Source organism: Arthrobacter senegalensis, from assembly GCF_059091765.1.
Genome location: NZ_JBNHGZ010000002.1, coordinates 562,118 through 676,997, shown reverse-complemented (window position 1 = coordinate 676,997; position 114,880 = coordinate 562,118). Strand labels below are relative to the sequence as shown.

Below are 114,880 nucleotides of genomic sequence, written 5' to 3'. Positions count from 1 at the left end.
AGTCGAGCTCCGGCGCGGCGTCGCCGTTGAGCAGGCCGGCAGCCGCGACCTTGGCTTGGTCGATGGCGCTGGTCCACAACGGCACGCGCCGCACGCTGCGGCCGGTCGGGAAGAACGCCACATCACCGGCGGCAACGACGTCCGGCCGGACCCGGCCCCGCGAATCGACGCGCAGCGCCCCGTCGAGGAGGAGACCCGAACCGGCCAGCCACTCGATGTTCGGTTCGTCGCCGATGGCCGTGACGACGAGGTCCGCCTCAAGCCGGGTGCCGTCGGCAAGGGCAACCCGCGCCCCCGAGCCGGAGTCAATGAGTCGCGCCCTGCTGCCGCCGACGAACCGCAGCCCGCGCCGGGCGGCGGCGGCAGTGAAGATCCCGGACAGGTGGTCCCCGAGTTGCCGCGAGAGGGGCTGCACGTCGGAGACCAGCGTGACGTCGCAGCCGACGTGCAGGCAGCCGGACGCGATCTCCATGCCCAAGGGTCCGCCGCCGACCACGATCACCGAGGGGCGGCCCGAGACCCGCTGCTTGAGCGCCACCGCGTCCTCGAGCGTGCGCAGGGTGAGCTCCCGGGGAGCGCCCTCTGACAGCGGGCTCGGGTTAAGCCGCTTGGCCCGTGAACCGGAGGCGATGACCAGGCCGTCGTAGGGCAGCTCATCGCCGCCGTCGGTCCGGACGATCTTCGCCTCCGGGTCGATGCCTGTGGCGCTGACCCCGAGGAGGTCGGTCGCTTCGTGCGTTGGCTCGGGCAGCTCGTGGGCTTGCAGCCCGCCGTCGCCGTGCAGCAGCGCCTTTGAGAGGGCCGGGCGGCTGTACGGGTGGCGCGGCTCGGCCCCGACGACGGTCAACTCGCCGTCGAACCCGTTCGAACGCAGCGAGTCGCACGCGGTGAGCCCGGCGATGCCGTTGCCGACGACGACGATCCGCCGCAGGGTCATTTCTCCGCCAACCGCAGCGCGGCCACCGGGCACACCCGTACCGCGGCTTTCGCAGCGGCCAGCTCCGCCTCGTCGACCACGGGGACGTCGATCACCAATTCGCCGTCGTCGTCGAGGTGCATGAGTTGGGGCGCGGCTTCCTCGCAGAGTCCGTGTCCTTCGCAGCGGGGGCGGTCAAGTTCGATCCTCACACTGCCACCGCCTTCACGACGTCGAGGCGTTCGTGGCTGCGCGTGATGTTGCTGGGCACGCGGACCTCGTCGCCAATCTCCAACACCTTCGCCCGGCGGGCCAGGGCTTCGATGATCGCGTGGGCCTCAAGCTTCGCCAGGCCCTGGCCGGCGCACCCGTGTGGCCCGTAGCCGAAGCTGAGATGGTCCACCGGGTTGCGCGTGACGTCGAAGACGTCGGGATTCTCATAGTGCCGCGGGTCGCGGTTGCCGGCGCCGAACAGGATGCCCAGCTGGGCTCCTGCGGGAACGGTTGCACCATCGATCTCGACGTCGCGGGTCGCCGTCCGGCCCCAGATGTGGATCGGGGGCCAGTAGCGCAGCACCTCGGCGAACGCTGCGGGCACGAGCTCCGGGTTCTGGCGGACGAGCTCGAGCTGCTCCGGGTGGCGGCCGAAGAGTGCGACGATGTTCCCGATGGAGGCGATCGTGGTGTCGACGCCGGCGCCCAGGTACTGGTGGATGATGTGCCCGGCGGCTCCTTCCGGAATGTCGCCACGGGCCTCGGCGTCGAAGATGCCGCGGCCGATCGACCCCGGTACAAGGTCCTCGGCAGTGACGGAGGAGCACCAGCCGTAGAGCTCGCCGGCGATCGGGAAGTTCTCCTGGGTGCGGTGGTTCATCGGCCCGAGGACCTGCATCGCGGCCTGCCCCCAGCGCAGCATGTTGTCCTTGACGTGGCCGCTGAAGCCGATGAGGTCGGCGACGATTTCGAGCGGGAAGGCACGTGCCAGCGAGTCGATGGCTTCGAAGCTGCCGCTGGCGACGAGCTCGGCGACGAGCTTGTCCGCTTTTTCGTCAATGGTGACCTTCAGTCCGCGCAGGGCGCGCGGCGTGAGGTTCTCCGACAGGGTCGCGCGCAGCTGCGTGTGCGTGGGCGGGTCGGAGGCGAGCGAGGTGCCCTGCAGCGCCTCGTTCACCATCGGGTTAAAGCCAAGGCTGGTGGAGGAGAACGTCTCCGGATCGGCGAGGGCGTCGCGGATGATGTCGTAGCGGGTCAGGACGTAGAGGTCATTCTTCGGCAGGCGGACGACGCCGGCCTGATCGCGCAGGGCGGCGTAGGTGGGGTACGGGTCGACGAGGACGTCATCGGCCCAGATGTCGATGCCTGCTTCGATCGGTGTGGTCACGGTGTGCTCCTTTGATCGTCCTGGGTGGGGGTCGGAAGCCGGACGATGGGGACGCCCATTGCCTCGGAGAGCCGCGCCTCGGCAGTGAGGCGTGGAACACAGTCTGCCCGTTATCTTTACAGCATGTCAAGTGAAATTATGTTGTGCATCACGGAGAGGAGGGTAGACTGCAGTCTCCGGGTCGTACTGGATAGGACGATATGAAGCTGAGCCGGCGCTTGAGATCAGGCCTCGTGATCCCACCGGGCAAGGTTCCCGCCGCCTACGAGCATCTAGAGGAGTTCCAGGCCCTGACCGAGGAGCACGGCGACCGCGCGACCGGCACCTCCGGGTACGAGGCCGCGGCCCAGTACGTCGAACGCCAACTCGCGAGTGCCGGCTATCGCAGCACGCGCCAGTACTTCACCTTCAAACATCGCGGCGAGCAGATCGAGACCTTCAATGTCCTCACCGAGACCGCATCCGGCAGCGACGAGAACGTGATCATGCTCGGGGCCCACCTCGACGGGGTGCCCGGCTGTCCGGCGATCAATGACAACGGCTCCGGGGTGGCGGCCGTGGTGGAGGCCGCCAAAGCACTCGGACGGCAGGAGGGCCTCAGCAACAAGGTGCGTTTCGCCTGGTGGGGTGCCGAGGAGTACAAGAAGGAATACGGGTCCCGGCACTACGTCAAGCACCTGGCCAAGCGCGACAGCGAGGCACTCGACAGGATCGCGGCCTACTTGAACTTCGACATGATCGCCTCGCCCAACCCCATCATTGGCGTCTACGACGCACGGGACGCCAAGCCTCATCACGACGTGCCCGAAGGTTCGACGGAGATCATGGACGTCTTCACTGACTACTTCGACGCCCGGGACCAGCCCTGGGTCGCCACCGATTGGGACATGGACTCGGACCAGTTGTCTTTCGTCAAGAAGGGTGTTGCCGTGGGCGGGCTGTACAGCGGAGACGACGAGAAGAAAACCACCAAGCAGGCCCGCCTTTTCGGCGGCACCGCCAAGCGGCCCTGCGATCCGAACTATCACCGGCCAGGCGACGACCTCAGCAACGTCGATCTGGATGTGCTCAGCCTGATGACCGAGGCGATCACGCATGCCGCCACCCGCCTGGCCAATGACCACGGCGCCCTCAAGCCAGCGGGCACGGGTAGAACCCCTCCCCAAGGTCGTAAATGACAAGTGGGCTGAAACCCTACGGCTGCTAGCCGTGCTCGACCGCCATGTTGGCGAAGCGTGAGTAGTGGCCCTGGAAGCCGACCACGATGGTCTTGGTCGGGCCGTTACGGTGCTTGGCCACGATGACGTCGGCTTCGCCGGCGCGCGGGGATTCCTTGTCGTAGATGTCCTCGCGGTGGAGCAGGATGACCATGTCGGCGTCCTGCTCGATCGAACCGGATTCGCGCAGGTCGGAAACCATCGGCTTCTTGTCCGTACGCTGCTCCGAGCCACGGTTCAGCTGCGAAAGCGCGATGACGGGGACTTCGAGTTCCTTGGCCAGCAGTTTCAGGGCACGGGAGAACTCCGAGACTTCCTGCTGGCGGGATTCGACGCGCTTGCCGGAGGACATCAGCTGGAGGTAGTCGAGCACCACCAGCTTCAGGTCGTGCCGCTGCTTGAGCCGCCGGCACTTGGCCCGGATTTCCATCAGGGACATGTTGGGGCTGTCGTCGATGAACAGGGGCGCGTCGTTCATCCGGCCCATGGTGGTGGCGATCTTGCCCCACTGCTCGTCCTTGATGGTGCCCTTGCGCAGGTCCTGAAGCCCGATGGTGGCTTCCGCGGAGAGGAGGCGCATGGCGATTTCGTTCCGGCCCATTTCCAGGGAGAAGAAGACCGTCGTCATGTTGTTCTTGATCGCGGCAGATCTCGCAAAATCCAGTGCGAAGGTGGATTTGCCAACGGCCGGCCTGGCCGCGATGACGATCATCTGCCCGCCGTGCAGGCCCTGGGTGAGCTCATCGAGTTCGTAGAAGCCGGTGGGCACGCCGGTCATGCCTTCGCCGCGGTGTCCGGCGGATTCGATCTCGTCGACGGTGCCTTCGATGATGTCCTTGAGCGGGACGTAGTCTTCGGCGGTGCGGCGCTCGGCGACGGCGTAGATCTCGGCCTGGGCCTGGTTGACGATGGCGTCGACTTCGCCGTCCTGCGAGTAGCCCAGTTGAACGATCTTGGTGCCGGCGTCGACCAGGCGGCGGAGCACGGCGCGTTCCCGGACGATCTCCGCGTAGAAGCCTGCGTTGGCGGCCGTGGGCACGGACTGGATCAGGGTATGCAGATAGGCGGGTCCGCCGATGCGGGAAATCTCGCCGCGCTTGGTCAACAGGTCGGAAACGGTGACGGCGTCGGCCGGTTCGCCGCGGCCGTAGAGGTCGATGATGGCCTCGTAGATGCTTTCGTGGGCGGGGCGGTAGAAGTCCACGCCGCGGAGCACTTCAACGCAGTCGGCGATGGCGTCCTTGGAGAGCATCATGCCACCCAGGACCGATTGCTCGGCGACGAGGTCTTGCGGCGGCGTGCGGCCGAATTCGGAGTCCCGACCTGTTGCCGAATCCGCGTGCGCTAACGACACCGCTGCCTGCTTTCTTTGCTCATCGAACCGGATACCGCATCCCCCTCAGGTTCAGAATTACCAGCCGGATCGGACGATTTCGTCGGACCGCCAAGGGCGCGCGTACTGCAATTCAGCGAGCGGGGTGCGAGTGGGATACTCCGCAACGGTAACCCCCTTCCCCCTTCCCACCAAGCGAGTTATCCACTCCCCCTGTGGATAAAATGTGGATCAGTGGGCGTGTCTTGTGCACAGGCTGTGCGCAGAGCTGTGGAAACATTAGTTGACTCGTGAGTAACCCCGTTCTGACCTGCGGAAACGCTATCCACGGGCTGTGGACAAAAAGAAATTTGTTGTTGATTTTTCCGCGATTTTTGCTGTTGACAGATTCGGAATAGACGCGTAAGGCAAAACTTATCCACGGGTTATCCACAGCCTGGAATTACAGGGCTGTGATGCCCTCTTTCGAAGGCTGTTGGCGCGCGGGCCATGGTCCGGGACGTACGATTCAAGTATGGAATTTGTGGTGCCGTTGCTCATCGCCGTACTGGTGGTCGTGATCGGCCTGGTAATTATGCGGTTGCTTGCGCGTAACAAGGCGCGCGGGCCCCGCCCGGGGAGCGGATCGTCGGCAAGGCCGGCAGCTGCCACGACCCGGGAGGCCGCCGCGGCGGCCAGCGGGCGCTTGAACCAGCAGCAACACACAGCCGTCTACGCGCTGATCGCGCAGGGGCAGGCTTTTGCTGCGATCCGGGAATACCGCACCGCCACCGGTGCCGGGCTCCGGGAGGCTACCTCCGCCGTCGCGCAGATGTCCGCGCACCCGCAGCCCTACACGGCACCCCGCCAGGGTGCCGCCCCTACCCTCCGCCCGGAGGACGAGGGGTCCGGGGAGCCGTCCCCGGCAGGCCCGGAGGACAAGGAAGCCTGGGAGGCTCCCCCGGCTCACCCGGGGGACGAGGCGCCGCATCAGGCAGCCGCTGCGGACCTGCCGGAGGACGAGGAGCCACGGGCGGCGGCCCCCGCATACCCCGCGGACCCCGCGGACAAGGTGGTGCCGCCGGCGGCGCCGGCTCCCGCACCGCTTCCCGAGCCGGCCGGATACCGGTACCGGGCCATCGTGTCCAAAGGCGACACCATCAGGGAGGTGGCCAGCACCCGCCTGAACGACGCAGTGTTCCAGCGCATCCGCACCGCGGCCCTGGGGGGAGATCGCGACGGCGCCGTCCGGTTGCTGCTGGAGCACTCGGAAGCGACCGAGGTGGAAGCGCGCGAATTCGTGGATTTGATCGAGCCGGACGAGGAGCCCTAACTACAGGTCCGCACGCGCGGCCGGCGCCGCAACGATCCCGGGCCCCTGGCGGTGCTGGCAGCGGGCAGGGCTTTCTGGAACACTTCAGCCATGGCCGAGAACAAGACTGCACCCACGGACGTACCCGTCGACGTGTTCCTTGCATCGGTAGAACACCCGGTGCGGCGCCAGGACGGCGAGACCGTGTTGCGCCTCATGCGGGAAGTGACCGGCGAGGAACCGGTCATGTGGGGCCCCTCGATCATCGGCTTCGGCAGCTACCACTACAAATATGCCAGCGGCCGCGAGGGTGACGCCGCCGCCGTGGGCTTCTCGCCGCGGAAGGCCAATCTGGCCCTCTACGGCCTGACGTACGCGCCCGGCTCCGCGCCGCTGCTGGAGCGCCTGGGCAAGCACAAAACCGGCGCCGCGTGCCTGTACATCAACAAGCTCGCGGACATCGACCTCGACGTGCTGAGGAAACTGGTCCAGCTCGGCTACCGGCACATGACCACCACCGACCACGAGTCCCTGCAGGGCCAGCGTTAGGGCGGCCGGTTCAGAGCTCCATTGTCCCGCTGATCACTGTCTCGACCGACCCGCCGACCCAGACCTCCCCGCCGTCGGAGTCGATGTAGACCCGGGCGTCCCGGCCGAGCGCCGTTCCCTGCCGAACGGTGTACGCAGCGGGTGCCGCTCCCTCGTCGATCAGCCACTGCGCCAGCGCGGCATTCAGGCTGCCGGTCGCCGGATCCTCCGCCGGCAGGTCTTCGAAGCCCATGAGCCCGCGGACTTCGAAGTCGACGGCGGAGCCGCCGGGATGGGCGCCGATCAGTCCGACGCCGAACGGTGACAGGGCGGCATAGTCGGGCACGACGTCGAGGACGGCCTGGGCGTCCCGCAACTGCAGGGCCTGCCACTCGGGGCCGTTGTCCGCCCACTGGTGGCGAATCACCTCGTCGTGTCCAATCCCCAGCGCGGCACAGATCTTCGCGACGTTCTCCTCGGGGAGAGGCCCGGTCCGCCGCCGGGGCGGCGCAGCGAAAGCCAACCGCCCGCCGTCGTGCTTGACCTTGACCAAGCCGGCGCCGCATTCCTGCACAATCTCTCCGACCGCCTTCGGCTGCCCGCCGGCGGCGAGCCAGACGTAGGCCGTGCCCAGCGTCGGGTGGCCCGCGAAGGGCAGCTCGCCGCTGGGCGTGAAGATCCGGACCAGATAGTCGGCTGCAGCGTTTTCGGGCGGCAGGAGGAAGGTGGTCTCGGAAAGGTTGGTCCAGTTGGCAAAGCGCTGCATCTGCTCTTCGCTGAGGCCGCCGGCACCCGAGACGACCGCCAGCGGATTGCCCGTGCAGGGGCCGGTGGCGAAGACGTCTACCTGGCTGAACTGATGTGTGCTCACGTCCTCCAGCGTACCGGGCGTTAAACGCTGCAGGCCGGGTCCTGGACGGACCCGGCCTGCAGCGACAGCGAGGCTGTTAGCCTGCAACGACCTTCAGGTCGATGACGGCGGAGACCTCTTCGTGCAGACGCACGGTGGCCTGGTAGTCGCCCACCGACTTGATGTGCTCGGTCAGTTCGACCTTGCGCTTGTCGATGGCGCCGAGGCCGGCGGCCTCGACAGCGGAAGCAACGTCGGCCTGCTTGACGGTGCCGAACAGGCGTCCCGACTCGCCGGCCTTGACGGTCAGCGTGACCGGCTTGGCGGACAGCTGGGCAGCCAGCTGCTGCGCGTCTTCCAGGGATGCGATCTCGCGAGCGGCACGTGCAGCCTTGATGGACTCCACCTGCTTCTCGCCGCCCTTGGTCCAGGTCAGGGCGAAGCCGCGGGGCAGAAGGTAGTTACGGGCGTAACCGTTCTTTACCTCGACGACATCGCCAGCAGTGCCGAGACCGGTCACTTCGTGGGTCAGAATGAGCTTTGCCATGTCAGTACTCTCTCCTCTTCGCTTCGCTTAGCCGCGGCCAGCGCCGGAGTAGGGCAGCAGGGCAACTTCGCGGGCATTCTTGATTGCCAGTGCGATCTTGCGCTGCTCCTGCACGGTGACGCCAGTCACGCGGCGGGCGCGGATCTTTCCGCGGTCAGAGATGAACTTGCGCAGCAAAGCTACGTCCTTGTAGTCGATGACGGTGACGTCAGCGGCCTTCAAGGGATTGGACTTTGGTTTGGGCTTACGAATTTCAGCCTTAGCCATCGTGGAGCTCCTTTATCTTGTGGAGCCCGTGGATCTTTTCCACGGGATGGGGTTTGTTTTAGAAGGGCGGTTCGTTGGAGTCCGGACCGTTGCCCCAGCCGCCGGAGGTACCGCCGGCCGGTGCTCCCCAGGGGTCGTCCTGGGGTGCGGGCTGCTGGCCGGACTGCTGTCCGCCCCAACCGCCCTGGTTCTGGCCGCCGCCGAAGCCACCGCCGCCAAAGCCGCCGCCTTGGCCGCCGCCGAAGCCGCCCTGGCCACCGCCGGAGCGCTGGGTACGGGTGACCTTGGCAGAGGCGTAGCGCAGCGAGGGGCCGATTTCGTCGACCTCAAGCTCCATGACGGTACGCTTTTCGCCCTCTTTGGTTTCGTACGAACGGGACTTCAGCCGGCCCTGAACGATCACGCGCATGCCCTTGGTCAGGGTTTCGGCGACGTTCTCGGCAGCTTCGCGCCACACCGACGCGCGGAGGAACAGGGTTTCCCCGTCCTTCCATTCGTTGGACTGGCGATCGAAGGTCCGCGGCGTGGATGCAACGGTGAAGTTCGCTACCGCGGACCCGGACGGGGTAAACCGCAGCTCGGGATCGTTGGTGAGATTACCGACGAGCGTGATAACGGTTTCGCCTGCCATGTTGCCTCCTGATGTCCTGGTCCCGGTTGCCGGCGGCGCGCGGGAATGTCTTCGTCAATGCCGCTCCCGGAAAGGGGGCGGCGATCACAGCTGATTACTCAGCGGAGATCTTCTGCTCCTCCGGGCGGATGATCTTGGTGCGCAGGATGGTCTCGTTCAGACCAAGCTGGCGGTCAAGCTCAGCAGCAGTGGCGGGAGTGGCGGTGAAATTGACCACTGCGTAGATGCCTTCGGACTTCTTCTTGATGTCGTAGGCGAGCCGGCGGCGTCCCCAGATGTCCACCTTGTCGATGGTTCCACCATCGTTGCGGACAACGTTGAGGAACTTGTCGAGCGAGGACTCTACGGTACGCTCTTCGACCTCGGGGTCGATGATTACCATCAGTTCATAAGCACGCATTGTGAACCCACCTCCTTCGGGCTAAGCGGTCACGGTCTTTCCGTAACAGGAGGTTCTGTTGCGTTGCCTGCCTGCCACCGCGCGGCGACTTCCGTGTGTTTTGGCTATTGTCACAGGAAATACCGGCCGGCGCCGACAGCACAGACTTACCAATGGTACCGGACGGCGGTCCGGGCTCGTGAATCCGCTGGCCGGACCTGTCCTCCACAGGGCGGGAGGCCGGGAGCGCCGTCCTCCACAGGGCGGGAGGCCGGAAGCGCTGTCCTCCACAGGTCGGGAGCCAGCACCTTGCGGCACCTTGCGGCACAAGCTCCCGAGCGCCCCGCCCCGGGGATCGGCGGTGTCAGTAGTCCAGCCCCAGGCTGGGCACCACCAGCCCGGTCTCGTACGCGTACACCACGGCCTGCACCCGGTCGCGCAGGTGCAGCTTGGCGAGGATCCGCCGGACGTGCGTCTTGACGGTCGCCTCCGAGAGGAAGAACCGGTGGGCGATCTCCGCGTTGGAAAGACCCTCGGCGATGGTCCGCAGCACTTCCAGTTCGCGCGGGGTCAGGTCATCCAGCAACGGGTCGCGCTGCGGCGGCGCGGCCGGGCTGCCGCCCGGGGCCAGGCCGCGCACATAGGTCTCCAGCAGGCGCGCCGTCACCCGCGGCGCCACCACGGCGTCGCCGCTGGCGACCAGGCGCACCGCCTGGACCAGTTCCGCGGGTGCCACATCCTTGAGCAGGAAGGCGCTGGCCCCGGCCTGCAGCCCGGCAAAGGCATACTCGTCCAGATCGAAGGTGGTCAGGATGATCACCCGCGCGCACAAGCCGGCAGCCACGATCTGCCGGGTGGCCTCGATACCGTCCATGACCGGCATCCGCACGTCCATCAGCACCACGTCGGGCGCAAGGTCATGCGCCAGCCGCAGGGCCTCGGCGCCGTCGGACGCCTCCCCCACCACCGCGACGTCGTCTTCGCCCTCCAGGATGAGCTTGAACCCCATCCGCAGCAGCGGCTGGTCGTCCACCAGCAGCACTTTTACCGGCCCGGCCTCGCTGCCGTCCGCGCTCTCAGACACTCGTGTTTTCCTCTCCGGGCCAATACAGGGTTGCCTCCACCATCCAACCACCGCCGGAGCGCGGACCGGCGGCAACGCGGCCGCCGTAGATGGCGGTCCGCTCCCGCATGCCGTGCAGGCCCTGCCCGGCGCCGAGTGAATCGGCCGGCCCGTCCGGCCGGCCGTCGTCGGCCACCGTGATGTGCACGGCGTCGCCGTCGCGGATCAGGGCAACGTCCACCCTGGACGCGTCCTTGGCGTAGCGCAGCACGTTGGTCAACGACTCCTGCACGATGCGGAACACGGTGAGCCGGAAATTCTGGTCCTCGGGCAACGCCGGTCCTGCCATGACCGTGCGGAGCGGCAAGCCAGCGGCCCGGAAGCCGTCCAGCAGCCCGGTCAGCTGATCCCCGGACGGCACCGGCGCCAGCGGGGCCGCGTCGGTTCCGTTTTCGCTGCGCAACACCCCCAGCACCCTGCGCATGTCGGCCAGCGCCGACCGGCCGGTCGCCGACAGCCGGTCCAAAACCTGGCCGGCGCGTTCCGGGTCCTTGCGCGCGACGACGGCGGCGCCATCCGAGAGCGCGATCATCACCGAGAGCGAGTGTGCCACGACGTCGTGCATCTCCCGGGCGATCCGGGTGCGTTCGGTCGCCGACGCCAGCCGGGCGTTGTCAGTGGCCCAACGCTGGAGTTCGGCGTCGTGGAGCCGGTCCCGGCGCACCGTGACCCCGATGCCCGCGGCGATGACGTTGGCCAGGACCAGCACCAGGCCGGTGACCAGTCCGACGTAGCTCGGAACCTGTCCGAGGGCAATCTGCTTGACGATCTCCGGCGGCATCCGGACGCCCATCCCCACCAGCATGGGCACGGCGGCGAGGACCGCTGCGATGATGGCCTGGACGGCCGGCCGGGCGGTGGCGACCGTGTAGACGGCGAACCACATGGCAAAGGAGCCGCTGCCGGTACTGGTCAGCACCACGATCAGAAAGTCCACCAGGGCGATGGCGGCCAGCACCAGCAGCGGCGACCGGCGCCGCCAGACCAGCGCGGCGCCGCCGGCCAGCAGCAAAAGCAACGGCGGCCATTCGCCGGCGACCGCCGTGATCAGGGCATTAGGCAGGCCGAACAGCACGTGGATGCCGGCCAGCACCCAGTCCATCACCACGGGGTGGGTGTGGAAGTAGCGCCGGATCGGTCCCCGGCGCCTGGACGATATTTCGGTGAAGGAGACGGCGGCCGTTCGTTCCGCCGCCTCCTTCACCGAGGCTTTTTGATTCACGCGTTAGGCCCGGCTGCGCCTAGACGTCCCGTGTCTTGGTGGTCACGGCCGCCCCGGCCAGCAGTACTGCCGCCCAGGCCGCCATGACCAGCCCGCCCTGCCACTGGGTCAGGTCGCCCTCGGCCGTTTCGAGCATGAGCATTTGGCGTCCCGCGTTGGAGGGCAGGTAGGGCATCACGCCGTCCTGGACCCAGTCGAAGGGGATGATCTGGGCGACGATGGGCAGCACCAGCAGCAGCACGACCAGCGTGACGATGCCGCCGGCGCTGTTGCGCAGCAAGGATCCGAGCGCCAGCGCCATCAACGCCACCACCGCCAGGTAGAGGCCGGACAGCAGCATGGACTGGACGAGGTTTTCCACGTCGAGCCCGAATTCTTTGCCGTAATTGGCCAGGATCGGCTGCAGCAGGAAATAGGTGGCAAAGCTGGACGCAATTCCGACGACGGCTGCGACGACGGCGACGACCAGCGCCTTGGCGAACAGCGGCGACAGCCGGGACGGCACGGCCGTCATGGTGGAGCGGATCATGCCGGTGGAGTATTCGGAGGCGATCAGCAGCACGCCCAGTGAACCGATGATCAGCTGGCCGAAGTCGATCCCGCCGCTGGTCATGAGGTACAGGATGGACTCATCCATGCCGGCGGCCGCCGGATCCTGGCCGGCTGCCTCCATCTGCTCCATCCCGGTGGCCACGCCCCAGCCGCCGAGCAGTCCGATGCCGACCATCACCGCGACGGTGGTGGCCAGCAGGACCCAGGTGGAACGCAGCGTGGTGAACTTGATCCACTCGCTCTTCAAGGTCCGGGGGAAGCTCACGCCGGGGCCGGTGACACGGCCCGCCTGCGGGGTCAGGGTTGCAGCGCTCATGGTCACTTTCCTTCCTGGCCGACGCCGGCGGCGACGGCAGCATGCCGTCCCGAGCCTGCACTGCCGGCGTTGTCGTGTACATCGGCCACCGGGCCGGAATGGTATTCAACTTCGTCCTTGGTCAGGTCCATGTAGGCCTCCTCCAGGGACGCCTGCAGCGGGGTCAACTCATAGACGAGCACCTGCTGGGCGAGGGCCGTCTCGGCGATGTCCCGCGCCGGGACGCCGCTGACCTCCAGCAGTTCCGGTTCGCGGGCTTCGACGGTGACCCCCTCCCCGGCCAGCGCGCGGGTGAGGACGTCGGGCCGGTCGGTGCGTACGCGCACCCGCTGCGCCCGGTTGTTGAGGATGTCCTGGATGGGCGCATCGGCGATGATCCGGCCGCGCCCGATGACGATCAGGTGGTCTGCGGTGACCGACATTTCGCTCATCAGGTGCGAGGAGAGGAACACGGTCCGACCCTCTGCCGCAAGTGCCTTGACCAGGTTGCGCACCCAGAGGACGCCTTCCGGGTCCAGCCCGTTCACCGGTTCGTCCAGGATGACGGTCTGCGGATCGCCGAGCAGGGCGGCCGCGATGCCCAGCCGCTGCCCCATGCCCAGCGAGAATCCGCCGACACGTTTCTTGGCCACCGCGCCGAGTCCGGTCAGCTCGATCACGTCGCGCACCCGCTTGGTGGGGATGCTGTGGGTCGCGGCCATGGCCCGGAGGTGGTTGTACGCGGTCCGGGAGGTGTGCACCGCCTTGGCGTCGAGCAGGGCGCCGACTTCCCGGAGCGGGGCCCGGTGCTTGGCGTAGTGCTTGCCGTTGACCAGGACGTCACCGGCGGTGGGACGGTCCAGGCCCATGATCATGCGCATGGTGGTGGACTTGCCGGCGCCGTTCGGACCCAGGAAACCGGTCACCCGGCCCGGCTGCACGGTGAAGGAGACGCCCTGCACTGCCGGTTTGTTTCCGTAGACCTTGACCAGGCCCTGTGCCTCGATCATCTGAACCGTCCTTCGTGGATTGGAGTAGCGCCCGGATTCCCGGGGCCAATGAATACGTTACGGAGTGCCGGCCGGCCGCACACCGCACTGCGGGATGATCTTCGCGTCCGGCCGGGTCGTCCTTACGGATGACGCTACGTGCCGCGGGCAGGCGGGCGTTACCGGGGGAAGCCCTGAGCGGCCCCTGACCGTTCCCGGAACGCTGCTGTGTACCGGAAAAGGTGCCAGCACTAAGCCCAGAGGTCGCTGGGCCGCTCGAACTGGCGGGCCATCGCGGACCGTACGCTGCGCAGGTGGCTGCGCATTGCGTCGGCCGCACCCGCGGCGTCGCCGGCGGCCACGGCCGTGAAGATGGCCTCGTGTTCCACGAGTTCCTGCTCGGCCGCCAGGTGGGCGTGCAGGCCGGGCAGCACGCGGTAGGCGCGGGAGGTCTCGTCGAGGCAACGGGCCAGGAACTCGTCAAGCCGGCGGTTCCGGCCGCCACGCGCCAAGGCCCGGTGGAACGAGTAGGCGTGCTCCATGCTCACGAGCGGTTCAGCAGCGGCCTTCTCGCGCTGATTGTCCAAAAGGTCCCGCAGCGTGGCCAGCAGGGCGTGGTCCGCATAGTCGGCGGCACTCGCGCAGGCATGCGGCTCCAGGAGCATGCGGAGGTCGAGGACCTCGGCGACGTCATGCGAGCTCATGGTCATCACCAGGTAGCCCTTTTTGGGGAGCACTGTCAGGAGTCCCTCCGTGGTGAGCAGGCGCAGCGCCTCCCGCACAGGGGTTTTCGAGACGCCGAACTCCTCGGCGAGCCGTGGCTCGACCACGAGGGATCCCGGGGCCAGGTTCCCCGCAAGGATCTGCCGGCGCAAGGCGCCGGCGACCCGATCGGTCATCGACTCGGCCACGGAACCCCCTCACGAAACATTCTTGTGAAGCATATCACTGCGTGCTAGAAATATCTTTCAGATATACCATTGCTTCGCGTCCGCCCTTAGGAGGAACCATGACTAGCAACACCGCCGTTGCCAGCAGTCCCGCAAGGCTTACCCCGGGCGCTCGTCGCGCGCTCTTCGCCGCGACCCTCGGCACGCTCATCGAGTGGTATGACTACGCACTGTACGGCGCAGCGGCCGGCCTCGTCATCGGGCCGCTCTTCTTCGCGGAGACCGGGTCCGGGGCGTCGCTGGCGGCGTTTGCGACCTTTGCCGTGGGCTTCGTGGCCCGGCCTTTGGGCGGGGTGTTGATCGGGCATCTGGGCGACCGGCACGGCCGCCGACCGGCGATGCTCCTGACGATCCTGCTCATGGGTGCCGCGACCGTGGGCATCGGCCTGCTGCCGACCGCGGCCGCCATCGGGGCTGCTGCACCCCTCCTTCTCGTCGTGTTCCGGCTCCTGCAGGGCCTCGGCGCGGGCGCCGAGCTCGCGGGGGCCATGACGCTCGTCGCCGAGTTCGCCCCCGCCAAACGGCGCGGCTACTTCACTGCCATCGTGCTGGCGACGCCACCCGCCGGCATCGCCCTCGCGACCGTCGCCTTCCTCTGGGCCTCTTCCGCAGGCGACGCCGCGCTGCTCGATTGGGCCTGGCGCATCCCGTTCCTCGCCTCCGCCGTCCTGTTCTTCGTGGCGCTGTTCATCCGCTCCAAACTCGAGGAGACGCCGGAATACCGTCAGGCGAGCGAGCACGCCGACGAGGACCGCAAGCGCAGGCGGCCCGTGGTCGAACTCCTGCGCAAGGACCCGATGGCCGTGGTGATCGGGTTCTTCTCCATCACTGGCCACAATGCGCTGAACTACATCATGGCGGTGTTTGCGATCGGTTTCATGGCCTCCCCCGCCGTCGGGATGAGCCGTCCCGAGGCGCTGCTGGCCGTCACGATCGGATCGCTGGCGGGCGTGGTCGCGACACCCGCGGGCGGATGGGTTTCCGACCGCTTCGGAGCTGGCCGGATTCTCGCGATCGGTTCCGCGGCCGGCGCGCTGTTCGCGTTCCCGCTGTTCGCCGCCCTGGCGAGCGGGTCGGTCGCTGTTGCGACAGCCACGATCGGAGTGGGGTACGGCGTCGTCGTCGCGATGACCAGCGGCGCCCAGGGCGCATTCCTCACCAACCTTTTCCCGCCCGAGCGACGCTTCTCCGGCGTCGGGCTCGCGCGCGAACTCAATGGCGCGATCGTGGCGGGCCTGAGCCCCCTCATCGCAGGCGCGCTCATCGCCGCTGCGCAGGGCAGTACGTGGTCGGCGGCACTGTTCCTTGCGGCCTGCTGCGCGTCCTCGGTGATCGCTGTGCTGCTGGCCCGCGGCCGCGGCACCACCGCACCGTGATTTCCACAACCTTGGAGGTAGCACCATGAAGCGCAGATTCCCCCGTGTGAGCGAACTTCGCCCGCTGCTGAAGTTCGACCTGCCGACCCTGGATCGCCGGACTGCGCGGCTCGCGCACGCCGCGGATGTGTGGGATCTTCGCGCGATCGCACAGCGCCGCACGCCCACGGCCGCGTTCGACTACGTGGACGGCGCGGCCCAGCGGGAGCTCACGGCGAGACGCACGCGCGAGGCGTTCGACGCCGTCGAGCTTCTCCCCCGCATCCTGCACGGCACCGCGAACGTGGACCTCTCGACCTCGATCGCGGGCAGGACTTCATCGCTGCCGTTCGGGATTGCGCCGACCGGCTTTACCCGGCTCATGCACGCCGAAGGCGAGGACGGGGGCGCGGCTGCTGCCGCTGGGGCGGGCATCCCGTTCTCGCTGTCCACCATGGGCACGCGCTCGATCGAGGAGGTTGCCGCCACCGCCCCCGAATGCCGGCGCTGGTTCCAGTTGTACCTGTGGAAGGACCGGCAGAAATCGCTGGACCTCCTGCGCCGCGCGGAGGCCTCGGGCTTCGACACGCTGCTCGTCACCGTGGACACACCGGTCGCCGGGCAGCGTCTCCGGGACGCCCGCAACGGCATGACAATGCCGCCCAGACTCACGCTCAAGACCGTGCTCGATGCCTCTTACCGGCCCGAGTGGTGGTTCAACTTCCTCACCACCGACCCGCTCACGTTCGCGTCGCTGTCCGGGACCAGCCAGGACCTGCCCACGCTGATCAACTCGATGTTCGATCCGTCGCTCTCGATCGAGGACCTTGAATGGATCCGGTCGGAGTGGGGCGGGAAGCTGTTCGTCAAGGGCGTGCTGACGGCCGAGGACACGCGCCGGGCGCTCGACGCCGGAGCAGACGGACTCATCGTCTCAAACCACGGGGGGCGGCAACTCGACCGCGCGCCGGTCTCGCTCCGCGCGCTGCCCGAAGTGCGGGCCGAAGCCGGGGAAGGGGTGGAGATCATCCTCGATTCCGGCATCATGTCCGGGGCGGACATCGTCGCTGCGCTGTGCGCGGGCGCCGACTTCACCCTCATCGGGCGCGCCTACTTGTACGGGCTCATGGCCGGCGGGCGCGAGGGCGTCGAGCGGGTGATCACCCTGCTCGCGAAAGAGATTGAGGTGACAATGCAGCTCATCGGCGCAGCGACGATCGCGGACCTGAAACCACACCTGCTGCGCACCTAACCGGGCCTCACCACGGAGTGCTCAGACCGCCACAGCGGCAGGGGGCGACTGGTACCGGCGGCTTTCCAGGCGCAACTCCAAGTCGTCCATGACCAGGGCGGCCAAGTCCTCCAACGTCTGAGTATCTTCGTCGCTGAAGTCGCGCGCTTCGAAGTCCAGTACGCAGAGGGTGCCCAGGTTGAATCCGTCCCGGGTTCTCAGCGGGACGCCGGCATAAAACTTCAACCCGAAGTCGCTGGCCACCAGCGGGTTGGCAAACGCCCGGGGATCCGCGGGCGCATTATTGATGACCCAGGGTCCGTGCTGCAGGATGGCCGAGGCGCAGAGTCCGGGTTCCCGGTCGATCTGCTCGACGTCCAGGCCGTGGTGTGACTTGAACCAGATGCGATCGTGGTCCACCACGCTGACAATGGCAATCGGGGCGGCGAGAAGGCGGGAGGCCAGTGCGGTGATGCGGTCGTACGCTCCGTCCGGCGGGGTGTTCAGGATCTCGTAGCGTCGAACCGCTTCCATACGTTGAGCTTCGTCTACGGGGATTATGGATGCGTCCACCCTGTGCCGGCCCCGGAGTGCGAGCCCCAAATCAGCCAATGCCAGTGCCACCTCCCGCCCCGTGGGCCGTTCCCCTGGTTCACGTGCCATCATGGCGGTCAGCAACCCTGCCCACTCCGGCCCGAATCCGGCGGGGACGTCCGGATCACGCAGCAAACGGGCAACAGCCGACTCCAGCGGCGGGCCGGGAAAGGCAGCCTGGCCGGTAAGGCATTCGAGCAGAACCAGGCCCAGCGAATAAATGTCGCTGGGCGGGCCTATCGGTTCGCCCCTCGCTTGCTCCGGGCTGAGGTAGGCAGCCGTCCCGTAGACCCCCGGAACATGGGCATCATCGGAAACCACCATGGCGACTCCGAAATCGGCGAGCTTGGCGCGCAGGCGCGACCCGTCGTCGTCGTAATTAAAGAGCATGATGTTGCCCGGTTTTACGTCGCGGTGGACGACCGAGGTGCTGTGGATGTAGGCCAGTCCCTCGGCCAATTCGCGGCCGATTTGGGCAACGTGGCGGGGCGGGAGGGCACCTTCGGCCAGCCGCACCCTCAGGTCGGCGCCTTCAATCAGTTCCATCACCAGATAAATTTGCGGATGTCCGGCTTCGATCTTGTCGATGCCTGCGTCCAGCAGGGTCACCAGATTCGGGTGGTTTAGCCGGGCCAAAAGCTTGATCTCGGCGTTGTCGCGGTGGAATTCTTCCTCGTTCATAGTGGGCCGCTGAATAACCTTGACGGCTACCTCCCGCCCCAAAACCTCATCTCGAGCCCGGTAAACCTTGGCGTTCGCTCCGGTACCTGCCAAATCCTTCAGCAGGTAGCGCCCGTCGAGCAGCATTCCGGATCGATCTAGATGAGGCGCCAACGTCTCCTGCTTCCCGGCTGCCTGTTTAACAGCACCCTTAGTATCCTACGGTGCAGCGGCGCCCCGCCGCGGCAGCGCTTGGGCTTTCTGCCCGTGTTCGGCCGCGTACGGAGCTTTGCCCGCGCCACCGGGCAGCAGAAGGAGTCCGTTGAGCGAGTCCGCTTTGCTGCCTGATGCGAGCTCATCCGCGACGCGGCGTCACGGTCACGAGTCGCGAGAGGTCGGTGCCTGGGGCGGCCAGCCGGTCCACGGTTTCAAAGACGAACTGTTGCATGGCAGCTGCCGCGGCCGAGGGCGGGACGTCGGTACGCCGGGCCAAGTTCACGGTTCGGGTCAGGTGGGGGCTCACCAGGCGGGTGCTGTCCAGCGTGGGGCGGTCGATGACCACCATGGCCGGAACCACGGCCACTCCCAGCCCGCGTTCCACGAATCGGAGCACTGCGTCCATTTCGGCGCCCTCGACGGCGATCGTCGGGGTAAGTCCCGCAGCGGAGAAGGCCGCGTCGGTGGCCACGCGCAGGTCGTAGCTGCGGTTGAACGCGACTTGGGGGATCTCCGCCAGCTCCGCCAGGGTGAGCTCGGCCCGGGTCGCACTTTCGCCCGGTTGCTCCTTCCCGTGTCCTGACATCGGGGAGCCCGCGGCTGAGATCACCACCAGTTCCTCGGAAAGCAAGGGGATCAGCTCGGTGCCGGCTACGGATGGTTCGGCCCCGCGGGTGACCATCAGGGCAAGATCCAGGGCGTTCTCGTTCAGAGCGTCCACCAGGGAGCGCGAGCCGCCCTCCGTGATGTGCAGGTCCACTCCTGGATGCGCGGCCCGGAAGGCCGCCAGCACGTCGGCAACCAGTGAGACGCACAGGGTAGGCGGGGCGCCGAGCCGGACGTGGCCGCGCCGAAGCCCGGCCAGTTCGTCCATCTGCTCGCGGGCGAACCGCGCGTCGCCCAGCATCCGCCGGGCGATGGGCAACAGCACCTCGCCTGCGTCGGTCAGCGTCACCCCGGCCGGTCCGCGGCGGAACAGTTTGGTGCCCACGTCGGCCTCCAGCGCGGCGATCTGTCGGCTCAGGGACGGTTGGGCGAGGAAGAGCTCCTCGGCGGCACGGGTGAAGTGGCCGTTCCGGGCCACCGCCTCGAAGGAGGACAATTGCTCGAGTTTCATCATAGCCTTTTTGCATCAGGTTCAGTCGGACAATGCATTGGACTCATCATACCCGCGTTCCTAGCATGGAGATATGACCCCAAAGCACGCCGCTGAGCGGCTGATGTCCACCTCTGTCCTCGTCATTGGTACCGGTGGTGCCGGGCTGCGCGCCTCCATCGAACTGGCACAGCGCGGGGTCCAGGTGCTGGCGGTGGGCAAGCGGCGCAAGCACGACGCCCACACCACGCTGGCGGCCGGCGGCATCAACGCCGCGCTGGCCACCATGGATCCCGAGGACAGCTGGCAGCAGCACGCCGCCGACACCTTGCGCGAGTCCTATTTCCTGGCCGATCCGGCCATCGTGGAGACCGTGACGCGCAATGCCGCCGACGGCATCGAGGACCTGGAAAGGTGGGGGATGCCCTTCGCGCGGGAGGAAGACGGGCGGATTTCCCAGCGCTTCTTCGGCGCGCATAAGTACCGCCGTACTGCCTACGCCGGCGACTACACCGGCCTGGAGATCCAGCGCACCCTGATGCGCCGCGCGGCTGAACTGAACGTGCACATCATCGACAGCATCTACATCACCCGCCTGCTGGTGGCCGACAGCACTGTCTTCGGTGCTTACGGGTTCGACGTCGTGGACGGCACGCCCGTGCAGATCCACGCCGACGCGGTGATCCTGGCCGCCGGCGGGCACACCCGCATCTGGCGCCACACCTCCTCCCGGCGGGACGAGAACACCGGCGACTCCTTCCGCCTGGCGGCCCTGGCCGGAGCCCGGATCCGGGACGCCGAGCTGGTCCAGTTCCACCCCTCCGGACTGCTGGAGCCCGACGACGCTGCCGGCACACTCGTCTCCGAGGCAGCACGCGGCGAAGGCGGCATCCTCACCAACGCGCTCGGCGAGCGCTACATGGAGCGCTACGATCCCGAACGCATGGAGCTGTCCACCCGCGACCGGGTGGCCCTGGCCGGGTATACCGAGATCGCCTCGGGCCGGGGGACGGAGAAGGGCGGGGTCTATCTGGACGTGTCCCATCTGCCGCGGGAGGTCATCCTGCAGAAGCTGCCCCGGGTCTACCGCACCTTGATCGACCTGCAGATGGTGGACATCACGACCACCAAGATGGAGATCGCCCCGACCGCTCACTACTCCATGGGCGGGGTCTGGGTGGCCCCGGAGGACCACGGCACCGGCGTGGACGGGCTGTACGCGATCGGCGAGGCGTCCTCGGGCCTGCATGGGGCGAACCGCCTGGGCGGGAACTCGCTGATCGAGCTGCTCGTCTACGGGCGCATCACCGGCGAGCACGCCGCAGAGTACGCGGCCTCCCGCACCAATGTTCGCCGGGACCCCTCCGCCGTCGAGTCGGCCCGCGCCGAGATGCAGGCCCTGCTCAGCGAGCGCGGGACGGAGTCAGCCCGGCGGCTGCAGCGCGAAGTGCGCAACCTGATGACCGAGCACGCCGGCGTCGTGCGCACCGGGCAGGGGCTGCAGGACGGCCTGCAACGGCTTGCCGCCCTCGAAGAACGCGCGCGGCACGTCACCGCGCACCCGGACATCGCCGGGTTCGACGACCTGGCGCACGCCTACGACCTGCTGGGCTCGCTCCTCGCGGCCCGGGCCACGCTCGAATGCGCCCTTGAGCGGCGTGAGACGCGGGGCTGCCACAACCGGGCGGACTTTCCCGAGATGGATCCGTCGCTGCAGGGCAACTTCGTCTGGTCGCCGACCGAGGGAGTCAGCTTCGAGGCCCTGCCCCCTGCCCCGGACTCCTTCCGGTCCCTGGCCGAGGCCGGCGTCGACGACTCGGTAGCGGGCAAGCTCGTCGAGTAGCGCTGACCTGCCAGCAAGCCGGCGGTCTCTGTCCTCACTGAAGTTGCTTCGATTTGGGCATCGCGCCCTCCCCCGCCCGCTGAAACTCGCTCGTCAGGTGTAGAGGTGCATGGCGTCGGCAGCGGCTCCGACGTCCGCAAAGCTGCGTGACTCGTAGAGTCTGCGACCGGGTGGGTCTGCGGTGAGGCTGACGTAGGCACCGCGTGGCGCGCGCGTGCGGATGTCTTCGAGCAGGCTATCGAGCACGGCGCCGCCGACGCCGCGCTGTTGATGTTCCGGCAGGGTAGCCATGTCGGCGATGACGAAGTACCAGCCGCCGTCTCCTACGACGCGGCCCATTCCCACGGGCTCCCCGGCCGGACCGATGACATGCCTGAACGACCATGAACCCGCAATCGCGGCTTCTCCCTGCTCGCGGGTCCTCCGTGACAGCCCGCTGCCGGTCCGCAACCTGAGGTAGTCATGGACGGAGGGAGCGGCCGGAACAAGTTGGTACGGAAAGCGAAGCGACACCATCCCACTCTAGGTGATCTGGAGTCCCGCCCGGTGAGGAAGACTGGCAGGCCCGGCCTGTGCAGGGGCGCGAAGACTACACCTGGGCCTTGGGGATCATGATCCACAGAGCGATGTAGACCAGTTCCCCGATACCGACCAGTCCGAAGATCACGAACCCGAGACGCACCAGCACTTTCGGCAGGCCGAAACGGGCGGCCAGGGCGGCGCAGACACCGGCAATCAGCTTGCCATTCCGGGGACGAACCAATGCAGCAGCCATGGCCTCAGTCTAGTAACCCGAACCGGTTTCCGAACAGCATCCCGCGACGGAAACGGGTTCTCAGGCCCCGATCTGCTTCCCGGCCGCTAGACCGGCACGGTCACTTCTTGCGGGCCGTGAACAACAGATACTCCCATTCCATCCGGCCGCCGCCGAGATCGTGCCGGCTGGCCAGTTCTTCGAGTTCCTCATCGAGGGCTTGGACCCGGTCGGGTTGGTCCGCGATGTAGCGGTAGGTGTTGATCGTGGGACCGTATGTGGCCTTGAAGAAGTCGCGGAACTCCCCGGCGGTGGCGAACCTTTCGACCGTCAGTTTTTCGCGCCGGGCGACGACGTCGGTGGCCCGATCCCCGAGCAGGTCCTGCACGTGCTGCTGTTTGCCCCACAGCGGCGGTGGTTGCGCCCCCGGAGGCGGCGGGGGTGCGTAAGGCCTCATGGTCGCAAACATCTGGCCGATGAAGCCTTCCGGAGTCCAGTTGGCGAGGGCGATCGTGCCGCCGGGCCGCAGCACGCGGACGAGTTCGTCGGCACTCGCCTGATGGTTGGGAGCGAACATGATCCCCACACAGGAGATCGCGGCATCGAAAGTACCATCGCCGAACGGAAGGTTCTCGGCGTCGGCCTCCTGCCAGTCCACGGAAACCCCTGCCTCCTCGGCCAACCGGCGCCCTTTCTCAAACAGCTCGGGAGTAAGGTCGGCCGCGGTAACCTGTGCCCCTGCCTGTGCGGCGGGGATAGCCGCGTTGCCGGAACCGGCGGCAATGTCCAAGACACGGTCGCCCTTCCCGATGCCGCTGGCCTCGACGAGTGCGGTGCCCAGCGCCGGGATCACCTCAGTGGCGACGGCGGGATAGTCGCCGAGGGCCCACATGGCCCGGTGCTTTGCCTTGATCCCCGAATCGTCGGGTTGATTGCTCATGACCGTTGCCTCCTGCGATTGAGGCCCCTGGTTCGGGGGTTCTTCAAGGATGGGGCCGGGTTCGAATAATTTCCAGTAGAACGCGGGCGAGCAGGGCGTCCCCGCCAAGCGGCAACGCGGTCGGGCCGGGTACCCGTGGTCGCTCCCGACCACGAGGCAGCCCGGCGCGCTCCCGGTTCTTGGGGAGCTTTGCATCAGATGTAGGGAGTGCTCCTTGGCGCCCGCATGAAATTTTCAGCCAATGCTTGCATAGCAACCCTTCTGTGTTGGTATATTGGCATGACGGTATACCAAGTGGCTGGCATCACACTCTGCTGCTGCCTGCCGAACGTTTGAGCCGGCTCACCATGCCCAACCGGCAGGCCTGCAACATGCCCTCATGGGTGACTCTGTGTACGCCGCTCTCATCAATGACGATAGGAAAAGCAATGCCTACTTATCCGAGGCACTGGAAGCACGCACTTTCCACCATCGCCTGGCCCGAAACAATCGGCTTGGGCTTTACCGGACTTGATGGCATCCAGGACGGAGCGCAGCTCCAAACAGCCGATCGGGTTGGAATTCATAGCCCTGCGGGTAAGCAATGAGCTCGGCGGCCGGCACCCCGGGCGGGCACACGGAACCTCAGGAGCTCGAGTTCGAGGAGCAGGCTGAGCGCGGAGGGATTACCACCGCCCGTCTTGGTGCTCTCGTCCCGCTGGCCCTAGGGGTGTTCGGTGTCATCGTGTCCGTCACGCTCGGCATCGGATCCTTCAGCGCACCGGGGGCAGGGCTGTGGCCGCTGGTTATCTCCTTGGCCATGGTCGCCGCCTCAGCCGCAGCTTTGCTGAAAGCCCGGCAGGATGACGACGTCGAGGCCTTCGACCGCGGCATCGTCACCGTGGGGTTCAGCGTCGCCAGCCTGGTGATCTATGCCCTGCTGCTGCCGGTTATTGGCTTCGAGATCCCGACCGTGCTGCTGCTGTTCTTCTGGATCAAGGTTTTGGGCAGGGAACGCTGGCGCACCGCGGTCACGGTGGCAGTCGTAGCCACAGCGGTGGTCTACGGGTTGTTCATCCTTATGCTCTCCGTCCCCATCCCGCATCTCTTCTAGGAAGCGACACCACAGAATGGATATTTTCAACGACGCCCTCTCCGGGTTCGACGTGGTGCTGCAGCCGGGCAACCTGCTGTTCTGCCTGATCGGCGTCACCCTCGGGATGCTGATCGGCGTGCTGCCCGGGCTCGGCCCCGCGGCAACCATCGCGATTCTGCTGCCCATCACCTACTCCATGGAGCCAGCCAGTGCCATCATCCTGTTGGCCGGCATCTTCTACGGAGCCCAGTATGGCGGCACAATCACTTCCGTTCTGCTGCGCCTGCCGGGTGAAGCCTCCAGCGTGGTTACCGCCCTGGACGGCTACCAGATGGCCCGCCAGGGACGCGCAGGGGCCGCCTTGGGCATCGCCGCCTTCGGGTCCTTCATCGGCGGCACCATCTCCATCGTGGCGCTGACCTTTCTCGCGCCTCTGGTGGCCTCCTTCGCCCTGGACTTCGGTCCGGCCGAGTACACCCTGCTGGCACTGTTAGGCATCCTGCTGGTGTCCTCACTGGGCAACGGATCGGCCCGGAAGGCGGCCGTCTCCGCGACGGTCGGATTGCTGCTGGCCACGGTGGGGCGGGACCCCGTCACGGCCGTGGGCCGCTTCACCTTCGGCTCTCATAACCTCGCCGACGGCATCGACTTTGTCATCGTAGCCATGGGCCTCTTCGGCGTCGGCGAGATCCTGTACAACATGGCCGGGCCTCCTTCGGCGACCGCCGGCACCCCTAACTTCAAGCGTGCGTTGCCCTCCCGCAGGGACTTGCGGCAGTCCGCGGGCGCTATCTCGCGTGGCTCGATCTCCGGCTTCATCCTGGGGATCCTGCCCGGCGGCGGTGCCACCGTAGCCTCGCTGGTTTCCTACGCCACGGAAAAAAAGCTTGCCCGAAATCCCGAGCGCTTCGGCAAGGGCGCGATCGAGGGCGTCGCGGGCCCCGAGACCGCCAACAACGCCGCTGCCACGAGCTCCTTCATCCCGCTGCTGACTTTGGGTATCCCCGCAAACGGCACCATGGCCATCATGTTCGGTGCCCTGCTGCTGCAGGGTATTCCGCCCGGCCCGCAGCTAATCAACGAGCATCCGGACGTCTTTTGGGGCGTAGTGAACTCGATGTACATCGGCAACGTCTTCCTGCTGCTGCTCTCCGTTCCGCTGATCGGCATCTTCGTGAAGCTGCTCAAGGTCAAGGCCACCATCCTGAACCCGATCACTGTGTTGATCACGATGATCGGGGTCTACACGGTACGCAACAGCGTCTTCGACATGTTCCTGGTCCTTGTCTTTGGCGTGATCGGCTTCCTCATGAAGAAGACCGGCTATCCGCCCGGGCCCCTGGTGCTCGCCTTCGTGTTGGGCGGGCTGCTGGAAACTTCCTTCCGGCAGTCGATGCGGCTCGCGGATGGCAGCATGGCGATCTTCGTCGGCAGCCCGATCTCCATCTCCCTGGCCGTCGGCGTCGTACTGGCGATCTTCGCGGCACCGGCGATGACGTGGGTGCTGCGGCGTCAGCAGGCGAAGACAAACAGTGCCCTGCACACCCGCGAAAAGGCCCGCCAAGACTAGGCGCAACGGCAACTGACGGCAATCCAGACGAATAGGGAACGGAATCAACAAACATGAGCATCCTCCTCGGCTACATCCCCAACGACCGCGGACACGCGGCCTTTGAGAAGTCGCTCGCCCTCGCCGCCGAACTCGGCCGCGAACTCGTGATCATGAACGCCACCGACCGTCACTCCCGCGTGGACCCCAAGCTGGCCGATGAGTCCGAACTACAGGCCCTCGTGGAGAAGGCGGCGGCGGTCGGCGTGCGGGCGCGGGCCGAGAGGCTCACCGAAACGGACGCCGCCGACGCCTTGATCGAAGCCTCCGGGACAGAGAACGTTGAGCTCCTGGTCATCGGCATCCGGCGCCGTTCCCAAGTGGGCAAGGTTCTGATGGGCAGCGATGCCCAGCGCATCCTCCTGGAAGCAGCCTGCCCTGTTCTTGCTGTCAAGGCTCGGTAGCACCGCACCCGTCCCAAAAAACACCTGCGAAGGCTTCGGGCGCCTATCTGCCCTTGCTGAAATCGACAACGTACAACGACTGCTCGCCTCCCGGGCGACTTGAAACGAAGGATCCTCATCATGGCAACCCACACCCCCCAAGAACTGGCCGACCGCCTCAAGAACGGCCTGCTCTCCTTCCCCGTCACAGCCTTCGACGCCGACCTGCTCTTTGACGAGACCCGGTACCGAGAACATCTCGCCTGGCAGGCGTCGGCGGGAGCGGCCGGGCTGTTCGCCGCCGGCGGCACCGGCGAGGGATTTTCCCTGAGCCCGGAGGAGATCAACGCAGTGGTCCGAGCAGCCGTAGCGGAGGTCGGGAATATAGTCCCCGTATTGGCCCCCGCCACCGGCCCCACCAACCAGGCCGTACGCAACGCGCAGGACGCCGAGGCCGCGGGAGCCGAGGGCCTGCTGGTGCTTCCGCCCTATCTCACCGAAGCCGACCAGCGGGGCCTGGAAGCCCACGTCGACGCGGTCTGTTCGGCCACGTCCCTCGGGGTGATCATTTACAACCGCGCAAACGCAATCTACTCCGCCGAGACTGTGATGAGACTGGCCGAAAAGCATTCCAACTTCATCGGGTTCAAGGACGGACTCGGCAACATCGAGCATCTCACGAAGGTGGTCGCGGCCAACGGTGACCGGTTGTTCTACCTGGGCGGGCTGCCGACGGCGGAGACCTTTGCCCTGCCGCTGCTGCAGCTGGGCATGAGCACCTACTCCTCCGCCATGTACAACTTCGTGCCGGAGTTCGCCCTGGATTTCTACCGCGACGTCCGCAACCAGGACCGCGGTGCCGTGACCGAGAAGCTCAACCGCTTCGTGCTCCCCTACCTGGACATCCGCGACCGGGTCAAGGGCTACGGTGTTTCCATCGTCAAGGGCGGCTTGAAGGCCGTCGGCCGCGACGCGGGTGGCGTTCGTCCGCCGCTGCAGGACCTGACCGATCAAGACCTCGCGGATCTCAAGGCCCTGATTGACGCCCACGTCTTGCAGTCCGCGTGAGGGCCCCTATCAGGAGAAAGGAGTTTACCCTCATGGACACCCAGACCATTTCATTGACAGGCCATTCGATCATCGCCGGTGAAGCCGTGACCGGTACCGGCGGCACTGTCAACGGCTTCGACCCTGCCACCAACGAAGTCCTCGAACCGGCCTACAGCCTGATCGACGCTGCCCAGCTGGCGACCGCCACTGCCGCGGCCGAGGAAGCTTTCGCCTCCTTCAGCACGCTGGAGCCGGAAACGCATGCCGCCTTCCTGGAGAAGATCGCCGAGAACATCGAAGCCGTCGGTGAAGAGCTGGTCGAACGCGCGATGGCCGAAACCGGCCTCCCCGCCGCGCGGCTGAACGGGGAACGCGGCCGCACCACCGGCCAGCTGCGCCTGTTCGCCGCGGTAATCCGCCAGGGCGACCACCGCGGGGTGCGCATCGATCCGGCCCAGCCGGACCGCCGGCCGATGCCGCGGGCGGACATCCGCCAGCGCAAGGTTCCGCTGGGCCCGGTCGCCGTTTTCGGTGCCAGCAACTTCCCGCTGGCCTTCTCCACCGCCGGAGGAGACACCGCCTCCGCCCTGGCCGCGGGCTGCCCGGTGGTGTTCAAGGCCCACAACGCCCACCCGGGCACCAGCGAAATCGTCGGGCACGCCATCGCCGACGCCGTGGCCGAGGCCGGCCTGCACCCGGGCGTGTTCTCCCTGGTCTACGGCCCCGGCGCCAGCATCGGCCAGGCCCTGGTCGCCGATCCGGCCATCAAGGCCGTCGGGTTCACCGGGTCCCGCTCCGGCGGCACCGCCCTGGTGGCCACCGCCGCGGCACGGCCGGAACCCATCCCCGTCTACGCCGAAATGAGCTCGATCAACCCGGTGTTCTTCTTCGACGGCGCGCTCAAGGGCGACCTGGACGCCCTGGCCGCGGCCTACGTCGGCTCGGTCACCGGTTCCAGCGGGCAGCTGTGCACCGCTCCCGGGCTTGCCTTCGTGCCCGCCGGCGAGGCCGGGGACGCGTTCGCGGCCGCGGTGGGCCGCGCCCTGGCCCCGGCCGCCGGCCAGACCATGCTGACCCGCGGCATCGCCGACTCCTGGACCGCCGGCGTCGACTCCCTCGGCAAGCAGGACGGGGTGGACCTGGTGGCCCGCGGCCAGGAAGGCGCCACGCAGAACGCCCCCGCCCCGGCGGTCTTCGGCACCGACGTCCGCACCTTCCTGACCAATGAGGTGCTGCACGAGGAAATCTTCGGCGCCGCCTCGCTGCTGGTCCGCTACACCTCCACCGAGGACCTGCTGGCTGCGGCCAAGCGGCTCGAAGGGCAGCTGACCGCCACCCTGCACATGACCGACGAGGACCACGCCACCGTGGCCCCGCTGCTGCCGGTGCTCGAGCGCAAGGCAGGCCGCATCCTGGCCAACGGCTGGCCGACCGGCGTCGAGGTCGGGCACGCCATGGTCCACGGCGGCCCCTTCCCGGCCACCTCCGATACCCGCACCACCTCGGTCGGCACCCTGGCGATCGAGCGGTTCCTGCGCCCGGTGGCCTACCAGAACATTCCCGATGCCCTGCTGCCGGCACCGGTGCAGCAGGAGAACCCCTGGAAGCTGAACCGCCGGATCGACGGCGCATTGGAACTGGCCGGAGAGTAACGCATGAGCAACCAACCCACCATTGCCGACGTCGAGGTGGTCCCGGTCGCCGGGCACGACTCGATGCTGCTGAACCTCTCCGGCGCGCACGGGCCGTTCTTCACCCGCAACGTGGTCATCGTGACCGACTCCGACGGCCGCACCGGCCTGGGCGAAGTCCCCGGCGGGGAGAAAATCCGCACCACCATCGAAGACGCCGGCGCCCTGGTCACCGGCCGCCCGGTGGCCCGCTTCCGCAGCCTGCTGCGGGAAATCGCCGCGGCCTTCGCCGACCGCGACGCCGGCGGCCGCGGGCTGCAGACCTTCGACCTGCGCACCACCGTGCACGCCGTGACCGCGATCGAATCCGCTTTGCTGGATTTGCACGGCCAGTTCCTGGGCGTTCCCGTGGCCGAACTCCTGGGCGACGGCCAACAGCGTGACGCGGTGCCGATGCTCGGCTACCTCTTCTACGTGGGCAACCCGGACGCCACCGACCTGCCGTACCTGCGCGAACCCCACGGCGCGGACGACTGGGAACGGGTGCGCCGCGAAGAAGCCATGACCCCGGAGGCCGTGGTCCGCCTGGCCGAAGCCGCGCAGGCCCGCTACGGCTTCCAGGACTTCAAGCTCAAGGGCGGCGTCCAAGCCGGGGACCTGGAAGTCGACGCGGTCACCGCGCTCAAACAGCGGTTCCCCGACGCCCGGATCACGCTGGACCCGAACGGCGGCTGGCTGCTGCAGGACGCCATCCGGCTGGGCAAGCGCATGCAGGCCGTGGTGGCGTACGCCGAGGACCCCTGCGGCGCCGAAGGCAAGTTCTCCGGCCGCGAAGTCATGGCCGAGTTCCGCCGCGCCACCGGACTGCAGACCGCCACGAACATGATCGCCACCGACTGGCGCGAAATGGCCCACGCAGTGCGCACCAACGCCGTCGACATTCCGCTGGCCGATCCGCACTTCTGGACCATGGCCGGCTCCGTCCGCGTGGCACAACTGTGCCACGAGTTCGGTCTGACCTGGGGCTCGCACTCAAACAACCACTTCGACATCTCGCTGGCCATGTTCACCCAGGCCGGCGCCGCCGCCCCGGGCGAAATCACCGCGCTGGACACGCACTGGATCTGGCAGGACGGCCAAGGCCTGACCAAGGAACCGCTGCTGATCCGCGACGGCGAGATCAAGGTTCCGCAGGCCCCCGGCCTCGGGATCGAACTGGACCGCGAACGCCTGGCCGAGGCCAACGCCCTCTACTTGGAACACGGCCTCGGCGCCCGCGACGATGCCGCCGCCATGCAGTACCTGGTGCCCGGCTGGGAGTTCGATCCCAAGCGCCCCTGCCTGGTCCGCTAGTACCCGCCGCCCGCCCCGCACCCCGCGGGGCAGGCGGTCTTTTCTGATCCTCGCCCGCAGGTGGCTGGGCACGGTCGGAGCCCGGGCCTCGCTGCAGCTGTCTTGGTTAAGGGCTTCGTTCTCCGACCCTCGATACTGCGGAACGGCTCAGCGGTTGACAAAGCCCCCGAGTAAGACGGATCTGCCGAAAGATTTTTCCGCGAAACCATCTCTCCCCACCCAAATGTTGGTATATTGGTGTGACGGTATACCAAGCAAGCGCCTCGGGCAGCGCGAACCGACTGCCCCGAAATTGACATTCAAGCCACACCTGATCAATGACGATAGGAAACGCAATGACTAATCCCCTGAAGTCCCTGAAGCGGACCGCCCTGCCCCTGACCTTGGGCCTCGTCTCCCTCGTAGCCATTTCTGGATGCGGTGGGGTCCAAGCCTCCGGTGCTGGCGACTTTCCCACCAAAGAGGTCACCCTCGTGGCACCCTTCAGCGCCGGCGGAAGCACCGATCTCACCGCCAGGGCGTTGGCCGAGTCCATGAAGGAGCCCCTCGGGAAGAGCGTGGTGGTCGAGAACCTGCCGGGGGCCAACGGCGGCGTGGGCACCGAGAACGCACTCAATCGGGCTCCTGACGGGTACTCCTCATTGCTTGCATCCCAATCGCTCTACTCCATCACGCCCCTGTTCTTGGAGGACGCCGCGACTACCGGCCTGGATGACATGGAGATCGTGGCCCCGGTGAGCGAAGAGGGTTATGCCTTGGTCGTCAACGCTGACTCGCCGTACAAGGACCTGCCGACCCTGCTGGCCAAGGATTCCATCCGCTATGCCACCTCTGGCGTCGGCAGCGGTGCCCAATTCTCCTCTGCCGGATTGTTCGCCCTTGCGGGCGCCAACGCCGTGGACGTCCCCTTCGACGGCGGCGCCCCTGCCGTGACCTCCGTCCTCGGCAAGCACACCGACGCGGTGACGGCCCAGATCGCGGAGGTGATGCCGCGCATCAAGGACGGCAGCCTCCGCCCGCTGGCAGTGTTCTCCATGGAACGCGAGAAGATGCTGCCGGAGGTGCCCACCGCCAAGGAGCTGGGCTATGACTTCTCCGTGGTGCAGCGCCGCTGGATCGCGGTACCCAAGGACACCCCGGAAGAGGTCGTCGAGACGCTGCGGACCGCCGTTGAGGCAGCCAAGGACTCGGAGTCCTTCCAGGAGTTCACGGCCACGTCCTTCATTGCCGAGTGGGACGTCGAGCCCACAGAGATTCGAAAGATCGTGGACCAGGACACGCGCAAGTACGAACAGCTGACCCAAGAGTTCGGTATCGGTAAGTCTAAGTAAGGGCCGCTGGTGCCGCCGAGAAGGACGAGGGAAGAAGGACTGACATGCACGCTTATCCGGCCGAACGGCTGAGGGAACAGATAAGGGTTCTCTTGCGCCGGTGGGGAATGCCCGAGGAGAACGTCGACACGACTGCCGAAGCGATGGTTGATGCCGACCTGTCCGGCATCGACTCCCACGGAATCTCGATGCTGATGAATTACGACTCGCTGATGCAGCAGCGCAAGATGAACATGCAGGCGCAGACACGGATCGTCACCGAGACCCCGGCCGTGGCAGTGCTCGATGCCGACGCCGGACTCGGCCACCCCGTGGCCGTCCAGGCAGTGGACATGGCCATCACCAAGGCACGCACCCTCGGCATTGGCGCGGTAGGGGTACGCAACTCCCACCACTTCGGCGCCACCGGGTACTACGTGCGCCGGGCCGCGGAACAAGGGCTGATCGGCCTGGCCACAACAACCGCCCGGGTCCTCTCCGTCATCCCGACCGGCGGCGCCACGCCGGCGCTGAGCACGAATCCAATCGCTTTCGCCGCACCGACGCGGGACGGGAATCCGTTCGTGCTGGACATGTCGACCAGCACCGTGGCCATGAACAAGGTCAAGGCCTACGCCCTCAAACAGGAAGACATCCCGCCCGGGTGGGTGATCGACGAGGCCGGGCGTCCGGTCACCGACTCGGCTGCCGCCTTCGACTACTTGCGTTCCCGCGCCGAGGGCGGACTCGTGCCGCTGGGCGGATCCACCACCCGCAGCGGCGGGCACAAGGGGTACGGGCTGTCGCTGATGGTGCAGATCCTCAGCGCCGCCCTGTCGGCGGCAGCCCTGCCCGGCGGCGGCTCCGAGCACGGAGACAACATTGGACACTTCTTCCTGGTGATCGACCCGGAGACCTTCAATCCCGGCGGCGGCACCGCCGGCTATACCTCCGACCTCATCGACATGATGCATGCCACGCAACCCCTGAACCCCGATATGCCGGTACTCGTGCCCGGAGAGCCCGAAGCCGCCGCCCGGAAAACCCGGCAGCGCGAGGGCGTCCCCTTGCCGCAGCTGCTCCTGGCTGCCATTCGTGAAGTGTGCGATCGCAACAACGTGCCGTTCCTCCTCCAGCCCGAGGAGGCGGCGGCATGAGCGACTACACCTACTGCGTGATCGGCGGGGGCATTGTCGGCTTGGCAACGGCCCACCAGCTGCTGTCCCGCAATCCCGACGCCTCGTTGCTGCTCCTGGAGGCCGAGGAGATTTTGGCCAAGCACCAGACGGGCCACAACAGCGGCGTCATCCACTCCGGCATCTACTACGAACCCGGCAGCCTCAAGGCCCGTTTCAGCAAGGCCGGGGCGCAGCAGACAAAAGAATTTTGCCGCGAGCACGGGATCCCCTTCGACGAGTGCGGCAAGCTCCTGGTCGCCACCAACGAACTTGAAGCGTCGCGTCTGGAAGCCTTGGAAACACGCGCCGCCGTTCATGGTTTGGAGGCCCACCGCCTGAACCGGCAGGAGCTGCAGGAACGCGAACCCAATGTCGCCGGGACCGGGGCGCTCCTCATTCCAAGCACCGGCATCGTCGACTACACGCAGGTCGCAGGCAAACTCGCCGAGCTCATTACTGCCGCCGGTGGGGTCGTGCGCACGGGCACCCGGGTGCTCGGCATCGCAGAGACCCGGGAGAACGTCCAGATCCAAACGGCCGCCGGGAGCACCACGTGCGACCAGCTCGTGGTTTGCGCCGGGCTGCAGGCCGACCGAATGGCCGAGATGGCCGGCCTGCGGCCCGACGTCCAGATCGTCCCTTTCCGGGGCGAGTACTTCCGGCTCCCTGACTCGAAGTCCAACTACGTACAGCACCTCATTTACCCGGTACCGGATCCCGAGCTGCCCTTCCTGGGTGTGCATCTCAGCCCCACTATCGGAGGGGAAATCACGGTCGGCCCCAGCGCCGTACTCGGCCTGGCACGGGAGGGCTACCCCAAGTTCTCCTTCAACCTCCGCGACACGGCCCGCATGTTGGCGTTCCCCGGCCTCTGGCACGTCGCCCGCGCCAACGTCGCCACCGGGGCCCGAGAAGTATTGAACTCCTTGTTCAAGGCCAGCTATCTGAGGGAGTGCCGCAAGTACGCCCCCGCCCTGACCAAAGCGGACCTGCTCCCCTATGAAGCAGGCATCCGGGCTCAGGCGGTGCGCCGGGACGGGACCCTTCTGCATGACTTCCTGCTCTCCGAAACACCCCGCATGGTGCACGTGCTGAACGCGCCTTCACCGGCAGCCACGGCTGCGCTGCCGATTGGGGAGCATCTCGCTGCCCGGGTGGCCGAACACACCGCTCAACAAACTATGTAGGCCACGGAGCCATGCCGCCGTGCTACGCCAAACCTAATTTATTCGACGACCACCATAATGCCCGATGACTTATCCGGCTCCCGCCCCTGCCGGACGAGAAAGATAGGAAAAACCCATGACGACCGACACTGCATCCGCCACAGGGACCGGCCTTAGCGAGGAGGCCCGCGCGGCGCTGACCGTGGTCAGCACCGCGACACTGACCACGCAGTTGATGGATCGCGGCCTCAGGAACACCTTCCTGGAAGGGTTGGGTGCGCTGAACCCGAATCGCCACCGAATGGTTGGCGAAGCGTTCACCATGCGTTGCATCCCCGCACGCGAGGATCTCGACGTCCTGTCGGTTTTCCAGGACTATGACCATCCCCAGCGCAAGGCCGTCGAGTCGGTGAGCCCGGGAAGCGTCCTGGTCATCGACGCGCGCGGCCAGAAACGCGCCGCTTCGCTGGGCCACATCCTCGCCACACGCCTGCTCCGCCGCGGCGCGGCCGGTATCGTTACCGACGGCAGTGTGCGTGACGCAGCGGGGTTCGAGGCACTCGACCTGCCCACCTTCGCTGCCGGCAGCTCCCCCACCACCAACCTTGCCCAGCACCACGTTGTGGATATGCAGCTGCCCGTCAGTTGTGCCGAGGTGGCGGTCTACCCCGGAGACATTATGGTCGGAGACCGGGACGGGGTGATCTGTATTCCCCGCCACCTGGTTGAAGAGGTCGCCCGCGACGCTGTGGAGCAGGAGCATCTGGAAGAATTCATCCTTGAGCAGATCGAGAGCGGACGACCGCTGCGGGGTACCTACCCCCCGGACGCTCAAATGCGTGAGGCGTACCGGCAGTCCCGTGGGCGACGCTGACACGCGGCCGCCCTGCAACGCGAAAGGAACCTCACCATAATGACATCCCCCGGATCAGCAACCGCGAACCAGCTACCTCCCTTGGGCCTGTCAACCAACCGTTCCGACCTGGTCGTCGAATCGATCAAGACCGCTATCCTCTCCGGCCAACTCGCACCGGAGGAGGTACTGGTCGAGCGGCGCATAGCCGACCAGCTGGGCATCTCCAAGACCCCGGTACGTGAGGCACTGATCGTACTCATGCGCTCCGGTCTTGTCACAGTCGCCCCGAGGCGCGGCGTGTGTGTACGCCGGCTCAGCATCCGGGAGGTGCGCCACATCTATGAAGAGCGCGTGCTGCTGGAGCCCTGGGCCATCGCCCACGCCCGCGGACCGCACCCCGACTTTTCCTCCGCAGCCCAAGCTTTGGACGACGTCGAGCGGCACCGCGTCAACGGGGACACCGCCGCCAGCGCCCTCGCCAACCGCAGGTTCCACCGGGCCATGTACGCCCAGTGTGACAACGGATTCATCGTTGAATCCCTCGACCGGCTCCAAGACCTCACGGCGCTGGCCGCCGCAAGCGTGCTGTGGGAGAAGTGGCCCACCAGCGACAAAGAGTTCTCGGAGCACCGCGCCATCCACGATGCCGCCCACGCCGGCCACCTGGACAAGGCCGCAAACCTCATGCGCAGCCACATCCAGGCGTCAATCTCACGTCTCCTCGACGAAGAAGCCGCAGAGGACCCGCCGTCCCCAGCGACCGGACAACAGCGGTGAGGGAAACAGCGCTGGGTCCGGTAGTGGTCACCACTCCGAGCTTCGGGTTGTACTCGGACGCCCCTTGGCAAGCCATCGCGGCCGAGGGCCTCGACGTACGCCGCTCCCGAGTCAAAGGTCCGCTGTCCGCTGCTCAACTAAGGGATGAGGTCTCCGAGGCCGCCGCGCTCATCGTTGGCGTAGACCGCGTCGATGCCTCGGTTATTGCCTCGGCTCCACACCTCAAAGTGATCGGTAAACACGGGGTCGGCGTGGACAACATCGACCTGCAGGCTGCGGCGGAGGCCGGCGTCACAGTTGTGCGGACCCCCGGTGCAAACTCGCGCGCCGTCGCCGACCTGACGTTGGCTCTTCTACTGGCCGGGGCCCGAAAGGTGACCGAGGCGGACCGTACGCTCCGGGCGGGCGCTTGGAACCAACTCTTCGGGCGGGAACTGTTCGGCCGGTCCCTCGGACTGATCGGGTTCGGTCAGATCGGGCGCGAAGTAGCCCGGCGCGCGAACGGCTTCGGCCTCGAGGTTCTAGCCTTCGACCCGTTCCTTCCCGACAGCGTTTTCTCTGACGCAGGAGTCCGTCGCTGCGCTCTCGCTGAAGTCTTCCGGGACAGTGACTTCGTCAGCCTGCATGCGCCGATGCCTCCCGACGGTACACCTGTCCTGACCCGGGATGTCCTGGAAAGCATGAAGCCGGGAGTGGGAGTGATAAACACTTCTCGGGGTGGCCTGATCGACAGTTCGGCGGCCGCCGATCTGCTCCTAAGCGGCCACTTGAGCTTCCTGGCCTCCGACGCCTTCGAAGAAGAGCCGATACCGCAGGACCACCCTCTGTTGAAGGCGCCGAACACCGTACTCACCCCGCACATCGGCGCCTGCAGCGACGGGGCAAACGCCGCCATGGGCGCCGCCGTCGTCCGCGACGTCGCCCGGGTGCTGCGCGGGGAACAGCCCGACCACCCGATACTGCCGACCATTCCACGACGATAAGGACCCGAAATGCCCGCACGTCACGAGAACGGAAAAACGTCCCAAGCACGGATCCTCCAGGTGGGACCCCTCCTCCCGGCCTTGGAGGAGACTCTGTACGCCCGGTACCCCGTGGTCCGGCTGCCGGAGACGGGGACCGGCACGTTCGTTCACGAACACCGTCACAGCATCACCGCAGCGGTCACGTCCGCCACCGTCGGGGTCGACGCGGACCTGATGGCCGCGCTGCCCGGGCTGAAAGCCATCGTGAACTTCGGCGTGGGCTACGACACGACAGATGTCGCAGCGGCCAGGGCGCGGGGCATCGCGGTAAGCAACACCCCCGACGTCCTCACGGACTGCGTAGCGGACATTGCTGTCGGCCTGTTGATCGATGTCTTCCGCGGCATTTCCGCAGCCGACCGATTCGTCCGCCGCGGGGAGTGGACGAACGCGAGGTATCCCCTCACGACCAAGGTCAGCAGCAAGCGGATCGGAATCCTCGGCCTTGGACGTATTGGACAGGCAATCGCCAAACGGCTCGAAGGCTTCGACATCCGGGTCTCGTACCACAGCCGGTCACCCGTGCAGGGTGTCCCCTACACGTATGTCGACTCGGTGCTGGAACTGGCCCGGAGCAGCGATGCGATCATCGTGGCGGCATCCGGGGGGCCGGACACGGCCGGACTGGTGTCCCGGCAGGTGCTCGCGGCACTGGGCCCGAACGGATACCTGATCAACGTCGCCCGGGGTTCCCTCGTGGACCAGAAAGCCCTGGTTGAAGCGCTCACTTCCAGCACTATCGCCGGCGCGGGACTCGACGTCTTCGCCACGGAACCCTCCGTCCCGGAAGAGCTGCTCTCCCTCGACAACGTCGTGTTACTTCCGCATATGGCCAGCGGAACCCGCGAAACCCGCCAGGCAATGGCAGACCTGGTCCTGGCCAACCTCGACACGTTCATGAGCAGTGGAGAACTGGTGACCCCCGTGTAGGGGTGCCCCCATATAAGCTCAAAACGTTCCGCAGGAACACAAAGGTTGGGTGACGGACGCACTCCGCCCTTACTCAAGCCACTGGGGGCAGCGCTGAACTTTTTGATCAAACGTGGGTGCCTGGGCGTTGCGCAGCCTCCCACCGCGCCTTACGATCGTTCGCGCTGCTCGCGGGCGGCCGGGGCGGTCAGCAGCGAGGCGACCATCACCGCGGCCACGGCGAGCAGGGCGTTGCGGAGGCCCACCTGTTCGCCCAGGAAGCCGAGGAACGGCGGTCCGGCCAGGAACGCGACATAGCCCAGGGTCGAGACCACCGACACCCGTCCCGCGGCCCGGGCCGGATCGTCCGCGGCCGCGGACATGCCCATGGGAAAGCCCAGCGCCGCGCCGGCGCCCCAGAGCACGGCCCCGGCGAAGGCCAGCGGAAGGTTCGGCGCCAGCACGAAGAGCAGCAGGCCGGCCAGGGCCGTGCCGAGGCTGACCCGCAGCACGGCCACGCGTCCCCAGCGGTCGATGAACCGCCCGCCGGCCAGGCGCAGCAGCGTCATGGCGGCCACGAAGACCCCGAACATGACCGCACCCGTCGCCTCGGTGGCACCGAGCCCGACGACGGTGGCCTGGGCGATCCAGTCGTTGGCGGCGCCCTCGGTCAGGGCGGCCCCGAGGACGACGACGCCGATCAGCACCGTGCGCCGTTCCCGCCAGGCGGCGAAGCGGCCGGGGCGGGCCGCGCCGTCGTCGTCATGCTGGGGCCGGTGGGGCAGGAAGGCCCGCGGCACCACCCACGTGGCGGCCGCGACCACGACCGCGAGCACCGCCAGATGCGCGGCCAGCGAAACCCCGAGCACGGAGAGCCAGGCGCCGACCATGGCTCCGGCGAACGCGCCAAGGCTGAAGGCGGCGTGGAACTTCGGCATGATCGTGCGCAGCAGTTTCCGCTCCACGTCGGCGCCTTCGATGTTCTGCGCCACGTCCCACCAGGCCACGCCCACGCCGTAGCAGAACAGCGCCGCGGCGGCGGCGGGAAAGGAGCCGGACGCCAGCGCGGCGGCGAGTCCGGCCGCGCTGACGGCCGCGATCAGCCCGCCGGCCCGGACGCTGTTGGCCGTGCCGATCCTGGCGGCAAGCGGGCCGGCCAGGGGCAGCGAGATGACCGAGCCGAGGCCGAGGGCCAGCAGCAGCGCGCCGATGCTGCCGGCGCTGATGTCCAGCGTCGCCGCGGCCGCCGGGATGCGGGCCGCCCAGCTGGCGAAGACCAGCCCGTTGAGCCCGAAGATGGCGAAGGTCGCGTAGGTGGCGGCCCGAAGCGGGCGGGTCTGATCGCCGGCCGGGCGCTGTCTTGCCTCGCCGCGCGGTGCACCGGGCCGGCGCTTCGCGGCCTCGCCCTCCTCGACGTTCTCCCCGACGCCGGGCGGCTCAGCGCTCCCGGACAACGCGTTCCTCGTCCCAGACCGGGGTTTCGCTCTCGTAGACCCGGCCGTCGGAGCCGAACACCAGGAACCGGTCGAAGCTGCGCGCGAACCAGCGGTCGTGGGTGACGGCCAGCACCGTGCCTTCGAACGCGTCGATGGCCCGCTCCAACGCCTCCGCGGAGTGCAGGTCCAGGTTGTCGGTCGGCTCGTCGAGCAGCAGCAAGGTGGCGCCCGAAAGTTCCAGCAACAGGATCTGCAGCCGGGCCTGCTGCCCGCCGGAGAGCGAGTCGTACAGCTGTTCCGCCTGCCGGGCCAGGCCGTAGCGGTCCAGGACGGCGGCCGCGGCCTCGCGTCCCAGGCCGGAGCGGTGGTCGTCGCCGCGGTGCAGGATGTCCACCAGGGAACGGCCCAGCAGGTCGGGGCGGATGTGGGTCTGGGCAAAGAAGCCGGGACGGATCCTGGCCCCTAGCTTGACGGTGCCGGCGTGCGGCACGTGGGCGATCCGGACCTCGGAGACCGGCAGGTGCTCTTTCTCCGGGTCGGTGCCGCCGCCGGCGAGCAGGCGCAGGAAGTGGGACTTGCCGGAACCGTTGGAGCCCAGCACCCCCACCCGGTCGCCGAACCAGATCTCGGTGCTGAACGGCTTCATCAGGCCGGTCAGCTCCAGCTTGGTGGCCACCACCGCCCGTTTGGCCGTCCGCCCGCCCTTGAGCCGCATCTGCACGTTCTGTTCGATCGGCACGGCCTCCGGCGGCCCGGCCTCCAGGAACTTCTCCAGCCGGGTCTGGGCGGCGTGGTACCGATTGGCCATGTCGGAGCGGAACGCGGCCTTGTTCTTGTACATGTTCACCAGCTCCTTGAGCTTGGCGTGCTCCTCGTCCCACCGCTTGCGCAGTTCTTCGAAGCGGGCGTTGCGGTCGTCCCGGGCCTGCAGGTAGCTCTCGAAGCCGCCGCCGTGGACCCAGGCGGTGGCGCCAAGGGCGCCGGGTTCGAGCGTGACGATCCTGGTGGCGGCATTGGCCAACAGTTCACGGTCGTGGCTGACGAACAGCACCGACTTCCGCGATTCCCGCAGCTTCTCCTCCAGCCAGCGCTTGCCGGGCACGTCCAGATAGTTGTCCGGTTCGTCCAGCAGCAGCAACTCGTCCGGGCCGGCGAAGAGCGCTTCCAGCACCAGGCGCTTTTGTTCACCGCCGGACAGGGTCGATGCGGTGCGGTGCTGCGCGCGGTCGAAGGGCACGCCCAGGGCGGCCGAGGTGACCTCGTCCCAGACGGTCTCCTGCTCGTAGCCGCCGGCGTCGCCCCAGTCCGCAAGCGCCTGCGCGTACCGCATCTGGGTGGGCTCGTCGTCGCGCTCCATCATGGCCAGTTCGGCTTCATCCACTGCTCGTGCCGCGGCGGCGAGGGCCGGCGGGGCGGCGCCGACCAGAAGGTCGCGTACCGTGGTCCCGTCCCGGACCTGGCCGACGAACTGCCGCATGATGCCCATGGCGCCGGAGCGTGCCACGGCGCCTTCGTCCGGAGCGATGTCGCCGGCGATGATCCGCAGCAGGGTGGTTTTGCCGGTGCCGTTGGGTCCGATCAGCGCGGTTTTGGCACCGTCGCCGACCTTGAAGCCGACGCCGTTGAGCAGCTGGCGGCCGTCGGAAAGGAAATATGCGATGTTGGAGACGTCGAGATGGGCCACGGATCCAGTCTGTCATGGTCGCAGACATACGAAATGGCCCAAAGTCAGGCCTCCCCATTAGCCAACTCACTTCGAGCCATTTCGTGTGCGGCATCGGATCCACCGCCCTAAGGCATGTCCCCCCAACTCGGATCCGGGGTGCCGCCGCCTCCGGTGTGGTCTCCCGTTCCGGTTGCTGACACCTTCAATCATGGTCCCGGCGGCTTCCGTTTGCCAGATCAATCCACCCTAGTTAGGAAAACCTAGGGTGTGCCGCTGCGCCAACCCTGGCGCGGGTCAGTCCTGCCGGTCCAACACGGCCGCCAATTCCTTGCGGGACGCAATCCCGAGCTTGGCGAACGACCGGGACAGGTGCCACTCCACCGCCTTGATGGTGATGAACAGTTCGGCCGCGATCTTGCGGTTCGTGAGTCCCCTGGCCGCCAGGGAGCAGACCCGGTACTCGGCCGGCGTCAGCCGGTCGGCCTTGTTCTCGGCGATCAGCGGCAGGTGAAGATCCTGCTGCGCGAGCAGGCGGGTCATGCGCCGGGCCACCGCGGCGGCCCCGATCCGGTTCCCCAGGACCAGCGCCTTGCGGGCCGCCGCCAGCGCTTCCGTCCTGAACACCGACAGCGCGTCGCCCCGCGCGGGCTGCAGGCAGATCTCGGCCAGGTCGGCCAGGGCCAGCGCCAACTGGTAGCGGCCCTCGTGGGCTTCGAGCAGCGAGATGGCTTCGCGCAGCACGACGACGGCGCTCGGCCCGGGCTGCGCCAGCGCGGCGGCCCGCAGCACGGTGCCGGTCAGGCGCGGAGCACCGAAGGAACGGACCTCTTGGAGCAGGTCGGCGGCAACCGCGGAGGCGTATTCGGTCTGCCCGGCACGGGCGGCCGATTCGATGGCACTGCGCGTCCACAGGTTCAATGTCGGGCCCAGGCCGGCGTCGAGGTCCATGGCGGTGGCGAAGTATTCCAGCGCCAGCTGGTGGTCGCCGTGTCCGGCGGCCACCACTCCGTGCAGCTGGAGCGCCATCGCCTGGACCAGCGGCACGCGTTCTTCCGCCAGCGGGACCCGTTTGAGCAGGGCGTCGGCGGCGGCCAGGTCGTTCCGGGCAAGATAGACCTCGGCCAGCGTCACGCAGGCTACCTCCAGGTACGTCCGCCAGCCGGTGTCTGCCGCCTGCATGCTCGTTTCCAGGTCCATCTGGGCCAGCCGCAGCCGCCCCCGGTTCAAGTGGATGGCGCCGCGGCAGTAGGTCAAGGTGGCGTTCGCCATCGGCGAGGAGTTGGCCCGCGCCTCCGCGATGGCCGCGTCCAGCAGCTCCAGGGCCGCGGCGTCCTGTTCCGAGCCGTTGAGCGCACCGGTCGCGTAGTTGATGATGTTGGATTCCGCGCCGACCTCCGCCAGCAGTTTTCCGCCGGCGCACGCCCGCAGGGCCAGTTCCCCGCTGCGTTTGGCATCGGTTCCGGTCACGGTCAGGCGCAGCGCCTCCTGCACCAGCAACAGCCGGTCGCTCGGGCCGTCCCGGGCCGGGTCCTGCACCAGGATGCTCGCCAGCTCCTGACGGTACTCCTCCGAGAACTGCAGCTGCTGGAACCCCGCCCCTGTTGCCAGCGCAACCACCCGCCGCCTGAGCTCGGTGTGCGGGTCGCCGTCGTTGTCCAGTTCGCTCAGGGCCTGGCTGTAGTAACGCGAACTTTCCTCTATCCGGTTGATCGAATACCGTGCCTCGGCGAACTCCAGCAGCAGCTCCACGCGCGCCCGGGTGCCGTGGGTCATGGCCAGCGCCCGCCGTCCCAGCACCTCCGCCTGCGTGAGGTGGCCGGCGGCCTGATGGGCCAGCGACGCTTCAATCGCGATCCGGCGCTGCAGATCCGGCGCCAGCCCGTTCTCCGCCATGGCCCGTTCGATGAGCCGGACGGCGAGTTCCGCTGCGCCGATCCGGCGGGCTCCCCCGGCGGCATCAAGCAGGACTTCGGCCGAGGCAGGGTCGGCGCCCGGTTTGGTGGCCAGAAGGTGGCCCGCCACCACGGCGCTTTCGCTGCCCTGTGCGGTCAGGGCGGCAGCCGCCCGGCCGTGCAGTTCGGCCTGCCGTTCGGGCTCCAGCGCGGCGAGCACCGCTTCGGCCACCAGGGCATGCTGGATCCGCGGGCGCGGAAGCAGGGCGCTGAAGAACCGCGCGGCGGCAAGGCGTTTCAACACCCGGGTCAGGTCGGCCGGCGGCAGCCCCGTCATACGCGCCAAGAGCTGGTGGCTTGCGTCCTCCCCGAGGACGACGACGGCGTCCAGCACCGCCCGCTCGGCCGCCGAGAGCCGGTCGAGGCGGTCTTGGAGCACCGCGGCTTCCGCCTGGGCCTTACCGGTTCCGGCGGCATCGAGACCTGCCCCCGCGCCGCCCTCCAGGAGCTCGTGGACGTAGAACGGCGTTCCCCCGGCCGCCGCATGGATGCGTGCCGCCACGACGTGGTCCGCGGCGGGCCTCCGGCTGGCCGTCCACTCGGTCACGGCCTGGCGGTCCAGCGGTTGCAGCGGCCAGTGCACGCGGCCGTCGGCGCGGGAGGCACTGCCCCGGGCACCGCCGTCGTCGGCCCCCAGCAGCAAGGAGTCCGCCAGGATCCCGTCGCCGCGCTCGGCGCCCCGGCCGGTTCGCACCCCGCGCAGCAGCAGCAAAGGGACGTCGATCAGCAGGCCCGCCATGTCCGACAGCGACTGGAGCGAGAGTTCGTCGAGCCACTGGGCGTCGTCCACCACGGCGGCCACAGGTCCCTCCTGGGCCAGCGAACGCAGGACCCAGGAGGCGGAATAGGTCAGGGCGTCCTTGTGCAGCGGACCGCCCGCGTAGGTCAGGAAGGAATGCAGCACCCGGCCCTGCCCGTCGAAGGGCGGGCCGTGGTCCGGCACCTGCTGGGCCAGCGGCGCGAACCACTGCCAGAACATGGATCCGGGCAGCGAACGGCGGGCGGCGCCGGCCGCCCGCAGCAGTTTCCAGCCGCGCGCGGAGGCCTCGGCGCACACCGTCTCCAGCAGGGATGTCTTGCCGATTCCGGACGGGCCGCTGACGGTCAGTTCGATGCTGCGGCCGGATTCCACGGCAGTGGCGAGGTCGCGCCACTGCGCCACCTCCCGGTCACGCCCAAACAGCCGTGTTTGTGCCACTCCTTGATCCTAGGACGCCGGAGGAAGAAATTCGACGTTTCAGCGCGGCTCTTCGGCCACGCAGCGGTTGTGCAATTCGCCGATTCCCTCGATCCTCGTCACCAGCCGCGCCCCGGCGGGAATCCACTCGCGCGGTTTCCGGGCCAGTCCCACGCCGGCCGGGGTGCCGGTGGCCAGCAGGTCACCGGGTTCCAGGGTCATGAACTGGCTGACGTAGGACACCAGTTGCGCGCAGGAGAAGATCAGGTCCGACGTGTTGCCCGACTGCTTGGACACGCCGTCCAGCTCGCATTCCACCGCCAGCCCCGCCTCCGGATCCAGCTCGTCTGCCGTGACGACGACCGGGCCCACCGGAGTCATCCGGTCCCAGTTCTTGCCCTGGAACCATTCCGAGGTGCGGCCTTGCCAGTCACGGACGGAGACGTCGTTCATCACCGTGTAGCCGGCGATCGCGTCCCGCGCGGCGGCGTCGTCGGCGTACCGGATCCGGGAACCGATCACCACGGTCAGCTCGGCCTCCCAGTCGATCTTCGTGCTGGCCGCGGGCAGCACCACGTCGTCCACCGGGCCGACCAGCGCGTTCGGGTACTTGGTGAAGATGGTGGGGTATTTGGGAACCTCCTGGCCCACTTCTTCGGCGTGCGCGTAATAGTTCAGGCCGGCGCAGAGGATCTTGCCCGGATGCAGGATCGGCATGTCCAGCTCCGACGCCGCCGGCGCAGGGCCCCGCTCGCCGGGCAGGGTCCGCCAGTCCCCACCCCTTAGCAGTTCGCCGACATCCCTGGCCGGCAGGTAGTCGGTGGCACCGCCATCCTGCCGGAACGCCTGCGTGGTCCCGTTCCGCCGTACTGTCCCCAGACGCATCTGTACCTCCTTGCGGCAGCCGTGCACCGCCGTCGTGATGTTGTCAGGCCCTGGCAGCAGGGCCTCCTTGCACGATATATGGTGGGGCGCGCCGCACGGGGAGCGCTCAGAGGTTCCTCTCGGACTGGCGCTCCGATGCTCCGCCTGCTTCCTCGGGCAGTTCGGAGACCGGCACCAGAACCGTGTCGTGGATCATCCAGTGCAGATCGATGCAGCCGTCCCGCGCCTCTTCGAGGACATCGACCGCGGGGACACGTCCGTCGCGGGGGACGACGAAGGCCTCAACGTGCAGCACGTGGCCCTGGTCGCGGACACGCGAGCCCGCTTCTTCTACCCATTCCAGTTGGCGCAGATAATCATCGATGCGTTCGATCAGCGGGTGGGGCTCCGAGTCGTCGAATGTGGTGGCCCGGGTGTCCATCAGGTCGGTGACGGAGCTCCGCATGTTTTTGTAGCCGTCGCGCAGAATTCCCCCGGCGATGAACAGCGCGGCGGCGGCATCGGCCCACCACAGACCGATTCCGATGCCGGCGACCCCGACGATGGAGCCGGCGGCGGTCTTCCAGTCCGCCTTGTTCATGTCCGCATCCGCATAGAGGACCTTGTCATGCAGCTGCTCGGCGAGCTTTTCCTTGGCCCGGCCGAGCAGGACCGGAGGGACGGCGGTCGCTGCCATGACGGCGATCATGAGCCAGCCGAGCCAGATGGTGTGGCCGAGCAGCTGGACCGATCCGATGGGCGGGTGCTCCCCCTTCAGCAGGCCCATGCCTGAGTCGACGACCAGGAAAGCGCCCATGGTGCAGAGGGCCACCGCGGCCACCAGATGCGCGATCCCGGTCGACCGGTGGTACCCGTAGGGGTACTTCCGGTTGGGGGGCCGGTTAATGATCTTCATCGCCAGCAGGAACGCAATGGGAGGGGCGAGGGAGAGCATGTCTTCGATCCAAGCCGCCTTCATCGCCTGCGAATTACCCATAACCAAAAAGACCAGCGTGACCGACACGGCCAGGACCGCGATGGTGATCCACTGGATCCTGATGGCCCGCCGAAGGGCCTTTTCCTGCTCATCGGGCAGCTCGGTGCGGCCGAATTTGGTATTCATCCCTGTTCCTTCCGATCAAGAAGAAACTTTTCCAGTTCCCGCAGGAAGGCGTTTTCGCCCATCTTCGACGCCATGACGTATTCTTCCTTGCCTCCGTCGGGGGCCCGGCCCTCGGCGTAGGGCTGGGTCAGGGCTGCCTTGTCCGACCAGGGCGACTTTTTCGTCAGGCCGCCGATGACAAGGTCAAGTTCGCCGCGTTCCAGCTGCCCTATCAGGGATTCCTCGCCGGCCGCCGCCCATTCGATGGTCGCGTCGCGGGTCGCCGCGAATTGCCTCACCAGGTCCGCCTCGGAGCCCGTGGGCTCCGCGCCGTCCCGGATTTCCGTCCAGGGCGGGTTGTGCGAGACACCCACCCTAAGAGTTCCGCCGCTGATGCGGTCCAAGGTCCCTTCCGGGTCCGCAGGCACCTGCAGCCCGCAGGAGGTCATCAGCAGCATGACCAGCACCGCAAAGGCCGCCTTGGAAAAATTGTTCAGCATACTTCAGGACCATAGCTAAACCGGCGGCGTTTTGGGGAAGCCCGGGTCCGCCCGAGCAGGCGGGCTACCGGCCCTCGCGGCACCACTCGAGCAGGCGCTCCACCGGCCAGGTCGTGATAATCCGTTCGGCCGGGACGCCGTTTGCGGCCGCCCGTTCGGCTCCGTAGTGGAGGAAATCGAGCTGCCCCGGCGCGTGGGCGTCGCTGTCGATGCTGAACAGGCAGCCGGCGTCGAGGGCCAGTTGGATGAGCTCGTCCGGAGGGTCCTGCCGCTCGGGCCGGGAGTTGATTTCGACGGCGACGTTGTTCGCCGCGCAGGCTGCGAACACTCGCCCGGCGTCGAACTCCGACTGCGGGCGCGTTCCCCGTGATCCCTTGACCAGCCGCCCGGTGCAGTGGCCCAGCACGTTGGTGCGCGGGTTCTCGATGGCGCCCAGCATCCTGCGCGTCATGGTGCCCCGGTCCGACCGCAGCTTCGAATGCACACTGGCGACCACCACGTCCAACCGGTCGAGCATCTCCGGTGACTGGTCCAGTTCGCCGCTCTCCAGGATGTCGGCTTCGATCCCGGTCAGCACCCGGAAGCCGTCCGCTGAAGCGTTAAGCTCCGCGACCAGCTCAAGCTGCCGGGCCAGCCGCTCCGCGCTGAGGCCGTTGGCGACCGTGAGGTTGGGCGAGTGGTCGGTCAGGGCAAGGTAGTCGCGGCCGAGCCAGCGGGCGGCATCGGCCATGGCTTCCGGCGGCGAGCCGCCGTCGGACCAGTCGCTGTGGCTGTGCAGATCGCCGCGGAGGGCCTGGTGCAGCTCGCGGCCGCCCTCGGCCAGAGGCGCGGCGGCGCGCTCCCGCACCTTCGCCAGATAGTCGGGGACCTCGCCGTCGACCGCCTGCTGGATCACCACGAAGGTGCTGGCACCGATCCCCTTCATGCTCTTTAACCGGCCGGTGCGCGCCCGCTCGGCCAGGTCGGCGGGCTCCAGCCCGCCGGCGACGGCGGCCGCCCGCCGGAACGCCTGCACTTTGTACGTGGGCGCGAGTTCACGCTCCAGCCAGAAGGCGATTTCGTTCAGGGCCGCGACAGGATCCATGGGACCATCTTCCACCGGCACCGCCCGCTGTTCCATGGCTTAGGGCCTCAGGGACGGTACAGCGAGACCGAATTGCTCCCGCAGGGCCAGCTCGGCGGCGCGGTAGCCGGCCATGCCGTGCACGCCGGGGCCGGGCGGCGTCCCGGCCGAGCACAAATAGACGCCGTGCAGCGGGGTCTGCCAGGGCTTCCGGCTCAGCACCGGGCGCGCCGCGAGCTGCGGCAGGCTGACGGCCCCGGTGCCGAAGTCGCCGCCGACGTAGTTGGGATTGTAGGCCTCGTAGTCGGCCGCGGACATGCTGGCCGAATCCACCACCAGGTCGGTGAAGCCGGGGGCGGCGCGTTCCAGCGCAGCGGTGATGACCGGCTCCATGTCCCGGGTGGAACCGCCCGGGACATGGCAATAGGTCCAGAGCACGTGCCGCCCGGCGGGCGCCCGGGACGGATCGACCACGGCGGGCTGCGCCGTCAGGATCACCGGGTCTTCCGAGTGCCGGCCGCGGGCAATGTCCCGTTCCGAGGCTGCCATCTGTTCCCGTGTGCCGCCCAGATGAACGGTGCCGGCCAGGCGCAGGTCCGGATGGGCCCACGGAACCGGTCCGGACAGGATGTAGTCGACCTTGGCCGCGCCCGGTCCGTAGCGGAAGCGCTGCAGGGCGCGCGCATAGCGGGACGGGAGCCGGCCACCGGCCAGCCGCAGGAGTTCCGTGGGCGAGGTATCCAGCATCACCGCCTCGGCGTCGGTCAGCTCGGCGAGCGACGCGACCCGGTGCCCGGTCTCGAGCCGGCCGCCGTGGGCCTGCAGGTCCTCGACCATGGCCTCGATGATGGCCTGCGAGCCCCGGGCGGGCAGGGGGAAGCCCACGGCATGGGCGAGCGCGCCAAGCATCAACCCCGCGCCCGCGGAGGAGAGGCGGCGCACCCCGCCGGGGGTGTGCGCGGCGACGCCGGTCAGCAGCGCCGGTGCGAACTGTTCCTTAAAGCGAAGGTTCCATGCGGGAGAGCCCTGCTCCAGGGTGCGGAGCCCGTAGCGGAAGGCCGTCACCGGGCTCGCGGGCACCTGGAGGAGCTGGTCCATGGTGAACTCCAGCAGCGCGTCGGTCCGCGCGACGAGCGGTTCCATCAACTGCCGGTACGCGCCGCCGTCGGCTCCCAGCCCGGCCACGGTCCGGTCGAGGTCGCGGTGGGCCACCGCCGCGGCGGCCCCGTCGATCACCTGGCCGTAGGAAACCTCCGGCACCAGCAGTTCGATCCGCTGGTCCAGCCCGAAGTCCCGGAAAAACGGCGAGGCCGCGGCCATCGGATGGACCGCGGAACAGACGTCGTGCCAGTGGCCCGGCTCCATCAATTCCACGGTGCGGGAGCCCCCGCCGGGCGTGGCTGCCGCCTCGAAGACCGTGACTCCGAGGCCCGCCCGCGCCACGATCACGGCCGCCGCCAACCCGTTCGGTCCGGCGCCGACTACCGCTACGTCCGTCACGTTGGATCTCCTTCCCGCTGGGGCTTCAACCTTGTGGCCTGCGCCGCCTCACCGGCAAGGCCTGGCCGGGTCGAGGGCCGCCGCACGGCATCTATGCCCGATGAAGAATGTTCGGCCCGCCCGTTCCCCGCGGCGGCCGCCGGTCCGGCGCCCCTCCCCGGGGCGCCACCCGGCAGACCCAGCGTGAACTTGTCCGGCGCGCCGTCGTAGTCCCCGCCCTGCGGGTCGTCGGTGTCCACGCGGCGGACCGGATCATGCTCCGGCAGCCAGATGCCGCGGACAACCTTCCCCGCTATGTATGCCGTTGCTGCTATATGTGCGATGACGGCGAGCACGTAGTACGGCGTGTCCAGGTTGCGTGCCGCTTCGCCGCCGCTCGTCACCTGGCCCAGGTGCATCCAGGTGGCCCACCAGTGCATCGCCTCGAAGAACTGCCAGATCAGGAAGTCGCGCCAGCGGGGATGGGCCAGCACGGCCAGCGGGACCAGCCACACCACGAACTGCGGCGAGTAGACCTTGTTGGTGAGCACGAAGGCGGCCACCACGAGGAACACCAGCGACGCCATCCGCGGGCGCCGCGGCGCCGTCCAGGCCAGGAGCGCGATGCCCGCGCAGGCGGCCGCGAACAGCAGGAGGGAGGCGGCGTTGATGATTTCGGGGCTGAGGACGGGCAGTTGCTGCCGCTGCGCTGTCAGGTTGTAGGCGTACCAGAGGGACGAATAACCGGCTTCGCGCTGCCGGCTGTAGTCCAGGAAGTGGAACCAGCCGCCGAGGTCGCGCAGCATGAACGGCAGATTGACCGCCACCCATGCCGCGGCCGCCGCCAGCCCGGCCCGGGCCAGGGGGCGGTACCTGCCGGTCCGCACCGCCAGCAGCAGGATGGGACCGAGGATCAGCACCGGATACACCTTGAACGCGGCGCCGAGACCGACCAGCGCGCCGGCCAGGACCGGGCGGCGCCGGGCGAAGGCGAGCATCGAAAGCGCCGCCAGCATTGCCGCCCAGAGATCCCAGTTGATCGTCCCGGCGAGCACGATGCCCGGTGCCAGCGCCACCATCGCCGCGTCCCAGGGCCGCCGGTGGCTCATCCGCGCCGTCGCGATGACGGTGACCAGCCAGACCACGGCCACCAGGGTGGCGTTGATATCGAAATAGGCCAGGGCCCGCTCCGGAGACGTGCCCTCGCCGGGAACCAGCCACGCCGTGGCCCCGGCCACCAGTCCCAGCAGCACGGGGTACTCGAAGGAGCTTCCCGCGGTGACGAACGGCATCACGCCGCCGGCAAGCCCGCGGGACTCGAAGAGCACCGGCCAGTCCGAGTAGCAGCCCATGTAGAAATAGTCCGGCAGCTCCCACCCGGCCAGCCGGCACGGCGTCTTGACCAGGACGGAAAGCAGCGCCGCGAGCGTGGTCAAGATGATCAGCACCCGCTCCACGGTGAAAAATCCGGGCGACACCAGGCCCGGGGCGCTGTGCCGGCCCAACGGACCGCCCACCATTTCGGTGAACTGCTTCAGGAACGGGTCGTTGCGGCTGGGCACCACGATGCGCAGCGGCGTGCGGCGCGAAGAGCGGGACCCGGGCATGGTCCAAGACTACTGTCGGCGGCCCACCGGCCACAGATCCGGGCCCGGGCGGCAGGTTACCCGTTTCGTCCGCTGCTGCACGCCTTCCCGTAACCTGGTCCACCCCGGGCCGTTACCGGTGCTTCCTACCGTGGCTCCAATGAGTTACATCGATCCCCGGGAAGTCCTGGTCGTCATCCCGGCCCGCGGCGGTTCCAAGGGAATCCCGTTCAAGAACCTGACGCCCGTGGCCGGCCGGAGCCTGGTGGCCCGCGCCATCGACAGTGCGTTGGCGGCCCCGTCGGTGACCGACGTCGTCGTCAGCACAGACCATCCCGACATCGCGGCCGAAGCCGAAGGCTGCGGCGCCCGCGTCGTCATCCGCCCCGCGGAGCTCTCCGGAGACACCGCCAGCAGCGAATCCGCCGTGCTCCACGTGCTCTCCACGCTGCCCCGGCAGCCAGCGGTCACCGTCCTGCTGCAGTGCACCTCGCCGTTCATCGAGCCGGAGCACCTGGACGGGGCCGTCCTTCACGTGCTGGAGGGCCGGGCCGACGTCGCCTTCTCCGTCACCGAGAGCCACGCGTTCCATTGGTCGCTTGACGACGACGGCGCCGTCACCGCCATCGGGCACCGCGCCGACGTGCGGCCCCGCCGCCAGGACCGCCGGCCGCAGTACCGCGAAACAGGCGCGTTCTACGCCATGCGCACCGAGGGCTTCCTCGACCGCGGGCACCGCTTCTTCGGGCGGCTGAAGCTGCAGGAAGTGCCCGCCGGGCAGGCCGTCGAAATCGACTCGCCCGAAGACCTGGCCGTGGTCCGGGCACTGGCCGGCCTGGACCGCGCCGCGGCGGGCGCCGCGGAGGCCGGCGCCGTCGACGTTGACGCCCTGGTGATGGACTTCGACGGCGTCCACACCGACGACCACGCCTTCGTGAACTCCGAGGGCGAAGAGTTTGTCCGCGTCAGCCGCGAGGACGGCATGGGAATCTCCCGGCTGCGCAGCACCGGAATTCCGCAACTGATTTTGTCCACCGAACGCAACAAGGTGGTCAGCGCCCGGGCCGGGAAACTCGGCATCGACGTCCTCCAGGACGTCTCGGACAAGGCCGGAGCGGTCCGCCAATGGATGGCCGTGAACCGGTTGGACCCTGACCGGGTTGCCTACGTGGGCAACGACGTCAACGACCTGCCCGCCATGGGCGTCGTTGGTTGGCCGGTGGCTGTGGGCGACGCCCGCGCCGAGGTCAAGGCCGCGGCACGGACCGTGCTGCAGCATCACGGCGGTGAGGGCGCGGTCCGCGAGATCTGCGAACTCATCCTCGCCGCCCACAGCGGTGCCGGCGGCTCGCGCCGCCTTCAACAAGCCACCACAGCAACAACCAGAGAGAGTGCACAGATGACTACCGAAGCTACCGTTTCCGTCAATGTTCCCGCCGGTTCCCCGGCGCCCGTCGCGATTGGCGACGTGCAGGTCGGTGCCGGCCAGCCGGTTTACGTGATCGGCGAGATCGGCATCAACCACAACGGCGACATCGAGATCGCCAAGCAGCTGATCGACGTCGCCGCCGAGGCCGGCGCGAACGCGGTGAAGTTCCAGAAGCGCACCCCGGAAATCTCCACCCCCGCGGACATGCGGGACAAGATGCGCTCCACCCCGTGGGGCGAGATGACCTACCTGGACTACCGGTACCGGGTCGAGTTCGACATGCCGATCTACCAGAAGCTCATCTCCCACGCCGCCGACCGGGGCCTGCACTGCTTCGCCTCGCCGTGGGACGTGCCCTCGGTCGCGTTCATGGAGGAAGCCGGCGCGCTGACCCACAAGGTCGCCTCCGCCTCCGTGACCGACCTTGAACTGCTCACCGCGCTGCGCGAGACCGGCAAGCCGGTGATCCTGTCCACCGGCATGTCCACGATCGAGCAGATCGACAAAGCCGTGGAGGTTCTGGGCACGGACAAGCTGATCCTGATGCACGCCACCTCCACCTACCCGCTGCCGCCGGAAGAGGCGAACCTGCGGATGATCACCACGCTGCAGGAGCGCTACCAGGTGCCGGTGGGCTACTCCGGGCACGAACGCGGCCTGCAGATCTCGCTGGCCGCCGTGGCCCTGGGCGCGGTGACGGTGGAACGGCACATCACCCTGGACCGGACCATGTGGGGCTCGGACCAGGCCTCCTCGCTGGAGCCGAAGGGCTTTGAGGCGCTGATCCGCGACATCCGGATCCTGGAAGAAGCCATGGGCGACGGCGTCAAGCGCGTCTTCCCGGGCGAGCTGGCGCCGCTGTCCCGCCTGCGCCGGGTGGACGGCTAAGCACACGCCATGAACCAGCCATTACTGAGTGTCATCATCCCGGCGAAAGACCAGGCCCCTTTCATCCGCGACGCGATGACCAGCCTGACCCGCCAGTTCGATGATCCCTCGGTCATGGAAATCATCGTCGTCGATGACGGTTCCACCGACGGGACCGGGGAGCTGGCCGCCGCCTTCACCGGCCGGCTCCCCGGCCTGCACATCCTTCAAAACGACGCCCCGACCGGCCTGGCAGCGGCCCGCAACAAGGGGCTGGACGCCGCCACGGGACGCTACATCGCCTTCCTTGACCCGGATGACTGGTACGCGCCCGGCCACCTGTCCCGCATCACGGCGGAAATCAGGGAGCTGGGGGTGGACTTCCTGCGGGTGGACCACGTGCGGCACGCCGGGGGAATCCGGACCATTCACCGGGCGCCGCAGGCCGTGCGCGGGGTCGCCCACGATCCCCGCCAGGACATCGGACCCATGGACGCCTCGTCCATGGTGGACTACCCGTTCGCGCCCTTCGGCATCTTCGACGGCGCGCTGAGGGAGGCCGGGCTGCTGCACTTTGTGGACGGCCTGCATACCGCCGAGGACCGTCCCTGGATCTGGCGCCTGCACCTGGAGGCAACCTCCTACGCGGTTTCGGACCAGTTGGGTGCCTTCTACCGCCGCGGCGTCGCGACGTCCCTGAGCCAGATCTTCGACCGCCGGCAATTGGATTTCCTGCGCAGCTACGCCGAGGTCTTCCGGCTGGTGGCCGAGGACCGCGAGGCAGACCGCTTCCGGCCGAAGGCGATCCGGCAATTCCTGGCCATCGCCTGCCATCACCTCGATCGGTCGGAGAAGATGACCAGGGCCGTCCGCCGCGAACTGACGTCCGGGATCCGGGCCGTTGTGGCCGGCCTCCCGGCCCCCGCCGTCGGCAGCTGTTTGGCGGGCATGGACAAGAACCGGCGCCAAAAACTGGAATCAGCGATCGGACCACTGCAGTGAAAGAACTTTTCGTCGTCTCGACCCTCTACCAGGTCGTCTCGCTGGCGGCGGCCGTCGACGACGGGACCGTGCCGGCCACCGGTGCCGAACGCATCCTGGTATTGACCAACAACGCCTTGATTCCGGAAATCACCGTCCCGTTCCACGAATCCCCGGGCTTCACCGAAGCCGCCCGCAGGTTCGACCGCGTGGTGGACCTCAGCGAACTGCTCTGGCCCCGCCGACCGGGACAGTTCAATCCCCGCGAACAAGACCTGGATCTGTGGCAAAGGCTGCTGCGCTCGGAATGGGACCTGGGCAGCGACCCGGTCCATCTCTACGTCGAGTCCATCCAGGTCAACCCCGCGATTGCCCTGGCCCGGACCTTCGCCCAGGCCGCCGTCTCGGTTCACTCGGACGGCCTGATGAGCTACGGACCCACCCGGAACCCCGTCCCACTGGCCGTGGCCCAGCGGCTCGATTCCCTGCTGTACGTGGACCTCGTCCCCGGGCTGCGCCCGCAGTTGCTGCGCGAGCATGAACCCAAGCTGCTGCCGGTGGATCCGGCCTCCCTGCGCCGCGCGATGGAGGAGTTGGACCGGTCGGTGCCGCCCCTGGTGATTCCGGCGTCCCAGCCCGGTGCCGCCGCCGGCAGCGCGCTGCTGCTCGGCCAATACCTGTCCGAGCTCGGGATCCTGTCGGCCGAGGAAGAAGTGACGCTGCACCGAGGGATGATCGAAAAGGCCCTGGAGCGGGGGATCCGGCACTGCATCTTCAAGCCCCATCCCAACGCCGGACCGGCAGCCCTGCGCTCCGTCCAGTCGGCGGCGGTGGACCTCGGGGTACGGCTGGAGATCCTGGAGTCCCCGGTACCTGCGGAAGTGGTGATGCAGCGCCTGCAGCCCCGGCTGGTGGTCAGCTGTTTCTCCACCGCCCTCATGACCGCCAGGTACCTGTTCGGCATCGACGCGGCGGCCGTAGGAACCGAACTGCTGCTGGAGCGCCTGACCCCGTACGAAAACAGCAACCGCGTGCCGGTCACCATCATCGACGCAATCCTGGAACGGAACTTCCACGCCCCGGACCAGGAGGGGGCAGACACTCCCCCTGCCGGCCGCCTGCAGCAACTGGTCGACGCCGTCTCCTACTGCATGCAGGCCGATACGCTGGCAGCAGGCCGCCCGGGCGCGGAAACGTATCTGCAGCACATTCAGGACGGACCCCACATGCGCTACTTCAAGCGGCGGCGGCTGACCAAGCTTCAACTGCCGGGCGGATTGCCGGCTGCCGTGGCCGCCCGCCCGCTGGCCAAAGTCGGGCGGCTGGGCCGGCGTGCGGTCCGCAAGCTCCGGTCCCGGGGAGCATCGTGAGGCGGGCGCCATGACGGAAACGGCGATCACCGCGGCCTTCCTTCCCCAGCTGGGACCGGCGGCGGACGGTTATCCGACCCGTCCACCCGTCGGGTCCAAGACGCAGCGCGGGCGCCGGAGCGAACTGGTGCGCCCCCGCTTTGGCCGGGCCGCCGTTTGGGCCGAGTCCCCGTTGCAGTTGCTCAGCGCCGTCGAGGCGCACGGTGCCGGCCTGCTCGGCCGGGACACGCTCATCTACCCGCGCAGCGATGCGGTCGGCATGGACAGCACCCTGCGGTCGCTGATGGAACAAGTGCCAAGCGGCGTCCGGTTCGCGCCGCCGGCGGCCACCCTCCCGGCGGTGCGCAATAGCAAGCTCGACCGCTGGGTCACCGGCGATGCCTACTCCGGCAAGGTCCAGGCGGAACTGTTGCGCGGCGTGGGCGCGGACGAACTGGTCATCGTGGACGACGGCCTGGCGACGCTGAGCCTGCTGCACATGCTCGTCAGCGTGCGGCCCGTCCCGCTGATCCGGCCGCGGGCTGTGCCGACCGCCCGCCGCAAGGCGCTGGGCCTGGCCACCTGGTGGACCCTGCGGAGGATGGCCGGCCAGGGCCGGCTGCTGGTATTCACGGCCTTGACCGTGCAGCCGGCAGTGGAGAAGAAGTTCCGGGCCCTCGGTGGGCATCTGGAACGGCACCGCTTCGAGTGGCTGGGCACCCAGCCGGTCACCGAGAACATCAGTGAGCCGACCATCGTGGTGGGCTCGGCGATGCCCGCCGACGGGTTGATCCGGGCGGAGCCCTATGTGGAGTGGGTCCGGTCGCTGACCGACGATGGCCCGGTGGCGTATTTCCCGCACCGCCGCGAACGACCGGAACTCCTCGGCGCCTTGGCGAAGCATCCGCTGATCAGCGTCAAGCAGCACACCATTCCGGTGGAAATGCGCCTGCGAGGCCTCCGGCCCGGGCAGGCAGTCCGCGCCCTGCCCTCCACGGTGCTGGCCTCGCTGCGCCTGATCCTGACCCCTTCCGGCGTGCCGCTGAAGGGGCAGCCGGTACCGGACGACTGGTGGCTGCCCGGGACGACGGTAGAACTGCGCCGGCACCTGAGCAGCTCCCTGCGGGACGGAGGCGAGCGATGAACCCGGAGCAGTGGCAACCCGCCGCGCCCGCGGCCGACGGGCGGCAAACGGTCCGGCCCTTCCGTCTGCTGGCAGTCGCCGACAGCGACTCCTACCTGAAGTTCGCCTGCGCCACGCTGGAGTCCGTCGGCGCCGGGTGGGAGCGCGAGGTGCTGCTGGTGCGCTCCCCCATCCTTCCGACCTTGGAACAGACCCAGGCGGCCACCGCCGGGACCTTCCTGGCCGGCAAGGCACCGCGGGTGATCCCCGCCTCCGGCCTGCGGGCCGCACTGGCCGGCGCCGACGTCGTGCTCGCGGCAGCCACCGGGCCCATCGTGGAAGAAATCTTCACCCAGGCGTCCCGGATGCCGCGGCGGCCCGCCCTGGTGTCCGCGCTGCCGGGAGTGGCCTTCCCGGCCACCCGGAAGGCGCTGAACTACCGGGCGCTCGGGGACGCGTTCATCACCCACAGCCACGCCGAGTGCCGGGCGTTCAGCGACTTGGCCGACGCCATGGGGCTGCAGCAGCGGATCCTGGTGTCGCGGCTGCCGTTCCTGGCCTCCGCCGGGCGCCCGGAGCCACAGCAGAAGCCGCTGGACTCGGTGGTGTTCGCGCCGCAGGCCAAGGTTCCGGTGGAGCGGGAGCAGCGCGTCGCGATCCTGCAGGCCCTCGCGGCGTTGGCCAGGCGCCGGCCGGACCTGTCGGTGCGGGTGAAGCTGCGGGCCTGGGCGGGCGAGCCGCAGACGCACACCGAGCAGTACCCGTTCGACCAGTTGTGGTCTGACCTGGTGGCGGCGCGGGCGGTGGCCGGACACGAACTGAAGTTCTGCACCGGCCCCATGTCGGACCAGCTCACCCCGGGAGCGGCCATGGTGACCGTCAGCTCCACCGCGGCCCTGGAAGCGCTCGACGCCGGCCTGCCGGTGCTCATCCTGGACGACTTCGGACTCTCCGAGCAGATGTTGAACAAGGTGTTCGACGGGTCCGGGCTGGTCGGCAACCTGAAGGACCTGGTGGCAGGCCGGTTCGGGCATCCCGACCCGCGCTGGTTGCGGGACAACTACTTCCACGCCCAGCCGGTGCGGCTGGGCGAAATGCTGGCCAACTTCGCGGCACGCGCCAGGGCCGGAAAGCTGGCGACCGATCCGGATCGCCTGGCCGCGGTGCAGCGGCGCAAGCTGCGCTCCAGGCTGCGCACGGTCCTGCCCGCGCCGGCCTTGAGGCTGGTGCGGAGGCTGCGCAACGCCCGTCGGCTGCCCGCCTGAGCGATTAACCCGCGCTGCGTACCGTCCCGGGAATGGGCGCGCCCGGCAATGTGTTGAAACACGGCGTAGACTGGATAGGCTGCCCGCCATCGGCGCGGCGGCCCTACAGAAGTGTTTCGAAGGAGAACCGTGGCAGAGAACCCCATCCGGGTAGCGATCGTCGGTGTTGGAAACTGTGCGGCCTCGCTGGTCCAGGGCGTCCACTACTATCGTGGCGCCGACCCGAGCGCAACGATCCCCGGACTGATGCACGTTGAGTTCGGCGCCTACCACGTCGACGACGTGCAGTTCGTCGCCGCATTCGACGTTGACGGCAAGAAGGTGGGGCTGGATCTCGCCGACGCGATCGGCGCCAGCGAGAACAACACCATTAAGATCGCCGACGTTCCGGCCACCGGCGTCAAGGTCCAGCGCGGCCACACGCTGGACGGCCTGGGCAAGTACTACCGCGAGACCATCGTCGAGTCCGACTACGAGCCGGTGGACATGGTCGCTGCCTTGCGCAAGGCCGAAGTGGACGTCATGGTCTGCTACCTGCCGGTCGGCTCCGAGAAGGCCGCCAAGTTCTACGCGCAGTGCGCCATCGACGCCGGCGTCGCCTTCGTTAATGCCCTTCCGGTCTTCATCGCCGGCACCCAGGAATGGGCCGACAAGTTCACCGCGGCCGGGGTTCCGATCGTCGGCGACGACATCAAGAGCCAGATCGGTGCCACCATCACCCACCGCGTGATGGCCAAGCTGTTCGAAGACCGCGGCGTGGTGCTGGACCGCACCTACCAGTTGAACGTCGGCGGCAACATGGACTTCAAGAACATGCTCGAGCGCGAGCGACTGGAATCCAAGAAGATTTCCAAGACCCAGGCCGTGACCTCCAACACCTCGGCCGTGCTCGGTGACGACGACGTGCACATCGGCCCCTCGGACTACGTGTCCTGGCTGGATGACCGCAAGTGGGCGTTCGTACGCCTCGAAGGCCGCAACTTCGGTGACGCCCCGGTCTCGCTTGAATACAAGCTCGAGGTCTGGGACTCCCCCAACTCGGCCGGCGTGATCATCGACGCCATTCGTGCCGCCAAGATCGCCCTGGACCGCGGGGTCGGCGGACCGATCCTCTCGGCGTCCAGCTACTTCATGAAGTCCCCGCCGGAGCAGTACGACGACGACACCGCCCGCGCGAAGGTCGAAGCCTTCATCCGCGGCGACTCCGACCGCTAAGACGCACCGCAAGAACCGGGGCCGGCCCTATGGGGTCCGCCCCGGTTCTTCTTTTTGCCACCCGGCGGCGGCTTCCGGGTAGATTGGGCTCATGGCCGTCCCCTCCCTGTCCCCCGCCGGGGAACTCCGAGGACCGGCCCCCCTCCGCCGCCGCAACTACGCGCTGGATATCCTGCGCATCGTCAGCATCGTCGGCGTGGTTGTCATCCACTCCTTCGGCGAGTTGGCCGGCGACGACGACCGCCGACATCAGCCGGACTGGATCTGGGCGGCAATCATCGACATAGCCTTCATCTGGGTGGTGCCGGTCTTCGTCGTCATCTCCGGCGCCCTGGTGCTGGCGCCGCGGACGCACAAGGAGGGCGCGCTGGCGTTCTACCGCAAACGCGCCCTGCGGCTGCTGCCCGCCCTCGTGGCCTGGCACCTGGCCTACATCTTCCTGGGCAGCCACCTGATGCTCGGGCGCGAACTCGAACCGGTCGCAGTGCTGGTGTCCGTCTTCGACACCCGCGTGTACCCGCACCTGTACTTCCTGTGGCTGATCCTGGGCCTGTATCTGGTGGCACCGCCGCTTGCCCGCTACCTGCAGCGGGTGACGCTACGGCGGGCCGCCGCCGCAACCGGCGGCGTGCTGGTCCTGACCCTCGCGCTGTTCAGCCTTCAGGCCGCCAGCATCCAGTACGAGTGGGGCTGGCAGTACCCCTGGAACATCCTGACCCAGTGGTTTCCCTACCTGGGGTACTTCATGGCCGGCTGGGTGCTCACCCAGGTGCGCCTCCCGCGCGGTGCCGCCGCGGCGGCGGGAGGCGCCGCCGTCGTGCTCTCGGTTTTCAACATCTGGCACTGGATCAACCAGGATTCCACGCCGCTGCTCAACGTCATCACGCCGTCCAGCTACGTGGGGCTCGGTGTCACGGCGGCCGCGCTGTGCATCTTTGCCGCCGTGTACCATCTGCTAGCCGGATGGCAGCCGCCGGGCTGGCGGGGCCGGTTGCTCGTCCAGCTGTCCAACGCCTCGTTCGGCGTGTTCCTGTGCCACTACCTGTTCCTGACGTGGCTCACGTTCCACGTCTTCCCGGACCGCGAGCCGACGCTGCCGCTCCTGTTCCTGAAATTCTCGGTGGCCACGGCCTGCTCCTTCGCCCTGACGCTGGTTGCGTTGCGGATACCCGTGCTGCGGCGGCTGTTCTAGACCGCAGCAGACCGCAGCGGCGCAGGGCTAGAAGAGTCCCGTGATGATGCCGTCGTCGTCCACATCCATCCGGCCGGCCGCCGGTTCCTTCGGCAGGCCCGGCATGGTCATGACGTCGCCGGTCAGCGCCACGATGAAACCCGCGCCGGTCTTCGGGATCAGGTCGCGCACGGTGATGCTGAATCCGCTCGGGGCGCCCAGGACCGCGGGGTTGTCGGTGAAGGAATACTGCGTCTTGGCCATGCACACCGGCAGTTTGCCCCACCCGTTCGCCTCGATCTCCGCCAGCCGCCTGCGGGCCGGGCTGGTGAACTCCACATGGTCCGCCCCGTAGATTTGCTGGGCGATGGTCTCGATTTTCTTCTCCACGGTCAGGTCAAGGTCGTACAACGGGGAGAACGACTGCGGCTGCTGCAGGACGTCCGCCACCTTCGCCGCCAGCGCGTCTCCGCCGGGGCCGCCGCCGCCCTGGCCCCAGACATCGGCAATAGCCGCCTCGACGCCCTTCTGCCGGCACCAGTCCAGCACCCAGTCGAGTTCTTCGGGGCTGTCGGTGGTGAATTTGTTGATGCCCACCACGGGCGTGACACCGAATTTGAGCGCGTTGTCCACGTGGCGCTCAAGGTTGGCGATGCCGGCCTGCACGGCTTCCAGATTCGGTTCCTTCAGCTGCTCCTTCGGAATGCCGCCGTGCATTTTCAGCGCCCGGATGGTGGCCAGCACCACGATGGCGGACGGGGCGAAACCGCCGGCGCGCGCCTTGATGTCCATGAACTTCTCGGCGCCGAGATCGGACCCGAACCCGGCTTCGGTGACGACGACGTCGGCGAGCCGGCGGGCGGTCTGCGTGGCCAGCAGCGAGTTGCAGCCGTGGGCGATATTGGCGAAGGGGCCGCCGTGCACGAAGGCGGGCGTGCCGGCGATGGTCTGGACCAGGTTCGGCTTGATGGCGTCTTTCAGCAGCATGGCTAGCGCGCCCTGCACACCCAGGTCCGCCACGGTGACCGGCTTGCGGTCGTAGGTGTAGCCCACCGTGATGCGGGACAGCCGGGCTTTCAGGTCGGCGAGGTTGGACGAGAGGCAGAAGACCGCCATGACCTCGGAGGCGACGGTGATATCGAAGCCCGCCTCCCGCGGCACTCCCTGCGTCGGCCCGCCCAGACCGATCACCACCTGGCGAAGCGCCCGGTCGTTCATGTCCAGCACCCGCCGGAACGTCAGCCGGCGCGGGTCGATGCCCAGCGCGTTGCCCTGATAGATATGGTTGTCCACCAGCGCCATCAACGCGTTGTTCGCCGAGGTGATGGCGTGGAAGTCCCCGGTGAAATGCAGGTTGATGTCATCCATCGGGAGCACCTGCGAATAGCCGCCGCCGGTTGCCCCGCCCTTCATGCCCAAGATCGGTCCGAGGGAAGGTTCACGGATGGCCACCATGGTCTTGTGCCCTGCCCTCGACAGGGCGTCCGCCAGGCCCACCGTCAGGGTGGATTTGCCCTCACCGGCCGGGGTGGGCGACATGGCGGTCACCAGAACCACCTGGCCGCGCGGTTCCTGGTGGCCCTCCCCCAACTTGGCGGGATCAACCTTCGCCTTGTAGCTGCCGTAAAGCTCGAGAGCGTCCGCGGGGATGCCGGCGGCGTCGGCAATGGCGGTAATGGGCCGCAAAGTGGCGCGGCGGGCAATCTCCAGGTCGGTCAGCGGAGCCGGTTCAGACATCGTCGTCCTTCTTCCTCGCATAGGGCCATGGCGGCAGTACCGCCACAGCCAACGTATCAGCCAAGAAGGCCGCCGTCACCGGTCCCTTCCGGGGAGAAGAGAAGCGCAGAACGAGGCCTGGTGAGCTGGCTGGAAGCACCTATGCGAATGGCCGCCTCGAAGCGTCCGGCTCTTCGTCCGAGGAACAAAAATGGCCTGCCGCGCGATAAGCACGCGGCAGGCCATCTTCGTGTTTATTTGCAGCCGTTAGCGGCGCACCGCCCGACGACCGGACAGGCTTTCTGCCACACCGATCAGAAGTACCGCGGCAATCACGGCGACGATGAATCCGAGCACGTTCAGCTCAAAGATGTCGCCCGTGCCCAGCAGGTTTGCGATGACACCACCGATGATTGCTCCGACGATGCCAAGCAGGAGCGTGGCCACGAGCCCCAGATTCTGCTTTCCGGGCTTGATAAGGCGGGCGAGTGCTCCGATAACCAGCCCTGCAATGATGAAACCGATCATGTTGCCTCCTCAGGTTGCGATGGAACCACAATAAGCATACTTAGTGATCGGACGCAAAACGTTTCATCTGGGCGATGTCGGTTTGGCGCCACTGAGACGGCGTCGGCGCGCGGCCTCCGGAACGCCGGTTAGCAATGAAACACCACGGCACTGGAGCGTCGACTAATACTTGAAGGCGGAGGTGCTTAAAGGCCGAGGCCCGCGCCTGGAGCAACCCGGGCGCGGGCCTGAAGCTACATGGGGTCCAATGCGACTCATCGGATCCTCCTCGCGGATGTGTTTCCTACAGGACGGCGTATTTATTTGCACGTGCGGGCTGGAACTCAGCGGATGAGCTGGCGGTGCGACAGCAATTCATCGCGCACCTGTTCCAAGCGCTGTTCGTCAACACCCACGTTCTGTATTCGTTCCCACAGCGAGACGCTCTGGCGGAGCTTGCGGATCATGGCATTCACCTCCTGCCTGGCCAAGAAATTCGGCATGTCCGCTGCTGCGGAGCGTTTCCGGCTTGCCGGAGTCGGCCCGGCAAGGTCCGAACCCCCGCCCGGGGCACCGGCGTCGCCGGAACTGTCGCTGCCGGTGTCAAGGCCGCGCAGGCTTCCGGCGGTGATCACGTCGCCGTGACCGCGCCGCTCCGTTTCCCGGGCCTGCGCCGGCTCGGGCGGACGGATGGATCGTTCCGGTGCAGGCAATACGGCTGCATCGAGCGGTTTCATGAGGGGTTCCTCTCTGGGGTGGGCGGGGTTTTCTCCGGATCGGGCTGGATTTCGGGCAGGAAGCATGGCGGTATCCATGGGGGTTGCCGTTGCCGTGGCGGGGCCGGTGTCCGTGCTCGAAGCAGCAGCGGGGGTCGCCGCGACGGCAGCAGGTAACGCGGTAAGGGTGCTCATTAGCGAAGTCCTCAGGGCAGAAAGTGAGGCCTCCGCGCGGGAGAGCTAGAGAAGAGCGGTGATTGAGAGACGGCAGCGGTTCAAGAGTTGAACCGGCCCAATCAGCAGGGTTCTACTGCGCAGAAATGGCGGAGGCGGGTCGTCGGAGCGCGGCGAAGGAGTTAAACACTCCGCCCGGCGTCTTGGTAATATTCACGATTCCCACCTCCCTTTCCTGATAGCGCCAATAGATACCGTCCGGGTTGAAGCTCCTGATTGAGAAAGTTCAATCGGACTCATCCAACGTACCCGATTGCTCCTGCTTCTGCCTAGCCACGCCCGGGAACTTATTGAACTTTTTCCCGCTGCACCGGCGTGTCGCCAGCAACACGCCGGATAACGACGGCGGCGCCACCCCTTGACGAGCGTGGGCTCCCCCTTTAGGCGACCCCCTTGTTCGCGTCCCGTCCGCCGGACGCCCGGTTGACCGCCCGTTACAGTAGCCAGGCAGGGTCCCTAGACTGGACCCCGATGCCAGCACCCACCCCTGGACGGGACGACGACATGGAAGCTGGAGCTCCGCCGGGACCCGTGCCCGGACCTGCGGCCCCAAAGGCCCCGGCCCGCATCGACGAGCTTGACGCCCTGCGGGCCTTCGCGCTCTTGGGCATCCTGTGCGTGAACATCTGGTACTTCGCCGACCCGTATGCCGTCACCGGCGGATCCAGCCCGGCGTTCCAATCCAGTGCGGACACCGCGGTCCGCTTCGCGGTCAGCCTCCTGTTCGAGGCCAAGTTCTACATCCTGTTCTCGTTCCTGTTCGGCTACAGCTTCGTTCTGCAGTGGGCTTCCGCCGTGGCAGACGGCCAGCCGGTCGTCGTCAGGACCATGCGCCGGGCAGCAGGTCTCGTGGTGCTCGGGGTGCTCCACGGCCTGCTCCTCTTCCACGGGGACATCCTGCTGGCCTACGGCCTGCTGAGCCTGGTGTTGCTAGGTACCCGCTCGCTCTCCGCGTGGGCCGCTGCCGCGGCCGGAGTGGCAGTGATCGGCTGCATGGGCGTGTTCATCCTGTTGCTGGGACTCATCGCGGCGGCCGCGGGACCCTTCGACGGCAGCGCCGCCGCGGGGCCCGCGCCGGCGTTCGGGCTGGCCGGCTCTCCCGCCGACGTTCTGGCCCAGAACGCGTCGCTGTATCCGCTGACGCAGCCCAATGCCGTGCTCCTCCAGGGCCCGATTGCCCTCGGCGCGTTCTACCTCGGCCTGGCTTGTGCCAAGGGACGGCTGCTCGAGCGGGGCATCTCAGCAAGCACGCTCCGCCGCCTGGCTTTCACGGCGCTGCCGGCCGGGCTGGCCGCTTCAGTGTTGCAGGCGTGGTTACAACACGGCGTTGGCGGTCCTGCCGTGACCGTGGTGGCCTTCGGCATTTCCACGTTGACCGGGCCGCTGCTGACGGCCGGTTACGCCGCTGTGCTGCTGCTGTCCTTCCGCACTCCGGCCGGCGGTTGCCTGTGCGCCGCGCTGGCGCCCGCAGGCCGCCTCGCGCTGACCAACTATCTGGGACAGTCCGTGCTGATGGTCCTGGTCTTCACCGGTTTCGGGCTGGCGTTGACCGGCCGATTGGCCCCGCCCGCGGTGCTTGGCGTGGCGGTGCTCCTCTTTGTGGCGCAACTGCTGGCCAGCGCGTGGTGGGTGCAGGGGTTCCGGTACGGACCGCTGGAGTGGCTGCTGCGCTGGCTCACCTACTGGCGGCGTCCGGCCATGCTCCGTTAGCCGCTAGAGGTTCCAACCCGCGATAGCGGGCGTCTTCTTGTCCCACCCCAGCCGGCAGACGGCAGCGGTGTCCAGCACGAAGTGCCGGCCCTCGATGGCTTCCAGGCCGAGCCAACGGGCCGCAAGCACCCGGAGGAAGTGCCCGTGTGCCACCAGCAAGACCTGGCGTGACCCTGGCGGTTCGGACGAAGGGCCGTCGAGCACCTTGGCGATCACATGGTCGGCCCGGTCGGCCACCTCTTGCAGGGACTCGCCGCCGCGGACGCCGTGGGTCCAGATCAGGTAGGAGGGATCCTTGGCCCGGATGGCCGCGCTCTGGAGGCCTTCATAGTCTCCGTAGTCCCATTCATGCGCTTCGGCCACCACCTCCGCTTCGGGGTAGCCGGCCAGTTCGGCCGTCCGGCGGGCACGCGCCAAGGGGGAGGTCAAGACGGTGTGGAAACGGACTCCCGCCAGCTTCGCCGCGGCGTCGCGGGCCTGCTGGACCCCGGCGGGAGTCAGCTCAAGGTCGGCCAACCCGGTGTACCGGTGGTCGCGCGACCACTCGGTTTCGCCGTGGCGCATCAGCCACAACACCGGGAAATCATGCGGTTCGGCCGCGACCATGGCTATGCCTGCTCCGCGTATTCCGGCTGCGTCCGCCACCAGGCCAGCAGTTTCGCTTCTGCCTCTTCCCGCGCCGCCGGACCGTTCTCCAGCCGCTCTTCCAGCAGGAACTTGTAGGCCCGGCCGACCAGCGGGCCGGGCGGGATCCCGAGCAACGCCATGATCTGGGCGCCGTCCAAATCCGGCCGGACGGCGTCCATTTGCTCCTGCTCCTTCAGCGTGGCGATCCGCTGCTCCAGGTCGTCGTAGGCGAAGGCGAGCCGCTCCGCCTTGCGCTTGTTCCGCGTGGTCACGTCGGAGCGGGTCAGCCGGTGCAGCCGCTCCAGCAGCGGTCCGGCGTCGTTGACGTAGCGGCGCACGGCCGAATCCGTCCATCCCGCCTCCCCGTAGCCGTAGAAGCGCATGTGCAGTTCCACCAGCCGGGACACCGCCTTGATGGTCTCGTTGTCGAAACGCAGCTTCTTCATCCGCTTGGCGGTGAGCTTGGAACCCACCACGTCGTGGTGGCGGAAGCTGACCGCACCGGAGGGTTCGAACCGGCGGGTAGCCGGCTTGCCGACGTCGTGCATCAGGGCCGCGAACCGCAGGACGAAGTCCGGACCCGGCACCGCGCCGTCGTCGTCCGTCTCCAAGGCACAGGCCTGCTCCAACACGGTGAGCGAGTGCTGGTAGACGTCCTTGTGCCGGTGGTGCTCATCGATCTCCAGCCGCAGTGCCGCGACCTCCGGCAGCACGTAATCCGCCAGGCCGGTGTCCACCAGCAGGTCCACGCCGGCGCGCGGATCCTTGCCGTTGATCAGCTTGGTCAGTTCGTCGCGGACGCGTTCGGCGGAGATGATCTCGATCCGCGCGGCCATGTCCGTCATGGCCTCCTCCACCTCGGGTGCCACGGCCACGTTGAGCTGGGAGGCGAACCGCGCGGCACGCATCATCCGGAGGGGGTCATCGGAGAACGACGCCGAAGGCGCGCCCGGGGTGCGCAGCACGCCCGCGTGGAGGTCCTTGACGCCGCCGTGCGGATCCACCAGTTCCAGCGACGGCAGCCGCAGCGCCATGGCGTTCATGGTGAAGTCGCGGCGGAACAGGTCGTCCTCCAGGGACGTCCCAAAAGCCACCACCGGCTTGCGGGAATCCGGGTCGTAGGCCTCGGCCCGGTAGGTGGTCACCTCGATCATGTGCTGGCCCTTGCGCAGGCCGATGGTCCCGAAATCGCGGCCAATCTCCCAGAACTTGTCCGCCCATTTCCCGACGACGGCGATGGTGGCATCCGGATCGGCGTCGGTGGTGAAATCGAGGTCCGGGGAGATCCGGCCCAGGAACAGGTCGCGCACCGGTCCGCCGACCAGCGAGAGTTCGTGGCCCGCTGCCGCAAACAGTTCTCCCAGTTCGATCACGACGTCCGGCAACGGCAGGGACGGGACGCTGGAACCGGGTGCTGATGCGAACTGCGAACCAAAAAGGTGAACCATAGTGACTTAAGCGTGCCAGATGCGGGGCGCGATGTTTAACAAAGTCCCGGCGGCTCGGCCCCGGCATCATCGGCCCCTAACAAAAATCGTTAGAGTGGACTGCATGGCACACCCGGTTCCGAGCGCCCCGAAGCGCACCCCGCTGACAGCGTCAGTGGGCAGCGCCGCGCCCGGACACCATTCGCTGCCCACCGTCGAGGAGGTCTCGGCCGGCGGCGTGGTGGTCGATACGTCGACCCCGGACCTGAACGTGGCGATCATCGCCCGCTTCAACCGCGGTGGCCGGCTCGAGTGGTGCCTGCCCAAGGGCCACCCCGAGGGCCGGGAAACCAATGAAGAGGCCGCCGTCCGGGAAGTCGAAGAAGAAACAGGGATCAAGGGCCGCGTGCTGGCCACGCTGGGCAGCATCGATTACTGGTTCACCGTCAGCGGCCACCGCGTCCACAAGACCGTGCACCATTTCCTGCTTGAGGCCACCGGCGGCCTGTTGACGATCGAGAATGATCCGGACCATGAGGCAGTGGACGTGGCCTGGGTTCCGCTGGCGGAGCTGGGCCGGAAGCTGTCCTTCCCCAACGAGCGGCGGATCGTGGACCTGGCCCGGGAAGTCCTGCCCGGGCACCTTTGAGCCCCGGCCGGATCCGGCAATCCGGCCGTTTTCAGGTGAGAACATAGAGGACGATGTCCGAGACCCAGACCCCCTCCCCCAGCCCGTCCGTGCAGCAGCACAGCACAGCCAAGTCCAGTGCCATCATGGCGGCCGGGACCATGGTGTCCCGCGTTCTGGGGTTTGTCCGCACCGCCTTGCTGGCGGTCGCGATCGGCGCCAACACGACGATGGGCGACATCTTCGAGAAGGCCAACACCATCCCGAACATCATCTACCTGCTGCTGGCGGGCGGGGTGTTCAACGTGGTGCTGGTGCCGCAGATCATCAAGGCCAGCCAGAAGAGCGACGGCGGGGCGGACTTCGTCAGCCGGCTGCTGAGCCTGACGCTGCTGGTGCTGGCCGGGATCGCGCTGCTGGCGACCCTGCTGGCCGCGCCGATCATCTCCGTCCTGACCCGCGGCTGGACGCCGGTCATGCTGGAACTCGGCACCGTCTTCGCCGTGTGGTGCCTGCCGCAGATCTTTTTCTACGGGCTGTATGCCGTGGTGGGCCAGGTGCTCAACGCCCACGGCCGGTTCGGCTGGTACATGTGGGCCCCCGCCCTGAACAACGTCGTCGCCATCGGCACGCTGGCGCTGTACATCGCACTGTACGGCCGCTACCTGCCCGGCAAGGACAACCCGGAGCTCTGGACCGGCGCCCAGACGATGGTGCTGGCCGGCGGCACCACGCTGGGCATCGTGCTGCAGGCGCTGATCCTGTTGTGGCCGCTGGGACGGCTGGGGATGGGCCTCAAGCTCAAGCTCGGCTGGCGCGGCATGGGCTTCGCCGCCACCGGAAGGGTGGCAATGTGGAGCCTGGCCACCATGGTCATCGCCAACACCGCCTACCTCTTCTACGGGTCCATCGCCTCCGGCGCCACGGCCGCGCGCGCCGAGCTGGCGGGGCCCGGCGCCTCGGTCCCCGGCGAGTACGCCCTGAATACCGCCCAACTGATCGCCATGCTGCCGCATTCGGTCTTCGTCCTCTCGGTGGCCACGGTGCTGTTCAACCAGTTGTCCCGCCAGCAATCGATCGGGGCGGTGGACGACGTGCGGCACACCGTGAACTCGGGGCTGCGCACCATCGGCGTCGCCACCGTCTTCGGGGCCGCCTCCGTGGTGGTGCTGGCCGGCCCCCTGGCCCGGTTGTTTGCCGGGTCAGGCCCTACCGCGGCGGCTTCCGCGGCGTCGATGGGCCAGGTGCTGACCATCCTCGCGGCCGGCATGCCCTTCATGAGCATCTACTTCTTCCTGGGCCGGGTGTTCTATGCGGAGGAAGACGCCAAAACGCCGTTGATCATGCAGGCGATCTGCTCCGGCGCGTCGGTGGTGCTGGCCGTGCTGATCGCCTGGTTGATCGATCCCACCCTGGTGGTCTACGCGCTGGCGCTGCTGTTCACGGTGTTCCACGTGGTCTCGGCGGTCCTTGCCCACTACTTTGCCCGCCGCCGGCTGGGCGACTACGGCGCGGGCCGCGTCGTGGATACCTACATCCGGCTCGGTTATGCCGGCCTGGGCTCCGGATTGGTGGGCGCAGCGGTCCTGTGGCTGTTCGGCGGTTACACCAACGGCGGATTCGCCTGGCAGTCCATCGCCACCGCCATGGTGACCATCGCCGTCGTCGGGCTGGTCATGGCCGCGGTATACCTGCTGCTCCTGCGCGTGCTTCGGGTCGAGGAGCTGCAGGACTTCCTGCGGCCGTTACTTAATCGGTTGCCCGGACGCGCCTGACAGAAGCGGGTATCGGGTCCGGCAGCGGATAGCATGGAAACCAAATTATCCAGTCACGGGCACCCGCCCAGGACATTTCGCCGGGAGGAACTAGTGCCGCAGCCAGTTGATGTGGGCATGCTGCTTGGTGGCCGTTACAAGGTCACTGCCCAAGTGCTTGCGTCCGCCGAAAACGATCTGGTCCTGGACGGCATTGACCAGGTGCTCAATCGGCCGGTCAGCATCCTGGTGGCAGCGCCGGAGAATGCCAGCCAGGTCGCCATGAGCGCCCGCGAGATCGCCACCGGCGAGCGGGCGGGCAACGTCCAGGTGCTGGACCTCGGCAATGCCGACGGGTTCACCTACCTGGTGACCAACGGGGCCCAGGCGGCCGACCTGCTGGACCTGGTCATTCAGCAGGACGGGCCGTATGTAGAGCCCTTCTTCACCGACACACTCGGTTCGGAAATCTTCGGCCAGGCCCGTTCCACGGAGCCGGAGCCGTATGAGGACGAATACGAGTACGAGGACTACGACGAAGAGCCTCGGCAGAGCCTGCGCGAGAGGCTGAACAAGCTCGACCTGCCCAAATTGGGCCGGAACGGCACTGACGGGACATCCAAGCCCCGGTTCGGCGCCCGTCCTGGAACCCCGGCCTCCGGCGCCGGGCCCGCTGCGGGAGCTGCGGCCGCCGCAGCATCTGCCGGGGCGCACGTGCCGCCGCCGCCCTCCGCTCCCCCTGCCCCGCGGGCCGCGAGCCCCGCCACGGCGCCGGTGTCGCAGGCTCCGGCGGCCGGCCGGCCGGCTGCGGCTCCGGCTTCGGCTCCGGCAGACAAGCCCAAAGTCAGCTTGTGGCCCGGGGACGACGACACGACCGGTGTGCGGTCGGCCGGCATGTTCCCGTCCGCCGCACGCAGCAGCAGCGAACCCGCGGTCGATGACTACGAGTACGACGAATACGACGACGAGGAACGCAACAGCCCGAGGTCTTCCAGGTTGCTGGTGGGCGGGCTGCTCGCCGTCTTGCTGGTGATCGCGATCGTGGTGGCGGTGAGCCAGCTGAATCTGTTCCGCGGCGGCCCCGTCGCCGGCGGCTCACAGGGCGGAAACGAAACCGCGGCCGCGTCCGGCCCCGCAGAGACCGGTGCGGCAGAAGAAACGTCGGCTCCGGCCGATGAAGTCGTCGAACCGGTCATCGCCGGTCTCACCCGTCAGGTTCCGGACTTGCCGGAACTCGACGTGGAGAACGACGGCAAACTGCCCGAAGCCATCGACGGCAACCCCGCCACTTACTGGGCAAGTTACCAGTACGCGTCGGACCAGTTCGGCGGCTACGCCGGAAACATGGCGCTGGTTGTCGAGCTGGAAGAGTCCTCAAGCATCAGCTCGGTAGTGTTGACCCAACTGAGCGGCACCGGAGGGAACTTCTCCGTGCTCCTGAACGATGAACCGACGCTGGACGGCGCCGACCAGGTCGCGCAGGGAAGCTTCACGGCACAGAAGACCACTATTCCGGTGCCTGAACAGGACGGCGCGGCGCCCAAAGCGCAGTACGTCCTGATCAACTTCACGCAGTTGCCGAGGCTGTCCAACCCCATGGGCGGCATGCCCTTCGGCATCCGCATGGCCGAGATCGAAGTCTCCTAGCCCGTCCAGGAGCGGCTGCTCAATAACCTCCCCGGAATAAGCCGGGGGCACCGGCCGTTGAGACAAGTGCCGGGCTAACCGCTCCTTTGGGGTGGCCGGCCCTTAGGGTTACATCAACATCAGAGGAAGAGGTTCGCAGGCAGTGAGCACAGATACCACACCGTCCGTCCGCGACGTCATCATCGTTGGGTCCGGTCCGGCCGGCTACACGGCAGCTGTTTACACCGCGCGTGCCAATCTCAAGCCACTGCTCATCGCCAGCTCCGTAGAGGCAGGCGGCGAGCTGATGAACACCACCGACGTGGAAAACTACCCCGGGTTCCCTGACGGCATCCTGGGTCCCGAGCTGATGGAGAACTTCCAGAAGCAGGCCGAGCGCTTCGGCACCGAGATCCTGTTTGAAGACGTCACGAGCCTTGAACTGGAAGGTCCGGTCAAGAAGGTCACCATCGGCTCCGGCGAAACCTTCCTGGCCCGGTCCGTGATTATCTCCACCGGTTCCGCCTACCGGGAACTGGGCCTGCCGGACGAAAAGCGCCTGGCCGGCCACGGCGTCAGCTGGTGCGCAACCTGTGACGGTTTCTTCTTCAAGGGCCAGAACATCGCCGTCATCGGCGGCGGCGACTCCGCGATGGAAGAGGCCCTCTTCCTGACCAAGTTCGCGGAGTCTGTCACTGTGGTCCACCGGCGGGACACCCTGCGTGCCTCGAAGATCATGCAGGACCGTGCCCTGGCCCACGAGAAGATCAAGTTCGTGTGGAACTCGGAAGTCGTCGGGCTTGAAGGCGACACCAAGGTCAGCGCGCTGAAGCTCAAGAACACGGTCGACGGTTCCGGGTCGGTGCTGCCGGTAACCGGCGTGTTTGTCGCCATCGGCAACGATCCCCGGGTCTCCCTGGTCAAGGACCAGCTGGAACTGACGCCCGAGGGCACGATCGCCGTCGAGGGCCGGTCGTCCCGCACCTCCCTGCCGGGCGTCTTCGCTGCCGGCGACGTTATTGACCCCACCTACCGCCAGGCCATCACCGCCTCGGGCAGCGGCTGTGCGGCTGCCATCGATGTGGAACACTATCTCGCTGAGCGCGCAGACACCTTGGCCGACGTCGCCGAACCCGCAACAGTCTGAACCGGTTGTAAAAGGAGAAAAGCATGAGCAACGCAAAAGATGTCACTGACGCTACTTTCGACGCGGATGTCCTGCAGTCCGCCAAGCCCGTGATCGTCGATTTCTGGGCGGAGTGGTGCGGTCCCTGCCGCATGCTGTCGCCGATTCTCGATGACATCGCTGCTGAGCATTCCGACAAGGTAGAGGTCGTCAAGCTCAACGTGGACGACAACCCGGCCACCGCAGCCCAGTACGGTATCACCTCCATCCCAGCCGTCTATGTCTTCAAGGACGGCGCGGTGGCCGCGACATCCATCGGCGCCAAGCCGAAGCAGGTCATTGAGCAGGAATTCGCAGAATTCCTTAACTAGCCAGATGGAAAACGACGCTGCAGACCAGAGCCTGCGCCGTTCAGACAATAGTCGACGCGTAGTAGCCCTTCGTGAAGGGCTACTACGCGCTGGCATTTCCATGGCCTATTTAGCGCCGGATCAAGTAAACAACCCCACCGTCTTTGACGACCATGTAGATGCGGCCGTACGCACCTTCCAGCAGGCCCGGGGGTTGATGGTTGACGGCGTGGTCGGTCAGGAGACCGAACGAGCCCTGGCGGAGGCACAGTTCAAGCTCGGGGACCGTCCGCTGATATTCACGCTGGACGCGTCGCCTCTTCGTGGCGACGACGTCACCGAGCTCCAGCGCCAATTGTCGTTCCTCGGCTTCTACTACGGTCACATCGATGGCGAGTATGGGGAGCGGACCTACCACGCGGTCCGCGAGCTGCAGCTGAATCTGGGGCTCGAACCTTCCGGCGTCGCGGATCAACAGTTGACTGCCTCGATGGAACGCATTAATAGGACGATCAGTCCGAGCCAGGCGTTCTCGCTCCGGGATTACGAACGGCTCAACCAAGCCTCTGCGGCACTGCGCGGCCGGACTATCACCCTCGCTCCCGGCGCCGGCGCAGCGCACTGGGCAGACAGCCCCGACGTTGCCTCCGGCAGTCGTCTGACCGAGAAACTCGTCGCCGGCGACGTCGCCAGCCGCGTAAAGAAGATCCTGACCGAGCTCGGTGCCAGCGTGGAAATCGTTGACAAGCCAACCGACGGCGGTGGTTTAGACCGGACTTTGCTTATCAAAAGGTCTTCCCCGAGCTTGAGCATTGCCCTCCACTGTGACTGGTTGCCGCAAGAGGCAGCCAACGGCGTCAGCGCCTTTTTTTGGGGCCGTCCTGAATCGGGTGAAGTGCGTTCTCCCATTGGGCACCGCGCCGGCGAACTTATCCTGAAGGAGATCGTGGCCCGCACAGGGTCTACCAACCTGGGTATCCACGGTCGCAGCTGGGATATCCTGCGCCTGCCCAGCACCCCCTCGGTGCAGCTGGATCTCGGATATTTGAGCAGCCCGTTCGACTCCCGCCGGCTCGCTGATCCTATTTACCGGCAGGTCTTGGCCGATTCCATTGTCATCGCCATCCAGCGGCTTTATCTGCTGGAAGAGGACGACGAGCCGACAGGCACCTTGGCTCTCGACGACGTTCTCCGCTTCAATCCAGGTACCTGACTCCAGCGCGACTCAGTCACTTGTTTCACGTGGAACAGCGGCGGCAGGTTTTCATTGTCGGCCGTTTCACGTGAAACGAAACGTACCGCTAACCGTGCCCTCGCCCCGGCTCCCCGCTGCACCCGGGGTACGATCCAGAGGCCATTGCCTCCGACGGACCGGGAAGCACGACAATGTGGGTACTTCCACAGCTACTGAATATCCGTATGGCACGATCGTTCTTGTTACACTCAAAAGTGGATAGTCGCCGTGGGCGATTCGCTGTCGTCCTTGCTCCTCCGTAGGTGCCTGGCTGCGAATACGCGGGTATTGGAAGCCTGTGACCGGTGTTCGCCTCTCCCCCGCTATCGGCCTGTCGACTGTGAGAACCGGTTGCCGTTTCCCCCCAGGTCCGGACTGTCCTCCTCGGATCCCGCCTATCCTTCATCAGACGAAGCATCTAGAAACGGCTGCACCGGGCGGACCCGGATTGTGCATCGTTCCACGTGAAACTTACAGCAAGGGCCATTTCTGTGTCCAAAGCGGTCAGCGACGTCCCTGTCATTGCACGCGGCTCCCCGTCGTGCCTCGGCGAAAGCTGGGATCGCGACTGCACGCCTTTCCAAGGCTGGGGCTTTTAAGTGCTTCGACATGCGACAAGGATCGGCGTCCGAGGCCTCTCCAGTGCCTCCTCACATCTTCCTGCTCTCGCATGGAGGGCGAGAACGCTCGACCTCGCCCGTGGTGAAAGGACGCGAGCAAGCATTATCGTCCGAATTAGCGCGATAACGGCCCTGCATGTGAGGCAGCGTCGAGGCCATACGGTTCCACTGGGAGGATCCCGGGGCTAGCCCCTTCGTGCCGCCACCCCGGGATCAGGCCCCATCACTCAAGGAAGACAAGCTGGAGTGCGATCGCTTCATCCACTGCGTGCGGTGGGCACGCTCAATCTCCTGCCCGTCCAACTATGCAGCACATCCACGCGACCGTAATTCCGTCGCTGAGACGACCGGCGGCCACGCCCTAGCGCTCGGGACAATCGAGCCCTTCGCCAGGTTCGAGTACGCTGACCGTCTTTTGGCGAGCGTTCTTGGGTTTCATGCGGCAAACCGCCAGCCGTCGGGCCTGGATCATTGATGCTTAGGACCTCCCACTTGGCCGAACCCAGCGTGGTTCGTTCCACGTGAAACATATGGGGTCGCTTTGCGGGCCAAACGATGCTGCGCACTAGGATCGATTGTCTGCTGGCCACTCCGACGAGCGCTATTGCGCCGGCCGACGCCCCGCGCACGCCTCGAAATTTGGGATAGGGAAGCAACAGAAAGGGTCAGCTCTCCCGACTCTTTTGGAAAGAGCAGTGGGAGAGCCATGTCTACCCCTTCCATCTGGTTGTCCGCAGCTACGGTCACGGACTAGAGCCGATACCATCCAGAATTCCTTCCCGCTCAACGGCTGCCTGGCAAGGCAAGATGCTGCTAGCCTGGCGGCTACTGTCGCCGTGCACCTGAAATGCAGTGCTCGTGAGGGGCTTCTGGTCAAGAGTTGCTCCAGAGAGCAAGTGGCGACCACCGACGCCTCGCTAGTCCACTTTCCGGTTCTGCTCTGCCGCTCCCTGGTTTCACGTGAAACACGCTTTTTCTCCTTGGGGTTTGGTGTTACGGTGCCAGCCCTCCCCTACAGTTAGACCTAAGCTCCCGCGACTACGCGGAGTATGCATGCCCCCGAAAGGACTGGGCTGCGGTCCGGGCGACAGTTGAACAACCGACGTGTATGGGACTTTCCACTGCCGCCACCACGTGGTACGCCGAGGATAAGATCCCAACTACTGCCCAGGTTTCACGTGAAACACTTCGCTGCATAACCCAGCATCCACCGCCCTTGCTGCTGCTCTACTTCCATCAGCACATTCGGAAAGAGCATTTGCCCAACTGCCACCATTGAACACTCCTGCGAAACGGGGGCTGAAGCGTCATCTCCAACACAGGAGGCCGCTGCTCACCGCCGGCAAAGTACGACATGAGGGTACAGTGGGGGTGAGGCTCATATCAAGAACTTATGCCTCAAGCGCGGCGCACTAATCTCGGATGCTAGTTGTCCAAATGACACAATTGCCAGGTGCCTGAAGGGGCGGGGCTGGGCGGTTCAGTCATGATCCAGCGCCTGCAGCGGAGTTTCACGTGAAACTAACCTCTCCCTTGTTCGGCTGAGCCTGCTCACCTTCTTGTTGCTCGGAGCGGTCGGATGTCAGCGTCGCCCTTCGGGGGAAGAGACAGAGCCTGGCCGGTGAGGCTTAGCCCCAAGAATGGCGACGTTGACGTGCGAGCCAGGACTACACCTGCTCGTCCCGAACACGCTTTCCGAGGACGAACCCATGCAGCCTACCGATTCTGCAACCTCACCTAGTCGGCCCGTAGTGGCCAGGATTTGATGTGCATATCTCTTACTGCTACGGGCGTTGAAATGTGCCGCCTCCAGCCATTCCCAAACCTACTATGCGGCAGGTGCATATGAGCGGGCGCAATTGCTACTACGCACCCGGCCCTTCCTTCACCGTTTTGGAGGCCAAGAATGCCACGTGTCGTTGCTCCCGGGCGCCAGAGTTTCACGTGAAACACCTAGTAACAGACCCGGCTTGCTAGCGCCACGTCGACGAGCTAGCAGAACGCGCCAAACAGACGTCGAAGTCGGAAACAGAGTTCTCACAAGAACGGGGGTCCAATCCCTAATGGGAAGAGGGGAATCGACACTCCCCTGCCCCTTCCCACACTCCGCACTGGGTGCAGCTGCCAAAAGTCCAGGCGAGACCGGATATTCGGCCGAGGGTTCTACAAACTAGGGCAACAGGCTTGCTTAAGCGATCTGTACCAAGCACGTCAGCGAACCCGAACCAACCCGGAGTTGCACCTCAGGGCAAAGCAATGGGCTCCGTCCTTGTGGAACGGAGCCCATTGTTTCACGTGGAACGAAGGCTATGGCGTCGCCGGGTTCAGCACGTCCATGATGCGGTTCAAGTCATCAACACTGGCGAACTCGATGCTTACGCGGCCCTTCTTGGCACCCAAGGTGATCTTAACGCTGGTGTCCAGGCGGTCCGACAGGGAACTAGCCAGATAGTCCAGCCGTTCATGCCGAGCTCCCTCACGGGGCTTGCTTTCGCGTTTGGGCCGTCGCACGCCGTCGCTCAGGGAAACGATTTCCTCGGTCGCCCGAACGGAAAGGCCCTCGGCGACAATCTTTTGCGCCAGCTTCTCCATTTCTCCAGGATCGTTGAGTCCCAGGAGGGCGCGCGCATGGCCAGCGCTCAACACGCCGGCCGCGACCCGCCGCTGAACCAGCGGAGGGAGCTTCATCAACCGTAAAGTGTTGGAGACCTGCGGCCTTGACCGACCGATCCGATCCGCAAGCTCATCATGCGTGCAACCGAAATCATCAAGCAACTGCTGATAGGCCGCAGCCTCTTCCAGCGGATTCAGCTGGCTGCGGTGCAGGTTCTCCAGCAGGGCGTCCCGTAACAGGTCATCGTCGGAGGTTGACCTGATGATCGCCGGAATCGTTTCCAGGCCGGCAGCCTTGGTGGCCCGCCAGCGGCGTTCGCCCATGACCAACTCGTACTGTGCGCCGCCATCATCGGAAGGTCGCACAACGATCGGCTGGAGGACGCCGATCTCACGGATCGAATGCACCAGCTCCGCCATGTCTTCCTCATCGAAGACGGTGCGAGGCTGTTTGCGGTTTGGCTGGATCGCAGTAACGAGGACTTCGGCAAAAGTGGCACCGGGAACCTCGACTAGGTCGGCCCCCGACGTTTCACGTGGAACTGAAACTTCGGTAGGAGCCGAGGGAGCTCCGGCGCTACCCCTGCCAACCGGTTCGGCCGAGTCCTTGGCGGAAGCGTGCGATTCGCCGGCAGCGCCATTGCCATTCGCTCGGGAAGAATCGTCCTTCACAGACTTCTTTGCCGCCGGCTTCTTGCTGCCAGTAGTCGCAAGCTTTCGCGGGGCCCGCAACACTTCGGCTACCTGCGCGGCGCTCGATCCGGTTACGGTCTCGGAGTCAGTCGTCGTGAGGACGGCGGCGTCCCCTTCTTCCCTCCGACTGGAAGCGGGAAAGAAAACGTCTACGGGTCGCTGAGTCCGACGTTTGGCGGAGGCTTCCTGCCCCTCGGTGGACTCGGTCTCCGCTGGGGCCGGAGCACTGGGTATCAATGCGCCCAGGCCTCTTCCCAAGCCGCGACGTTTTTCACTCATCTGGACCCTCTTCCGTCATGCGCCGAGCTAGCATGCACATGCTCGCTTAAGGCGTAATTCTACCGTTGCAGTACGCCTTCACAGTTACTTGCCGCGCTCGGCGATTTCGGCTGCGGCCTCCTGATAGGAAAGGGCCCCGCTGGACGACGGATCATAGGTGATCACTGTCTGCTGGTAACTCGGAGCCTCCGAGATGCGGACCGAGCGCGGTACGACCGCACTTAAAACCTCGTTCGGGAAATGTTCCCGGACTTCTGCTGCAACCTGAGCTGCGAGGTTTGTTCGTCCGTCGTACATCGTCAGCAGGATCGTAGAAACAACCAATCCAGCGTTGAGGTGCTTCTGAATCATCTCGATGTTCTTGAGGAGCTGGCTCAGCCCCTCCAAGGCGTAGTACTCGCACTGGATGGGAATCAGTACCTCTTGGGCGGCGACGAAAGCGTTAACTGTTAGTAGGCCCAGGCTGGGCGGGCAGTCGATAAAGACGTAATCCAGCCGGGGCAGTCCTGCCGTCTCACGTTCCTGCGCGTAAACCTCGATGGCTCGGCGCAGGCGCTGTTCACGGGCCACCAACGACACCAATTCGATCTCGGCCCCGGCCAGGTGAATCGTGGCGGGTGCGACGACGAGGTGGGCTATATCGGGGCATTGTGCGATCACGTCCCCGAGCGGCATATCGTTGATCAGCACGTCGTAGATACTGTCGACGTCAGCGTGGTGCTCGACCCCGAGCGCTGTTGACGCGTTCCCCTGCGGGTCGATATCGATGACCAGGACGTTCAGGCCGGCCGTAGCAAGGGCAGCAGCGATATTGACCGTTGTCGTGGTCTTGCCGACCCCACCCTTTTGGTTGCTGACCGTCAACACCCTGGTCTGGGCGGGCCTGGGAAGCTCCTTGGCCTTCAGCCTCTCACGCCGGCGGTTTTCGCTCGCCAATTCCTGCGCGAGCGGTGTACTTTCGTCAATCGAATCCATAACGTTTGAAACCGTAGCCTCTATCTTCATGTTGGAGTTGGCTATCTCAGCCTCGTTCCCAGGGGAAGTTTCACGTGAAACAGGACCGCTAGGGGGGACGAGCGCAACCATGTTCGGTTGTTCAGCCACTCCGCGGTGCGACGACTCTTCGGCTTTGGTCCCGGTGAAACCCGACACCGTGTTGTTGATCGCCACTTGGATTCCGCCCGCTTTCACTGTCCGCCACCGACCTCTCCTAGCCTATCGTTGCGCGGCCGGATTCACGGGGCGCTGCATGGGTGTGTGGGGGAACAGGTCAAGCATCAACACGGATGCGGACTACCGTCGTCGGCTCTTCCAAGAGATCGTCCCCGACGGTCAAGACCTCTGTTTCTCGGCCACCGAGCTTCCTGATGACCTTTTCGGCCTTCTGAACCTCGTCAGCTGCGCTGCGGCCTTTGATTGCCAGCATTTCGCCCGTGCCATGCAGCAGTGGAATTGAGAGGCGGGCGAGCTTGTCGAGTGCCGACACCGCTCGAGACGTCACGACGTCAGCTGTGACGTCGTCCCCCGCCAGCTCTGCCCGCGTCCGCAGCACCGCGACGTTGTCCAGCGCGAGATCCTCTATGACTTCGTTGAGCCAGGCAACCCTTCGTTCCAACGGCTCGATCAGGGTCAAACGCAAGTCCGGTCGCGCCAACGCGAACGTCAGTCCTGGCAGGCCGGCCCCGCTTCCGACATCCGCGACCGCGGCGTCGCGCCGTATCAGGTGTGCGACGACGGCGCAGTTGAGGACGTGCCGGTTCCACAATCTCGGGACTTCCCGGGGGCCCAGCAAACCCCGTTCGATGCCTGAGGTGGCCAAATGCGCAACGTATCGCTCCGCCAGGCCCAGGCGTTCACCGAAAACCGTGTGGGCAGCCCTGGACTCTGCCACAGTCATTTCAACTACCGACATACCTCTGCCTATCAGACCATTCCGCCGGACAAGATCAGGACTCCACCGACACCACGATGTGGCGGTTGGATCCTTCGCCCTCGGATTCGCTGATCAGGCCGAGCTCGGCAACCGCGTCATGGACGATCTTGCGCTCGTACGCGCTCATCGGCTCGAGCGCTACATCGCGGCCCGACTCCTTGGCTTCGGCGACGGCGTCTTCAGCGATCTTCTGTAGTTCTTCGCTGCGTCCTTCGCGGTAGCCAGTGATGTCCAAAACAAGGCGGGAACGGTTGCCGGTCGTCGTGAGAACCGACAACCGGGCCAGCTCCTGCAAGGCTTCGAGGACTTCGCCATCCGGTCCCACGAGCGCCTTGAGCGCGTCGTTGTCTTCCTCTTCGGAGACGATCGAGATGTAGGTGCGGCCGTTGCGGACCTCGATGTCGATGTCCCCATCGATATCGGCGATGTCGAGCAGCTCTTCCAGGTAGTCCGCAGCTACGTCTCCTTCTTCTTCCAGACGTTTGGCAGAATTCGAAACAGCTTCCTCCTGCTGTTCGTCCGCTGCAGCCTCTTCGTCGGGAAGTTCTTCAGTCACTTCGGATACGCTTTCGCTGCTCATTTTTTCTTCCTGTTCTTCCGCTGTGGCTGCTGGCGCTGGCCTTTCACCTCTGCCGGGGAATCGGCCGCCGGCGCCTCGGTCTTCCGCTCGCCCAGCAGCGGTACCATCGGCAGGCCCTTCTTTGCACGGCGTTCTGCCAGTTCGCGGGCAGCCTGCGAACCCGGAGTGGGCATGCGCCGGATCACGAAGAACTGCTGTGCCATGGTCCACACGTTGGTAGTTGTCCAGTAAATCAGCACACCGATGGGGAAGTTGATGCCGCCGATGCCGAACACGAGAGGCAGGATGTAGAGCATCATCTGCTGCTGCTTCATGAACGGTGACTGCATTGCTTCGGCGGACATGTTCTTCGCCATGATCTGCTTCTGCGTGATGAACTGCGAGGCAGTCATCGCCAAAATCATGATGATCGACAGGATGACCACGGCGACCTGCTGCTCGCCCCCGCCCCCGTGCAGGAGGGATGCGGAAAGCGGCGCACCGAAAATGGACGAGTCGTCGAACTGACGGATGAGTTCGGGCGACAAAGCGCCAATCCCCTCGCCGTTCTCGCTGGCGCGCGAAGCGTTGTTCAGCACGCTGAACAGCGCGAAGAAGAACGGCATCTGCACCAGCATCGGCAGGCAGGCCGAGAACGGGTTGGTGCCGTGCTTTTTGTACAGCGCCATCTGCTCCTGCGTCATGGCCTGACGCGACAGCTGGTCGGTCTTTCCCTTGTACTTCTGCTGCAGCTTCCGGAGGTCGGGCTGCAGTGCCTGCATCCCCCGCTGGGCCTTGATCTGCTTGACGAAGACCGGAATGAGGGCCGCGCGGATCACCAGCACCAGCCCGATGATTGAGAACGTCCACGTCCAGCCGTTGGCCGGGTCCATCCCAAGCCAGGAGAAGCCGGCGTGGAAGGCCCACAGGATCCCGGAGACGACCCACGTGAACGGGGTCAGGATGGTGTTTAAGAAGTCCATTACTGATTTGCTCCTCGGGCCGCGCCGCGGCCTTCATCGTCGGCCGGAATGAATGGGTGGTTAAGCTCCACGATCCGGGGGATTCTGGAAGGGTTCTCCTGCAGCCACAGGTTGAAGGATACAGACGCCGGAACATGATCCACGCCGCCGGGGTTCCATGGGTGGCATCGGAGCAGGCGGCGGGCGGCCAGCCAGCTGCCCTTGGCAGCGCCGTGGACCGTCACTGCTTCCAATGCGTACGCGGAACAGGACGGGAAGAAACGGCAAACCTGGCCGTACAGGGGCGAAACGAGTTTGCGGTACACGCGCAGCACGCCGATCAGCGCATACTGCAGGGGACTCGTGGTCCTCCTGGGCACGGCGGCATGGGCGGGAACCGGTACGGCACGGGCACTCATTCGGCTCTCCCCTTCTCTCCGTGCGCAGCTTCCGTCGTTGCGGTGCGCGTTAAGGTCAACTTGCCGAGGGCGGCCTTGAGAGCCTTCCGGTAATCCAGTTCCAAAGCGTTGAAGTCTGCGTCGGCAGCTGCCGGAAGGGCCCGCACAACCACGGTGATCCCTCGGGAATACCCATTCTCCCTTAAGCCGGCTGCTGCCAGTTCCCGCAGTCTCCTTTTAACGCGGTTGCGCATGACGGCGTTCCCGACGGCCTTCGAGACGATAAAGCCGAAAGATGCCGGTCGGGCCGGGTCTGCTGCCGCCGCATATAACACTAAGTTCCGGCGCCCTGAGCGGGCGCCGGAACGTACAGTTGTTGAGAAGTCCGCCGAGGTGCGCATCCGGTGCTGGCTGGGAAGCATGTGCTACCCAGCCCGCCGAAACACGCCGCTGCGGGAACTGAACCTCACAGCCGAGTCGACAAACTGGCTATTTAGGCCGACAGTTCGGTGCGGCCCTTGCTGCGGCGTGCGGCCAGAATGGCGCGGCCGGCGCGAGTGCGCATGCGAAGGCGGAAGCCGTGCTTCTTGGCACGACGGCGGTTATTCGGCTGAAAAGTCCGCTTGCTCACGGTGGTTACTCCAAGACGATCGACAGATGCGGTTGGACCCATTGCAACAAGGGGGAAGAACAGGTCGGCGCTCTATATGGGGTCTATTCCATTGCCAGGGCGTTGGACGCACAAGGACAACAAAGTAGACATGAAGGACTAGTCAACGTTAGGCGATGCCGGCGAGTACCGTCAAACCGGCCTTCTCCGCACCCGGGCGTTTCCGTGGATAACCCCTGTGGACAACTCCACGCCAAAGCCGCTTTGAGCGGCCGGAGCGCCTCTCGAAAGCGACGTCCACAGGGGCCTGCATCCCAACTGTCGTCCAGCAGATTCATGCTCTACTCTTGGCAGGAGCCCCTTATCCACCGTCTGTGAATAAGTCTGTGGATTTCGGGCTGGCTGTCGGCAAATGCCGAAGCATGCTGAGCATTTCTGAGGGGTACTACGTGGACACGGACCAGATAAATGACGTCGGAAGTTCCTGGCGCAAAGTGGTCCGGACGCTGGAACAGGACGATCGTGTCTCCCCCCGGCAGCGCGGCTTCATCGTGTTGGCGCAGGCCAAGGGCCTGATCGGCACAACCCTGCTGGTGGCCGTGCCCAACGAACTGACACGCGAAGTCTTCCAGTCGCAACAGCTCAAAGACCCTCTGCACGACGCCCTGTTCGAAGTCTTCAAGGACGACATCCTCTGCGCTTTCAGCGTCGACACGGATATGGCTCCGCAGGCGGAACCGGAACCTGAACAGGAGCCCCGCCCGGCCCCGGCGGTCGTGCGCAGCGAGTCACTTCCCCAGCCGGCGGCGCAAGCCGCTTCCCCTGAACTGGGCAGGCTCAACCCGAAATACATTTTTGACACCTTCGTCATCGGTTCATCCAACCGCTTTGCCCACGCGGCGGCCGTCGCGGTGGCCGAAGCGCCGGCCAAGGCGTACAACCCGCTATTCATCTATGGCGACTCGGGCCTGGGAAAAACCCACCTGCTGCACGCCATCGGGCACTATGCGCGCCATCTCTACAACAGCATCCGCGTCCGGTACGTGAATTCGGAAGAGTTCACGAACGATTTCATCAACTCCATCCGCGACGATGAGGGCGCCAGCTTCAAGCAGCTGTACCGCAACGTCGACATCCTGCTGATCGACGACATCCAGTTCCTGGCCAACAAGGACGCGACGCAGGAGGAGTTCTTCCATACCTTCAACGCCCTCCACAACCACAGCAAGCAAGTGGTCATCACTTCCGACCTGCCGCCGAAACAGCTCTCCGGCTTCGAGGAGCGCATGCGGTCCCGGTTCGAGTGGGGACTGCTGACCGATATCCAGCCGCCGGAGCTGGAGACCCGTATTGCGATTCTGCGCAAGAAGGCCATCAGCGAGGGGCTGTCCGTCCCCGACGAGGTCCTCGAGTACATCGCCTCGAAGATTTCCACCAACATCCGTGAGCTCGAGGGCGCGCTCATCCGCGTCACCGCGTTCGCCAGCCTGAACCAGCAGGCAGTGGACATGGGTCTCGCCGAGATAGTTCTGAAAGACCTGATCACCGACGAAGGGGCACAGGAGATCACATCGGCCACGATCCTTGGCCAGACCGCCGCGTACTTCAAGCTCAGCATGGAGGAGCTGACCAGCAAGTCCCGGACCAGGACGCTGGTAACTGCGCGCCAGATTGCCATGTACTTGTGCCGTGAACTGACCGACATGTCCCTGCCGAAGATCGGCCAGGAACTCGGCGGCCGCGACCACACGACCGTCATCCACGCCGACCGGAAGATCCGTGAGTTGATGGCCGAGCGTCGAGCCATCTACAACCAGGTCACGGAGCTGACCAACCGCATCAAGCAGCAACAGCGCGAAAGCTAGCTTCCCGGGCGGCTGCGGCCGAGGCTGCGGCTGCGGCGGCCCCCGCCCGGAACTACACCGGTGAAATTAACAGGTGTGGATAAGGTTGTGGATTCTTAAGTGGACAACCCGAGTCCTTAAGAGGAAAAGTGCCCTGTCCCCTGTGGACGCCCGAAATTACAAGGATCTGCATCCACAGGCTGCCAGTGCTTGCGACGACCGCCCTGCACATCTTGTGAACACCCAACTTCGGCTCAGGCGCAGGCCGTACCGAGGTTTTCCACAGTATCCACAGCAGTTATTAACACTACGAATCCCATTTATTGATGTTCTTCCAAATAACATTTGACCCTGTTCCGGTTCCCACGCATCGTGCCCAATCGGCCGAACAGGACCTCTGCGCACTCTCGGTGCGCAATGACGGTTGCTGCGGCTAAGCTTGCACAGAGAATCGTTGCCATCTGCTTCAACCTGGTGTTCGCAGTCCCATTCGCTGCACCCCGGCCAGACGCAGGCGGTCTTCCCCGGCATGTTCGTTGTGAAAGGTGGCTTACTTCAGTGAAGTTCAGAGTTGATCGGGATGTTCTGGCGGAAGCCGTGACATGGACAGCCCGTTCCCTGTCACCACGCCCGCCTGTCCCCGTTCTGTCGGGCCTGCTCATCCGGGCCGAAGGCGGCATGGTGAGCCTTGCCAGCTTCGACTACGAGATTTCCGCCCGTCTCCAGATCCCGGCGGACGTCACTGAAGAAGGCACCATCCTGGTCTCCGGACGCCTCTTGGCAGACATCTGCCGAAGCTTGCCGTCGGCGCCTGTCGACATCGAAACCGACGGTTCGAAGGTTGCCCTCACCTGCCGCAACAGCCGGTTCAACCTCGCCACCATGCCCGAGGGCGATTATCCGGAACTCCCTGCGCTGCCGGAAGTCAGCGGGGTCGTGGACGGCGAAGCATTCGCCCAGGCTGTCAGCCAGGTCATCATTGCGGCCAGCCGCGATGACACCCTGCCCATCCTGACCGGCGTCCGGATGGAAATCGAAGACGACCTGATTACTCTGCTCTCCACCGACCGCTACCGCCTGGCCCTCCGGGAGCTGTCCTGGCGTCCGGCCACACCGGGCATTTCCACGAGCGCGCTGGTCAAAGCCAAGACTTTGAGCGAAGTAGCCAAGACGTTGGGTGGTTCCGGCGACCTGAACATCGCGCTTTCGGACAATAGCGAACTGATCGGTTTCGAAAGCGGCGGACGCCGCACGACGTCGCTCCTGGTGGACGGTGACTATCCCAAGATCCGCTCACTGTTCCCGGACAACACCCCGATCCATGCGACAGTCGAAACGACCACACTGATCGAAGCCGTCCGCCGCGTGTCGCTCGTGGCCGAGCGCAACACCCCGGTCCGGTTGGCCTTCACCGACGGCCTCCTGACCTTGGACGCGGGAACCGGCGAAGACGCCCAAGCGTCGGAGGCGATCGAAGCGTCGCTCTCCGGGGATGAAATCACCGTCGCCTTCAACCCGCACTACCTGTCCGAAGGCTTGAGCGCCTTTGACAGCAAGTACGTCCGGTTTTCCTTTACCACGCCGCCGAAGCCTGCGGTCATATCCGCCCAGGACGACCTTGAGGGCGACGACAAGGAAGACTACCGGTACCTGCTCATGCCGGTGAGGTTGCCCAACCAGTAATACCCGCCGACCCATGGACGAGAGGAAAGAGTGACTCGGATGCACATCGGACTGATCGGCTTGGGCCGGATGGGTTTCAACATGCGGCAGCGTCTTCGGGACGGCGGCATCGAGGTAACCGGCTATGACCGGAACCCGGAGGTCAGTGACACCGGGACCGTTGACGAAATGATCCGGGCCTTGCCGGTTCCGCGCACCGTGTGGGTCATGGTGCCCGCCGGCGAGGTCACCGACACGGTCATCACAGAGCTGGCCGGCAAGCTCTCCGCCGGAGACGTGGTGATCGACGGCGGCAACTCGAAGTTCACCGAAGACCAAAAGCACGAAGCCCTCCTGGCCAAAGGCGGGATAGGTTTCATTGATGTCGGCGTGTCCGGCGGCGTCTGGGGCCTGGCGAACGGTTATGGCCTGATGGCCGGCGGAAGCGCCGACCTTATCCAGGCAGCGATGCCGGTCTTCGACGCGTTGCGGCCGGAGGGCCCCCGGGAGGAAAGCTTCGCCCACGTGGGCGACGTCGGCGCCGGCCACTACGCCAAAATGGTGCACAACGGGATCGAATACGGGCTGATGCAGGCGTACGCCGAAGGGTACGAACTGCTGGAAGCCAAGGACATTATCAAGGATGTTCCGGGGACTTTCCGGGCCTGGCAAAAGGGGACGGTGGTCCGCTCCTGGCTGCTGGACCTGATGGTGAAGGCCCTCGACGAGGACCCGGGATTGAGCCAGGTCAGCGGTTACGTCGAGGATTCCGGTGAAGGCCGGTGGACTGTCGAGGAGGCGATCGGACACGGTGTCCCGGCCCCGGCCATCACCGCCGCGCTGTTCGCACGGTTCGCGTCGCGCCAAGACGACGCGCCCGCCATGAAGATGGTGGCCGCCCTCCGTAACCAGTTTGGCGGCCACGCAGTCAGAAAGCCTGCACAAGACCAGGCCGGCCGCCGCAACGAGTCGAAGTAGCTGTAACGCATTGTTTGTTGAATACCTGTCCCTGACCGATTTCCGCACCTACCCGCAGCTCGACATCGCCCTGAAGCCCGGCATTACGGTGTTTGTCGGAGCCAACGGGGTCGGCAAGACCAACATCGTCGAGGCCATCGGCTACCTCGCGTCGCTCTCGTCGCACCGGGTCAGCAATGACGCACCCCTCATCCGCTTCGACCAACCGCGTTCGTTGGTGCGGGCACGGGTGGACCGGGGCGGGCGCAGCACCTCGCTGGAACTGGAAATCACCCCGGGCAAGGCCAACCGGGCCCGGATTAACCGCGCCAACCCTGTGCGCGCGCGGGAAATCCTCGGGCACCTGCGCACGGTGCTCTTCGCCCCCGAAGACCTCGCGCTGGTCAAAGGCGACCCGTCCAACCGTCGCCGCTTCCTCGATGAGCTGCTGGCCAGTTTGGTCCCGCACCATGCGGCCACCCGCAGCGATTTTGAACGCGTCCTCAAACAGCGCAATGCCCTGCTCAAATCGGCGCGCGCCAGCGGACGGTTTACCGCCGCCCATGAAGCTACCTTGGAGGTGTGGGACCAGCACATGGCACAGGCAGGGGCCGCCCTGCTGAAGGCCCGGCTGGAACTGGTGGACCTGCTGCAGCCGCACCTGGACGCGGCGTACGCCGCCCTCACCGATGGCTCCAAACATGCGGCCGCCGTCTACCGCTCCACCATCCACAGCCAGCTGTCGGATGACGGCGAGGTGGAGAACGACGGCGGGGCAGGCCTTCCCCCGCTGGCAAGCCTGGGAACGGCCGAACTGGCGGAACTCTACCTTGCCGCCTTTAAACAGCAGCGCAAGCGGGAGACGGAGCGGGGCATCTCGCTGGTGGGGCCGCATCGCGATGAGTTGGAACTGCTGCTGGGACAGGCACCTGCCAAGGGCTACGCCTCCCACGGCGAAACCTGGTCCCTGGCGTTGGCCCTCCGGCTGGCCTCGTACTACGTCTTCTGCGACGACGACGCTGCGCCCGGCGCGACTCCCGTCCTGATCCTGGACGATGTCTTCGCCGAGCTGGACAACCAGCGCCGGTCAAAACTCGCGGGCATCGTGGCCGGCGCGGAGCAGGTGATCGTTACTGCCGCGGTGGCCGAAGACATCCCCGACGCGTTGGCGGGGGAACAGTTCATGGTAGTGCCGGGAGGCGTGGCCAATGGCCAGGAAACCGCCTGACCGGGACCGGCCGCAGGAGCCGGCAAAGCCGGCGGCACGGCGGCCGGGCCTGCCCGATCCGGCGGCGCCTCCCCCGCCCGCGGGACCGGCGGGAGCGGAGCCGTCCCGTGACGAAGGAGCTGTCGAAGACCTGGACGCCGCGAAAACCGTCCTGAACCGGGTGCGCCTTGCAGCGGCGGCCCGCGGCGACGTGCGCACGAGGGCCAACAGCCGCCGCCGCGCATCCCGGGGGGCGCGGCCGTCCGCCGGCCCGCAGGATTTCGGCCGCGACCCCCAGGGCTTGGGGCGCGTGTTCGACCGGTTCGTCGCGGAACGCGGCTGGAACTCCCCGGTGGCCGTCGGCTCGGTCATTTCGCGATGGGATGAATTGGTCGGCGCGGACATCGCCGCCCACTGCCGGCCGGAAAGCTTCGAGGAAACCACGGTGCAGGTCCGCTGCGACTCAACGGCTTGGGCCACGCAGCTGCGATTGCTCAGCAGCGCCCTGCTGAAGCGGTTCGACGAAAAGCTGGGCCCCGGCGTCGTCACTAAAATCCAGGTGCTGGCGCCGGCAGCGCCCAATTGGCGCAAGGGCAAGAGGTCCGTGAGCGGCCGCGGACCGCGGGACACCTACGGCTGATTTCGCCCCTCGCGGGAGGCCGGCCGGAAGCAGCCGGCACCGGCTCGCTTAGACGGCGTGTAGGACGCTGGAGACGTCCGCGGACATACACGGTCCCATCGGGCACCCGGCGGCGGCGTCAAAACCCGGTTTCCGTGCCGCATAGAGCCATGTTCGTGCAGGATTCACCGCCCTGACACGGTAGAATTGACTAGGCGGCGCCCGTCCTCTATCCGGAAGGGCGCCGACACACGAGTCCCCCGGACGGAACACAAGGAGTCAACGGCAACTGTGGCAGAGGACAATGAGCTGGAAAACACCGGCGCAGAACCCCAAATGACAGAGGGCAACGACGGCAAGCACTACGACGCCAGCGACATCACCGTCCTTGAAGGCCTGGAAGCCGTCCGCAAGCGCCCGGGCATGTACATCGGTTCTACCGGTCCGCGCGGGCTGCACCACCTCGTGTACGAGGTGGTGGACAACTCCGTCGACGAAGCGCTGGCCGGCTACTGCGACACCATCAACGTCACGCTGCTGGCCGACGGCGGCGTCCGGGTGGTGGACAACGGCCGCGGCATTCCCGTGGACATGCACCCAACCGAGGGCAAACCGACCGTACAGGTCGTGATGACCATCCTGCACGCAGGCGGCAAGTTCGGCGGCGGCGGTTACGCGGTCTCCGGCGGCCTGCACGGCGTAGGCATCTCGGTGGTCAACGCGCTGTCCGCGCGGGTGGAGACCGAGATCCGCCGGCAGGGCTACGTGTGGCACCAGTCGTTCGCCAACGGCGGCCTCCCGGTGGGCGACCTGCGCCGCGGCGAGGAGACCACCGAGACCGGGACCTCGCAGACCTTCTGGGCGGACCCCGAGATTTTCGAATCCACGGAATTCGACTTCGAGACGCTGCGCGCCCGCTTCCAGCAGATGGCCTTTTTGAACAAGGGCCTCAAAATTGTCCTGACCGATGAGCGCCGTCCGGAAGTCCACGCACCGGACGCCGAGGACGTGGACCTGGACACGACGCCCGGCACCGAGGTCGAGACCACCGCGGAACACCGCCAGGTGGTCTACAAGTACGACAACGGCCTGCTGGACTACGTCACGCACCTGAACTCCTCCAAGAAGGTGGAGGTCATCCACCCCGAGGTCATCGCGTTCGAGACCGAGGACACGGAGCGCAAGCTCTCGGTGGAAGTCGCGATGCAGTGGACCACCTCCTACTCGGAGAGCGTCCACACCTACGCGAACACCATCAACACGCACGAAGGCGGCACGCACGAAGAAGGCTTCCGCGCCGCGATGACCTCGTTGATCAACCGCTACGCGCGCGAGAAAAACCTGATCAAGGAGAAGGAAGAAAACCTCACCGGCGACGACATCCGCGAGGGCCTCACCGCCGTCATCTCCATGAAGCTGGGCGAGCCCCAGTTCGAGGGCCAGACCAAGACCAAGCTGGGCAACTCCGAGGCCAAGGGCTTTGTGCAGCGTGTGGTCACGGACGAACTCGGCGACTGGCTGGAGCGCAATCCCGGACCCGCCCGCGACGTGATCCGCAAGTCGATCCAAGCCTCGCAGGCCCGGCTGGCCGCCCGGAAAGCGCGCGAATCCACCCGGCGCAAGGGGCTGCTCGAATCCGGCGGCATGCCGGGCAAGCTCAAGGACTGCTCGTCCCGCGATCCATCCAAGTCGGAAATCTACATCGTGGAGGGCGACTCCGCAGGCGGTTCGGCCGTCCGCGGCCGGAACCCGGAGACCCAGGCCATCCTGCCGCTGCGGGGCAAGATCCTGAACGTGGAGCGGGCCCGGCTGGACCGCGCGCTGGGTAACGCCGAGGTTCAGGCCATGATCACCGCGTTCGGCGCCGGCATCGGCGAGGACTTCGACGTCGAGAAGGCCCGGTACCACAAGATCGTGCTGATGGCCGACGCCGATGTGGACGGCCAGCACATCACCACGCTGCTCCTGACCCTGCTGTTCCGCTACATGCGCCCGCTGATCGAGAACGGTTACGTCTACCTGGCGCAGCCGCCGCTCTACCGGATCAAATGGTCCAACCACCCCCACGACTATGTCTTCAGCGACCGTGAGCGGGACGAGACCGTCCGCCGCGGCCTGGCGAACAACCAGCGGCTGCCCAAGGAAAACGGCATCCAGCGGTACAAGGGCCTCGGTGAAATGGACTACACGGAGCTGTGGGACACCACCATGGACCCCGACCACCGGACACTGCTGCAGGTGACGATGGAGGATGCCGCCGCCGCGGACCAGACCTTCTCGATCCTGATGGGCGAAGACGTCGAATCCCGGCGCACCTTCATCCAGCAGAACGCCAAGGATGTCCGCTTCCTCGACATTTAGCCCCGCCGCAGCCGGCCGGCCGCCGGCCGCTGACCGGGCCGCACCAAGGTTTTGACGCAAAGGAAACTTAAACGATGAGCGACGAAGAGACGCCCGACCTGCCCGCAGGCACCGGCGATGAGCCGATCGAGGGCGAAATCCTGACCGACCGGGTGGAGCAGGTCGACCTCCAGACCGAAATGCAGCGGTCCTACCTGGACTATGCCATGGCGGTCATCGTCGGGCGCGCCCTGCCGGACGTCCGCGACGGCCTCAAGCCGGTGCACCGGCGGGTGCTGTACGCGATGTTCGACGGCGGCTACCGCCCCGAGCGATCCTTCAACAAGTGCGCCCGCGTGGTGGGCGAGGTCATGGGCCAGTACCACCCGCACGGCGACATGGCCATCTACGATGCCCTGGTCCGCCTGATCCAGGACTGGACCATGCGCTACCCGCTGGCGCTGGGGCAGGGCAACTTCGGCTCGCCCGGCAACGACGGCGCGGCCGCCCCCCGGTACACGGAAACCAAGATGGCGCCGCTGGCGCTGGAAATGGTCCGCGACATCGACGAGGACACCGTCGATTTCCAGGACAACTACGACGGCAAGAACCAGGAACCGACCGTCCTGCCGGCCCGCTTCCCGAACCTGCTGGTCAACGGCTCCTCGGGCATCGCCGTCGGCATGGCCACCAACATCCCGCCGCACAACCTGCGCGAAGTGGCCGACGGCGTCCAGTGGTACCTGGACAATCCCACCGCCAGCCGTGAAGAACTCCTCGAAGCGCTGATCCAGCGGATCAAGGGGCCCGACTTCCCCACCGGCGCTCAGATCCTGGGCCACAAGGGCATCGAGGACGCCTACCGCACCGGCCGCGGCTCCATCACCATGCGCGCCGTGGTCAACGTGGAGGAAATCCAGGGCCGGACCTGCCTGGTGGTCACGGAACTTCCGTACCAGGCGAACCCGGACAACCTGGCCATGAAGATCGCCGAGCTGGCCAAGGAAGGCAGGGTCGCCGGCATCGCCGACCTGCGCGACGAGACCTCCGGCCGCACGGGACAGCGCCTGGTCATCGTGCTCAAGCGCGACGCCGTGGCCAAGGTGGTGCTGAACAACCTCTACAAGCACACCTCGCTGCAGGAGAACTTCGCGGCCAACATGCTCGCGATCGTCGACGGCGTGCCCCGCACCCTGACCCTCGACGCCTTTATCCGCCACTGGGTCACCCACCAGCTGGAAGTCATCGTCCGGCGCACCCGCTTCAGGCTGCGCAAGGCCGAGGAAGAAGCGCATATCCTGCGTGGCCTGCTCAAGGCCCTGGATGCGCTCGATGAAGTCATCGCCCTGATCCGCGCCTCGTCCACCACGGAAGAAGCCCGCGACGGCCTGATGCAGTTGCTGGACATCGACACGGACCAGGCCTCGGCCATCCTGAACATGCAGTTGCGCCGGCTGGCCGCCTTGGAACGGCAGAAGATCCAGGACCGCCACGCCGAGCTCGAGCGGATGATTCAGGAGTTCAACCGCATCCTCGCGTCCGAAGAAGCCCAGCGCAGCATCGTCAGCGAGGAACTCGCCGAGATCACCGGCAAGTACGGTGACGACCGCCGGACCCAGATCATGATGGGCTACGGCGGGGACATGAGCATGGAAGACCTCATCCCCGAAGAGGAGATGGTGGTGACCATCACCCGCGGCGGATACGTCAAGCGCACCCGCAGCGACAACTACCGGTCCCAGCAGCGAGGCGGCAAGGGAGTACGCGGCGCCCAGCTCCGCGGCGACGACGTGGTCGAGCACTTCTTCGTCACCACGACGCACCACTGGCTGCTGTTCTTCACCAACCTGGGCCGGGTGTACCGGGCCAAGACGTACGAACTGGCCGAAGGCGGCCGCGACGCCAAGGGCCAGCACGTGGCGAACCTGCTGGCCTTCCAGCCGGACGAGCACATTGCCCAGGTCATGGACCTGAAGGACTACCAGCAGGCCCCCTACCTGGTGCTGGCCACCAAACGCGGCCTGATCAAGAAGACCCGGCTGGAGGACTACGACACGAACCGTTCCGCCGGCGTCATCGCGATCAACCTGCGCGACGGCGACGAGCTCGTTTCGGCGCGGCTGGTCGCCGAGACCGACGACATGATGCTGGTCTCCCGGCGCGGCCAGTCCCTGCGCTTCACCGCGACGGACGAGGCACTGCGGCCGATGGGACGCGCCACGTCCGGTGTGACCGGCATGAAGTTCCGCGAGGACGACGAACTGCTGGTCGCCGGCGTGCTGCGCGAGGACTCCTACGTCTTCATCGTGACCGCCGGCGGTTACGCCAAGCGGACCAAGGCCGACGAATACCGGGTCCAGGGCCGCGGCGGCCTGGGCATCAAGGTGGGCAAGTACCAGGAAGAACGCGGGCATCTGGTCGGCGCACTCATCGTGCAGGAGGAAGACGAGGTGCTGGTGGTGATGGAAAGCGGCAAGGTGGTCCGCTCCTCCGTCGCCGGTGTCCCCGTCAGGGGCCGCGACACCATGGGCGTCATCTTCGCCAAGCCGGACAAGAAAGACCGCATCATCGCCGTCGCCCGGAACTCCGAACGTGGCCTGGCCGCGGACGAGGAAGGCACCGACACGCCGGACGCGCCCCAAGGTCCCGAAACCGGCGGCACAACCGGCGCCGAATCTGCGCAGCAGGCAACCGATGAAGTACCGTTGAACGCAGACATGACGCAGTCCGCAGCCGAAACGCCGGCGCCGGAAATCGGAGGTAACGAGTGAGTACACCTAAAACGCCACGGCCGGGCACGCGCCCGCAGCCGGCCAACGCGCCCCGGGCTACCACTCGCAGCGGCGGCACGCCGGCACGCCCGGCCCAGCGCCCGGCGAACAGCGGACAGCGTCCGGCCAACGGCGCCCAGCGACCGGCCGGCCAGCCCGCCCGTCCAGGACTCGTGCGTCCGGCTCCGAAGGCCAAGGTCCGCCGTGCCCGCCTGCTGGTCAGCAAGGTAGACCCGTGGTCGGTGCTGAAGATGGCCTTCCTGCTCTCCGTCGCCCTCGGCATCGTCACCGTGGTGGCCTCCATCGTCCTGTGGACGACGCTGGACATCACGGGCATCTTTGACCGGGTCAACGGGCTGCTGACGGAAGTCGCGGGCACCGAGGGCGGCGGATTCGACCTGCGGTCCTACGCCTCGCTGGGACAGGTAGCGTCCTTCGCCACCATCATCGCCGTCGTGAACGTGGTCCTGCTGACCGCACTGGCCATGCTGTCCGCCGTGCTTTACAACATCTCGGCGACGCTGGTCGGCGGCATCGGGGTCACGCTGACGGACGACTGAGCGGATTTGAAGTTCCGGCCCGGCGTACTGTAAAGTCGTATCTCGGCCCGCAAGGGCAGGGGGCGTATAGCTCAGGCGGTTAGAGCGCTTCGCTGATAACGAAGAGGTCCCAGGTTCAAGTCCTGGTACGCCCACGGATGACTGATCCCACCGATGTCGGGAGGACACCGTGAAGAAGTTGCTGCTGATGGCGGCCGCGGCCGCGGGTGTCTTCGCGTACAAGAAGTGGCAGGAATCCGAAGCGGAGAAATCCGCTTGGAGCCGCGCGACCGACAAGGTCGAGTGACTCAAAGCATCGGCCGGTCCGACCGGCCGGACCCTCCGGGGGCATGGCGCAATTGGTAGCGCACCTGCTTTGCAAGCAGGGGGTTAGGGGTTCGAGTCCCCTTGCCTCCACCGGATGAAAAGGAAGACGCGAACCGCAAGGTTCGGGTCTTCCTTTTTGTATAACCGCAGGTCGCCGCGGTTTTTAATAGCGAAGTGCCCGATGTTCTTACCAAGAGGCGGCCCTCCGTACCGCTTCAATTGGTAGGTATACAGCATAGAACTGGTAATGGTTCGTGTTCGGTCTAGTGCGCCTAGGACCCCCGCGGAAACATGTGGGGAGCTGACAGCCGTCTCGACTAGGTGCGCCGGGTGCGCCTAACAAGGTCCGGCGGCGGCTGAAGGGCTGAGCCACCCGGTACACCCCGGGCGCTGGTGAATGGATTTTCAAATCCGGCGGTCAAAACAGGCGCAAGGAGGCCGCAGTGGCACGCGACACAGTTAGACTCCGGAATATGAGCGATCAGCGGAGTGCCGAGGCCCGGTCGGCTTCCCCGGCGCAACCCGTTTCGACCAGTCGGCGGGCCGGCAAAATCGCATGGGCGGCCTTTATCGCCGCAACGATCGGTGTACTGCTCACCTGGTTCGCCACCTACGCCGGCCCCATCTCCGCACGCCAGGCAGCAGCCAGGGGGGACTACGACAACCTCTTCACCTTCGCCGCCATCGTCTGGGGTATCGTCACCGCTCTGAACATCATCGCCGTGATCCTCGGTGCCATGGCAACACGTCGAGGGGCCGGCAAGGCGCTGGCCGGTGCCGCAGTCGGCATCGGCGCTACGGGCATCACAGGGTTCCTGGTGAACCTCCTAGTGACCTTCCAGCTCTTGCCGCTGCTGCACATAGCGCCAGTGTAGGCGGAAGGCTCCGCCGGGGTAGAGCCCGGGGCCTGGGATCTTCTCCACCGCATGAGCCAGGGCGACCTCCACAGGCGGGCGGAGTCCGGGCGGGAGCCTGGAATTCATGTGGCCACTCTCAAATCTCCGGTTGCTTGGGGTCTTTGCCTCGTTCGCGCCAGTAGTCGTCTCGTTGCTTGCGCACGGATCTTACGAGAAACACCACCATGGCTACAGCGGCGACGATCTGAAGTGCGAGGATGATCCATTCCCATGGCCCTGTACGCAACACGGGTATCCATGGGGCTATCAAGAAGACAGGCAACGCCCCAATCCAGATGGCCAGAGCAGGCAAGGGGATTCGCTGTCGTTGCGGAGAGTTCATGGCTCACTATCGTCCTTCCCAACTGCCCGTTTGACCACAGTTGATACAAACCATCCGATGAAACAAGCCATCAAGACGACGGTTACCCCGAGCCATTCCATGATCTGATATGCGATGTAGAACCAGACCGCTAAGAAAATTGCAGTCATACAATCTGGGTTCTTTTGCTCATCTGCCGATTCGTCGCCATGCCACATCCTTGCACCCGGCCTTATTCCTGAATCCGACACCATTGGTGCCAAGGCGACCACCACCGGCGGTCGCAGATCCGCCGGCAGGCTGCGATCCATGAACCCGCGATAAGGTCTCCCCAAGGTGGAGGTGCAAGGATGAGGACATGCAGGAGCAGGCACTGATGCTCCTCGCCGTCGGTTTGATCGTGAATATGGGATCGGCCATTTATGCCATTGCACGGCCACGGCGGGAAGGGGAACCGTTAGGGCCTCAGCGGAAGGCACTGCTTGCCCTGGGGTTGGTCGGTGCGCTCTGCATCGTTTGTGCGGCTGGTCTTTTCGCCGCGGGCGATCGTTGATCAATTCTCGATCAGGTTCCTTGACCCGGGTCCAACCGGGACCGCGCATCGGCCGGCCCACCCTGCCATCAACAGCCCCGCCAGCACCGCCGCGCTGGCGAACCCCTCCGGCGAAGCCCATCCCAACTCCGGCAGCGTCAGCGCTACGACAACGACGGCGCAGGACAGCAGGAACTCAGTGGCGGCTTGCAAGGGCCGCTTCCTGTAGGCAGGGGATGCGATGAAATGCGCCAACGGTACCCCCGGCACCACGGTAAGCAGGGCGGGACCGAGAATCGGATAGAACCCGCAAAGGACGAAGAACAGCGACGATGCCGCCAAGACCGCCACAAACAGTGCCAGCTTTGCGGCCAGTTGCCCTCTGCCGTAGCTGTCCCAGCGCCGGCAGATAATGGTCCATGCAGGCAGACCCAGCAGCCAGAGCCCACCCCAGTAACCGGTGCCCAGCACCCACAGTGCCACCATCAACAAACCGGGCAGAACGAAGGTCAGCAGTTGGCCCCAGGAAACCTCCCTGATCCCCGGGCCAAACATGAACAGCCCAATCAGGGCGTAAAAGGCCGCATATCCGGGCAGCAGCTCGGTATCGGGCCGGGCCCCCAGTCCCAGGAGAAACAACAGGATGCCGATGGCCGCCACAGCCACCGCAGCCACAGTCCAAGGACGGCATGGATCTGATGCCTCGCTAAGCCAAGAGTGCCGATCTTTCAAGGTTTCCATGCCTCCTCCGCGTTGCCCTCCCACGATGGGAAGAGGCTATTGGACCGAGGCGCCATCCTCGTAAACGGCCCTCACCATGTAGCTGACATCGGGATCGCTCGCCACCTCGAAAGAGGATTGATCCGGCGACAGTGGAGATGACGAAAATGCCTGAGTTGTACCCTCATCCGGCTCCGCGCAGGTTACTTCGTCGCTGCCCTGCAAGAGGAGAGTCCCGGCACTGAGACAAGTCAGCTCCACATAGATGTGGGTAGCTTCCGCGGGCGGAGCACCCAGCTCGATCGTGTGTGTGCCCGTGAATGTGCCGAAGACCGGATCTGCGACCCATGTTGCAGTACTGCCCGGGTAACCAGTCGGTGACTGGCTTCCAGGATCCACAGCATTCTCCGCTCCGCATCCGGTGAGCAGACCGGCCGAGAGCAGCCCCGAAACTACCACAGCCGGCGATAGTCGTTGCTTCAGGTGGCTCACAATCAAGGCTTACCCGCGCTGATGGGGTTTGGCGGCATGATCCGCCGGAGGAACACCCACGCGCTCATGCCGCAGAGCGCAAAAGCAAGTAGGGCCAAGAGGCTTATCCCCCAGTAGACCCACATGTTCAGAGTGGTTCCGTCGTACAGCGGCGCCCATGACGAATTTCCATTGAGGACTTTGTCCGCCAGATACATCCCGCCGGCGCCAGTGGGCAACATCAGAACCAGGAAGAACCATGACAGCAGGTGGTACCGGAGACGTTGGGTCATGGCCGAAGAATAACCCTGAGCGTAGGTCCTTGGCTATGACAGTGACCGCTCCGCAGGAGCTATGCGGCCTTGTGTCTGACAATGCCCAGAGTCTGGCGGGGAACCGCCGGAAACGACGCTCATCAGCGGTTCACCCCTAGGCTGAAGGTGTGATCATCTTCCTGGCCACGTTGGCTGTGCTCGGCATCTCCGCGTCCGGGCCTATCATGGCTGCCACTGCCGCCCCCGCCCTGGCCATCGCGTTTTGGCGGAACATCATCGGCGCCGTCGTGATGGGGGTACCCTCGGCGATTGGTCGGCGCCAGGAGTTCCGGAAGCTGACGACGTCGGACATCGGCTTCAGCGCGATGGCGGCCGTCGCGTTGGCGCTCCACTTCGCCTGTTTCATCACCGCGTTGCAGCTGACCTCGGTGGCGGCGGCGACTGCTTTGGTCTGCCTGCAGTCGGCCTGGATCGTCCTGTTCAACCGGCTGCGCGGCATCAAGGCGTCCCGGCTGATCTTGTGCGGTGTCGGGCTCGCGTTCGCCGGCGTACTGGTGATCTCCGGGTTCGACCTGCGGCTCTCCAGAGAGGCACTGCTGGGCGACCTGCTCGGCCTGGTCGGCGGGGCCATGGCCGGGGTGTATACGATGGCCGGCGGCCGGGTACGGCGCCGGCTGTCCACGGGACCGTACACCACCATCTGTTACGGATTGTGCGCACTCATCCTGCTGGCTATGGTGTTGGCTTTCGGACAGCCGCTCGCCGGGTTCCCGCCCCAAGCCTGGGCCGGGATCCTGGCCGTGACCGTGGTGGCCCAGTTGCTGGGCCACTCGGTGCTGAACCACCTGCTGGCTGTCCTGAGTCCGCTGGTGGTTTCAATGATCATCCTGCTGGAAATCCCCGGAGCCGCCGCCCTGGCGGCCCTGTTCCTCGGCGAGACCCTTCCGTGGGGCACCTACGCGGGCCTGGCACTGATCCTGGCGGGCCTGGCCGCCGTCGTGCTTTCCCAGAACAGGTCGAAGGTGCAGGGACGCAACCCGGTGCCGGAAGCCAGCGGACCCGGGAGGGACTAACGGCTACAGCCCGCCGCGCGTCACGCGGACCTGCGTGCGGGCCTGGTGGACCCGGCGCAGCAGCTTTGCGGGGTAGTAGACGCTCATGAAGATCAGCATCGGCACCCGCGCCATGCGGCGGTCGATCTTGTGGACGTTGTAGGTGCGCTCGAAGCGCGTGACGTAGTACCGGTAGTCCTTGGGCGAATCTTCCAGCCTCCGGGCCGACATGCCGCTGATCATTTCCGGCACGTATTGGATCCTGAGCGCGTGGTCGGCCAGATGAACGGAGATATCGATGTCCTCGTGCATCTCGTCCGCCTCATCACGGCAAACCTCGTTGCGGATAATGTCCCAGGCTCCGCGGCGGATGGCCATGTTGGATCCGAAGAGGAAGTGGTACTGCTTCTTGGCCAGTTTCAGAACGAAGCGGCGCAGGCGGTCGTCGGCCTGGAGGCCGAAGCGCCGCAGCGGCATGTCGTAGTACAGCACCGGACCGGTGCACGCCATCACTTCCGGGTCGGCGAAAGCCGCTTGCACGCGCTCAACCCAGTCGGGCTCCAGGACGGAATCAGCGTCGATCCTGCCCAGGACTTCTCCGGTGGCACGGTCCAGGCCGAAGTTGCGCGTGGGGATCAGGCCTTGCTCCGCATCCTGCTCGAGCAGGATCAGGGGAACATCGGGGTATTCGGCCTGCATGGCCCGGACCAGGTCGGCTGTCCCGTCGGTCGATTTGTTGTCCACGACGATGATTTCCCAGGGTGCCACGGACTGGCATACCGCGGCGTAGACGCATTGGCGGATAACCGACTCTTCATTGAAGGCCGGGATGACGATCGACACGCTGGGCGCAGCACTTCTCACGGCATGAAATCTACCAGCAGGCTTGCCGGGAGTCCGGGAAGCGGGTCGTGAAGGGGATGGGACGGGAGAGAACAATGGGAGCTCCCCTTCGGGGAGCTCCCATTACGGCGTGTGCTGAAGGAAAACTACTTCTTGGTGTCCTTCTCGGCGGCAGCGTCGGCAGCTTCCGCAGCCTTCTGGCCGGCCGCCCGCGCGGAGCGGGTGGGGCCGTTGCCGGTCGTCTTGGCCGTGGCTGCCGCGGCCTCGGAACCCTTATCGGAGACAGAGGTACCCGCTGCGGCATCCGAGGTGGCCGGGGCTGCAGCGTGTTTGGCTGTTGCGGTTTCGGCAGCCCCGGCGGTACCTGTCGAGGTGGAAGTTGTGGAAGTCGAGGCGGAGCTCGAGCTCGACGGACTGGTGGTGGTGGAAACCTGACCCGGTGCCGGAGTCGCACTCGTCGGCTGGACCGGCGTCTTCCACGGATCTTCGACCGGCCGGGCAGCCCGCCATGCGGCCACTCCCGCCGTCGCCGCGGCCGCGAGGATGCCCACGATCAGCCAACCCTTGCCGCCCCCGGACTTCTGCTGGTTTTTCAGCTCCTTGGCAGCCTTCCTGGCATGCCCGGCGGCTGCCTTTTGGGCTTTCTTGAGGGCGCGCTTGGATCCGCCCGCCTTGACGACGGCGGCCTGCACCGAAACGGGCAGCGCGGTCTTGTCCAGCGTCTTCGCGACCTGGTCTGCGGTAGCGGCGAGCCGTGCTGAGACGGTCGGGATGTACTCGTCGACTACTTTGTCCCGGGCATGTGTGATGGCGGGGGCCGCCCGGTCCAAGGTCTCCTGGATGCGCGGAGCAGCCTCATCCACAACGTGGGAAATCTTCGGCGCCAGGCTGTCCAATCCCTCCTGGATCCTCGGCGTCACAGTTACTACGGAGTGGGAAAGATCCTTGGCGGCCTTCTGCAGCCCCCCCTGGATGCGCGGTGAAGCGGTCTCAATGCTCTTTTCGATCCGCGGGACGGCCCAGTTCCGCGCGGCTGCCATCTTGGGAGAGGCCCAGTCCTTGGCTGTTCCCACGAGGACAAAAACATTGCCTTCTGCGTCGTGAGCTATTCGTTTGGTCTTCTTCACTACTACCTCCCGGAAATGGTGACGGTCGTTCATCAGCCTACTTCCTGCACTTGCAGACGGCTATGCCGGCGATGAAACGCGCGGGATTTTCACTCATCGCGGAACCGGCCGCCGGCGGGAACCCAAGGGAATCGCCGTGGAAGAATGGTGCCATGACTGCTATCGCTACAGCTAAGGCCACTATCCACACCAACCACGGCGACATCGTGGTGAACCTGTTCGGCAACCACGCCCCGAAAACCGTGAAGAATTTCATCGGGCTGGCCACCGGCGAGATCACCTGGAAGCACCCGCAGACCGGCGAAGAGACGAACGCTCCGCTCTACGACGGCGTCATCTTCCACCGCATCATTAAGGACTTCATGCTCCAGGGCGGCGATCCGCTGGGCCAGGGCATCGGCGGCCCGGGCTACCAGTTCGACGACGAAATCAGCCCCGACCTGAACTTTAACGAGCCCTACAAGCTGGCCATGGCCAACGCCGGCATCCAGGGGGGCCGCGGCACCAACGGCTCGCAGTTCTTCATCACTACCGTTCCCACCACCTGGCTGCAGGGCAAGCACACGATCTTCGGCGACGTCACGGACGAAGCTTCGCGCGCCGTCGTAGATTCCCTCAACGCGGTGGCTACCGACCAGCGGGACAAGCCGCTGGAAGACGTGGTCATCAAGAACATCACGGTCGAGCAGCTCTAAGTTGCCTAATGTCCCCGCCCGGAACCCGGGCGGGGACCTTTTCCCAGCAGGAGCGCCTCCATGTCCTACGGAATGCCGGCCGAACCGCCGCAGACCGATGTCCCCGTCTGCCCGCGGCATCCGGACCGCGTCTCCTACGTGCGCTGCCAGCGTTGCGGACGCCCGGCCTGTCCGGAATGCCAGCGCACGGCGTCGGTTGGCGTCCAGTGCGTCGACTGCGTCAACGAAGCGGCGCGCAGCATGCCGACTGTCCGTACCGTCTATGGCGGGGTGGCCGCGGTCGGCCGTCCCGTGGTCACGCTGACACTGATCGGCATCTGCGCCGTTGCCTATCTGCTGCAGTGGGTCGTTCCCGGCTTCACCGAAAGGTTCCTGTACGCGCCGGTCTACACCCTTCCAAATCCGTTCTACGCGCCGGAACCGTGGCGGATGATCACCTCGGCTTTTCTGCATTCGCCGAATTTCCTCCTGCACATTGCCTTCAACCTCTACGCCTTGTGGATCCTGGGCCGGCACCTGGAGCCCCTGTTGGGGCGGCTGAGGTTCCTTGGGCTGTACCTGCTTTCCGGCTTCGGCGGCTCGGTCGGCGTACTCCTGCTCTCCGCTCCCAACATTCCCGTGGTCGGCGCCTCAGGGGCCATTTTCGGCCTCTTCGGCGCACTGTTCATCGTGCAGCGGCAACGCGGCGGCGAGGTCAGATCGCTGTTGGTGCTGATTGGCATCAACGCGGTGCTCGGATTCGTGGTCTCCGGCATTGCCTGGCAGGCGCACTTGGGCGGACTGCTGGTTGGTGCCTTGTCCGCTGTGGTGCTGGCCTACGCGCCGAAGGGAAAGAATCGAAGCGTTGTCCAGTTCACCGGGCTGGCTGCCATACTCCTGGTGCTGGTGGCGGTCACTGCCCTGAAGGCGATGACGTAACCCCGGCCGGCTTCCGCCAAGGCGGGCAGGAAAAGTGTCCTGGAGGACGCGGTTCCTGCCCGCCTTTCCTGTGTGGTCCCGTTTGCCGGACCGGCAATCTCCGGGCAGTCCCGCCCGGGGGCTGGCTGTAGGCGCACGCTGTGCCCGACGGGCCCCTCTCACTTTCGCCGGCGCGCGTGCCGTGCACTGCGCGTTTTCCCCAACCTGCTTTCCCCATCCTGTGGGCTGGCTGTGGAAAGTTCCGCGGCCCTCCCTGAGGTGAAAGGATGTTATCCACAGGAGTTATGCACAGTGAGGATAAGTTACACACATGTAATTCCACAGCTGTGGATAACGTGATGGCAGGGGACAGAAGGGGTGGACGGAAGTAATCCCCAAAGTTATGCACGTCTGTGGATAAGTTCGGTCTACAACTGTGAAAACGTGGACAACTAAGCCTGCAGCCCCTGCAATTAGCCGAGCATTACAGTGGAAAAGGCGAAACATTCGTCCGGCCGAAGACATATGCAGACCCTGCAAACCGGCCTTCAGGTAGCCTTGAAATCCGGTCCCCTCGCTCGACCAGCCACGGGGCCCACGCGGCCGTCCCGGACCCAGGCGATAGTCGGATCGAATGCGCCGCGCCCCATGCCTTGTGAACGGCCAGCTGCGGCCTCTCGGAGGATCTGCTTCCTGCCGGCCTGTCGCAGGCCGGGCCATCCAAGCTCCCTCCCGTGAAGGGAAGGAACAACAGAAGGAATCTACGTGACTACCGAAACCGGCAACTCCACACGAATCGACCTCACCCGCGAGGAGATCTTCAGCGCCCATGAGGGCGGCAAGCTGCAGATTGGCCTCACCGCACCGTTGGACACCAAGCGCGATCTCTCCATCGCCTACACGCCGGGTGTGGCCCAAGTCAGCCGCGCCATCAACGCCGACCCGGAAATGGCCGGGAAGTACACGTGGGCCTCCCGGCTGGTGGCAGTGGTCTCCGACGGCACCGCGGTGCTGGGGTTGGGCAACATCGGGGCGGCTGCGTCACTGCCGGTGATGGAGGGGAAGGCTGCCCTCTTCAAGCAGTTTGCCGGACTGGACTCCATCCCGCTGGTACTCGAGACCACCGACGTTGACGAGATCATTGAGACCCTGGTGCGGCTGCGGTCGAGCTTCGGCGCCGTCAACCTTGAAGACATTTCGGCGCCACGCTGCTTCGAGCTCGAAGCCCGCCTCATTGAGGCCCTGGACATGCCGGTCATGCACGACGACCAGCACGGCACCGCCGTGGTAGCCCTTGCGGCGCTGACCAATGCCGCCCAGGTGGTCAACCGCGAGCTGGCGTCGCTCAAGGTGGTTATTTCGGGCGCGGGTGCGGCGGGCATCGCCGTCGCCGAAATCCTCCTGGCCGCCGGCGTTGCCGACGTGATCCTGCTGGATTCGCGCGGCATCATCCACGGCGACCGCGGCGATTTGACCGAGGTCAAGGCCTCCTATGCTGCCCGCACAAACCCGCGCGGAGTCACCGGCGGCAGCGCGCAGGCGCTCGACGGGGCAGACGTGCTGATCGGGGTCTCCTCCGGCACGATCCCGGAAGAGACCCTGGAGAAGATGTCCGACGACGCCATCATCTTCGCGCTGTCCAACCCGGATCCGGAAGTACACCCGGAGACCGCCGCGAAGTTCGCGAAGGTTGTGGCCACCGGCCGCAGCGACTTCCCCAACCAGATCAACAACGTCCTGGCTTTCCCGGGCATCTTCCGCGGCGCACTGGACGCGGGTGCCCGCCGCATCACCCCGGCCATGAAGGTTGCCGCGGCCGAGGCAATCGCGGGAATCGTCGGGGAAGACCTCGCGGCCGATTACATCATCCCCAGCCCGCTGGACCCCCGGGTGGCCCCGGCCGTTACCGCTGCCGTGATGGCCGCCGCAGACGCCGGCTGAGCCTACCCTGGCAGCCGTCCTGCCGGGGCCCGTTCCCGTATCCCGGGCGCGGGCTTCCGGCGCACCTGCCCGGTCAGGCGGGCTTTAGAGCCATCGGTTGCGCCTGAAGAACCAGTAAAGCCCGAGGGCCGTCAGGAACATCAGAACCAGCGACATCGGGTAGCCGAACGCCCAGTCCAGTTCCGGCATCACCGTGAAGTTCATCCCGTAGACGGCGGCCACCAAAGTCGGGGCGAAGAGTATGGCCGCCCAGGACGAGATGCGCTTGACCTGTTCGTTCTGGGCAACACTGGTTTCGGTGAGTTTCTGGGCCTGCAGGGTGGAGCTGAGGCTCAGGGCGTTCTGCAGGACGGCACGGAAGGCGTCGACACGCTCGTTCAGCCGGATGACATGGTCCTCGACGTCACGCAGGCCGCGGGCCACCTCAAGGTCCAGGTCAGGGTTTTTGGTGCCTCGTTCGAGGACGGCGATCATCCCCTCCAGCGGGTGAAGGGCACGCTGGAACTCGATGACTTCGCGCAGCAGCTCGTAGATCCGTCGGGAAACGTCGGGATCGCCGCCGAAGAGCTGGTCTTCGATCTCGTCGATGTCGTTCTCCAGGCCGAGCACCACGGGTTCGTACTCGTCGACGACCTGGTCCAGGACCGCGTAGAGCGCCGCCTGCGGTCCCGTCGCCAGCAGGTCGGGCACGGACTCCATACGCTGCCGCACGTGGGCCAGATCCGGCGACTCCGCGTGCCTGACGGTGATCAGGAAGTCCCGCCCCATGAAGACATGCAGTTCGCCGAACTCCACCTTCTCCGTTTCGTCGATGTAGCGCGCGGGCCGGAGGACGGTGAACAGCGTGCGGCCGTACTGTTCCAGCTTGGCCCGCTGATGGCCGCGCAAGGCGTCCTCCACGGCCAGGTGGTGAAGATCGAACTCCGCTGCCACGGCGGCCAGCTCCGGCTCGCTCGGCCGGTAGAGGCCTATCCACGCCATACCCGAGTACCGGTGCAGCTCGCTGAACGTCTGCTCCAGGGTTTCGGGCGTGGCGGCACGGACGCCGTCGACGTAGATGCCGTTATCAACCAGCATGACTGCCTACGAGCGCCACCTGGTCGTCATCAGGAAGCCCGCGATGGCGATGCCGAACCCGATCATGATGTTCCAGGACCCTGCTGCCGGCAGCGGCCACGCTCCCTGCGTGATGTAGAAAACGATGATCCACAGCAGGCCGATGATCATGAGGCCGAACATGACCGGTTTGAACCACACGGGGTTGGGCTTATTGCCTTTGGCGGTCAATTCCTCGGGACGCCGTTCGGTCCTCTTGCGGCGCTTCGACTCGGGCACAGATCCTCCGGGGCATCAAGGGGTGGTTGGCACTGGCAGGCCGGGGCCGCGATCTTCACGCGAGTCCGCCGCCGCCGACCGTCTAGCTGTTTAGTCTAGCCAATGTATGTGACGTTCGCCGCCGCGCATTTGCCGGGATCACCGCGGGGGACCGATCATAGTGTGAGTGCTGCTGTTGCCGCCTTGGCTCCCGTTCCCCCGACGGAGTGCCGACCGGCTCCCGCAGTCCCCCGTCCCGGAACAACTCCACGATTGGCACGACCGTCACATGAGCAAGACTCCGCGCATCCTCGTCATCGACAACTATGACAGCTTCGTCTACACCCTGGTCGGCTACCTTCAGGAACTCGGCGCGGAAACGACTGTGGTGCGCAACGATGACGTCACCCTCGAGGAAGCGGTTGAACTGGCCGGAGTCCGCGACGGGGTCTTGGTCTCCCCCGGCCCGGGAACGCCTGCCGAGGCGGGCATCTGCATCGAGCTGATCCGTTGGTGCGGCCGGGAAGCAAAGCCGATGTTCGGCGTGTGCCTGGGCCACCAGGCGTTGGCCGAGGCCTATGGCGCCACCGTCACCCATGCCCCCGAATTGATGCACGGGAAGACCTCGCACGTGACCCACGGCGACCAGAACGCCTTCCTGGGCGTGCCGAACCCGTTCACGGCCACCCGCTACCACTCGCTGGCGGCCGTGCGCAGCACCATCCCTGCCGAACTCGAAATCACCGCGGAGACCGACAGCGGAGTCGTGATGGGGCTGGCCCATCGGAGCGCGCCGCTGTGGGGCGTGCAGTTCCATCCCGAATCGGTGCTGACCGAAGGCGGCTACCTGATGCTCGGTAACTGGCTGGAGTCGCTCGGCGCGGAGGGAACGGCCGAACGCGCCGCCACGCTCAGCCCGCTCATTACCCACTGAACCGCTCCGGGGCGGGACCGCGCGACCGGTCGCGGGGACCAGGCTGCCACGGACGCTGTCAGTCGTCGCTGTTCCCGTTGCCCCGGCCGTTCCCGTTGCCGCGGCCGTTCCCGTTGCCGGAGTTGTTGCCTCTGTCGGAGCCCTCATCCGGGTCGGGCGCAGGCGTTTCGGAGGGCTCGGGGGGCGGCGGTGCAACCGCAACGGTCAGGACTATCTCAGTCCCCTGTTCGACGTCCGTTCCCGCTTTAACGCTCTGGCCGACGACGGTGCCGGGTGCGACCACCTCGTTGTCGACCTCTTGTACCCGGTAGGGCAGGGCAACGGCCGCGTCTTCCAGCATCGTGCCGGCTTCTTCAACAGTTTTGTTCATCAGGGCCGGAACGCGCACCATGCCGTTCGAGATGACCAGGTCCACCGTGGAACCGGTCTTGACCTTCTCGCCGGGGGCGGGCTTGGTGGTCACCACATTCCCGCGCGGCATGGAGGCACTGTTCGCCGGGACGTTTTCCCCCGGTTCCAGGCCCAGATTCCGGAGCTTGTCCCGGACCTCCGCCTCGGTGCGGCCGGCCAGGTCCTTGGGAATGGTAGCAAATTCGCTACCCTCGGAGATGTAGACCACGACCTGGCTGCCCGGTTCCAGCTGTTCTCCGACGTCCGGATCGGTTCGGGTTGCCATGCCCGCCTCGACGTCGTCGCTGAACTCCTGTTCAACCCGTGGCTTGAGATCCGCTGCCCAGATGGCGTTGGTGGCGGCGTTCTGGTCCATCCCCGCCACAGCCGGAACGGCAACCGTATTCGGGACGGCGTTCTGCACCAGCATGTTGTAGACGTAGTAGCCTCCGCCCACCAGGACCAGCAGCAAGGCAATGATCAGCGTGACGATCCATGCCCGGCGCTTGGCCCGGCGCTCGGGTTCGATGTCGTCTTCACTGCCCACGGCCAAGGCGGTGGGAAGCTGCCCGCGGTCGTAGGAGGCCGTTTCCGGTCCGGCGTCGTCATCAGGCGAGTAGGCGGTGTGGGACAGGTCAGGAGTTTCCCCGGCCACGGCGTGGGCCGGCTGGGTGATTAGTTCTGTGGCGGGAGCCAGTGCGGGAAACGCTTCCGTCGCCGGCCCGGCCGCCTGGTGCGGCGTCCCGCCCAGCGCCGCACGCAGCGCGTCCGCGAAGGCAGCGGCCGTCTGGAACCGGTCCGCCTTGTCTTTTTGCAGCGCATGTTCCAGCACGGAATCCAAGGCAGGGGTAACGTCAGGATTGAAGCGGCTCGCCGGTTCGGGGAGTTCGCGGACGTGCTGGTAGGCCACGGACACCGGGCTGTCACCGATGAAGGGCGGACGACCGGCAAGCATTTCGTAGAGCAGGCAGGCGGCCGAGTACAAGTCGCTGCGCGCGTCCACGGCTTCACCCCGGGCCTGCTCCGGGGAAAGGTACTGTGCGGTCCCCAGGACCGCCTGGGTCTGCGTCATCGTCGCGGCCGAATCGGCCAGCGCACGCGCGATGCCGAAGTCCATCACCTTCACGTTGCCCTCGGGCGTGACCATGACGTTGGCCGGCTTGATGTCGCGGTGCACAATGCCCGAGCGGTGGCTGTATTCGAGCGCGGCCAGGACGCCGAGGGCATAGCGGACCGAGTCCTCGATGCCCAGCTCGCGGCCCTTGATGAATTCACGCAGCGTCCGGCCCCGGACGTACTCCATCACGATGAACGGGACCTTGACGTCGTGCTCCGCGGCGCCGGGAAGATCCATGTCCCCCGTGTCGTACACGGCAACGATTGCCGGGTGGTTCAGCCCGGCCACCGCCTGGGCTTCGCGCCGAAACCGGGACTGGAGCATCGGGTCGCGGGCCAGATCGGTCCGCAGCTGCTTGACCGCCACCGAGCGGCCCAGGCGGATGTCACGGCCCAGCAGCACATCGGCCATCCCGCCGCGTCCGATGAGTTCCCCCACCTCGTAGCGGCCAGCCAGGATGTGCGGCGAGTCCACTGGTTGTCGTCCTTCCATCAGGCCGACCAGGATTCGGTCACGGCTTACCGCCGCGCGTGTCGGGAGCGGAGGTCGGCAGGCCCTTGGCATCCGGCGAGCCCGTCTCTGTCGGGGCCGGAGTTTCTTCTTCTTCTTCCGGCCCACTGGAGACAACGTAGCTGACGGTCGACCCGACCGGAACGTCACCGCCGTCGGGAGACAGGCTGAGGACGGTGCCAGGCTCATCATCGCTCGGCTGCTCGCCCGACTTCTGCGGTACCAGGTTCAGTCCGATCAGGGCCTCGCGAACCCGCTGCTCGGACTGCCCGGCAAGACCGTTGGGAATGGTGACGGTTCCGGGGCCGGTGGAGTAGGTGACGGTGATTGCTTCGCCAACGACGACGGCGCCGGTCGGCGCGATGTCGATGACGGTATTCTCGGCTTCGCCGCTCTCCACCGGGTTGGGAACCACCTGGTAGCCCATGTTTTCGAGCTCGGCCCGGACCTCGCTGAAGGGTCGGCCCAGGAACGCATTCGCCGCCAGCTGGTTCGTCTCCGGCGTTGCCGTTTCGCGCGGTTCCTCGGTCTCTTCTTCCGTTGGCGTTGCGGAGGTGGTCTTCGGCGCCGCCCGTGTCGTCGAGCTCGATGCCGACGACGACGACTCCGCAACGCCGGTGGGGGTCAGCATGGGCAGCAGGATCGCGCCGGCCACGGCGAACAGAATCAACAGGATCAAACCGACCAGCGGCCAGGTCCAGGGACTGCGTTTCTTCTGCTGGCGGCGCGGTGTTTCTTCAGGCTCATCGCTGTCCAGATCCTGATCGGTCCAGTCCCGTTCGGCGCCGAGGCCCGCTGCTGCTGCACCGCCGACGGCGGGCAGCTGGGAGGTCCCGGCGCTGACGGCGCGCGTCGGAGCGGTTCCGGGGGCGGGCACCGGAGCAGTCATCAAACCGGTGCTGTCGTCCCCACCGAACAGCAACATTCCCGGGACAGCTGCCTCGGCGGCACGGATATCGCCGGCACGGATGGCGTCGGCCGCCTCGGCTAGCTTTTCCGCGTTGGCCGGCCGGTCGGCCGGGTCCTTGGCCAGCATGGACATCAGCAGAGCGCGGACCGGCCGGGGCAGGGACTCGGGCAGCGGCGGGGGAGTGTCGTTGACCTGGGCCAATGCAATGGCAATCTGCGATTCACCGGAGAACGGCCGGGAACCGGAGAGGCACTCGTAGCCGATGACGCCGAGCGAATAGATGTCGCTTTGTCCGGTAGCAGTCTGTCCCGTCGCCTGCTCCGGCGCCAGATACTGGGCGGTGCCCATGACCTGCCCGGTCGCGGTCAGCGGAACCTGATCGGCAAGCCGCGCAATGCCGAAGTCGGTGATCTTGACCCGGCCCTCCGGCGTGATCAGCAGGTTTCCGGGCTTGACGTCGCGATGCACCAGGCCCTGGGCATGGGCGACGGCCAGCGCCTTGGCCGTCTGGGTGATGATGGACAGCGTCCGGTCGGGCGAGAGCACGCGCTCGCGCTCGATGATCGCCGAGAGCGGATGCCCGGGCACGAGTTCCATCACGAGGTAGGCGGATCCGGCCTCTTCGCCGTAATCAAAGACATTGGCAATACCGGTGTGGTTCAGCAGCGCGGTGTGCCGGGCCTCTGCGCGGAAGCGGTTGAGGAAGCCCGGGTCGCCCGTGTACTCCTCTTTGAGGACCTTGATGGCGACGATGCGGCCCAGGACCTGGTCCTGCGCCTTCCAGACCTCACCCATGCCGCCGATGGCGATACGTTCAGTGAGCTGGTACCTGCCGCCTAAGGTGATACCCGAGGTAGGTCTCACTTATTTAACACCGCCTCTAGGAGTTGCCGAGCACTTGGACTTGAGAGTGAAGAACCGGTCGTTACATCGACGTCCTCGAAGACGACGGATACGACGGCCTGGGGGTCATCCGCCGGTGCGAATCCGGTGAACCACGAGTTGTTGCCTGCTTCGCCGGCCAGCAGTTCTGCCGTACCGGTCTTGCCGGCCACCTCGACGCCCGGAATGGCGGCTCCGCCGCCGATGCCCCTGCTGACCACATTGACCATCCAGTCCTGAATCAGCCGGGCGTTGTCTGCGGACAGGGAACGTTGCAGTTCCTGGGGCTTGGGGCTGTCCATGACGCGCAGGTCGGGCGCGCGCACGGTGCGCACGAGGTTCGGCTTCATCAACACGCCGTCGTTGGCGATCGCACCGGTCATCATGGCCACCTGCAGGGGGGTCACGCGGACGTCGTACTGGCCGATGGCCGACTGGGCGAGCAGGTCATCGCTCATGCCGGTCGGGAACTGGCTCGCGGTGACGTGGGTGGGGATCTGGTAGGACTCGCCGAATCCGAACTTGGCGGCCTGTTCCGCAATGGCGTCTTCCCCCAGGTCCATGGCGATCTGCGCGAAGGGCGTGTTGCAGGATTGCTCGAGGGCAAAGGAGAAGCCGACGGTTGTCCGCGCCGCACAGCCGCCGTTGACGTAGTTCGGCAACTCGACGTTGGTGCCCGGAAGCGGCAGCGTCGGGGGATTGTCGAGCTTGCTGTCGGCGTCGTACTGGCCGGACTCCAGGGCGGCAGCCGTCACCGCGAGCTTGAACACGGAGCCCGGAGCCAACAGGCTCTCGGTGGCGGGGTTGGTGAACGGAGACAGGCCCGGCACCTTCTCCAGTTCGGCCATGTTCTGCGTGACCTCTTCGGTGTTGTGCCCCGCCAGGTCATTCGGATCGAAGCTGGGCTTGGAGACCATCGCGAGGATGTTGCCGGTGTCCGGTTCCATCACCACGATCGAGCCCTTCACGCCGTCGGGAATCAGGTCCCAGGCCAACTGCTGCAGCTCGGCGTCCAGGGTCAGCTCCACCGAGGCGCCCTCGACCTGGCCGCCGGAGAACATCTGCACGATCTGTTCGTAGAAGAACTCGTCGCCGGAACCGGAGAGCTGATCGTTCATCGCAGACTCCATCTGGGTGGAGCCGTATACCAACGAGTAGAAACCGGTGATCGGCGCGTAGAGCGCGGGCTCGTTGTAGACGCGCTGGTAGGCGAACTCGTCGTCCGAGGGAACCGACTCGGCGATCGGCTCGCCGCCCACCAGAATGGCGCCCCGGTTCTTGTCGAAGTCTTTGTAGATGGTCCGGCTGTTCCACGGGTTGGCGTTGAGGTTTTCGGCCTCGAAGAATTGCACGACCGTGAGCGATCCAAACAGCAGCGCGAACATCGCGATGGCGACGATCCAGGTATTGCGGATGGCCTGGTTCATGGTTGGATCACCTCCGTGGATCCGGTGTTCCGTGCTTGGGTCTGGTTGCGTCGCGCCGGCCGGTCACCCGGCGGCCGCCGGCCGGCGGCCGGGCCAGTCAGGGCCGGACGGCGCGCGGCGTCGGAAATCAGCAGCAGCAGGGCGACGATCAGCCAGTTGGCCAGGAGGGAAGACCCTCCGGCGGCCAGGAAGGGTGTGGTCAGGCCGGTCAGCGGAATCAGGCGGGTGACGCCCCCTATCACCACGAAGCACTGCAGCGCCAGGGTGAAGGAGAGTCCCGTGGCCAGGAGCTTGCCGAAGGCGTCCCGGCTGCCCAGCGCCGCCCGGATGCCGCGGCTGACCAAGAGGATGTAGAGCATCACGATGGCGCTGAGTCCGATGAGCCCCAGCTCCTCGCCGAGTGCGGCGATGATCATGTCGCTGTTCGCGTAGGTCACCAGGTCCGGCCGGCCCTGCCCGAGTCCGGTGCCGGTCAGCGCGCCGCTGGCCAGGCCGAACAGCCCTTGGACGATCTGGTGGCTGCCGCCGATCCGGTTGTAAACCTCGGGGTCGAACGCGTTGATCCAGCCGTCGATACGTGCGGTGACGTGCGGGAACAGCTGGAAAGCCACGACGCCGCCCACGGCGATCATGAGCAGGCCGATCAGGACCCAGCTGACGCGGCTGGTGGCCACATAGATCATGGCCATGAACAGGCCAAAGAACAGGATCGAGGAACCCAAATCGCGCTGGAAGACCAGGACCCCGATGCTGACCAGCCAGGCCACCACCATGGGGCCCATGTCCTGCCAGCGGGGCAGCTGCAGCGGGCCGATCTTCTTGCCCGCGAGCAGGATGAGGTCGCGGTTCGTCGATAAATACCCGGCGAAGAATATAGCCAGGGTGATCTTCGCGATTTCGCCCGGCTGGAAGGTGGCGAACCCCAGGCTCACCCAAATCCGGGCGCCGTTGATTTCCATCCCGATGAACGGCAGCAGCGGAAGGATGAGCAGGATGGCGCTGGTGATCAACGATATGTAGGTAAAGCGGCGCAGGACGCGGTGGTCGGGCAGCAGCCAGATGACGGCGACCACGGCGGCGATGGCCACGCCGGTCCACAGGAGCTGGCGCCCCGCGGCGGAGTCGTTGTTGGCGATGTCCAGCCGGTGGATCATCGCCAGCCCCACCCCGTTCAGGGCGGTGACGATCGGAAGTATTACCGGGTCGGCATATTTGGCGCGAAGGCGCAGGACCACGTGTACGACGAGGACCAGCACCACCAAGGTGCCGCCCTGGGTGAAGAAGTCGCTGTCGAAGGCCCGGTCCTGGTCGAGCCCGACCAGCATGTTGGCTCCGATGCCGACGATCAAGGCCAGCAGGAGCAGGAGCAGTTCGGTGTTGCGCCGGGAACGCGGCACTGTCTGGATGTTACTCATGGCTTATCCACCTACACATTCAGGCGGCACGGTGGGCTGGGGGCTGGCAGCAGGCCCCGGCGTCGCCCCCGGCGAGGCGCTGGGCCGATCCGTCGGAACGGTACTGGGGCTGGGTTCGGGTTCCGGACAGTTCAGCTGGCTGCTGATCCGCAACTGTTCCACGATCTCCTCGGCATGCCCGAGATCGCGGGCGGAAATGCTGGAATCCAGCCGCTGCTGTTGGTACGCGGGCAGGCTTTCCAGCGGGATGTTGTAGACCGTGTCCACGTGGGAAAGCGCGATCGGCCCGAAGTTCTGGGAGACGCCGTTGAAGATGGCCACCCGTCCGTCCGCCGAACCCACGAAATACTGGGTCTGCGTCCAGAGGTAGCCGAACCACATGACCGCCACCAGCAGCAACGACATGACGGTCAGGAACGCCGGGATCAGCCAGGGCTTGCGGGCCGGGGCCGAGGTCTCGTTCTCGGGTGTTTCCGGTTCGTCCGGGGCCTTGTGGGTCAGCAATGCCGCCGCCCGGCGCTTGTTGGAGTGGGCCGTGACGATGGGAATCTGTCCGGTCTCGGTGGCCAATGCCGCGGCGCCCACCAGCACATGCGGGCGGGTCTCCAGCTCGCGGCGGATGGCATCGGCGCGGATCGCCTCGTGCGGCTGAAGCTGTTCGTCGTCGGCGCCCGCGGCCACCTGTGCCCCGAGGGAGGCTCCGTCGGCGGGCATCGCCGCGACAGGGGAGGCGGCGCCGTCGTGCTTCAAGGGCGATGCCTTCGGTCGTTCCGGGGCGAGGCCGAGGGAGGCGGTGTCAGCCGCCTCCGGCGCCGCTTCGGCGACTTCGATCATCACGATGGTCACGTTGTCCGGGGAACCGCCGTCAAGCGTCAGCTCCACCAGCTGATCGACGGCGTCCTGCAGGGTGGGCGCGTTGCGCACCACGGATTCCACCACACTGTCCGGCACGACGGCGTTGAGTCCATCGGAGCAGAGCAGCCATTTCTCCCCCGGCTCGGCCTGATGGCTGGCCAGGTCGAGTTCGGGACTGGCATCGACGTCGCCCAAGACGCGCATCAGCACGTTGCGGTGCGGGTGGATTTCGGCTTCCGCCGGAAGGAGCCGGCCTTCGTCGATGAGCCGCTGGACGAAAGTGTGGTCCACGCTGATCTGCTCGAAGATGCCGTTTTTCAGCCGATAGGCACGGGAATCGCCGATGTGGGCGAATTCGAGCTTGTCGTCATGCAGCAGCAAGGCGGTGACGGTGGTGCCCATGCCCGCCAGCTTGGGACTGGTCTGCACCAGCTCCGAAAGGATGGAATTGGCGGTCTGGATCTCGTCGGCCAGCACGTTGGCCGGGTCCTGATGGCCCGAGCGGTCCAGATGGACCAGGTCCAGCACCGTGGACGCCGAGGCCACGTCACCGCCGGCATGGCCGCCCATGCCGTCGGCCACCACGGCAAGATAACGCCCGGCGTAGGCGGAATCGTCGTTTTTAGACCGTGCCTTACCCACGTCAGACCGCGCCGCATAGCGCAGAACCAGAGCCACCGTCAGGGCCTCAACTCAATGACCGTCTTGCCGATCCGGATGGGAACGCCGGGATCAACGGGCAGCGCCCGCGTCAGCTGGTTCTCGGCCAGGTAGGTGCCGTTGGTGGAGCCGAGGTCCTCGATGAACCAGCGGCTGCCCTGCGGAAAGAGGCGGGCGTGCCGGCCGGAGGCGTAATCGTCCTCCAGCACCAGCGTTGCTTCCTGGGCCCGGCCCAACAGGATGGGGCTCGCGGCCAGTTCCAGCGAGTGGCCGGCCAGCGGCCCTTCCGTGACCACCAGGCGGCGCGGAGCCACCCGGGGTGCCGGAGCGTCCGCCAGGTCGGGATTCTTCCGGACTTCGCGCGCAGTGGGGGATCCGGTGCGGCTGCGCTTGCCGATCT

103 protein-coding genes, 2 tRNA genes and 1 pseudogene (2 of these 106 cut by a window edge) are annotated in these 114,880 nt (G+C 66.3%); 52 read left to right on the top strand and 54 right to left on the bottom strand.

Going from position 1 to position 114,880, the window contains the following annotated elements; genetic code table 11:
• The 3 genes in view from AC5RVG_RS08570 to AC5RVG_RS08560 are tightly spaced (each overlapping or abutting the next) and all read right to left on the bottom strand, a layout consistent with a single transcriptional unit that may run on beyond the window.
• Positions 1-937, bottom strand: the 5' portion of a protein-coding gene (locus tag AC5RVG_RS08570; RefSeq protein ID WP_494013497.1) for an NAD(P)/FAD-dependent oxidoreductase. The gene continues 248 nt to the left of window position 1, outside the view; only the first 937 of its 1,185 coding nucleotides appear in the window; its start codon is at positions 935-937; its stop codon lies beyond the left edge, outside the window.
• Positions 934-1,128, bottom strand: coding sequence for a ferredoxin (locus AC5RVG_RS08565; protein ID WP_494013496.1), 195 nt, complete (start codon positions 1,126-1,128; stop codon positions 934-936). The genes AC5RVG_RS08570 and AC5RVG_RS08565 overlap by 4 nt, the downstream gene beginning before the upstream one ends.
• Positions 1,125-2,297: a cytochrome P450 gene (locus AC5RVG_RS08560; RefSeq protein ID WP_494013495.1), complete on the bottom strand. Its 1,173-nt coding sequence runs from the start codon at positions 2,295-2,297 to the stop codon at positions 1,125-1,127. The genes AC5RVG_RS08565 and AC5RVG_RS08560 overlap by 4 nt, the downstream gene beginning before the upstream one ends.
• 218 nt (positions 2,298-2,515) lie before the next feature.
• Here AC5RVG_RS08560 and AC5RVG_RS08555 point away from each other — a divergent pair, with 218 nt between their 5' ends.
• Entirely contained in the window at positions 2,516-3,475 is a 960-nt protein-coding gene (locus AC5RVG_RS08555) for a M28 family peptidase (protein WP_494013494.1), read from the top strand.
• A gap of 25 nt (positions 3,476-3,500) precedes the next feature.
• On the opposite strand, the gene dnaB is transcribed toward AC5RVG_RS08555, so the two are convergent.
• Positions 3,501-4,868 (bottom strand): replicative DNA helicase, encoded by a 1,368-nt coding sequence (dnaB, locus tag AC5RVG_RS08550; RefSeq protein ID WP_493941666.1) that lies wholly within the window; start codon positions 4,866-4,868, stop codon positions 3,501-3,503.
• A 493-nt stretch (positions 4,869-5,361) separates the two neighbouring features.
• On the opposite strand from dnaB, the gene AC5RVG_RS08545 reads away from it, so the two are divergent.
• Entirely contained in the window at positions 5,362-6,159 is a 798-nt protein-coding gene (locus tag AC5RVG_RS08545; protein WP_494013493.1) for a hypothetical protein, read from the top strand.
• Positions 6,160-6,249: 90 nt separating this feature from the next.
• Complete coding sequence (locus AC5RVG_RS08540) at positions 6,250-6,687, top strand: DUF1801 domain-containing protein (protein WP_494013492.1); 438 nt, start codon at positions 6,250-6,252, stop codon at positions 6,685-6,687.
• Between the two features lie 10 nt (positions 6,688-6,697).
• Here AC5RVG_RS08540 and AC5RVG_RS08535 read toward each other — a convergent pair whose 3' ends face one another.
• The 10 genes from AC5RVG_RS08535 to AC5RVG_RS08490 all read right to left on the bottom strand — a co-directional run bounded on the left by AC5RVG_RS08535 (position 6,698) and on the right by AC5RVG_RS08490 (position 14,432).
• Entirely contained in the window at positions 6,698-7,537 is an 840-nt protein-coding gene (locus AC5RVG_RS08535) for a PhzF family phenazine biosynthesis protein (RefSeq protein ID WP_494013491.1), read from the bottom strand.
• Positions 7,538-7,613: 76 nt separating this feature from the next.
• Positions 7,614-8,063, bottom strand: a complete 450-nt coding sequence (gene rplI / locus AC5RVG_RS08530; RefSeq protein WP_493988326.1) for a 50S ribosomal protein L9 — start codon at positions 8,061-8,063, stop codon at positions 7,614-7,616.
• Positions 8,064-8,090: 27 nt separating this feature from the next.
• Positions 8,091-8,330, bottom strand: coding sequence for a 30S ribosomal protein S18 (gene rpsR, locus AC5RVG_RS08525; protein ID WP_136787674.1), 240 nt, complete (start codon positions 8,328-8,330; stop codon positions 8,091-8,093).
• Between the two features lie 58 nt (positions 8,331-8,388).
• Complete coding sequence (locus AC5RVG_RS08520) at positions 8,389-8,961, bottom strand: single-stranded DNA-binding protein (RefSeq protein ID WP_494013490.1); 573 nt, start codon at positions 8,959-8,961, stop codon at positions 8,389-8,391.
• Positions 8,962-9,055: 94 nt separating this feature from the next.
• Positions 9,056-9,361 carry a 30S ribosomal protein S6 gene (rpsF, locus tag AC5RVG_RS08515; protein ID WP_136787676.1) on the bottom strand — a complete coding sequence of 102 codons (306 nt, stop codon included), beginning with the start codon at positions 9,359-9,361 and terminating at the stop codon, positions 9,056-9,058.
• A gap of 343 nt (positions 9,362-9,704) precedes the next feature.
• Positions 9,705-10,424, bottom strand: coding sequence for a response regulator (locus AC5RVG_RS08510; protein WP_494013489.1), 720 nt, complete (start codon positions 10,422-10,424; stop codon positions 9,705-9,707).
• On the bottom strand, positions 10,417-11,667 hold the full coding sequence (locus AC5RVG_RS08505) for a sensor histidine kinase (protein WP_494013488.1): 1,251 nt from the start codon (positions 11,665-11,667) through the stop codon (positions 10,417-10,419). Before AC5RVG_RS08505 ends, AC5RVG_RS08510 begins: the two co-directional genes overlap by 8 nt.
• A 37-nt stretch (positions 11,668-11,704) precedes the next feature.
• Complete coding sequence (locus AC5RVG_RS08500) at positions 11,705-12,553, bottom strand: ABC transporter permease (protein WP_494013487.1); 849 nt, start codon at positions 12,551-12,553, stop codon at positions 11,705-11,707.
• Between the two features lie 2 nt (positions 12,554-12,555).
• Entirely contained in the window at positions 12,556-13,542 is a 987-nt protein-coding gene (locus AC5RVG_RS08495; protein ID WP_494013486.1) for an ABC transporter ATP-binding protein, read from the bottom strand.
• 230 nt (positions 13,543-13,772) lie between these two features.
• The gene (locus AC5RVG_RS08490) at positions 13,773-14,432 is read right to left on the bottom strand and encodes a GntR family transcriptional regulator (RefSeq protein ID WP_494001163.1); all 660 of its coding nucleotides are present in this window, start codon (positions 14,430-14,432) and stop codon (positions 13,773-13,775) included.
• Between the two features lie 98 nt (positions 14,433-14,530).
• Here AC5RVG_RS08490 and AC5RVG_RS08485 point away from each other — a divergent pair, with 98 nt between their 5' ends.
• Both AC5RVG_RS08485 and AC5RVG_RS08480 read left to right on the top strand, forming a co-directional pair.
• A complete protein-coding gene (locus AC5RVG_RS08485) occupies positions 14,531-15,847 on the top strand; it encodes an MFS transporter (protein WP_494013485.1) in 1,317 nt (438 codons plus the stop codon).
• A 25-nt stretch (positions 15,848-15,872) separates the two neighbouring features.
• Positions 15,873-17,078 (top strand): alpha-hydroxy acid oxidase, encoded by a 1,206-nt coding sequence (locus AC5RVG_RS08480; protein WP_494013484.1) that lies wholly within the window; start codon positions 15,873-15,875, stop codon positions 17,076-17,078.
• 21 nt (positions 17,079-17,099) lie between these two features.
• Here the strand turns inward: AC5RVG_RS08480 and AC5RVG_RS08475 are convergent, their stop codons facing one another.
• Positions 17,100-18,458, bottom strand: a complete 1,359-nt coding sequence (locus tag AC5RVG_RS08475; RefSeq protein ID WP_494013483.1) for a protein kinase domain-containing protein — start codon at positions 18,456-18,458, stop codon at positions 17,100-17,102.
• Positions 18,459-18,666: 208 nt separating this feature from the next.
• Complete coding sequence (locus AC5RVG_RS08470) at positions 18,667-19,644, bottom strand: LysR family transcriptional regulator (protein WP_494013771.1); 978 nt, start codon at positions 19,642-19,644, stop codon at positions 18,667-18,669.
• Positions 19,645-19,717: 73 nt separating this feature from the next.
• Between AC5RVG_RS08470 and AC5RVG_RS08465 the strand changes: the two genes are divergently transcribed.
• The gene (locus AC5RVG_RS08465; RefSeq protein WP_494013482.1) at positions 19,718-21,466 is read left to right on the top strand and encodes an L-aspartate oxidase; all 1,749 of its coding nucleotides are present in this window, start codon (positions 19,718-19,720) and stop codon (positions 21,464-21,466) included.
• A gap of 93 nt (positions 21,467-21,559) precedes the next feature.
• Here the strand turns inward: AC5RVG_RS08465 and AC5RVG_RS08460 are convergent, their stop codons facing one another.
• The 3 genes from AC5RVG_RS08460 to AC5RVG_RS08450 form a co-directional block, all read right to left on the bottom strand.
• Positions 21,560-21,982, bottom strand: coding sequence for a GNAT family N-acetyltransferase (locus tag AC5RVG_RS08460; RefSeq protein WP_494013481.1), 423 nt, complete (start codon positions 21,980-21,982; stop codon positions 21,560-21,562).
• A gap of 73 nt (positions 21,983-22,055) precedes the next feature.
• Positions 22,056-22,241: a PspC domain-containing protein gene (locus AC5RVG_RS08455; protein ID WP_494001169.1), complete on the bottom strand. Its 186-nt coding sequence runs from the start codon at positions 22,239-22,241 to the stop codon at positions 22,056-22,058.
• A gap of 100 nt (positions 22,242-22,341) precedes the next feature.
• Complete coding sequence (locus AC5RVG_RS08450; protein WP_494013480.1) at positions 22,342-23,160, bottom strand: class I SAM-dependent methyltransferase; 819 nt, start codon at positions 23,158-23,160, stop codon at positions 22,342-22,344.
• Positions 23,161-23,743: 583 nt separating this feature from the next.
• Between AC5RVG_RS08450 and AC5RVG_RS08445 the strand changes: the two genes are divergently transcribed.
• The 13 genes from AC5RVG_RS08445 (at position 23,744) to AC5RVG_RS08385 (ending at position 37,503) form a co-directional block, all read left to right on the top strand.
• Positions 23,744-24,253 (top strand): tripartite tricarboxylate transporter TctB family protein, encoded by a 510-nt coding sequence (locus tag AC5RVG_RS08445; RefSeq protein ID WP_494013479.1) that lies wholly within the window; start codon positions 23,744-23,746, stop codon positions 24,251-24,253.
• 16 nt (positions 24,254-24,269) lie between these two features.
• On the top strand, positions 24,270-25,805 hold the full coding sequence (locus AC5RVG_RS08440; RefSeq protein WP_494013478.1) for a tripartite tricarboxylate transporter permease: 1,536 nt from the start codon (positions 24,270-24,272) through the stop codon (positions 25,803-25,805).
• 53 nt (positions 25,806-25,858) lie between these two features.
• On the top strand, positions 25,859-26,248 hold the full coding sequence (locus tag AC5RVG_RS08435) for a universal stress protein (RefSeq protein ID WP_494013477.1): 390 nt from the start codon (positions 25,859-25,861) through the stop codon (positions 26,246-26,248).
• Positions 26,249-26,368: 120 nt separating this feature from the next.
• On the top strand, positions 26,369-27,295 hold the full coding sequence (gene kdgD / locus AC5RVG_RS08430) for a 5-dehydro-4-deoxyglucarate dehydratase (RefSeq protein WP_494013476.1): 927 nt from the start codon (positions 26,369-26,371) through the stop codon (positions 27,293-27,295).
• Positions 27,296-27,327: 32 nt separating this feature from the next.
• Positions 27,328-28,929 carry an aldehyde dehydrogenase (NADP(+)) gene (locus tag AC5RVG_RS08425; protein ID WP_494013475.1) on the top strand — a complete coding sequence of 534 codons (1,602 nt, stop codon included), beginning with the start codon at positions 27,328-27,330 and terminating at the stop codon, positions 28,927-28,929.
• A gap of 3 nt (positions 28,930-28,932) precedes the next feature.
• A complete protein-coding gene (locus AC5RVG_RS08420; RefSeq protein ID WP_494013474.1) occupies positions 28,933-30,261 on the top strand; it encodes an enolase C-terminal domain-like protein in 1,329 nt (442 codons plus the stop codon).
• A 335-nt stretch (positions 30,262-30,596) separates the two neighbouring features.
• Complete coding sequence (locus tag AC5RVG_RS08415) at positions 30,597-31,592, top strand: Bug family tripartite tricarboxylate transporter substrate binding protein (RefSeq protein ID WP_494013473.1); 996 nt, start codon at positions 30,597-30,599, stop codon at positions 31,590-31,592.
• 44 nt (positions 31,593-31,636) lie between these two features.
• Positions 31,637-32,728, top strand: a complete 1,092-nt coding sequence (locus AC5RVG_RS08410) for an Ldh family oxidoreductase (RefSeq protein WP_494013472.1) — start codon at positions 31,637-31,639, stop codon at positions 32,726-32,728.
• Positions 32,725-33,936 (top strand): L-2-hydroxyglutarate oxidase, encoded by a 1,212-nt coding sequence (gene lhgO / locus AC5RVG_RS08405; RefSeq protein WP_494013471.1) that lies wholly within the window; start codon positions 32,725-32,727, stop codon positions 33,934-33,936. The genes AC5RVG_RS08410 and lhgO overlap by 4 nt, the downstream gene beginning before the upstream one ends.
• Before the next feature lie 115 nt (positions 33,937-34,051).
• The gene (locus AC5RVG_RS08400; RefSeq protein ID WP_494013470.1) at positions 34,052-34,789 is read left to right on the top strand and encodes a ribonuclease activity regulator RraA; all 738 of its coding nucleotides are present in this window, start codon (positions 34,052-34,054) and stop codon (positions 34,787-34,789) included.
• 39 nt (positions 34,790-34,828) lie between these two features.
• Complete coding sequence (locus AC5RVG_RS08395) at positions 34,829-35,548, top strand: GntR family transcriptional regulator (protein WP_494013469.1); 720 nt, start codon at positions 34,829-34,831, stop codon at positions 35,546-35,548.
• Positions 35,545-36,531 carry a phosphoglycerate dehydrogenase gene (locus tag AC5RVG_RS08390; protein WP_494013468.1) on the top strand — a complete coding sequence of 329 codons (987 nt, stop codon included), beginning with the start codon at positions 35,545-35,547 and terminating at the stop codon, positions 36,529-36,531. Before AC5RVG_RS08395 ends, AC5RVG_RS08390 begins: the two co-directional genes overlap by 4 nt.
• Positions 36,532-36,540: 9 nt before the next feature.
• Complete coding sequence (locus AC5RVG_RS08385; RefSeq protein WP_494013467.1) at positions 36,541-37,503, top strand: 2-hydroxyacid dehydrogenase; 963 nt, start codon at positions 36,541-36,543, stop codon at positions 37,501-37,503.
• Between the two features lie 149 nt (positions 37,504-37,652).
• On the opposite strand, the gene AC5RVG_RS08380 is transcribed toward AC5RVG_RS08385, so the two are convergent.
• The 9 genes from AC5RVG_RS08380 to AC5RVG_RS08340 all read right to left on the bottom strand — a co-directional run bounded on the left by AC5RVG_RS08380 (position 37,653) and on the right by AC5RVG_RS08340 (position 50,328).
• Complete coding sequence (locus AC5RVG_RS08380; RefSeq protein ID WP_494013770.1) at positions 37,653-38,780, bottom strand: MFS transporter; 1,128 nt, start codon at positions 38,778-38,780, stop codon at positions 37,653-37,655.
• 139 nt (positions 38,781-38,919) lie between these two features.
• Positions 38,920-40,602, bottom strand: a complete 1,683-nt coding sequence (locus AC5RVG_RS08375) for an ABC-F family ATP-binding cassette domain-containing protein (RefSeq protein WP_494013466.1) — start codon at positions 40,600-40,602, stop codon at positions 38,920-38,922.
• Between the two features lie 276 nt (positions 40,603-40,878).
• Positions 40,879-43,734, bottom strand: coding sequence for a helix-turn-helix transcriptional regulator (locus tag AC5RVG_RS08370; RefSeq protein WP_494013465.1), 2,856 nt, complete (start codon positions 43,732-43,734; stop codon positions 40,879-40,881).
• A gap of 39 nt (positions 43,735-43,773) precedes the next feature.
• A complete protein-coding gene (locus AC5RVG_RS08365; protein ID WP_494013464.1) occupies positions 43,774-44,598 on the bottom strand; it encodes a fumarylacetoacetate hydrolase family protein in 825 nt (274 codons plus the stop codon).
• 106 nt (positions 44,599-44,704) lie between these two features.
• The gene (locus AC5RVG_RS08360) at positions 44,705-45,700 is read right to left on the bottom strand and encodes a cation diffusion facilitator family transporter (protein ID WP_494013463.1); all 996 of its coding nucleotides are present in this window, start codon (positions 45,698-45,700) and stop codon (positions 44,705-44,707) included.
• On the bottom strand, positions 45,697-46,179 hold the full coding sequence (locus AC5RVG_RS08355; protein ID WP_494001175.1) for a transporter substrate-binding domain-containing protein: 483 nt from the start codon (positions 46,177-46,179) through the stop codon (positions 45,697-45,699). The genes AC5RVG_RS08360 and AC5RVG_RS08355 overlap by 4 nt, the downstream gene beginning before the upstream one ends.
• A 64-nt stretch (positions 46,180-46,243) precedes the next feature.
• Positions 46,244-47,263, bottom strand: coding sequence for a PHP domain-containing protein (locus AC5RVG_RS08350; protein WP_494013462.1), 1,020 nt, complete (start codon positions 47,261-47,263; stop codon positions 46,244-46,246).
• Between the two features lie 39 nt (positions 47,264-47,302).
• Positions 47,303-48,742 carry a phytoene desaturase family protein gene (locus AC5RVG_RS08345; protein ID WP_494013461.1) on the bottom strand — a complete coding sequence of 480 codons (1,440 nt, stop codon included), beginning with the start codon at positions 48,740-48,742 and terminating at the stop codon, positions 47,303-47,305.
• Positions 48,739-50,328 carry a glycosyltransferase family 87 protein gene (locus tag AC5RVG_RS08340; protein WP_494013460.1) on the bottom strand — a complete coding sequence of 530 codons (1,590 nt, stop codon included), beginning with the start codon at positions 50,326-50,328 and terminating at the stop codon, positions 48,739-48,741. The genes AC5RVG_RS08345 and AC5RVG_RS08340 overlap by 4 nt, the downstream gene beginning before the upstream one ends.
• On the opposite strand from AC5RVG_RS08340, the pseudogene AC5RVG_RS08335 reads away from it, so the two are divergent.
• The 8 genes and pseudogenes from AC5RVG_RS08335 to AC5RVG_RS08300 form a co-directional block, all read left to right on the top strand.
• A pseudogene (locus AC5RVG_RS08335) lies at positions 50,288-51,592 on the top strand (cytidylyltransferase domain-containing protein); the annotation flags it as partial. The gene AC5RVG_RS08340 and the pseudogene AC5RVG_RS08335 sit on opposite strands and share 41 nt — an antisense overlap.
• Before the next feature lie 114 nt (positions 51,593-51,706).
• Positions 51,707-52,624, top strand: coding sequence for an N-acetylneuraminate synthase family protein (locus AC5RVG_RS08330; protein ID WP_493978367.1), 918 nt, complete (start codon positions 51,707-51,709; stop codon positions 52,622-52,624).
• Between the two features lie 9 nt (positions 52,625-52,633).
• Positions 52,634-53,605, top strand: a complete 972-nt coding sequence (locus AC5RVG_RS08325; protein WP_494013459.1) for a glycosyltransferase family 2 protein — start codon at positions 52,634-52,636, stop codon at positions 53,603-53,605.
• On the top strand, positions 53,602-54,954 hold the full coding sequence (locus tag AC5RVG_RS08320) for a polysialyltransferase family glycosyltransferase (protein WP_494013458.1): 1,353 nt from the start codon (positions 53,602-53,604) through the stop codon (positions 54,952-54,954). The genes AC5RVG_RS08325 and AC5RVG_RS08320 overlap by 4 nt, the downstream gene beginning before the upstream one ends.
• A gap of 10 nt (positions 54,955-54,964) precedes the next feature.
• Positions 54,965-56,077, top strand: a complete 1,113-nt coding sequence (locus AC5RVG_RS08315) for a hypothetical protein (RefSeq protein ID WP_494013457.1) — start codon at positions 54,965-54,967, stop codon at positions 56,075-56,077.
• Positions 56,074-57,321 (top strand): DUF6716 putative glycosyltransferase, encoded by a 1,248-nt coding sequence (locus AC5RVG_RS08310; protein ID WP_494013456.1) that lies wholly within the window; start codon positions 56,074-56,076, stop codon positions 57,319-57,321. Before AC5RVG_RS08315 ends, AC5RVG_RS08310 begins: the two co-directional genes overlap by 4 nt.
• Positions 57,322-57,450: 129 nt before the next feature.
• Positions 57,451-58,536: an inositol-3-phosphate synthase gene (locus AC5RVG_RS08305; protein ID WP_494013455.1), complete on the top strand. Its 1,086-nt coding sequence runs from the start codon at positions 57,451-57,453 to the stop codon at positions 58,534-58,536.
• A 91-nt stretch (positions 58,537-58,627) separates the two neighbouring features.
• Complete coding sequence (locus AC5RVG_RS08300; RefSeq protein WP_494013454.1) at positions 58,628-59,728, top strand: acyltransferase; 1,101 nt, start codon at positions 58,628-58,630, stop codon at positions 59,726-59,728.
• Between the two features lie 27 nt (positions 59,729-59,755).
• Here AC5RVG_RS08300 and AC5RVG_RS08295 read toward each other — a convergent pair whose 3' ends face one another.
• From AC5RVG_RS08295 to AC5RVG_RS08285, 3 genes are all read right to left on the bottom strand, one after another.
• Positions 59,756-61,444, bottom strand: a complete 1,689-nt coding sequence (locus tag AC5RVG_RS08295) for a formate--tetrahydrofolate ligase (RefSeq protein ID WP_494013453.1) — start codon at positions 61,442-61,444, stop codon at positions 59,756-59,758.
• A gap of 246 nt (positions 61,445-61,690) precedes the next feature.
• Complete coding sequence (locus AC5RVG_RS08290) at positions 61,691-61,951, bottom strand: GlsB/YeaQ/YmgE family stress response membrane protein (RefSeq protein WP_493978224.1); 261 nt, start codon at positions 61,949-61,951, stop codon at positions 61,691-61,693.
• Positions 61,952-62,274: 323 nt separating this feature from the next.
• Entirely contained in the window at positions 62,275-62,667 is a 393-nt protein-coding gene (locus AC5RVG_RS08285) for a hypothetical protein (RefSeq protein ID WP_494013452.1), read from the bottom strand.
• A 684-nt stretch (positions 62,668-63,351) separates the two neighbouring features.
• Between AC5RVG_RS08285 and AC5RVG_RS08280 the strand changes: the two genes are divergently transcribed.
• Positions 63,352-64,590 (top strand): DUF418 domain-containing protein, encoded by a 1,239-nt coding sequence (locus tag AC5RVG_RS08280; protein WP_494013451.1) that lies wholly within the window; start codon positions 63,352-63,354, stop codon positions 64,588-64,590.
• A 3-nt stretch (positions 64,591-64,593) separates the two neighbouring features.
• On the opposite strand, the gene AC5RVG_RS08275 is transcribed toward AC5RVG_RS08280, so the two are convergent.
• A complete protein-coding gene (locus AC5RVG_RS08275) occupies positions 64,594-65,196 on the bottom strand; it encodes a histidine phosphatase family protein (protein ID WP_494013450.1) in 603 nt (200 codons plus the stop codon).
• A 2-nt stretch (positions 65,197-65,198) separates the two neighbouring features.
• The gene (locus AC5RVG_RS08270) at positions 65,199-66,665 is read right to left on the bottom strand and encodes a CCA tRNA nucleotidyltransferase (protein ID WP_494013449.1); all 1,467 of its coding nucleotides are present in this window, start codon (positions 66,663-66,665) and stop codon (positions 65,199-65,201) included.
• A gap of 103 nt (positions 66,666-66,768) precedes the next feature.
• On the opposite strand from AC5RVG_RS08270, the gene AC5RVG_RS08265 reads away from it, so the two are divergent.
• The 6 genes from AC5RVG_RS08265 to AC5RVG_RS08240 all read left to right on the top strand — a co-directional run bounded on the left by AC5RVG_RS08265 (position 66,769) and on the right by AC5RVG_RS08240 (position 73,341).
• Complete coding sequence (locus AC5RVG_RS08265; RefSeq protein WP_494013448.1) at positions 66,769-67,293, top strand: NUDIX hydrolase; 525 nt, start codon at positions 66,769-66,771, stop codon at positions 67,291-67,293.
• Between the two features lie 53 nt (positions 67,294-67,346).
• Positions 67,347-69,047, top strand: coding sequence for a murein biosynthesis integral membrane protein MurJ (gene murJ, locus AC5RVG_RS08260; protein ID WP_494013447.1), 1,701 nt, complete (start codon positions 67,347-67,349; stop codon positions 69,045-69,047).
• A 93-nt stretch (positions 69,048-69,140) separates the two neighbouring features.
• Positions 69,141-70,673: an ABC transporter substrate-binding protein gene (locus tag AC5RVG_RS08255; protein WP_494013446.1), complete on the top strand. Its 1,533-nt coding sequence runs from the start codon at positions 69,141-69,143 to the stop codon at positions 70,671-70,673.
• Between the two features lie 142 nt (positions 70,674-70,815).
• Entirely contained in the window at positions 70,816-71,799 is a 984-nt protein-coding gene (gene trxB / locus AC5RVG_RS08250; RefSeq protein WP_494013445.1) for a thioredoxin-disulfide reductase, read from the top strand.
• 23 nt (positions 71,800-71,822) lie between these two features.
• Positions 71,823-72,149 carry a thioredoxin gene (gene trxA, locus AC5RVG_RS08245; protein ID WP_493978232.1) on the top strand — a complete coding sequence of 109 codons (327 nt, stop codon included), beginning with the start codon at positions 71,823-71,825 and terminating at the stop codon, positions 72,147-72,149.
• A 4-nt stretch (positions 72,150-72,153) separates the two neighbouring features.
• On the top strand, positions 72,154-73,341 hold the full coding sequence (locus AC5RVG_RS08240; RefSeq protein WP_494013444.1) for an N-acetylmuramoyl-L-alanine amidase: 1,188 nt from the start codon (positions 72,154-72,156) through the stop codon (positions 73,339-73,341).
• A gap of 2,948 nt (positions 73,342-76,289) precedes the next feature.
• Here the strand turns inward: AC5RVG_RS08240 and AC5RVG_RS08235 are convergent.
• From AC5RVG_RS08235 to rpmH, 8 genes are all read right to left on the bottom strand, one after another.
• Positions 76,290-77,567, bottom strand: a complete 1,278-nt coding sequence (locus AC5RVG_RS08235) for a ParB/RepB/Spo0J family partition protein (protein ID WP_494013443.1) — start codon at positions 77,565-77,567, stop codon at positions 76,290-76,292.
• 84 nt (positions 77,568-77,651) lie between these two features.
• Complete coding sequence (locus AC5RVG_RS08230) at positions 77,652-78,653, bottom strand: ParA family protein (RefSeq protein ID WP_494013769.1); 1,002 nt, start codon at positions 78,651-78,653, stop codon at positions 77,652-77,654.
• 184 nt (positions 78,654-78,837) lie between these two features.
• Positions 78,838-79,479, bottom strand: coding sequence for a 16S rRNA (guanine(527)-N(7))-methyltransferase RsmG (gene rsmG, locus AC5RVG_RS08225; protein ID WP_494013442.1), 642 nt, complete (start codon positions 79,477-79,479; stop codon positions 78,838-78,840).
• A 34-nt stretch (positions 79,480-79,513) separates the two neighbouring features.
• Positions 79,514-80,080: a Jag family protein gene (locus AC5RVG_RS08220; protein ID WP_494013441.1), complete on the bottom strand. Its 567-nt coding sequence runs from the start codon at positions 80,078-80,080 to the stop codon at positions 79,514-79,516.
• A complete protein-coding gene (gene yidC / locus AC5RVG_RS08215; protein ID WP_494001197.1) occupies positions 80,077-81,042 on the bottom strand; it encodes a membrane protein insertase YidC in 966 nt (321 codons plus the stop codon). Before yidC ends, AC5RVG_RS08220 begins: the two co-directional genes overlap by 4 nt.
• A complete protein-coding gene (gene yidD / locus AC5RVG_RS08210) occupies positions 81,042-81,440 on the bottom strand; it encodes a membrane protein insertion efficiency factor YidD (RefSeq protein ID WP_494013440.1) in 399 nt (132 codons plus the stop codon). The genes yidC and yidD overlap by 1 nt, the downstream gene beginning before the upstream one ends.
• Complete coding sequence (gene rnpA / locus AC5RVG_RS08205; protein ID WP_494001199.1) at positions 81,437-81,841, bottom strand: ribonuclease P protein component; 405 nt, start codon at positions 81,839-81,841, stop codon at positions 81,437-81,439. Before rnpA ends, yidD begins: the two co-directional genes overlap by 4 nt.
• A gap of 71 nt (positions 81,842-81,912) precedes the next feature.
• Positions 81,913-82,050: a 50S ribosomal protein L34 gene (gene rpmH, locus AC5RVG_RS08200; protein WP_127513203.1), complete on the bottom strand. Its 138-nt coding sequence runs from the start codon at positions 82,048-82,050 to the stop codon at positions 81,913-81,915.
• Positions 82,051-82,451: 401 nt separating this feature from the next.
• On the opposite strand from rpmH, the gene dnaA reads away from it, so the two are divergent.
• The 12 genes from dnaA (at position 82,452) to AC5RVG_RS08140 (ending at position 95,170) form a co-directional block, all read left to right on the top strand.
• On the top strand, positions 82,452-83,894 hold the full coding sequence (gene dnaA, locus AC5RVG_RS08195) for a chromosomal replication initiator protein DnaA (protein WP_494001200.1): 1,443 nt from the start codon (positions 82,452-82,454) through the stop codon (positions 83,892-83,894).
• A 537-nt stretch (positions 83,895-84,431) separates the two neighbouring features.
• Positions 84,432-85,556 carry a DNA polymerase III subunit beta gene (gene dnaN / locus AC5RVG_RS08190; protein ID WP_494001329.1) on the top strand — a complete coding sequence of 375 codons (1,125 nt, stop codon included), beginning with the start codon at positions 84,432-84,434 and terminating at the stop codon, positions 85,554-85,556.
• Positions 85,557-85,586: 30 nt separating this feature from the next.
• Positions 85,587-86,513 carry a phosphogluconate dehydrogenase (NAD(+)-dependent, decarboxylating) gene (gene gnd, locus AC5RVG_RS08185; protein ID WP_494013439.1) on the top strand — a complete coding sequence of 309 codons (927 nt, stop codon included), beginning with the start codon at positions 85,587-85,589 and terminating at the stop codon, positions 86,511-86,513.
• Positions 86,514-86,523: 10 nt separating this feature from the next.
• On the top strand, positions 86,524-87,720 hold the full coding sequence (recF, locus tag AC5RVG_RS08180; RefSeq protein WP_494013438.1) for a DNA replication/repair protein RecF: 1,197 nt from the start codon (positions 86,524-86,526) through the stop codon (positions 87,718-87,720).
• Entirely contained in the window at positions 87,701-88,339 is a 639-nt protein-coding gene (locus tag AC5RVG_RS08175) for a DciA family protein (RefSeq protein WP_494013437.1), read from the top strand. The genes recF and AC5RVG_RS08175 overlap by 20 nt, the downstream gene beginning before the upstream one ends.
• Positions 88,340-88,654: 315 nt before the next feature.
• Complete coding sequence (gyrB, locus tag AC5RVG_RS08170; protein WP_494013768.1) at positions 88,655-90,679, top strand: DNA topoisomerase (ATP-hydrolyzing) subunit B; 2,025 nt, start codon at positions 88,655-88,657, stop codon at positions 90,677-90,679.
• 74 nt (positions 90,680-90,753) lie between these two features.
• A complete protein-coding gene (gene gyrA, locus AC5RVG_RS08165) occupies positions 90,754-93,429 on the top strand; it encodes a DNA gyrase subunit A (protein WP_494001204.1) in 2,676 nt (891 codons plus the stop codon).
• Complete coding sequence (locus AC5RVG_RS08160; RefSeq protein ID WP_493978245.1) at positions 93,426-93,989, top strand: DUF3566 domain-containing protein; 564 nt, start codon at positions 93,426-93,428, stop codon at positions 93,987-93,989. Before gyrA ends, AC5RVG_RS08160 begins: the two co-directional genes overlap by 4 nt.
• A 60-nt stretch (positions 93,990-94,049) precedes the next feature.
• A tRNA-Ile gene (locus tag AC5RVG_RS08155) sits at positions 94,050-94,123 on the top strand.
• Between the two features lie 35 nt (positions 94,124-94,158).
• A complete protein-coding gene (locus tag AC5RVG_RS08150; RefSeq protein WP_494001205.1) occupies positions 94,159-94,275 on the top strand; it encodes a DLW-39 family protein in 117 nt (38 codons plus the stop codon).
• A gap of 37 nt (positions 94,276-94,312) precedes the next feature.
• A tRNA-Ala gene (locus tag AC5RVG_RS08145) sits at positions 94,313-94,385 on the top strand.
• Positions 94,386-94,768: 383 nt separating this feature from the next.
• Positions 94,769-95,170, top strand: a complete 402-nt coding sequence (locus AC5RVG_RS08140; protein WP_494013436.1) for a hypothetical protein — start codon at positions 94,769-94,771, stop codon at positions 95,168-95,170.
• 360 nt (positions 95,171-95,530) lie between these two features.
• Here the strand turns inward: AC5RVG_RS08140 and AC5RVG_RS08135 are convergent, their stop codons facing one another.
• Entirely contained in the window at positions 95,531-95,824 is a 294-nt protein-coding gene (locus AC5RVG_RS08135; RefSeq protein WP_494013435.1) for a hypothetical protein, read from the bottom strand.
• Positions 95,825-95,871: 47 nt separating this feature from the next.
• Here AC5RVG_RS08135 and AC5RVG_RS08130 point away from each other — a divergent pair, with 47 nt between their 5' ends.
• Positions 95,872-96,066, top strand: coding sequence for a hypothetical protein (locus tag AC5RVG_RS08130; RefSeq protein ID WP_494013434.1), 195 nt, complete (start codon positions 95,872-95,874; stop codon positions 96,064-96,066).
• Here AC5RVG_RS08130 and AC5RVG_RS08125 read toward each other — a convergent pair whose 3' ends face one another.
• Both AC5RVG_RS08125 and AC5RVG_RS08120 read right to left on the bottom strand, forming a co-directional pair.
• Entirely contained in the window at positions 96,067-96,786 is a 720-nt protein-coding gene (locus AC5RVG_RS08125) for a hypothetical protein (RefSeq protein WP_494013433.1), read from the bottom strand.
• A gap of 473 nt (positions 96,787-97,259) precedes the next feature.
• Entirely contained in the window at positions 97,260-97,529 is a 270-nt protein-coding gene (locus tag AC5RVG_RS08120) for a hypothetical protein (RefSeq protein WP_494013432.1), read from the bottom strand.
• A gap of 149 nt (positions 97,530-97,678) precedes the next feature.
• Between AC5RVG_RS08120 and AC5RVG_RS08115 the strand changes: the two genes are divergently transcribed.
• Positions 97,679-98,584 carry a DMT family transporter gene (locus tag AC5RVG_RS08115; RefSeq protein ID WP_494013431.1) on the top strand — a complete coding sequence of 302 codons (906 nt, stop codon included), beginning with the start codon at positions 97,679-97,681 and terminating at the stop codon, positions 98,582-98,584.
• Between the two features lie 3 nt (positions 98,585-98,587).
• On the opposite strand, the gene AC5RVG_RS08110 is transcribed toward AC5RVG_RS08115, so the two are convergent.
• On the bottom strand, positions 98,588-99,427 hold the full coding sequence (locus AC5RVG_RS08110; RefSeq protein ID WP_494013430.1) for a glycosyltransferase family 2 protein: 840 nt from the start codon (positions 99,425-99,427) through the stop codon (positions 98,588-98,590).
• A gap of 125 nt (positions 99,428-99,552) precedes the next feature.
• A complete protein-coding gene (locus tag AC5RVG_RS08105) occupies positions 99,553-100,566 on the bottom strand; it encodes a hypothetical protein (protein ID WP_494013429.1) in 1,014 nt (337 codons plus the stop codon).
• 119 nt (positions 100,567-100,685) lie between these two features.
• Here AC5RVG_RS08105 and AC5RVG_RS08100 point away from each other — a divergent pair, with 119 nt between their 5' ends.
• The 3 genes from AC5RVG_RS08100 to AC5RVG_RS08090 all read left to right on the top strand — a co-directional run bounded on the left by AC5RVG_RS08100 (position 100,686) and on the right by AC5RVG_RS08090 (position 104,066).
• Positions 100,686-101,228 carry a peptidylprolyl isomerase gene (locus AC5RVG_RS08100; protein WP_494013428.1) on the top strand — a complete coding sequence of 181 codons (543 nt, stop codon included), beginning with the start codon at positions 100,686-100,688 and terminating at the stop codon, positions 101,226-101,228.
• Positions 101,229-101,288: 60 nt separating this feature from the next.
• Complete coding sequence (locus tag AC5RVG_RS08095; protein ID WP_494013427.1) at positions 101,289-102,146, top strand: rhomboid family intramembrane serine protease; 858 nt, start codon at positions 101,289-101,291, stop codon at positions 102,144-102,146.
• Positions 102,147-102,890: 744 nt separating this feature from the next.
• The gene (locus AC5RVG_RS08090) at positions 102,891-104,066 is read left to right on the top strand and encodes an NAD(P)-dependent malic enzyme (protein ID WP_494013426.1); all 1,176 of its coding nucleotides are present in this window, start codon (positions 102,891-102,893) and stop codon (positions 104,064-104,066) included.
• A gap of 84 nt (positions 104,067-104,150) precedes the next feature.
• Here the strand turns inward: AC5RVG_RS08090 and AC5RVG_RS08085 are convergent, their stop codons facing one another.
• Positions 104,151-105,143 (bottom strand): magnesium and cobalt transport protein CorA, encoded by a 993-nt coding sequence (locus AC5RVG_RS08085; protein WP_494001212.1) that lies wholly within the window; start codon positions 105,141-105,143, stop codon positions 104,151-104,153.
• A gap of 6 nt (positions 105,144-105,149) precedes the next feature.
• On the bottom strand, positions 105,150-105,401 hold the full coding sequence (locus AC5RVG_RS08080; protein ID WP_494001213.1) for a cell division protein CrgA: 252 nt from the start codon (positions 105,399-105,401) through the stop codon (positions 105,150-105,152).
• Between the two features lie 268 nt (positions 105,402-105,669).
• On the opposite strand from AC5RVG_RS08080, the gene AC5RVG_RS08075 reads away from it, so the two are divergent.
• Positions 105,670-106,314: an anthranilate synthase component II gene (locus tag AC5RVG_RS08075; protein ID WP_494013425.1), complete on the top strand. Its 645-nt coding sequence runs from the start codon at positions 105,670-105,672 to the stop codon at positions 106,312-106,314.
• Positions 106,315-106,372: 58 nt separating this feature from the next.
• Here the strand turns inward: AC5RVG_RS08075 and pknB are convergent, their stop codons facing one another.
• The 6 genes in view from pknB to AC5RVG_RS08045 are tightly spaced (at most 19 nt apart) and all read right to left on the bottom strand, a layout consistent with a single transcriptional unit that may run on beyond the window.
• A complete protein-coding gene (pknB, locus tag AC5RVG_RS08070; RefSeq protein WP_494013424.1) occupies positions 106,373-108,313 on the bottom strand; it encodes a Stk1 family PASTA domain-containing Ser/Thr kinase in 1,941 nt (646 codons plus the stop codon).
• Positions 108,314-108,332: 19 nt separating this feature from the next.
• A complete protein-coding gene (locus AC5RVG_RS08065) occupies positions 108,333-110,105 on the bottom strand; it encodes a protein kinase domain-containing protein (RefSeq protein WP_494013423.1) in 1,773 nt (590 codons plus the stop codon).
• Entirely contained in the window at positions 110,102-111,550 is a 1,449-nt protein-coding gene (locus tag AC5RVG_RS08060; RefSeq protein WP_494001217.1) for a peptidoglycan D,D-transpeptidase FtsI family protein, read from the bottom strand. The genes AC5RVG_RS08065 and AC5RVG_RS08060 overlap by 4 nt, the downstream gene beginning before the upstream one ends.
• Positions 111,547-112,965 (bottom strand): FtsW/RodA/SpoVE family cell cycle protein, encoded by a 1,419-nt coding sequence (locus tag AC5RVG_RS08055; RefSeq protein WP_494001218.1) that lies wholly within the window; start codon positions 112,963-112,965, stop codon positions 111,547-111,549. The genes AC5RVG_RS08060 and AC5RVG_RS08055 overlap by 4 nt, the downstream gene beginning before the upstream one ends.
• A gap of 3 nt (positions 112,966-112,968) precedes the next feature.
• Positions 112,969-114,498, bottom strand: coding sequence for a PP2C family protein-serine/threonine phosphatase (locus tag AC5RVG_RS08050; RefSeq protein WP_494013422.1), 1,530 nt, complete (start codon positions 114,496-114,498; stop codon positions 112,969-112,971).
• 2 nt (positions 114,499-114,500) lie between these two features.
• Positions 114,501-114,880: the 3' portion of an FHA domain-containing protein FhaB/FipA gene (locus AC5RVG_RS08045; protein ID WP_493978260.1), read on the bottom strand. The gene runs 97 nt beyond the window's last position; 380 of the gene's 477 nt are visible here — the last part of the coding sequence; the start codon falls outside the window, past its right edge; its stop codon occupies positions 114,501-114,503.

Coding starts and splice junctions, on each gene's coding strand:
- AC5RVG_RS08265 (WP_494013448.1), top strand. CDS start 66,769: ATGGCACACCCGGTTCCGAGCGCCCCGAAGCGCACCCCGCTGACAGCG.
- AC5RVG_RS08280 (WP_494013451.1), top strand. CDS start 63,352: ATGCCAGCACCCACCCCTGGACGGGACGACGACATGGAAGCTGGAGCT.
- AC5RVG_RS08485 (WP_494013485.1), top strand. CDS start 14,531: ATGACTAGCAACACCGCCGTTGCCAGCAGTCCCGCAAGGCTTACCCCG.
- AC5RVG_RS08095 (WP_494013427.1), top strand. CDS start 101,289: ATGTCCTACGGAATGCCGGCCGAACCGCCGCAGACCGATGTCCCCGTC.
- AC5RVG_RS08495 (WP_494013486.1), bottom strand. CDS start 13,542: ATGATCGAGGCACAGGGCCTGGTCAAGGTCTACGGAAACAAACCGGCA.
- gyrB (WP_494013768.1), top strand. CDS start 88,655: ATGACAGAGGGCAACGACGGCAAGCACTACGACGCCAGCGACATCACC.
- yidC (WP_494001197.1), bottom strand. CDS start 81,042: ATGGACTTCTTAAACACCATCCTGACCCCGTTCACGTGGGTCGTCTCC.
- AC5RVG_RS08075 (WP_494013425.1), top strand. CDS start 105,670: ATGAGCAAGACTCCGCGCATCCTCGTCATCGACAACTATGACAGCTTC.
- AC5RVG_RS08105 (WP_494013429.1), bottom strand. CDS start 100,566: ATGAACGACCGTCACCATTTCCGGGAGGTAGTAGTGAAGAAGACCAAA.
- AC5RVG_RS08240 (WP_494013444.1), top strand. CDS start 72,154: ATGGAAAACGACGCTGCAGACCAGAGCCTGCGCCGTTCAGACAATAGT.
- AC5RVG_RS08350 (WP_494013462.1), bottom strand. CDS start 47,263: ATGGATCCTGTCGCGGCCCTGAACGAAATCGCCTTCTGGCTGGAGCGT.
- AC5RVG_RS08270 (WP_494013449.1), bottom strand. CDS start 66,665: ATGGTTCACCTTTTTGGTTCGCAGTTCGCATCAGCACCCGGTTCCAGC.
- AC5RVG_RS08445 (WP_494013479.1), top strand. CDS start 23,744: ATGAGCTCGGCGGCCGGCACCCCGGGCGGGCACACGGAACCTCAGGAG.
- AC5RVG_RS08135 (WP_494013435.1), bottom strand. CDS start 95,824: ATGGATCGCAGCCTGCCGGCGGATCTGCGACCGCCGGTGGTGGTCGCC.
- rnpA (WP_494001199.1), bottom strand. CDS start 81,841: ATGCTTCCCAGCCAGCACCGGATGCGCACCTCGGCGGACTTCTCAACA.
- AC5RVG_RS08540 (WP_494013492.1), top strand. CDS start 6,250: ATGGCCGAGAACAAGACTGCACCCACGGACGTACCCGTCGACGTGTTC.
- AC5RVG_RS08470 (WP_494013771.1), bottom strand. CDS start 19,644: ATGAAACTCGAGCAATTGTCCTCCTTCGAGGCGGTGGCCCGGAACGGC.
- AC5RVG_RS08425 (WP_494013475.1), top strand. CDS start 27,328: ATGGACACCCAGACCATTTCATTGACAGGCCATTCGATCATCGCCGGT.
- AC5RVG_RS08175 (WP_494013437.1), top strand. CDS start 87,701: ATGGCCAGGAAACCGCCTGACCGGGACCGGCCGCAGGAGCCGGCAAAG.
- AC5RVG_RS08220 (WP_494013441.1), bottom strand. CDS start 80,080: ATGAGCAGCGAAAGCGTATCCGAAGTGACTGAAGAACTTCCCGACGAA.
- AC5RVG_RS08085 (WP_494001212.1), bottom strand. CDS start 105,143: ATGCTGGTTGATAACGGCATCTACGTCGACGGCGTCCGTGCCGCCACG.
- rpsR (WP_136787674.1), bottom strand. CDS start 8,330: ATGGCTAAGGCTGAAATTCGTAAGCCCAAACCAAAGTCCAATCCCTTG.
- AC5RVG_RS08290 (WP_493978224.1), bottom strand. CDS start 61,951: ATGATCGGTTTCATCATTGCAGGGCTGGTTATCGGAGCACTCGCCCGC.
- AC5RVG_RS08295 (WP_494013453.1), bottom strand. CDS start 61,444: ATGTCTGAACCGGCTCCGCTGACCGACCTGGAGATTGCCCGCCGCGCC.
- AC5RVG_RS08440 (WP_494013478.1), top strand. CDS start 24,270: ATGGATATTTTCAACGACGCCCTCTCCGGGTTCGACGTGGTGCTGCAG.
- rsmG (WP_494013442.1), bottom strand. CDS start 79,479: ATGTCGGTAGTTGAAATGACTGTGGCAGAGTCCAGGGCTGCCCACACG.
- yidD (WP_494013440.1), bottom strand. CDS start 81,440: ATGAGTGCCCGTGCCGTACCGGTTCCCGCCCATGCCGCCGTGCCCAGG.
- rplI (WP_493988326.1), bottom strand. CDS start 8,063: ATGGCAAAGCTCATTCTGACCCACGAAGTGACCGGTCTCGGCACTGCT.
- AC5RVG_RS08060 (WP_494001217.1), bottom strand. CDS start 111,550: ATGAACCAGGCCATCCGCAATACCTGGATCGTCGCCATCGCGATGTTC.
- AC5RVG_RS08545 (WP_494013493.1), top strand. CDS start 5,362: ATGGAATTTGTGGTGCCGTTGCTCATCGCCGTACTGGTGGTCGTGATC.
- AC5RVG_RS08365 (WP_494013464.1), bottom strand. CDS start 44,598: ATGCGTCTGGGGACAGTACGGCGGAACGGGACCACGCAGGCGTTCCGG.
- AC5RVG_RS08410 (WP_494013472.1), top strand. CDS start 31,637: ATGCACGCTTATCCGGCCGAACGGCTGAGGGAACAGATAAGGGTTCTC.
- AC5RVG_RS08360 (WP_494013463.1), bottom strand. CDS start 45,700: ATGAATACCAAATTCGGCCGCACCGAGCTGCCCGATGAGCAGGAAAAG.
- AC5RVG_RS08460 (WP_494013481.1), bottom strand. CDS start 21,982: ATGGTGTCGCTTCGCTTTCCGTACCAACTTGTTCCGGCCGCTCCCTCC.
- AC5RVG_RS08330 (WP_493978367.1), top strand. CDS start 51,707: ATGACTACCGAAGCTACCGTTTCCGTCAATGTTCCCGCCGGTTCCCCG.
- AC5RVG_RS08415 (WP_494013473.1), top strand. CDS start 30,597: ATGACTAATCCCCTGAAGTCCCTGAAGCGGACCGCCCTGCCCCTGACC.
- AC5RVG_RS08400 (WP_494013470.1), top strand. CDS start 34,052: ATGACGACCGACACTGCATCCGCCACAGGGACCGGCCTTAGCGAGGAG.
- AC5RVG_RS08395 (WP_494013469.1), top strand. CDS start 34,829: ATGACATCCCCCGGATCAGCAACCGCGAACCAGCTACCTCCCTTGGGC.
- kdgD (WP_494013476.1), top strand. CDS start 26,369: ATGGCAACCCACACCCCCCAAGAACTGGCCGACCGCCTCAAGAACGGC.
- AC5RVG_RS08480 (WP_494013484.1), top strand. CDS start 15,873: ATGAAGCGCAGATTCCCCCGTGTGAGCGAACTTCGCCCGCTGCTGAAG.
- AC5RVG_RS08520 (WP_494013490.1), bottom strand. CDS start 8,961: ATGGCAGGCGAAACCGTTATCACGCTCGTCGGTAATCTCACCAACGAT.
- gyrA (WP_494001204.1), top strand. CDS start 90,754: ATGAGCGACGAAGAGACGCCCGACCTGCCCGCAGGCACCGGCGATGAG.
- AC5RVG_RS08120 (WP_494013432.1), bottom strand. CDS start 97,529: ATGACCCAACGTCTCCGGTACCACCTGCTGTCATGGTTCTTCCTGGTT.
- AC5RVG_RS08140 (WP_494013436.1), top strand. CDS start 94,769: ATGAGCGATCAGCGGAGTGCCGAGGCCCGGTCGGCTTCCCCGGCGCAA.
- AC5RVG_RS08285 (WP_494013452.1), bottom strand. CDS start 62,667: ATGAAACCGCTCGATGCAGCCGTATTGCCTGCACCGGAACGATCCATC.
- AC5RVG_RS08300 (WP_494013454.1), top strand. CDS start 58,628: ATGGCCGTCCCCTCCCTGTCCCCCGCCGGGGAACTCCGAGGACCGGCC.
- AC5RVG_RS08275 (WP_494013450.1), bottom strand. CDS start 65,196: ATGGTCGCGGCCGAACCGCATGATTTCCCGGTGTTGTGGCTGATGCGC.
- AC5RVG_RS08450 (WP_494013480.1), bottom strand. CDS start 23,160: ATGAGCAATCAACCCGACGATTCGGGGATCAAGGCAAAGCACCGGGCC.
- lhgO (WP_494013471.1), top strand. CDS start 32,725: ATGAGCGACTACACCTACTGCGTGATCGGCGGGGGCATTGTCGGCTTG.
- AC5RVG_RS08125 (WP_494013433.1), bottom strand. CDS start 96,786: ATGGAAACCTTGAAAGATCGGCACTCTTGGCTTAGCGAGGCATCAGAT.
- murJ (WP_494013447.1), top strand. CDS start 67,347: ATGTCCGAGACCCAGACCCCCTCCCCCAGCCCGTCCGTGCAGCAGCAC.
- AC5RVG_RS08100 (WP_494013428.1), top strand. CDS start 100,686: ATGACTGCTATCGCTACAGCTAAGGCCACTATCCACACCAACCACGGC.
- rpsF (WP_136787676.1), bottom strand. CDS start 9,361: ATGCGTGCTTATGAACTGATGGTAATCATCGACCCCGAGGTCGAAGAG.
- trxA (WP_493978232.1), top strand. CDS start 71,823: ATGAGCAACGCAAAAGATGTCACTGACGCTACTTTCGACGCGGATGTC.
- AC5RVG_RS08235 (WP_494013443.1), bottom strand. CDS start 77,567: ATGAGTGAAAAACGTCGCGGCTTGGGAAGAGGCCTGGGCGCATTGATA.
- AC5RVG_RS08310 (WP_494013456.1), top strand. CDS start 56,074: ATGAACCCGGAGCAGTGGCAACCCGCCGCGCCCGCGGCCGACGGGCGG.
- AC5RVG_RS08475 (WP_494013483.1), bottom strand. CDS start 18,458: ATGCTGCTCGACGGGCGCTACCTGCTGAAGGATTTGGCAGGTACCGGA.
- AC5RVG_RS08055 (WP_494001218.1), bottom strand. CDS start 112,965: ATGAGTAACATCCAGACAGTGCCGCGTTCCCGGCGCAACACCGAACTG.
- AC5RVG_RS08315 (WP_494013457.1), top strand. CDS start 54,965: ATGACGGAAACGGCGATCACCGCGGCCTTCCTTCCCCAGCTGGGACCG.
- AC5RVG_RS08435 (WP_494013477.1), top strand. CDS start 25,859: ATGAGCATCCTCCTCGGCTACATCCCCAACGACCGCGGACACGCGGCC.
- pknB (WP_494013424.1), bottom strand. CDS start 108,313: ATGGAAGGACGACAACCAGTGGACTCGCCGCACATCCTGGCTGGCCGC.
- AC5RVG_RS08230 (WP_494013769.1), bottom strand. CDS start 78,653: ATGGTTGCGCTCGTCCCCCCTAGCGGTCCTGTTTCACGTGAAACTTCC.
- AC5RVG_RS08500 (WP_494013487.1), bottom strand. CDS start 12,553: ATGAGCGCTGCAACCCTGACCCCGCAGGCGGGCCGTGTCACCGGCCCC.
- AC5RVG_RS08340 (WP_494013460.1), bottom strand. CDS start 50,328: ATGCCCGGGTCCCGCTCTTCGCGCCGCACGCCGCTGCGCATCGTGGTG.
- AC5RVG_RS08355 (WP_494001175.1), bottom strand. CDS start 46,179: ATGCTGAACAATTTTTCCAAGGCGGCCTTTGCGGTGCTGGTCATGCTG.
- AC5RVG_RS08455 (WP_494001169.1), bottom strand. CDS start 22,241: ATGGCTGCTGCATTGGTTCGTCCCCGGAATGGCAAGCTGATTGCCGGT.
- AC5RVG_RS08130 (WP_494013434.1), top strand. CDS start 95,872: ATGCAGGAGCAGGCACTGATGCTCCTCGCCGTCGGTTTGATCGTGAAT.
- dnaA (WP_494001200.1), top strand. CDS start 82,452: ATGCTGAGCATTTCTGAGGGGTACTACGTGGACACGGACCAGATAAAT.
- AC5RVG_RS08465 (WP_494013482.1), top strand. CDS start 19,718: ATGACCCCAAAGCACGCCGCTGAGCGGCTGATGTCCACCTCTGTCCTC.
- AC5RVG_RS08385 (WP_494013467.1), top strand. CDS start 36,541: ATGCCCGCACGTCACGAGAACGGAAAAACGTCCCAAGCACGGATCCTC.
- AC5RVG_RS08420 (WP_494013474.1), top strand. CDS start 28,933: ATGAGCAACCAACCCACCATTGCCGACGTCGAGGTGGTCCCGGTCGCC.
- AC5RVG_RS08325 (WP_494013459.1), top strand. CDS start 52,634: ATGAACCAGCCATTACTGAGTGTCATCATCCCGGCGAAAGACCAGGCC.